We start from the raw sequence: 107,036 nt of genomic DNA, 5'->3' as shown, positions 1-107,036 counted from the left end.
GCGTTATAGAGGTGATTATATAAAGGCGGGCGCAGCAGTGGGCACTGGATATATTACGCCAGTTTATTTATGACAAAAAAAAGGCCCGTCGAGATGACAGGCAAAGACTACACACAGCAATTCTTTGGTAATGCAAGCTTGGGGGAAAGCCTACATATAAATCATGGGGTTGTTGATTCAACTGTTAATAATACTAAGATCCAACAGGATGTTAGTCTCTAAGAATTGTCTTAATAGGAGATTTTAACTAATTCTCTTATCAGGCCTTTTTAATAGCAAAAAAATTTAGTTAGAAATAGCCTGCAAAGGGGGATGAAAAAATAAAAAAAAAGCCCCGAAGTCATTAATACTCCGGGGCAGTATTAATAAACAGATTATTCCCCTAGCAACTTGTTAACCTCTTCGAGGTCTTGCTGAGGCTCAGGGGCTTCATTGACCCATAAAGAAATCAATCGGTAAGAAACGGCTAACACCACAGGGCCGATAAATAAACCAATAAGTCCAAAGGCAACCAAGCCGCCGATAACGCCTGAAAGAATAAGGAGCATTGGTAAATCGGCACCCATGTGGATTAAGTACGGGCGCAGTACGCTATCAAGCGAGCCAACCACACAGCTCCAGACCAGCAATACGGTTCCCCAGGTGTTATCGCCGGTCCAATACAGCCAGATGATGGCAGGAATCAGCACCAGCAGCGGTCCAATTTGCGCCACGCAGCAAACAAACATCACCACGGTCAGCAACGTGGCATAGGGGATGCCAACGATGGCCAGACCGATGCCGCCGAGTACCGACTGAACGATGGCCGTGACAACCACGCCCAACGCCACGGCACGAATAGCTTGACCCGCCAGTATGACCGCGGCGTCACCGCGGCCACCCGCCAGACGAATGGCGAAATGGCGGATGCCTATCCCAACGTGCTCACCGCGATAGTAAAGCAGTGCGCTAAACAGCAGCATTAATGAACAGTGTAAAATGAAGCGACCAATGTTGGCCGCCTGCGAGACGAACCAACCGGCGGTTTGCCCAATGTAGGGCTGTACTTTCGCCAGTAATGCACTGCCACCGCTGTTGATCAGGGTATGCCAGCCAAGATAGGTCTTCTTGCCGATAAGCGGAATCGACTCCAGCCAGGTAAAGTCAGGCAGGTGCAGCTGTGAAGGGTTGCTCGCCAGTTTTGCCAGCGGCGCGCTGTTTTCAACCGCACTGCTGATAAGAAGGGCAATCGGCAAAACAAACAGCAGGATAAGCAGCACCGTCATGACGATAACCGCGAGTATTCTACGCCCCCAGAGGAGAGCCTGAATTCTTATCATCACAGGCCAGGTGGCGATGACTATCATTCCTGCCCATGAAAAGCCCAGTATAAATGGTTTCACTACCCAAATACTGGCAATGGTCATCAAGGCAATAAACAGCACGCCAAACATGATTTGTGGCAAATCATAATTTTTGTTCGGGAGATTCATCAGTCATTCTCGTTTCAAAAGCAAAGCATCATAGCCATAAAAACTGGCATCAATCTATCCTCATAAGCATGGAGTATTATCAGGGGTTTTAGAAGCACTAGAAAACGAAGTATGGTAGTTTTTAAGTTGCTTTAGACAGGGTGGGTCCGTTTTACGGATCCAGCGGCCGCCTACAGGCCTGCAAACAACAACAAAGACAGAGTCGTAATCAATGATCCCACAAATTTCTCAGGCACCTGGCGTTATTCAGCGGGTGCTCGACTTTTTGGAAGCGTTAAAGAAAGACGGTTTTACGGGTGACATGGCAACCAGCTACGCCGATCGTCTGACTATGGCGACCGACAACAGCGTCTATCAGCTTTTACCGGATGCGGTTTTGTTCCCGCGCGCTACTTCCGATGTCGCCTTACTCGCCCGCCTTGCTGGTCAGGACCGCTTCAAAACGCTGGTATTTACTCCACGTGGTGGCGGGACCGGCACCAATGGACAGTCTCTTAACCGCGGTATCGTGGTTGATATGTCCAGACATATGAATCGCATCCTCGATATTGATACCGAAGCCGGTTGGGTAAAAGTTGAAGCGGGTGTCATTAAAGACCAGCTAAATGAATTCCTGCGTCCGTTGGGCTATTTCTTCTCCCCTGAACTCTCGACCAGTAACCGCGCCACGCTCGGCGGGATGATCAACACTGATGCCTCAGGGCAAGGGTCGCTGGTTTACGGTAAAACCTCGGACCACGTGCTCGGCCTGCGCGCGGTGGTTTTGGGCGGCGAACTGCTTGATACCAAAGCTATGCCGACGCTGCTTGCCGAACAGTTGGGCGAGGAGAAATCGACCACCGGCAACATTTATCGCACGGTGCTCGAAAGCTGTCGCGAAAATCGCCAACGGATCATCGACAAATTTCCGAAACTTAACCGCTTCCTCACCGGTTATGACCTGCGCCACGTCCTGAGTGACGATCTGCAAACCTTCGACCTGACCCGTATTCTCACCGGTTCTGAGGGCACGCTGGCCTTTATTACCGAAGCGCGTCTGAACATAACGCCGATTCCAAAAGTCAGACGTCTGGTCAACATTAAGTATGACTCGTTCAACTCTGCGCTACGCAACGCCCCCTTAATGGTCGAAGCTAACGCACTTTCGGTAGAAACGGTTGACTCCAAAGTGCTGAATTTGGCGCGTGAGGACATCGTTTGGCATTCAGTGAGTGAATACATCACCGATGTCCCAGGCAAAGACATGCAGGGCCTGAATATCGTCGAGTTTGCCGGTGATGCTCAGGAACTCATCGAGAAGCAGGTCGAGTCCCTTTGTGAACGTCTTGACGGCCTGATTGCCGAAGAGCAGGGCGGGGTGATCGGTTACCAAATCTGTGCCGATCTGGCGGGCATTGAGCGCATCTATAACATGCGTAAAAAATCAGTCGGCCTGCTGGGTAACGCCAAGGGCGCCGCCAAGCCGCTGCCTTTTGCCGAAGATACCTGCGTGCCGCCAGAGCATCTCGCTGACTATATCGTCGAGTTTCGTGCACTGCTGGACAGCCATAACCTTAGCTACGGCATGTTCGGTCACGTTGATGCGGGCGTACTGCACGTGCGTCCTGCGTTGGACATGTGTGACCCGCAGCAGGAAATGCTGCTGAAGAAAATTTCCGATGAGGTGGTCGCGTTGACTGCTAAATACGGTGGGCTGTTGTGGGGCGAACACGGCAAAGGATTCCGCGCCGAATATAGTCCGGCGTTCTTCGGTGACGAGCTGTTCCACGAACTGCGCCGTATCAAGACCGCGTTTGACCCGGCCAACCGCCTCAACCCCGGCAAGATTTGTCCACCGCTTGACTGCGACGAGCCGATGATGAAGGTTGATGCGCCTAAGCGCGGCACCCTTGACCGTCGTATTCCGGTCGAGGTACGCACCGCGTTTCGCGGGGCGATGGAGTGTAACGGTAACGGGTTATGCTTTAACTTCGACGTCAAAAGCCCAATGTGCCCTTCGTTCAAGATTACTGGTAGCCGCATTCATTCACCGAAAGGCCGCGCTGGTATGGTTCGTGAATGGCTGAGACTGCTTTCAGAACAGGGCGTCGAGCCACTGGCGCTGGAGCAGGCACTCCCCCAGGAGTCGATGAGTTTTAGAACGCTTATCGAGAAAACGCGCAACAGTTGGTACGCCAGCAAGGGAGAGTATGATTTCTCCCATGAGGTCAAAGATGCCATGTCTGGCTGTCTGGCCTGTAAAGCCTGTTCAACGCAATGTCCGATCAAAATAGACGTCCCGGGATTCCGTTCACGGTTCCTACAGCTTTACCACACACGCTATCTGCGCCCGGTGAGCGATTACGTGGTCGCGGGCGTTGAGAGCTATGCGCCGCTGATGTCGCGTGCACCTAAAGTGTTCAACTTCTTCTTCAGGCAGCCGTGGGTGCGTGAGCTGAGCCGTAAAAGCGTCGGCATGGTCGATTTGCCCTTACTCTCCTCTCCAACGTTGCGGGAGCAACTTTCCGGACACAGCGCCGCGACCATGACGCTGGAGCAGCTCGAAAGCATTCCGGTGACGGAGCGCGCGCAGTACGTGCTCATCGTGCAGGACCCGTTTACCAGTTATTACGACGCGAAGGTTGTCGCCGATTTTGTGCGACTGGTGGAGAAACTTAATCTCAAACCGGTGCTGCTGCCATTTTCTCCGAACGGCAAGGCTCAGCACGTGAAAGGATTCCTCCAGCGCTTTGCTAAAACGGCCAGAAAGACCTCGCTGTTTCTCAACCGCGTATCTCAGCTGGGTATGCCGATGGTAGGGGTAGATCCGGCGCTGGTGCTGTGCTATCGCGATGAATATAAAGAGATCCTCGGTGAGTCTCGCGGCTCCTTCCAGGTCCAGCTGGTGCACGAATGGCTGATAACCGTGCTGGCTGAAAAGCCGGAGATGCAGCAGAGCGGCGAGTCGTGGTATCTGTTTGGACACTGTACGGAAAGCACTGCGCTGCCGACCAGCGGCAAGCAGTGGGGCGATATTTTTGCCCGCTTCGGTGCAAAACTGGAAAGCGTCAGTGTGGGCTGCTGTGGCATGGCGGGAACCTATGGCCACGAGGCGAAGAACATTCAGAACTCGCTCGGCATTTATGAATTGTCATGGCATCAGTCGCTGCAACGCCTGCCGCGTCAGCGTTGTCTGGCGACCGGCTATTCCTGCCGCAGTCAGGTAAAACGCATCGAAGGCAACGGGCTGCGTCACCCGCTTCAGGCATTATTAGAAATCATTTAATCCTCAAGGAGAGAACATCATCGTGGCACTTTGGAAACGCGAAACTACGCTCGAAGAGCTTAATAAAACCAGTCAGGGATGCATGGTCGGACACGTCGGCATCGAGTTTACCCTGCTGGCAGATGACCGTCTGGAGGCCACGATGCCGGTAGATTCGCGCACTACCCAGCCTTTTAAGCTGCTTCACGGCGGCGCATCTGTGGTGCTGGCGGAGTCATTGGGATCAATGGCGGGTTATCTATGTACCCGTGGCGATCAGCAAATTGTGGGGATTGAAGTGAACGCCAACCATCTGCGGGCGGCGCACAGCGGCTACGTGAAGGGAGTTTGTCGTCCTCTGCACGTCGGCCGCCGCAATCAGGTGTGGGAAATCAAGATATTCGATGAAAGTGAAAACTTGTGCTGTATTTCCCGCCTGACCACCGCCGTAATCGAACTTTGATCGGCTTTTAATGCTAGAATAATAAAGCAGGGTGAAGGAAGTGACGCCTTCACCCTTATTCTTTATAGGGTTAATAGTTGGAATTTAATATTTCACAATAGGTTGAAATATACGGTCAGATATTAACCCTATAAAGAGTGTGATTATTTTCGGGAATTAAATTCGCCGCGATTAAAGCTGGAACGGAACGCGCTTAACAAAGTCGGTTTGGAAAGCTGTGGCTTTTTCCCAGATGCCCATCATGGCATAATACTGGCAAATCATTTTGAGAGTGTGTCTGGCGAAGTGGTAGCACTGTACCTGAAACAGGTTGCTGCGCTGAGGATTATTAATTTCCGTTATCAACCGGTTATGCAATTTGCATAGGGCGTGAAGGTAGCTTTGGTCATCGCCATTTTGCAGGCAGAGATTCGCCATATCCAGGCAAAGGCTGTTGTAGCCCTTGAGCTGGTTTATATCTGCTTCCGGCCTGGAAAGCGCCGCATCAGCCAAATAAAAGTCGACCGTTGCGTCTCGGACGTTAAATTTATATTCGTCGATTTTAGCCTGAAGCCACGCATTTACCGATTGAGCCATGAGCGCATTCCGATTTGAATGATAACTATTATCATATTAAAAAATATCATATTTGCAAAAAAGCTGCGGATCAATGTTTTCTACGCCCTTTTTTGTCCTTGATCAATGTAGGGGCATGAGACAAAAAGAGCCTTATTCGGCGATAGGGTAGAAGAAATTCATAAATAGGTATTTCCGATGAATGTTTTATCGTAGTAAAACATCTACAGCAAAGAGAGGGCATAAAAGCCAAAATTGTCAATTTTTAACAAAAAATTGACAATTTATTCAATTAGTTGATGAGGTGCGTAGTTTCTATCCAGAAAAGGCGGCATCTCATTCACGGACGCGAGCAGGGCTGTTTGCGGTCCGTAATGGCTATACCCTCTTAAAACAAGAGGTTGAAGTGACAAGTGTAATCACTAAAATAGACACTAGAAGGTTGTCTATTAATAACCTGATATTCATGAGGTAGACAGATGCAAACCGAAAATGTCGGCACGTTCTCATTGGATGACAACGTATGGCAAGGCGTGACGCTGACTGATTCCGCAGCCAAGCAGGTCAAAAATCTAATGACTCAGGATCCTGAAGTCAAAGGGCTACAGCTGTCTGTGAAGCAGTCGGGCTGCGCAGGTTTTGCCTATGTGCTAGACCTGACTAAACAACCGGCGAGCGATGACCTGGTTTTCGAGCGCGAAGGTGCTCACCTGTATATTCCGTTGAAAGCAATGCCTTTCATCGATGGAACTGAGGTGGATTTTGTCCGTGAAGGGCTGAACCAGATCTTTAAGTTCAATAATCCAAAAGCTCAACACGCCTGCGGGTGTGGGGAAAGCTTTGGCCTGTAATTCTAATGTAATCGAAGCGATGTAACTAACATGTCACGAAGCAACGTAGAAATTCCAGACAACGTGCAGTCTTGGGTCGGCGATGGGAATAAATACAAGGAAGGATTTTTCACCGCGCTGGCAACCGATGAACTCGCATCCGGCATCAACGAAGATGTCGTTCGTGCCATTTCCGCCAAGCGTAATGAGCCGGAGTGGATGCTGGAGTTCCGTCTGCAGGCTTACCGTGCTTGGATCAAAATGGAAGAGCCGCACTGGCTTAAGGGCGAATACAAGCCTTTAGACTATCAGGACTACAGCTATTACTCCGCGCCATCGTGCGGCAGCTGTGACGATTCCTGTGGTTCTCAGCCTGGTGCCACGCAGCAGTCAACCGCAGACTCGCTGGCTGTGCCTGCGCTCGAAAAAAACTATCTGACCACCGAAGTTGAAAAAGCCTTCAATCAGTTGGGTGTTCCTGTGCGTGAAGGTAAAGAAGTGGCCGTTGACGCCATCTTCGACTCCGTTTCCGTTTCGACCACCTACCGTGAGAAGCTGGCTGAATCCGGCGTTATCTTCTGCTCCTTCGGTGAAGCTATTCACGATTATCCAGAGCTGGTTAAACAGTATCTGGGCACCGTTGTGCCTGCTGAAGACAACTTCTTCGCTGCGCTGAACGCCGCTGTCGCTTCTGACGGTACTTTCGTGTACATCCCGAAAGGCGTGCGTTGCCCGATGGAGCTGTCGACCTATTTCCGCATCAACGCAGCGAAGACAGGTCAGTTCGAGCGTACCATTCTGATTGCCGACGAAGGCAGCTATGTCAGCTACATCGAAGGCTGCTCGGCGCCGGTTCGTGATACCTATCAGCTGCACGCGGCCGTGGTTGAAGTCATCATCCACAAAGACGCTGAAGTAAAATACTCCACCGTGCAAAACTGGTTCTCCGGCAGCGAAGAGAGCAGCGGTGGTATTTTGAACTTTGTCACCAAACGCGCTATCTGCGAAGGTGCAAACTCCAAAATGTCCTGGACTCAGTCCGAGACCGGTTCTGCCATCACCTGGAAATACCCGAGCGTTATCCTGAAAGGCGATAACTCAATCGGTGAATTCTTCTCGGTTGCACTGACCAGCGGCAAGCAGCAGGCCGATACCGGCACCAAGATGATTCACATTGGTAAAAACACCAAGTCGACCATCATTGCCAAAGGTATCTCTGCCGGAAAGAGTGAAAACAGCTATCGCGGTCTGGTTAAAATCCTGCCTTCCGCCGAGAACGCGCGTAACTTTACCCAGTGTGACTCGATGCTGATTGGCCCAGACTGTGGCGCACATACGTTCCCGTATATCGAAGTGCGTAACAGCACTGCTCAGCTGGAGCACGAAGCCACGACCTCGAAGATTGGTGAAGATCAGCTGTTCTACTGCCTACAGCGCGGGATCAGTGAAGACGATGCTATCTCAATGATCGTTAACGGTTTCTGTAAAGATGTCTTTTCAGAGTTGCCGCTCGAATTTGCCGTGGAAGCGCAAAAACTTCTCGCAATCAGCCTTGAGCACAGCGTCGGGTAAGTCTTACCCGACAGACTTGAAGAACAACAGAATAAGTAGAAACACGAGCGCACAGACGCAAATCAAGGATACACATGTTAAGCATTAAGAATTTAAAGGTCCGAGTAGAAGAAAAGGAAATTCTTAAAGGGCTCGATCTCGAGATCAAGCCTGGGGAAGTGCACGCCATTATGGGCCCGAACGGCTCAGGTAAAAGTACGCTTTCCGCTACACTTGCGGGCCGTGAAGATTACGAAGTGACTGAAGGCTCTGTCGAATTCAATGGTAAAGACCTGCTGGAGCTTGATCCAGAAGACCGCGCCGGCGAAGGCGTATTCATGGCGTTTCAATACCCGGTTGAAATCCCAGGCGTCAGCAACAACTTTTTCCTGCAAACTGCGGTAAACGCGGTTCGTAAATACCGTGAACAGCCTCCGATGGACCGCTTTGATTTCGCCGATTTTATGGACGAAAAAATTGCGATGCTGAAGATGCCTGAAGACCTGTTGAGTCGTTCGGTTAACGTTGGCTTCTCCGGTGGTGAGAAGAAGCGTAACGATATTCTGCAGATGGCGGCCCTTGAGCCAAGCCTGTGCATTCTTGATGAAACCGACTCCGGTCTGGACATCGATGCGTTGAAAATCGTTTCCAGCGGCGTTAACGCCCTGCGTGACGGTAAGCGCTCCTTTATTATTGTGACCCACTACCAGCGTATCCTCGACTATATCAAGCCTGACTACGTGCACGTTCTGTGGCAGGGCCGCATTGTAAAATCCGGTGATTTCAGCTTGGTTAAACAGTTAGAGGAGCAAGGTTATGGCTGGCTTACCGACGAAGAGTAATGCCCCTGCAGCCGGCAGCTCACATGCTATGCAGCAGTTTTACCGCCTGTTCGAAAGCGTAGGTGGCGAGCAGTCTTCCCATGCCTACAACCATTGGCAGCAGGTTCTGCGCCTTGGTTTCCCGCATGCGAAGATGGAAGACTGGAAATACACGCCTGTCGCGCCGCTGCTGGGTAACCAGTTCTTTGCCCCTGAAAAACAGCAGGTGTCTGCCGACGTGCTGAAATCCGTGGCGCTGCCGCTCGATACTTACCGTCTGGTGTTCATCGATGGCCGTTTCAGCGCTGAGCTTAGCGATACCGACACCGGCGATTTCGAGATTGAGAAACTGACCCCGGCCTGCCAGCAAACGCTGCCAGAGGCGATTCAGTCAGAAGTGTTCCTGCACCTGACCGAGAGTCTGGCGCAGGATGGCCTCAACATTCGCCTCGCCGCCGGCAAGCAGGCTGAAAAGCCGCTTTACCTGCTGCACATCAGCAGCGGTCGTGCCAATTCTCGCGAAGTGAACACGGCGCATCATCGCTACCACGTTGCGGTTGAGCGCGGTGCTAATGCCGAAGTGATTGAACACTATGTGAGCCTGGGCGAAGCAGGGCATTTCACCGGTGCACGCCTGACGGCGAACATTGGCGATAACGCTGATTTCACGCACTACAAGCTCTCCTTCGAAAGCCAGGCAAGCTACCACTTTGCCCATAACGATCTGGTCGTTGGCCGTGACGCGCGCGTATCCAGCCACAGCTTCCTGCTGGGGGCCGGGTTAACCCGTAACAACACCAGCGCACAGCTTAACGGCGAAGGCAGCAATCTGAACATCAATAGCCTGCTGTTGCCGATTGATGCCGAGATTGCGGATACCCGCACTTATCTCGAGCACAACAAAGGCTATTGCAACAGCAATCAGCTGCACAAGGTGATTGTTAACGATCGTGCTAAAGCGGTATTTAACGGCATGATCGAAGTGGCTAAAAACGCCATTAAAACCGACGGCAAGATGACCAACAACAACCTGTTGCTGAGTCCGAAAGCCGAGGTCGATACCAAGCCGCAGCTGGTTATTTTTGCCGATGACGTCAAGTGTGGACACGGCGCGACCGTTGGCCGCATGGACGACGAGCAGCTGTTCTACCTTCGTGCTCGCGGTATCAGCGGGCTTGATGCACGTAACATGATTATCTTCGCCTTCGCAGCCGAGCTGACTGAAGCAATTGAAAATGAGACGCTGCGTGAGGTTGTTATTGCACGGATTGCAGGCCGACTGAATCGAGGTGAGTAATGAGTTTTCCACTGGAAAGAGTGCGTAGTGATTTTCCTCTGCTGAGCCGTGAAGTTAACGGCCAGCCACTGGCCTACCTGGACAGCGCGGCGAGCGCGCAGAAACCGCGTCAGGTCATTGACAGTGAAAGTCAGTTCTATAAGCACGACTACGCCGCTGTGCACCGTGGGATCCACACTCTCAGCGTTGAAGCCACCGAGCAGATGGAAAACGTTCGTAAGCAGGCCGCCGCATTTATTAATGCGGCTTCTGCCGAAGAGATTGTTTTCGTCAAAGGTTCGACCGAGGCTATCAACCTGGTTGCCAACACCTTTGGCCGTACCCAGCTTTCCGCCGGTGATCGCATTATCATCACCGAGATGGAGCACCATGCCAATATCGTTCCGTGGCAGATGCTTGCCGAAGAACGTGGCCTGCACATCGATGTCTGGCACCTGACGCCGGAAGGCGAACTGGACATGAGTCAGTTTGCGTCGCTGCTGACGCCGCAGACCAAACTGCTGGCGCTGGCGCACGTCTCAAACGTGTTGGGCACGCGCAATCCCATTGAAACCATTATTCCACAGGCTAAGGCCGCCGGCCTGTATGTGCTGGTGGACGGCGCGCAGGCTGTCATGCACCACAAGGTGGATGTGCAGGCGTTGGATTGTGATTTCTACGTGTTCTCTGGCCATAAACTCTATGGACCGACCGGTATTGGTATTCTTTACGGTAAAGCGGCACTGCTAGATAAAATGCCACCCTGGGAAGGCGGCGGCTCGATGATCAAGCACGTGAGCCTGACCGAAGGAACCACCTACGTCAAAGCGCCGTGGCGTTTTGAGGCGGGCTCGCCAAACACCGGCGGCATGATTGGCCTGGGCGCTGCATTCGACTACGTTAATGAACTTGGTCTGGACGCTATCAACGAGTACGAGCAGTCGCTGATGAGCTACGCGCTCGAGGCGATGGCCGATATCCCGGATATCCATATCTATGGACCTGCAGAACGTTCTGGTGTCATTGCCTTTAACCTCGGCAAGCATCATGCTTATGACGTGGGCAGCTTCCTTGACCAATACGGTATCGCTATTCGCACCGGTCACCACTGCGCCATGCCGCTGATGTCATTCTTCGGCGTTCCGGCCATGTGCCGTGCTTCTCTTGCAATGTATAATACCCGCGAAGAAGTTGACCGTTTGGTCGCAGGACTAAAACGTATTAGCCTGCTGCTGGGTTAACAAAAAGCAAAATAGCAGGATGGTTTTTTATGGCAAATTTGCCAGATAAGCAAAAGTTGGTTAAAAACTTCTCCCGGTGCCCGAACTGGGAAGAGAAATACCTGTATGTGATCGAGCTTGGTGCGCTGCTTGCGCCATTAAGCGACGAAAATCGTCAGGCGCAGAATCTGATTTCTGGCTGTCAAAGCCAGGTGTGGATTGTGATGCACGCAGGCGAAAATGGTCAGATTGATTTCGCTGGCGACAGCGATGCGGCCATCGTGAAAGGGTTGCTGGCGATTGTTTTCAGCCTGTATCACGGCCTGACCGCAGAAGAAGTGGTGGCGCTTGACGTTCGTCCTTTCTTTGGCGAGCTGGAGCTGAGTCAGCATCTTACGCCTTCCCGTTCCCAGGGGCTTGAGGCAATGATCCGCGCTATTCGTGCCAAAGCGGCGGTAATGGCGTAACCACGCCGCTTTTACCCCGTGCAATGGCCCGCCCCATTAGGATTGTTCTGCTAATGGGTCGGGCCATTTTCGTTTCCCCTCCGATTTTTCCCTGATTTATTTCTGATTTTTCAGCAGCTTAATTCCTTAATTTCCTTGCGGCGATCTGATGCGTAACGCGTTGATTTTAGAAGCCTAAATTGTCATTAAGACCAGCAATGCTAATATTAACTCTAATAACGAATGATCCTCGAGTACCTTGATACTTAGGTCAATAACCTAGATGAGCAGGAATTAGCATGAAACTGACTTTGCCTCTTATGGGAATGCTTTTCGCCAGCGTTTTTAGCGCCGGAATGACCGCCTCGAAGGCGGCGGAATATCCACTTCCCGCCGATAACAGTCGCCTAATCGGCGAGAACACCACTTACGTTGTGCCCAATGATGGCAAACCACTCGAGGCCGTGGCCGCTAAATATCAAATTGGCCTGATTGCGATGCTGGAAGCGAATCCAGGCGTCGATCCTTTACTGCCTAAGCCTGGTACTGTGCTCACCATACCCAGTCAGATGTTGCTGCCTGACACCAAACGAGAGGGCATTGTTATCAATCTCGCCGAGCTGCGTCTCTACTATTATCCGAAAGGGGAAAACAAAGTCGTGGTCTACCCGATAGGCATCGGCCAGCTGGGGCGCAATACGCCTGAAATGGTGACCTCTATCAGCCAGAAGATCCCGAATCCAACCTGGACCCCGACGCCTAATATTCGCAAAATCTATCTGAAGGAGCAGGGGATTACGCTGCCTGGCGTCGTGCCTGCTGGGCCTGATAATCCGATGGGTCTGTTTGCCATGCGTCTGGCGGCCGGACAAGGGCACTATCTTATCCACGGCACCAATGCCAACTTTGGCATTGGTATGCGCGTGAGCTCGGGCTGTATTCGTCTACGTCCCGACGATATCGAGGCATTGTTCAATAGCGTACCTAAAGGAACGCGCGTTCAGGTCATCAATCAGCCGGTGAAATTTGACATCGAGCCGGACGGCAAGCGCTATGTTGAAGTTCACCAGCCGCTCTCACGGACGGAAACGGATGATCCGCAGACGATGCCGATACTCCTCAGCGCTGCGCTGAAGAAATTCCGTGCTAGCGACGAGACTAACAAGCAGGTTTTGAAAGACGCAATTGAACGCCGTTCCGGTATGCCCGTACTGGTAAATACGGGCAATGAGGATATCAATACCCCTCCCGCAGCGGGTGCGATGTAAGTCTTGACGGGTTTGATGCCATTTAAACGCCACCAAAACGCTTTAGTGGCGTTTTTGTTTGAAAGTATTGAAAGAGTGAGGGGGAGGATGAGGATGGCTCTAAACGTGATTGAAGAGGTTTGGCAGAGGAGGATAGGATGAGAACGAAAACGAGGCAAAAAAAATGGCGCACAATGTGCGCCATTTCATTATGAGAAGTAAATATTACTTCTTGTAAGCGTGAGCTTGGTTGTCCAGACGCTGGTTAGCACGTGCTGCGTCGTCTTTAGCTGCTTGAACGTCAGACTTAACAGCTGCAACGTCGTTGCTCAGCTGATCAACTTTAGAGTTCAGAGTTGAAACGTCAGAAGACAGTTGGTCGATTTTAGCATTGCTTGAACAACCAGCCAGCAGAGTAGAACCCAGGATTACTGCGCCCAGTACCAGTTTAGTGCGATTCATTATAAAACCCTCTAGATTAAGTTAATCTCCATGTAGCGTTACAAGTATTACACAAACCTTTTTCTAATGAGAATAAATTTTTATCGCCAAATGCTTTATTTTGTTCGTTCGCTCAAAGAAGCATCTTTTTTTACATAAAAGTTGAAAAACGTTATCTAAAACAGGCTTATTCCATGAGACTTGTCCCATTTTCAGAACATCCTATTTGACAGCTTTTTCTAAAAAACAGAGAAATTGGTCAAAAAAAACGCCGCATTTCGCGGCGTTGTTATTAATGTTTAACCTGCACGTCGTTAAAGCGTGTGCACGGAAGAGGTGTTGGTGGTGCCACTTGGAACTAAAGCACCGGAAACCATGACCACTTTGTCGCCTTTTTGAGCTAAACCACTTTCGAGTGCAGCTTCTTTACCAATGCGATAGAAATCGTCGGTTGAAGCAATTTCTTTCACCAGCTGGGTGATTACGCCTTTGGTCAGGATAAGCTGACGAGCGGTCACTTCGTTGGTGGTCAGCGCCAGAATCAGGGCGTTAGGGAAGTATTTACGCACTGAAATCGCAGATTTACCGCCGTGGGTGGCGACAACAATCAGAGGCGCGTCCAGTTTCTCGGCCATTTCTACGGCACCGCGGCATACTGCTTCGGTGATACGCAGTTTGCGGCTGTCGTTCTGGCCGTCGATGCGGCTAGGCATCACGCGGTCGGTACGCTCACAGATAGTGGCCATAATGGTCACTGCTTCAAGCGGATATTTACCCTTGGCGCTTTCGCCTGACAGCATTACGGCATCGGTGCCGTCGATGATGGCGTTTGCCACATCGCCTGCTTCTGCACGGGTAGGGCGTGGGTTTTTAATCATCGAGTCAAGCATCTGGGTCGCAGTAATAACGACTTTACGTGCGCGGTTACACTTCTCGATCATCATTTTCTGGGCGAAGATAACTTCTTCAACCGGGATCTCGACGCCCAGGTCACCACGAGCAACCATGATGCCGTCTGAGGCTTCGAGGATTTCGTCGAAGTTGTTCAGGCCTTCTTGGTTTTCGATTTTAGAGATGATCTGGATATGTTCGCCGCCGTGCGCTTTCAGGTGTTCACGGATTTCAACCACGTCAGAACGTTTGCGAATGAAAGAAGCCGCAACGAAGTCTACGCCTTGCTCACAACCGAAAATCAGGTCGCGTTTGTCTTTTTCAGCCAGTGCTGGCAGCGCGATGGAAACGCCCGGCAGGTTAACGCCTTTGTTTTCGCCCAGATCACCGTTGTTCAACACTTTACAGGTGACTTCGGTGTCGCTGACGTGAGTCACTTCCATACCAATCAGGCCATCATCGACCAGAACCGTGTTGCCCACTTTCAGGTCAGCTGCGAAGCCTGCGTAGGTGACTGCAACGCGCTCGGTGTTACCGACAACGCTCTGGTCAGTGGTGAAGGTAAAGGTCTGGCCTGCAATCAGAGAGGCGTCTTTGCCGCCTTCCAGTTTGATGGTACGGATTTCAGGGCCTTTGGTGTCCAGCAGGATACCGGCTTTCTTGCCCGTTTTTTCCATGACGCTGCGGATGTTCTTGATGCGCTGGCCGTGCTCTTCATAATCACCGTGAGAAAAGTTCAAACGCATGACGTTCATTCCTGCATCAAGCAGTTTAGTCAGCATCTCTTCGGATTCAGTCTTAGGTCCGATAGTACAAACAATTTTAGTCTTTTTCATGACGATTTTTTCTACAAGTTGTGATGGATAGGATAAGAGTGCGCAGTGCGGTAGAACGGTCGCCGAACGCGCTGAATGAGTTAATGACCTGGTTTGAGAAACACTTCAGTATGAGCAAAACATTACTAAGAATAGGCGAGTGCGGGAGAAATGCAGTGTAAAGTTCGACGGGCACGCAACTGTCTGGACGACATTTGCTCGTTTCGAGGGTGAAAACGCTTGTTATATGACGATATCGATAGATCAAGGGGCTGAATCCATTCAATCTAAGAAACTGTGCCAGTTTTTGTTGCCGATAGTATAGAGGGTAAGAGGGAGGGAAACCAAACAAAAAATAGCAGGGTGCGCAATACCTAGGTGTTATCTGCGGCTTTGTTGCGCAATAACAACAAACGTTTGCTTAACGTTGAGGATTACGCATGACGTTTTCAGTAGGTAAAGCAGATTGGGTGAAATGTCAGGATTTAATCAGGGAAATAAGGGTAAGCGTTGGATTTTATTGAAAGAGGCAGGGAGGTGTTCAGGAATTTGCATTGGTGCGTCCGAGTGGACTCGAACCACCGACCCCCACCATGTCAAGGTGGTGCTCTAACCAACTGAGCTACGGACGCACATCTTAATGCAATTTTTACGGCTAAACCGGTTAAGGTTTTGAGATTTGGTGCGTCCGAGTGGACTCGAACCACCGACCCCCACCATGTCAAGGTGGTGCTCTAACCAACTGAGCTACGGACGCACATCTTAATGCAATTTTTACGGCTAAACCGGTTAAGGTTTTGAGATTTGGTGCGTCCGAGTGGACTCGAACCACCGACCCCCACCATGTCAAGGTGGTGCTCTAACCAACTGAGCTACGGACGCATCGTTTATCTCTGTCTGCCAGTGCGGCAGCGGGGACGAATATTAACGACCTACCGGATGGCTGGCAAGGGAAAAAATGCATTTTAATGACATATTGCGTGCGATTGGTGCGCTAACGCTCATTACGTTGATTTTTTAAACATTAATTACGGTGCGCTGGCGATAAACAGCGCACCGTAAGAGGGTAAAAACTATCGCCCTGCGCGTTGCAGAATAGAAAATGAAGACTGTTTTTGGATCCAGCGCATGCGCAGCGACATCATGGTGGCGGCAAAAGTGAGTCCGATGATGAATCCGCACCAAAATCCGCTCGGACCCATGGCCGGAACCAGATAATTGGTCAGCGCCAGCAGGTAACCTATAGGCAGACCCAGGATCCAGTAGGCAGTAAAGGTGATGAAGAAAATTGAGCGCGTATCTTTATAGCCACGCAATACGCCGCTGCTAATCACCTGAACGGCATCTGAAATCTGGAAGATGGCCGCAAACAACATCAGATGCGACGCCAGGCTGACGACTGCCGGATTGTCGTTGTACAGGTGTGCAATGTGGGAGCGGAAGATAACCACCATCGTTGCAATAATGCAGGCCATAACAATGCCCGTCGCGATGCTGGTCAGTGCCGAGACCTTGGCCGCCGATGGATTTGATTCACCGAGACGTGACCCAACGCGAATGGTCGCTGCCACGCCGAGCGACAACGGAACCACGAACATCAGAGACCCGACATTTAACGCAATTTGATGACTTGCGACGGCAACTATTCCGAGAGGGGAGACCAGAAGCGCCACCACTGCAAACAGCGTAACCTCGAAGAACAGCGCCAGCGCAATCGGCAGTCCGAGCAGCGACAGACGCTTCAGTACGGCCCAGTCAGGTTTGGCGAACGGGCGCGTTGCAACGATATCTTTCAGGAAGTAGGAGCGCTTAGTGTAGATGCGCATCATGATGAACATGACCCAGTACACCGTGCCGGTTGCCACGCCGCAGCCCACGCCGCCCAGCGCCGGGGCGCCAAACTTGCCATAGATGAAGATATAGTTGACCGGAATATTTACCAGTAGGCCGATAAACCCGAACACCATGCCCGGTTTGGTCTTTGACAGCCCTTCACACTGGTCGCGCAACACCTGGAAAAACAGGTAACCGGGCGCGCCCCACATAATGGCACGCAGATACCCGATGGCCTTTTCTTTCAGCAGGGGATCGATGTTTTGCATCATGCCAATCATCAGGTCGCAGTTATAAATCACCACCATCACCAGGATCGACACACCCGCGGCCAGCCAGAAGCCTTGCTGCACCTGATCGCCGATTTTTTCACGACGACCAGCCCCGTTCAGATGCGCGACGGTGGGTGTTAAAGATAATAAAAGGCCGTGGCCAAACAGTATGGCGGGGAGCCATATTGATGTGCCGACGGCAACCGCAGCCATATCGGTTGCGCTGACCGAACCTGCCATGATGGTGTCAACGACACCCATTGCGGTTTGTGCAACTTGAGCGAGGATAACGGGGATCGCGAGAGCCAATAAACTACGCGCTTCTGTGAGGTACTTCTGCACGCATACACCTTTTTTATAATGATGAGTAAAACCAAAAAGTCACCCGAGGGTGACGATAATATAGTGAGGAATTGCCGAAAGATTGTACCTTGTCAGGTTTTTTAATCAAATCGCATGCTTAAGTTTCAACAGATGCCACTCTGCTGAGATTTTATCCCTCGAGTATGGGTGAGATGTGCTTTTATTCCCGATTTTAATTGGGCTTTCGTGACGCGCCATGGCAAAAAAAGTAATATAAGTGGTAATAAACGTTGAATTAACGAGGCGCGCCTAATGTTTACCGGAATTGTGCAAGGCAAAGGCACTGTAGTGTCTATCGATGAAAAACCTAACTTCAGAACCCACGTGGTCAGACTGCCCGAGGCGATGCTGCCAAATCTGGCGCTTGGCGCATCGGTGGCTCACAACGGATGCTGTCTGACGGTGACCAAGGTTGAAGGGGATTTAGTGAGCTTTGACCTGATCAAGGAAACGCTGCGTCTGACCAACCTCGGCGAGCTTAAAGAAGGCGATGAGGTCAATCTGGAGCGTGCGGCCAGCTTTAATGACGAAATTGGCGGCCACTTGATGTCTGGCCATATTGTCTGCACTGCCGAAGTCCAGAAAATCCTCACCTCTGAAAACAATCGCCAGATCTGGTTCCGTATGCCGCATGCAGAATATATGAAATACATTCTGCACAAAGGCTACATTGGTATTGACGGCATCAGTCTGACCGTCGGTGAAGTCACGCCAACCCGTTTTTGCGTACATCTGATCCCCGAAACGCTCGAGCGCACCACGCTGGGTGCCAAACGCCTGGGTGACAAAATTAATATCGAAATCGACCCGCAGACTCAGGCCATCGTCGACACCGTCGAACGTGTGCTGGCAAGTCGCGAAGCTGCACAGGCCGCTGCGGCCGCCCTGGCTGAAATCGAACACCAGGAACACGACAAAGAATAATTGCCCTCTTTAAGATGCAAAAAGTAAAAAAGCCGGAAGCAATCACTTGCCGCCGGCTTTTTTATTATGTGAAGCATATCAACGTGGAACGCGAATGCCGCCTTCAACGCCGTTAGGGCTGAGAACAACCTGCCACAGCTGAATGTCGCGAGCGCGGAATGCCCCAGCGCAAGCGTTCAGATAATAGCTGAACATACGATAGAAACGCGTTGAATAGTTCTCTGCAAAACTTGGCCATTCGTGAACGAAACGCTCAAACCAGGCCATCAACGTTCTATCATAATCTGCGCCAATGTTGTGCCAGTCTTCCATCACAAACAGGCCTTCAGTGGTCTGTGCAATGTGTTTAACGGAAGGCAGGCAGCCGTTCGGGAAGATATATTTATCGATCCAGGGATCGACATTCAGATCGGTTTTATTCGATCCGATGGTGTGCAGCAAGAAAAGACCGTCAGGTTTGATGTTGCGTTTTACCACGTCGAAATAGGTCTGGTAATTTTTAGGCCCGACGTGTTCAAACATGCCGACGGAAACAATGCGATCGAACTGATCGTTGAGATCGCGGTAATCCTGCAGCAGGATGGTGACATCAAGACCTTCGCAGCGTTGCTGGGCCATTTTTTGCTGTTCAGAAGAAATAGTCACGCCGAAAACACTGACGCCGTAATTTCGGGCTGCATATTCCGCCAAACCTCCCCAACCACAGCCAATATCAAGCAGTCGTTGCCCCGGCTGAAGCTGCAGTTTCTCACAGATCATTTTCAGTTTGGCTTCTTGTGCCTGTTCAAGCGTGGTCGCATCTTTCCAGTAGGCACAGGAGTATTGCATATAAGGGTCAAGCATTTTACTGAACAGATCGTTACCCAGGTCGTAATGCTCTTTACCTACGATCCAGGCGCGTTTTCTGGACTGCAGGTTGGTCAGCCTTGCTGCTGCGATACGCAGTGTATCTTTAAGATGATGCGGGAGTTTGTTCTCGAGCCCTGCGGCAACGACGCGATGGAAGAACATGTCTAATCTTTCACATTCCCACCAGCCGTCCATATAACTTTCGCCGAGACCCAGTGAACCTTCCTGAAGTACGCGCTTAAAAAAATCGGGATTTTTTACCGTAATGTCAAAAGGGCGTGTTCCATTAACCTCAATGCCAGCCATTGATAACATTTCGCTCGCGATTCGGTACCACTGATTATCTTGAATACTCAGGTCTTCTACACACGATGAACTCATAGCTTCTCCATCACTTTCTCTTCTGACTTATTAACCTGCTTAAAAAGCAACGGCTATTGGCAGGTCTTATGAGAACAGACGGATATTCCGCCTTGTCTGATATATGACTATGAACAGAGGGAAAATACGAAGGACACCAGGCGTAATACGCCGCGGTGAATCATCCTTGCACTAATAAATGTGACGCGATTCGCGCGCACAAAAGTTACTTGTGATAAAAGTTTTGTAAAAGTGTTATTTTCTTATGTTGAATTGAGTATAAGCTCGCCTGCGCGCATTCTCAACTGTAAATCGCAACAGGCGAACATATTCTTCAAGTTATTGTAACATAACGGTATTATATTAACTAATTAGCATGCTTTGCTTCTGGATGTCCAGACTTCTGCTTATTCGCTGAACACGTCAAAATAAAGTATCCCATTCCCACCAGCACCACCGTCGTAAGCATAACGGTCACCGTCGAGAATAATGGCTGGGATATAAATGCCGACACCATCATGCTACTTAAAAAGCAAAGTCCTAACTGTAATGTATTCTGCAACGCGGCAGCCTTTCCTGTATTAGCAGGAAATGGCATTAATGCATTTGCTACGACAATGGGATAACAGGCACCGTTTACCAGCGCCATTAAACAGAACGGCACTAACAAACTTACCAGCGTAGCCTGAGTTAACGTCGCAACCAGATAAAGCGATATAACGCTAATAGCATAGCCTAATAAAAGCCAGGGCAGCAGACGAACCCCATCAATTTTATTGATAATCATCCTACAGCCGTAACCCCCTAATAAAAATGCAATAGTTTGAGGGACATAGCTCAAACCAATCGCAGAAGGTCCGTAGCCCATTTCACTTAGAATAAAGGGGGAACCGGTCAGCCAGGCAAAAAAGCCGGCCGAACTGGCGCTGTAAATCAGTACGTTACCGCTATAAACCGGAGAGCTGAGCATCTCGGTGACACCGCTTTTTGCCTGCGCTTTTTCGGCAACAGACTTTTTCGTTTCTTTCAGCGTCAGCGTGAAGAACAGCAGCAGGGCGCTTATCACCAGCAGCAGGGCAAAGATGACTCGCCAGTTGAAATGATTCAGTACCCATGCGCCGACTAATGGGGCGAGGGCAGGAGAAAGTGCTACCAACGGCATGATGCTGGCAAAGGTGCGTTTCGCTACGTCAGACGCATAGCGGTCAACCACCAGCGCCTGCCAGCTTACCGCCGCGGCACAAACCCCAATAGCCTGAACAAAGCGCAGCGCCAGGAGCAGCTCGGTGTTTTGCACCCAGATCATGCCCAGACAGCCTACGGCGAACAGCGACAGTCCGGTTAATAAAATAGGTTTACGGCCAAAGCGGTCGGAAAGGGGACCCCAGAACAGCTGCGCCACGGCGAAGCCAGCCAGGAAGATACTCAGGCTAGCGCTTATTCCGCTGGCCGAGGTATCCAGACTCTCCTGCATGCTGCCAAAGGCCGGGAGATACATGTCGGTCGCCAGAAATCCGAGCATGCTCAGCCCGGCCAGATAGAGTAAAAAGCCAAATGAGGGTTTCATGATGTTCTCTTATAATTCAAAAAAGCAGTTAAATATTTCGTAGGGTGAAGCCAGTGGCGCAGTGTATCCGCTTGGCTTGCGGATTGTGAAACGTTAATATTTGCACCATGTGATTAAAATATTTGAAAGCAGAGAGTTGCAATGATCATCCCGACAAAAGGCGGTGCCTATGTGGTCTGAATATTCACTCGAAGTCGTCGACGCTGTCGCGCGAAACGGCAGCTTCACTGCCGCAGCGCTTGAGCTTAATCGCGTTCCGTCAGCGATTAGCTATCAGATTCGACAGCTCGAAGAATGGCTGGCGGTCCCCCTGTTTGAACGCCGACATCGCGACGTAGAATTGACGCCCGCAGGTCGCCTTTTCGTTGATGAAGCCCGAGTGCTTATCAAAAAAATGCTATCCACGCGTCGCCAGTGTCAGCAGGTCGCCAACGGCTGGAGCGGGCAGCTACGTGTGGCGGTCGACCGAATAGTAAAACCCGATCGCATACGGCAGCTGGTGGTCGATTTTTATCGCGCTTTCCCCGACACCGAGTTATTGATTCAAGGAGAGGTGTTCAACGGCGTTTGGGACGCGCTGGCCGATGACCGTGCAGACGTCGCCATCGGTGCCACCAGCGCGGTGCCGGTCGGCGGGCGTTTCAGCTTTAGGGACATGGGGACTTTACCCTGGCACTGTGTGGTCAGCGCCACGCATCCGCTGGCAGCACAAAATAGGGCGTTGGACGATGATGCGCTGAGGCCTTATCCGGCGCTGTGTATAGAGGATACCTCCAGAAATTTGCCCAAACGCGACACCTGGACGCTGGACAACCAGCGTCGTCTGGTCGTGCCGGACTGGACCTGCGCCATTGATTGCCTTTGTGAAGGGCTCTGCGTTGGCATGCTGCCGGTACATAGGGTAGCGCCGTGGATTGCGCAACAAAGGTTGGCAGTGCTTAATCTTGCCAACGTGTTTCCGGAAAGCCCGTGTTGTCTGACGTGGGACCAGCGAAATCATTCCCCGGCGCTAGACTGGTTGTTGGAGTATCTCGGGGACAGTGAAACGCTGAATCAAGAATGGCTGAGATAGCCTCACGCCCGCGAAGGCAGGCGTGAGAGGAGCGCAGAAAAGCGAGAATTAACGACGATAGTCGCGGAAAGGACCGTCGGCCACGGAGCGGCGTTCAACCAGCTTGGGTTTCACCTCGATGGTCTGCTGCACTTCGCGCTTGCTAATAATGCGGTCGAGCAACATGGTAAAGGCCATCTCGCCCAGGCGCTCTTTCGGCTGGTGTACCGTGGTGAGTGCTGGAGAGAAGTAGCGCGCGTTGCGCACGTTGTCATAACCAATGACCGAAATATCCTGAGGAACGCGCAGGCCCATTTCGTCGGCTGCGCAAATCGCGCCCATCGCCATCACGTCACCGCCGCAGAACACTGCCGTCGGTCGCTGCTTCTGGTTGAGGATCTTTTGCATTGCCTGATAGCCTGATTCAGGTTCGAAATCGCCCTGAACCACCCATTCATCACGCACGGCAATATTGGCTTCATTCATCGCTTTCAGGAAACCGCGATAGCGACCGCCGCCGGTGTTGCGGTTCAGCTGACCGGGAATGGCGCCAATGTCGCGATGCCCGCGTTCAACCAGGTAACGACCCGCCAGATATCCGCCCTCGAAGGCGTTATCAATAATCGAGTCGGTAAAGTCGTTCTGCGCTTCGCCCCAGTCCATCACCACCATCGGGATTGAACGGTACTCCTCGAGCATGGCAAGCAGCTCGGCCGGATACTCGGCGCACATCACCAGCAGGCCGTCGACGCGCTTTTGCGCAAGCATTGCCAGATAGGCTTTCTGCTTTTCCAGATTATTGTGCGAGTTACACAGGATAAGCGTGTAGCCCTTCGCGAAGCAGCTGTTCTCAACGGCTTCAATGACTTCGGCGAAGTAGGGCGCCTCACTCGAGGTGGCCAGCAGGCCGATGGACTTGGTGTTATTCACCTTCAGGCTACGTGCGACGGCGCTCGGGGAATAGTGCAAATCTTTAATGGCTGCGCGAACCGCAGCTTTAGTTTCTTCGGCGACGAAACGGGTTTTATTGATGACGTGCGACACCGTTGTAGTCGAAACACCAGCGCGCTTAGCGACATCTTTAATCGTGGCCATGTAAAAATCACTCCTGAACTAACCCTTTTCAGCACGTTAGTTTTTTGTTAATCGTTTGCCTGCGTGCATTCAACTGCATAAATCATTTTAAGCAGTTAATTCGTTGGGTGGTTTCAGGAATCCTGAAAGATGCGTCGGACAACGCCGACCGGGCACACAGCGTGGTAACCGCTAATTTTCTCTTATATCTCAAGAAAGGGAAAGCCAAATTTGCGCTTTCGCGATAAGTTGCGCAAATCGGTGCACGATCGGTAGACGTTTTTACGCAAAGCGCGCAAAATATTTAGGCTTATAAAATATAGGGTTTTTAATCTTCTATCCGGCAAGGAGTCTATGTGGATACCAATCTGAAATACTCATTGATAACCGTGGTGTGCGCACTGGTGACGATCGTGGCATTCAGCTTTACCGCCGTCATGCACTGATCTTTTGCCGTCAGGCAGAAACGAAAAAGGGCGATTTCTTATCAAAGAAATCGCCCTTTTCTATTTTACCGCCCGCTGGAGAGGGGGTAGGCTTAAACCATTCGTTAAATGCTATTCACAGGTGTTAAGCGAGAAATCATTATTTAACGAATCGTTTTCGGCGTCATGACCCGGCGAGCACCAACGTAGTGGTCTTGCCAGTAGTTATCTGCCAGATAACTAATTTTGATGTCTTCTCCAGAGCGCGGTGACTGAATAAACTTACCGTTGCCGAGATAAACACCTACGTGGTCCGCCGCGCCGCGTTTAGTAATTCTAAAGAACACTAAATCACCAGACTCAAGCTCACCGCGTGGAACCGGGGCCGCATCGCGCAAATGGTACATCTCATTGGCGGTGCGAGGCATTTTAATACGCATTAAATCTTTGTACGCGTAATAAACCAGGCCACTACAGTCGAAACCAGTATTCGGGGAGGTTCCACCCCAGCGATAAGGTTTGCCGACCTGGTGCATCAGCTTGTTCATCGCGGTTTCTTTAGCATGCAAATACTTTTTCTTGTGCGCTGCACTCAGCGTTAACGGGGTGCAGGTATCTTCTTTTGTTTTATGCTTTCGGTGTCGTCCGTAGGCTTTTTTGCCTTCTTTCGCACAGACCACGTTAGTGGTAGCAGCCAGAGAACGGCTAATCGAGTTTATCTCTTTCTTCGAGTTCTCTGCCTTGTGTCTTGCGAGCCTGGAAGCGGTTGGCTTCTCGGCCTTGTGCCTGACGAGTTTAGTGCTGGTAGGATGCTTGTGCTCGACTTTCGCCTTCCCGTGCACTTTCTCTTTCGTCCTGCTGTGTTCTTTGGCTTTCGATTGTTCTTTCACCGGAACAGTCTTGGTCTTTCTATTGCTTCTCGCGACGACCTTTCGCTTTCGTCGCTCATCAGGCTTTGCCTGGCTTACGTGCGTTTCGGCCTGTTTGGCGGAGACGCGATGACTTGGCGAAGCATTCGCCAAATTCAAAAAGAGCTGGGTAAACAGCAGCACAAAAAGCGTAAACATTAAACGCATGGCGTCGCTACCAATATTAGGCCGAAGTTAAACATCAAAAGATGTCCCAGTATTCCCGAAAAGCGGGAGACAAAACAGCACGAATTGCTTCGATTCTAATTCATATTGTGAGTAAAAGTTAATAACTTTTTTTCTGGGCAAAATATGAGCTACAGCGCCGAAAAAATAACCAGGATTCAGAGGGTTAAACTCACGTTACCTAAAAGATCCCTTTGGGATCGTTTGGGTTAAAGTCACAGAATAAAAATGTTATTCTATATGAATCTTTATTTTTGCACTGTTTTGACAATCAGGGATACTATCACCGACATTACAGGGATGCATCAATTAAAGGCCTTTTTGTGCGCTAAAGACCTCACAAAAAATGGCGTTTTTATCCGAGGGCTGCTCTCGTTACAATGGCAGACAGTTGATCAGGTTTTTTCCGATTTAAGTAATGACCGTGACAGCCAATTAATGGCTTGAGGAAGCAAGAAAATGACCACTACTATTGAAAAAATTCAACAGCAGATTTCCGAGAACCCGATTCTTCTTTATATGAAAGGCTCTCCAAAGCTGCCAAGCTGCGGTTTCTCTGCTCAGGCCGTTCAGGCGCTGTCTGCCTGCGGCGAGCGTTTCGCTTACGTCGATATCCTGCAAAACCCGGATATCCGTGCAGAAATGCCAAAATTCGCCAACTGGCCGACCTTCCCACAGCTGTGGGTTGACGGTGAGCTGGTCGGCGGCTGCGATATCGTTATCGAAATGTATCAGCGTGGCGAACTGCAGCAGCTGATCAAAGAAACGGCTGAGAAATATAAATCTCAGGAAGAGCAGCCAGAATAATCGGCTTCGACTCTTGAAATAAAAAGAGCGGCTATCGTAGCCGCTCTTTTTTTATGTCTTACTATTTATCTTAACGAGAAGAATTTATTTCTCTTCAACGCTCTCTTCTTCAGCAATAGGCAACGGCCAGCCACCGAGGCGTTTCCAGCGGTTTACCAGCTCGCAAAACAACGCAGCGGTTTGCTCGGTGTCATAAAGCGCCGAGTGCGCCTGAGAACTGTCGAAAACGATACCCGCGCTGATGCAGGCTTTGGCCAGCACAGTTTGTCCAAGCACCAGGCCGCTCAACGCTGCCGTGTCGAAGGTGGCAAAAGGGTGGAACGGATTACGTTTCAGGCCCGCGCGCTCGGCGGCGGCCATCAAGAAGCTGTGGTCGAAATTGGCATTGTGCGCAACGATAATCGCGCGATTGCAGTCCTGCTCCTTCATCCCCTTACGGATTGCCTTGAAAATGGCGTGTAGCGCGTCGTATTCGCTAACTGCGCCACGCAGAGGGTTAGTCGGGTCGATACCGTTAAATGCCAGTGCCTCAGGATGCAAAATCGATCCTTCGAAAGGCTCAACGTGAAAATGCAGCGTTTCATCGTTTTGCAGCCAGCCGTCTTCGTCCATTTTCAGCGTCACGGCGGCGATTTCAAGCAGGGCGTCGGTCTGGGCATTAAACCCGGCGGTTTCTACATCAATTACCACAGGATAAAACCCGCGGAAACGACCTTTCAGGGCGTTAATGTCACTTTTGTCAGCCATTGGTATCTTATCTTTAAACGAATTCAGCGCGCATTATGGCAAATTTTCAGGCCAGATGCAGGAGGAGAGAATAAAAAGCAAGAAAGGGCGCCTCGATTGCGCCCTTTAAGTTACCGGTGAGACGGGATTAGTTACCCAGTCCCTGACCTGCATGTTTAGATTCAATGAGCTCGATTTTGTAGCCGTCTGGATCTTCAACGAAGGCGATGACCGTGGTACCACCTTTAACCGGGCCTGCTTCACGCACCACTTTGCCGCCTGCTTTGCGAATGTCTTCACAGGTTTGCGCAACGTCGTCAACGCCCAGCGCCAGATGGCCGAATGCGGTGCCGTGGTCGTAGCTCTCTACGCCATAGTTATAGGTCAGTTCGATGACCGCCCCTTCGCTTTCGTCTTCATAACCGACAAACGCCAAATCGTATTTGTATTCTTTATTCTGACTGGTACGCAGCACTTTCATGCCCAGTACTTCAGTATAAAACTTGATTGAGCGCTGCATGTCGCCAACGCGGATCATGGTGTGAAGTAAACGCATAATTTCCTCTGATTGCCAGTTAAAACATATTGAATACTAGACTAACTCAATGCTATCGCTTTGTCTTTAAGAGACATCCCGACTGAGCAGTCTCTAAGCACTGGCGGGCTTAGAGACTGTTTTGAGGCAACTTACAGCGTAGGATAGTCGGTGTAGCCTTGTGCGCCGCCGCCGTAGAAGGTTTCTGGCTTCGGCTCGTTGAGCGGAGCATGGTTTTTCAGACGCTCAACCAGATCCGGGTTGGCGATATAGCTGCGGCCAAACGCTACGGCGTCGATGTAGCCCTTCGCAATAAGCTCTTCGGCTTTCTCGGCGGTATATGCACCGGCACCCACGATGACACCTTTATAGTGCTCGCGAATCGCTTTGCGGAACGACTCGGTATAAGGCTTGCCGCCGGCCCAGTCGGGTTCCGAGATATGCAGATACGCAAGACCACGCTTGTTCAGCTCATCGAGCAGGTAGAGCGCTGCTGACTCCTGATCTTCGCCGTTGTCCAGACCGTTGAATGGGCCCAGCGGCGAGATGCGAATGCCTACACGGTCGGCGCCGATTTCAGCAACGGCGGCATCGACCACTTCCAGCGTTAGGCGAGCGCGATTTTCAATGCTGCCGCCGTACTGGTCTTCGCGTTTGTTAGAAGCCGGAGAGATGAACTGGTGCAGCAAATAGCCGTGCGCCGCGTGCAGCTCGATGTAGTCGAAACCGGCCTCACGCGAATTGGCTGCTGCCTGGCGGAAGTCGTTAACGATCCCCGGAATTTCAGCGGTTTCCAGCGCACGCGGCGTCGAGCACTCTTCGCGGACGGCATTGCCGTTTTCGTCGCGCAGGCTAGTACGGGTCCCGGCCGCAATGGCGGAAGGCGCAACCGGCGGCTGCTGATTTGGCTGTAGGCTGGTGTGCGAAATACGGCCTACGTGCCACAGCTGGACGGCAATGTGCCCGTCTTTCGCGTGCACACCGGCAACAATTTTTTTCCAGGCGGCGGTTTGTTCCGGCGTGTGCAGACCCGGTGCACCGGCATAGCCTTTCGCCTGGAAGGAGACCTGCGTCGCTTCGGTGATAATCAGGCCGGAGCTATGGCGCTGGGCGTAGTATTCGCCCATCAGCGGGGTAGGGATATCCCCCGGCTCGATGCTGCGCAGACGGGTTAACGGTGCCATAAATACGCGATTTGGCAGGGTTTTATGCCCGACTACCAGGGGCGTGAAGAGCTTGGTCATGTAACTATCTCCTGAAACAATAATGAGATGGGATGATGAATCATTCTTGGCTCACGTTAATAGACCAGTCAGTCTAGGTCAACCTGAGGCTTTGCTCCACAGCTCATTTTGCTACGTCGAGATGTCACCTTTGCAGATTTTTGGTATAAAATATCAGCATCTTTACCTGTTTTCTCTCCATCCACCGGTTAGCGCGGAGTAATTTTGGCTCAGCAGCTCGAGTTTTTCGACATTCCCAGTCCCTGCCGCGGCGTGTGCGAGTCCGGGCCCAACGGCTATTGTCGCGGCTGTTTTCGCAGTCGTGAGGAGCGTTTTGGCTGGATGAGCATGAACGATACCGAAAAGCGCCACGTATTGCGCCTGTGCCACCAGCGCTTCCTGCGGCTAAAACGCGCTGCCAGGGCCGCTGACGATCCGGCTCCCGAACAGCCCTCACTGTTTTAATTCCCCTTTCAAATCAATGAAAAATTCATAAAACAGGCTATGCTTGGCCGACCATAATGAGAAAAGGAATACACAATGGAACAACGCACGCGTATTGCGCCGCAGGGGCCGGAATTTTCCTCAATGATTTGCGGCTATTGGCGTTTGATGGAGTGGGGCATGACGCCGCAACAGCTGCTGGCGTTTATCGATCAACACGTTGAACTTGGCATAACCACCGTCGATCACGCGGATATCTACGGCAATTACCAATGCGAGGCCGCCTTTGGTGAGGCGCTGAAGCTCAACCCCTCGCTGCGTGACAAGCTGCAGCTGGTGAGCAAATGCGGGATCTCAACCACCGCCGCTCCAGGTAATCCGATCGGCCATTACATTACCGATAAAGCCTACGTTATTGCGCAGGCCGAACGTTCGCTGAAAAATTTACATACTGACAGCCTCGATCTGCTGCTGATTCATCGTCCGGACCCGTTGATGAACGCAGACGAAACCGCCGAGGCGTTCACTGCCCTGCATCAGAGCGGCAAGGTGAAGTATTTTGGTGTCTCCAACTTTACCCCGGCGCAGTTTACCCTGCTGCAATCGCGCCTGCCGTTTTCGCTGGTGACCAATCAGGTCGAGATTTCGCCGATTCATCAGCCGGCCATCCTCGACGGCACGCTGGATCAATGCCAGCAATTGCGGATCAAGCCGATGGCCTGGTCTTGTCTGGGAGGCGGGGGTCTTTTCAATGATCCACAATATCAACCGCTGCGGGATGAACTGCAGAAAGTAGCAGAAGAGACGGGCGCAGAGACCATTGATCAAGTGGTCTATGCCTGGATCATGCGTCTGCCGTCACGTCCGTTACCGATCCTTGGCAGCGGCAAGATTGAGCGTATCGCCTCGGCGTGGAAGGCATTGTCGCTGGACATTAACCGCCAGCAGTGGTTCCGCATACGCAAGGCTGCACTGGGATACGATGTTCCCTGAGGCAAAATAACCGGCCTCAGGCCGGTTTACCGGCAGGCTCAGACGCGCCTGCCGCCACGTCTTCTATATTGATAGCCGACTGCAGCTGCGACAGCGAACAGTAAAGTCGCCAGATGACACCCGCCAGTTCGCGCGCCGAGGCATCGGGGTGCTTCGACAACGCTTCGCTGATGCGCTGCAACTCGTTTAGGCTGGCATCAAGCTTCGGATGACTCACGCCCCGCTCGGTCATAATCCCCTTCAGACAGTGAATGCACACGTCACGCACCTTTGACAGCGGATTTGACCGCGTTTCCCACTCTCGCAGTTGCCAAACAATGTGGCTACAGTTGAGCAGCACCACGCCCCAGCGCAGCAACCAGGTGCGCGAGACCTGATCCTTGCTCTGATTAAGCTGGTTAACGCGATAGTAAATCAGCGACTCGAACTGCAAGTGTGACATCTGCGGTCTGCGGCTAAGCTGGTCGATAAAATCGCGGCGCAGGGCGCGAATCTGGCGGCGACTCTTGCGGCTGTCCGAGCTTGGGCGCAACACCTGGAAGAAAAGTCCGGCCAGCATCACGCCGGCAATCTCGGCTAAGCCATCATTAATGAACGACTGATAGTCAAAGCTCGGTGGGTTCGCCACGGCGAGCAGCGATCCACTGAAGACAATCAGTTGTCCCCACAGACCGGCATACGCTTTGTACTGCAATTTGCACAGCTGCATCGTCGCCAATACCGGCAGGATGAACGCGCAAAAAAGCCAGAAATCGGTGATTTGCACCATCACGCCGAACTTGATAATGAAGCAGCCGATAAACAGCAGCATCAACGACTTAGTCAGCAGATTGATGCTGTTGATGGGGGAAGCCGTCGAGGAGTAGAGCACACAGCCAATAGCGGCCAACGTGACGCCCGACGCCCCGGAGTCCCATTGGGTGTTAATCCAATACGCGCAGGCCACCACGATGCACAAAAAAGTGCGAAATCCGCTGTAAGCCGCCTCATAGACGTCGGCGTGGCGAGTCAGTTTACTCACCTTGGGGGCCTGAATCTGATCCACCGAGACCACATTGGCGTTTTCAACCTGTTGAAGCAGACGTTCGTTGCGCAAATAGAGCCAGCAAAAATCGCGCAGTCGTTGCCAGAAAGCGTGATGACGATAGTCGGCGGGATCGACAGGCCGGATGTTTTTGAGCGTCTTGGCCAGCTGATATTTGCTGGCATTGGGTTTCCTCAGCTCGTCCAGCAGGGCGGCAAGCACCTCGTTGAGGTTCTCGGGAGGATTCGGCCAGTTGAGCATCATCCTGCGCAGGCTGGAGATGTAGCTGGTTAGCCGCAGCTGCTGATGCAGCAGGTAGTTGAGCAGATTGTTCTGCTGACGCAGGCGGTAATGGCTCCAGAAGGCCTGGATACGCAGCAGGTTGAGGGTCAGTATCTGATTGATTACCCCCTCGTGGGAGACGCGAATCTGGTTGGTGACTTCGCTGCGCCACAGCAACTGCGCGTGTTCCAGCAGCTGAACGTGCATCTTGCGCAACGAAGTCAGCAGCGCATCGCCGTCGGAGGTGCTGGGCATCACCATCATCATGAAGCCCCCGCAAAGGATCCCGGTAATGACTTCACAAACCCTGGCCTGCGCGATGTCAAAGATAGTGCCGGTATCGGTCACGTTGACGGTTGAAAAGGCGATAATCGCGGCGGTATAACCGGCCAACGCAAAGGCATAGGAGACATTGTTCTGATACAGATTGGAGGCATAGGTGCAGACGCCCAGCCAGGCGGCGATAAACAGCGTGAACAGCCAGGGGTCGTTCAGGCAGTGTCCGGCAATGAGCACCGCCGCCGATGCGCCGAGCAGACTACCGAAGACGCGGCCGATACTTTTGCTTATGACACCGCCGACGGTCGGGAAGCTGACCACCGCCGCCGAGGTAAAGGCCCAGTAAGGCTCATCGAGCTGTAGCACAAAGGCAATCCACAGCGCCAGACACATGGCGATAGAGTTTCGCAACGCATAGCGCCACTGTCCTCGCGTGGATCGACCCCAGAGCGTGTTTTTCCATTCCAGCCACGAGAAATTCAAGCTTTTCCCTTAATAATGAATCGATATCGTGCAGGTAGTCCCGGCAACCAGCACCAGATTACTCGGGATATTATCGATTTTGATCCTCACTGGAACGCGTTGAGCCAGACGCACCCACGGTACGTTCGGCTTAACGTCGAGCAACAGGCCGGTGTCGCTTTCGACGCTCTGGTCGTAAATGGCGCGCCCGATACCCTCGACCTCACCCTTGAGCGGGATATTACCGTTATACAGCACAATATCGGCCGGACTGCCGACCTTGATGTGCTTGAGCTTTGTTTCTTCGAAATAGCCTAAAACGTAGAAGGAGTGCGCATCGACCAGCGCCACCAGAGGCGTACCGGTAGTGGCATAGTTGCCTTTACGCGCCACCAGGTTAGTGATGTAGCCGTCGGTCGGAGCAAAAATTTTTGTTTTGCTCAGATTCCAGCGTGCCTGCTCCAGCATGGCTTTCGTCGCTTCAAGTGTCGCTTTCATTGATTTGGCTTCGAGATTTGCCTGGTCTAACGACTCGCTCGAGATGACATCGCGGCCCAGTTTCTGCCGGCGTTCGGCTTCGTGATTGGCTTTATCGAGGTCTGCCTGTGCCTTGTCAACCGAGGCCTGGGCATTATCCACCGCAATCTGGAAAGGCACCGGGTCAAGGTTAAACAGAAGTTCTCCTGCATGGACATATTGATTGTCATGCACGGTAATATCGGTAACCCTGCCTGACACTTCTGGCGTGATATCGACGAGCTCGGCGCGAACTTTTCCATCGCGAGTCCACGGCGACTGCATGTAATAGTTCCACATCCACCAACCCGCGCATAATGCGACGGCGAGCACTGCAAGCGTTGAAAAATATTTTAGTGTCTTAAATTTCATCTTTTTTACTCATTAACGATCAGTAATAGCGCCGCGCATATCGATATGACAAATATAGATAAATCCATCAAAGTGGGATGCCAGATTTCACCGGAATAGATCCAGTTGCGCAACAATCGGTGAATAATCAACCAAATTAACAATCCAAGTAAAAAAGCTTTAAAAATAGGAGGAAAATATAGAGAGGCACCCAGCACAAGATCTGGGAGAAAAGGGCCAGAATGGAACATTTGCGCAATCACAATATTAATCTCTGCATCGGGTTGTGTTATAAATAACCTGGCTTCTGGGTGCGTTTTGCATTCGGGGCACGAGTCTCAGATTAATTGTATAAGGTGTTACCGTTTTAGATTTGTAATTTTACGATTAAATTCACGAGAACTAAGCTAAACTCTGGGGAGTTATCTTAGCATGCTAATTATAAGGAGGGTGCATTGGAATCAAACCTTGGGTCAGATCTCGCACGATTAGTTCGTGTCTGGCGTGCGTTAATCGACGATCGGCTGAAGCCATTGGAGCTGACGCAAACGCATTGGGTTACCTTGCATAACATCAATATCTTACCGCCTGAGCAGTCTCAGATTCAATTGGCAAAAGCTATCGGTATTGAACAGCCGTCGCTGGTGCGAACCTTGGATCAGTTGGAAGAGAAAAGGCTGATAACGCGTCAAACCTGCGCCAGCGATCGCCGTGCGAAGCGCATTAAACTCACGGAAGAAGCGGCACCAATCATTAATCAGATGGAAACGGTGATTGATGATACCCGCAAAGAGATCCTCTCAGGGATGTCTTCTACCGATATTAATTTGCTGTTAGAAATGTTGGCAAGATTAGAAAAAAACATTGCTTCCCTACAAAACAAACCATAACGACAGCAAGCATTAGAACCACATCGATGGCCATGCGTTTACCGTGATTTAATCTTCGATTTGTTTTTAAGCAAGACCGTAGCCAGGAAAAAAATCGGAACCCCTGCAGGCAGGGATTCCGATTTTTTTTATGCCCGTAACAAGGTCACGAGCGAGGGGAGATTAAACGCCCGGAGAAACGGTGATGGTGCTGCCGCTGGTCGCCATGCTGACGCGCTGGCCAACATAGTATTTGGTGCTGCTGTCAACTTTCTGCACGACCTGGATGGTGTTGCCATCATCTTTACGGATCTGCAGTTCAACACCGTTTGCACGGTTCAGGCCATTAGTGACTGCGTTACCCGCAACCGCACCGGCCACTGCACCACCGGCTGTCGCCAGGCTGCGCCCTGCACCGCGACCAATGGTGTTACCCAGGAAACCACCCAATACGGCTCCACCGATAGCGCCTATCACGTTGTTTTGGTCATCACCCTGAATCTGCACTGGGCGAACAGACACCAAGGTACCGTAAGAAATGTTTTGAACCTGCTTCGCCTGTGAGGATGAGTAGACATTGCCTGACAGTGAGTCGCTTACGCAACCGGCGAGAGTGGAACCCATCAGAGCGACGATGAGAATACGCTTAATCATAAAAAGCTCCTGTTTATAGTCACGTCCCCGCAGTTCAGCGAGTCGACGTTTGAAATCGGGACACAGTTCAACATCATTGTAGATAGTGTCAGCTACTATCATAACTCAAACTGGTGATTATCTTATAGACGCGCTTATCAACTAATAATAAACGTTGGTTTATTTTTGCGAGATTAGCAAAAAAATACGCGACCAAAACCCTTTCTTTGTGACAGCCTGTTTAATTAACCTTTATCCTTCGGGATTTTTGCGGGAGTTCATAAGATGCTAACCAAGAAGTCAGGCCGTTACATCGGCGTTATGTCAGGCACCAGTCTGGATGGAGTTGACGTCGTGTTGGCGGCGATCGATGAACGCATGGTGGCCCAGCAGGCCAGCTACTCGCATCCTATCCCGCCGGACATTAAAGAGGCGGTACTCGGCATGTGCCAGGGACAGGCGGTGACGCTTTCACAGGTCGGCGAATTGGATGCCCGTCTGGGACGTCTTTTCGCCGAGGCGGTGCTGGGATTGCTCGACAAGGCAGGGATCGACGCCGAAGAGGTGACCGCCATCGGCTGCCACGGGCAAACCGTGTGGCATCAGCCGAAAGGCGACACGCCGTTCTCCATGCAGCTGGGTGACAATAATCGCATTGCCGCGATGACCGGCATTACCACCATCGGCGATTTTCGTCGTCGTGATATGGCATGGGGCGGGCAGGGCGCGCCGCTGGTGCCCGCCTTCCATCAGGCACTGCTCGCGCATCCCACCGAACGCCGGATGATCCTTAATATCGGCGGTATTGCCAACCTTTCGCTGTTGCTGCCCGGCCAGCCTATTCGCGGCTATGATACCGGTCCGGGCAATATGCTGATGGACGCCTGGATCTGGCAGCAGCGCGCGCTGCCCTACGACAAAGACGCCGCGTTCGCGAGTGAAGGGCGAGTGGATTTGATGTTGTTACAGCACATGCTCTCCGACGCCTATTTTGCCGAACCTGCGCCAAAGAGCACCGGCCGCGAATATTTTAATCTGGCGTGGCTCGAGCGACAGCTGGCGAGTGCGCATCCGCTGGCGGCGGAGGACGTGCAGGCGACGCTGGCCGAACTGACGGCCACCAGTATTTCCGAACAGGTTCAGCTGGCGGGCGGCTGCGACCGGCTGCTGGTGTGTGGCGGCGGGGCGAGAAATCCGTTGGTGATGGCGCGTCTGTCGGCGATGCTGCCCGGCACCGAGGTTAGCCCTACTGACGCATTTGGCGTGAGCGGTGATGACATGGAGGCGTTAGCCTTTGCGTGGCTGGCGTTTCGCACGCTTTCGGGACAGCCGGGCAATCTGCCTTCTGTGACTGGTGCGAGCCGCGAAACGGTGCTCGGTGCGATTTATCCGGTTTTTTCCAACGTTGTACGTGAATAGACTAGAGTGGTTAGCACGGGCAAAAATCAGGAAAATCAAAATGAAAAAAGCCATTCTCGTCGGACTAACCAGCGTTGTACTGGCCGGTTGCAGTCAGTTTAGCCATCAACCGGCCTCCGACGCCGCTCCCGACAGCGTTCAACTGCATTATGAATGCGGCACGACGCCGCTTAGCGTAACGCTTAACAAACCGGCACGGCAGGTCAGTTTAATTCTCGACGGGATTCAGCTGCATCTGCCGCAGGTAGAAGCGGCGTCCGGTACGCGCTACAGCGACGGTCACTACACGTTCTGGTCCAAAGGTAACGCAGCATTAGTCCAGCGCGGCGATGACGTGATCATCGACGATTGTGTCATCGTTCCTGCGAACTAGGCGCGACAGCGTGCCTGTTCACCCCGGCCACTTACCTGAGTCAGCGTCCGGAAATGCTTTCACTTGCCGCGTTGCTGTAATCCCGATTACTTGGGGATAGAGCATTGTTATCTTTTAAAGTGTGGCGCAAAATAAACCCATCCCACTACTGACTAAATGTTGAACCTATATGGCTGAAAATAATGAGTTTGACGTTGCCGATCTGCGACGTGAATATACCCGAGGTGGTTTGCGCCGCAAAGATTTGACGGCAGAGCCGATGGCGCTGTTCGAGCACTGGTTAAGACAGGCCTGCGAGGCAAAACTTCCGGATCCGACCGCAATGTGCGTCGCTACCGTGGACGAAAATGGTCAGCCTTTCCAACGTATCGTCTTGCTCAAACACTACGATGAGCATGGCATGGTGTTCTTCACTAACCTGGGCAGCCGCAAGGCACAGCAGCTGGCGCTGAATCCGCGTATCAGCCTGCTTTTTCCGTGGCACATGCTTGACCGTCAGGTCATCGTGCTGGGGCAGGCCGAACGTTTACCGACGCTGGAGGTGATGAAATACTTCACCAGCCGTCCGAAAGACAGCCAGATCGGGGCCTGGGTCTCCCAGCAATCGACGCGTATCTCTGCCCGCGGCGTGCTGGAAAGCAAGTTCCTCGAGCTGAAGCAGAAATTCAGCAATGGCGAAGTCCCGTTGCCAAGCTTCTGGGGCGGATTCCGCGTGAAATTCGATTCGATGGAGTTCTGGCAGGGCGGCGAACATCGCCTGCATGACCGCTTCATTTATCAGCGCGAGACGGCATCTGAAGGCAATGCGCCGGGAACTGGTTGGAAAATAGACCGACTCGCGCCTTAAGCCGCTAAAAGTTGTCTGAAAACCTAGCGCTCGTCCCTCGGGCGCTTTATTCTATACCCCTTACAAACTCCCTGTGCCTTAACGGTCAGTCTTTGTAATCCCAGATTTCGCAAACGCGTGGACGAGGGTGTCGGCGCGTTTTTTTGCATGAATAATCCCGATAAACAATTTTCCAGAATTGATGGAGTTTTTGATGGCAAGCAGCAACTTGATTCAACAATTGCAGGAGCGGGGGCTTATCGCCCAGGTTACGGACGAAAATGCGTTAGCAGAGCGACTGGCGCAAGGGCCAATTGCACTGTATTGCGGTTTCGATCCTACCGCCGATAGCCTGCACTTGGGCCATCTGGTGCCTTTGCTGTGCCTGAAACGCTTCCAGTTGGACGGCCACAAGCCTGTTGCTCTGGTCGGTGGCGCAACCGGTCTCATCGGTGACCCGAGCTTCAAGGCGACCGAACGTAAGCTGAATACCAACGAAACCGTAAACGAATGGGTTGAAAAAATCCGTCATCAGGTTTCCCCGTTCCTTGACTTCAACTGCGGTGAGAACAGTGCGGTCACTGCCAATAACTACGATTGGTTCGGCGGCATGAACGTGCTGACCTTCCTGCGTGACATCGGCAAGCACTTCTCAGTTAACCAGATGATTAACAAGGAAGCGGTTAAGCAGCGTCTGAATCGTGACGACAGCGGTATCTCCTTTACCGAATTCTCTTACAACCTGCTACAGGGTTACGATTTCTCTTCTCTGTACGACCTGCACAAGGTTGAGCTACAGATTGGGGGTTCTGACCAGTGGGGTAACATCACCTCGGGTATCGACCTGACGCGTCGTCTGCACCAGAAGCAGGTGTTTGGTCTGACCGTTCCATTGATCACCAAATCAGACGGGACCAAGTTCGGTAAAACCGAAGGCGGCGCCGTGTGGCTGGATCCGAAGAAAACCAGCCCTTACAAATTCTACCAGTTCTGGATCAATACCGCGGATGCCGACGTTTATCGTTTCCTGAAATTCTTCACCTTCATGAGCATTGAAGAAATTAATGCGCTGGAAGAAGAAGACAAAAACAGCGGTACCGCACCGCGTGCACAGTACGTGCTTGCCGAGCAGGTTACCGGCATGGTTCACGGCGAAGAAGGCCTGGCCGCAGCGCGTCGCATCACTGCCAGCCTGTTCTCCGGCGCATTAAGCGACATGAGCGAAGCCGACTTCGCCCAGCTGGCGCAAGACGGTATGCCAAGCATCGAGCTGGAAGGTGATGTTGATTTGCAGCAGGCGCTGGTTAACGCCGAGCTGGAACCTTCACGCGGCCGCGCACGTACCGCTATTTCGTCTAATGCGGTGATGGTCAACGGCGAGAAGCAGGCCGATCCTGAATACAAATTCAGCGACAGCGACCGCCTCTTTGGCCGTTATACGCTGCTGCGTCGCGGCAAGAAGAACTACTGCCTGGCAGTCTGGAAATAAACCGAACCGCCGACGGGACGCTCCAGGCCTGCCGTCGGCAATCTCATTGACCCGTTGCGCCATCTCGCTGATGACGTTGGCATCGGACTCTCATGAAAAATATTCTCTCGATTCAATCCCATACCGTTTTCGGTCACGCAGGCAACAGCGCGGCAGAATTTCCTATGCGTCGTATGGGCGCAAACGTTTGGCCGCTGAATACCGTCCAGTTTTCAAATCATACCCAATATGGCCACTGGACCGGCTGCGTGATGCCCGCCAGCCATCTTACCGATATCGCACGCGGTATTGCCGAGATTGACCGTCTTAAGGACTGTGACGCCGTGCTGAGTGGCTACATTGGTTCGGCGGAGCAGGGCGAGCATATCCTGCAAATCGTTAAGCAGGTCAAAGCGGCGAATCCAGAAGCCTGGTACTTCTGCGATCCGGTGATGGGGCATCCTGAGAAGGGGTGCATCGTTGCACCGGGCGTGGCTGAGTTCCACTGCAAACAGGCGCTGGTTAACTGCGATATTATCGCACCAAACCTGCTGGAGCTGGAAATGCTGAGCGGGAGCACGGTCAATAACGTCGAAGACGCGGTGAGAGCGGCGCGTGAGCTTATTGCCAAAGGACCCAAAGTGGTGCTTATCAAACACCTTAGCCGTGCCGGTTATCAGAGCGATCGTTTCGAAATGCTGCTGGTGACCGCAGAGGCGGCGTGGCATATCCACCGTCCGCTGGTGGATTTCGGCGCGCGTCAACCGGTGGGCGTAGGCGATTTGACCAGCGGATTACTGCTGGTGGACTTGCTTAAAGGCCAACAGCTTGACCAGGCGCTAGAGCACGTGACGGCGGCCGTTTACGAGGTTATGCTGGCCACTCATTCAATGGGTGAATACGAGCTACAGGTCGTGGCAGCGCAGGACAAGATTGTGCATCCGACCCACCATTTCCCTGCCGTTAAGCTTTGATATTATTAGGTTCCCCCGGCTCAGGGGGAACCGATTTCTATTATTTCAGTCCCTCGGCCACCAGCGCCGCATCCACCGCCGACCTGGCCGCGACTCGCTCAATGTAGCTGTTCAAATCGGGCAGTGAAGAGAGGTCAAACTTCAGCGCCTTGGCCCATCTCATCATGGTAAACAGATACGCATCCGCCACGCTAAAACGGTTGCCTAGCAGGAACTGTTTGTCCTTCAATGAAGTATTCAGGTAGGCCAGCTTTTTATGCAGCGCCTCGCGGGTCATGAATTTGTATTCGTCGGGGGTTTTGGGATTAAACAGCGGGCTAATACTGCGGTGAATTTCGGTCGCAATATAGTTCAACCATTCCAGCGCATGATAGCGGGCCAGAGAGCCAAATTCCGGCAAAAGCTGTCGGTCGGGCTTCTGGTCAGCAATGTATTGCACCACCACGGCACCTTCGGTGAGCACCGTTCCGTCATCCAGGACCAGCGTTGGCACCTGGCCTTTGGGATTGATGTGATAGAAATCTTCGCCCTGCTCGGTCTTTTTTGTCACTAAATCGACTTTAACGATAGTGAAATCAAGACCGGCTTCACGCAGGACAATGTGTGGAGAAAGTGAACAGGCACCCGCTTTATAATAAAGTTTCATACAAACCCCGAGTTATCAGATGGTATGCCAGGAACTATATCGTCGTCTGGTTGCAGCTGTTCACATTATAATCTATCTGCTGAATGTATTGAGATAATTGACGATAGCTTCTTCAACTTCTGCGGGGGCAGGCAACATTGGCGCACGCAGTTCGTTTTGCATCAGGCCACCCAGTGAGAGCGCAAACTTGATAGATGCCGGGTTTGGCGCGGCAAACATCAGGCGAATAAGTGGCATCAGCTGGAAGAAGTTCTCGCGTGCGGCGGCAAGGTCACAGGCCTGAACCTGTTTGACAAGCGCCACGAATTTCTCTGGGAACAGGTGAGACGAAGCGGCGATAGCGCCGTTTCCGCCCATGCACAGGGTGGCCAGAATCTGCCCGTCTTCGCCACACAGCACGTCCAACTCGCCGTCGGCAATCAGGGAATAGGTCAAATCGGTGCTGCCGCCGCAGTCTTTCACTGCCACGATGCGTGGATGCTTGGCCAGACGACGCAGGGTTTCCAGCTCGAGATGAATACCGCTGCGATAAGGTACGTTGTACACCACGATTGGCACGCTTGAGCTGTCGGCAAGCTGAGTGAAGAACGCCTCCAGAGCAGCCTGAGAAGGGCGGATATAGTAAGGTGCAGGCAGCAAAATACCGGCAATTGGACGCTCGGTAATGGCTTTCTGCATTGCCACAATGCTGGGCATGTGGGTGCCAGAAAGGCCCATCATCACTTTATTACCCGGCACGACGGTCAGCACGGCGTCGAGGACTTGCAGCTGTTCTTCTTTGCTGAGCATCGGCGCTTCGCCGGTGGTGCCACACACCACAACGCCGTCAACGCCTCTGTCCATAACGTGCTGGCACAGTGCGGTCAGCGCGGGAAAATCAATTTCACCCTGATTGAAAGGCGTAACCAGTGGAACCCAAATACCTGAAAATATTGACATAATTTATACGCCTGACGCAGAGGTCATCCAAAAAATTGTAGGAAAGGCTTTCACAAACCAAATAAAAACGTGCTGCTTTTCAGCTTACAAACAGTCTGCGGTAAAAAGGCGGCGTCGGCTAATGGAATGATTTAATAAGGCCGCCAGCATTATTTATCTGGCTAATGGCATATGCCGAAGCACAGATCAGGGTTTGGGAGAGGTATTGGAGTATTTTTCACGGAATTCACGGCGATAGGCCCGGGATTTCCGTCGTCCTTTTAACCACAGGAAGGTACAGACCAGACATACTCCGCCCGAGAACACCAGATTTCGCATATCGCGGTCGTAGAAGTAAACCAGCACGCAGTCGAGCGCGGCGACGATGGCGAACCATTTATGCACGTGTGAGAGCTTGCGGGTCTCGGCGTTGAGCCGCTTCAGTTGGCGTCCTTCATCCAGGACTTTACGTTTTTCCATGGAGGCATTCCTGGTGAACTCAAGATTGAATCAAATATAACAAAACGAATAAGCAAATACTGGGCCGCATTTAAAAATATCAGCATTTTTTGTTAAAAATGTGCGGTCTCTTACATTAAGAACCGCCGGGGGAAAGGCAGCGATAAAAAAAGGGGGGGAACGTCGCCGTTCCCCCCCTTTTCTATCTCTGAGTTATCAGACTAATTCGATAACGTCGAAGTTCGCTTCAGCGCTGACGTCGGCATCGTAATCAACGCCTTTTAGACCGAAACCGAACAGACGCAGGAATTCGTCTTTGTAACCTTGATAGTCGGTCAGCTCATAGATGTTGTCATCAGTCAGCTGAGACCAGATAACGCCGCAGGTCTTCTGCACTTCGTCGCGCAGTTCCCAGTCGTCCAGACGCAGACGATTTTTGTCGTCGGTGTCAGGCACGGAGTTATTGTACAGTTTGGTCGCGAACAGACGTTGGATCTGCTCGATAGTGCCTTCGTGGATGCCTTGCTCTTTCATGATTTTGAAAGAGATAGCAATATACAGAGGCATTACTGGAATAGCGGCAGAAGCCTGGGTCACCACGGATTTCAGCACCGCAACGTTCGCAGAACCCCCCTTGGCTTTCAGTCGGGTGTCGATAGCCTGAGCTGCGCGATCGAGGTCTTCTTTCGCTTTGCCCAGCGTACCGTGCCAGTAAATTGGCCAGGTCAGCTCGGTGCCGATGTAAGAGTAGGCCACAGACTTGGCACCGTCGGCCAATACGCCTGCGTCTTCCAGCGCGTTCATCCACAGTTCCCAGTCCTGACCGCCCATCACCTTGATGGTATCGGCAATTTCCTGCTCGTTTGCAGGTTCAACAACGGCGGTCACCAGCCTGTCTTTGTTGGTGTCCAGCGCGGTTGATTCGTACGGCTCGCCGATAGGTTTCAGCGCAGAACGCACCAGTTCGCCTGAATCAGGTAATTTACGCACTGGAGAGGCCAGTGAGTAAACCACCAGGTCGATTTGACCCAGGTCTTCTTTGATAAGTTTAATGACGGTATCGCGGCATTCGTTGGAGAATGCATCACCGTTGATGCTTTTAGAATACAAGCCTTCTTCTTTAGCGGCTTTATCGAAAGCGGCAGAGTTGTACCAGCCGGCTGAACCCGTTTTGCTTTCGCTGCCCGGTTTTTCGAAGAACACCCCAATGGTGGCAGCATCTGCACCAAACGCGGCGTTAATTCTTGAGGCAAGCCCATAACCAGTGGAGGCACCAATGACCAGGACGCGTTTTGGTCCGTCTTTCAGTTTGCCCTGCGCTTTCACGTATGCAATTTGCTCACGCACGTTGGCCTCACAGCCGATTGGGTGAGTGGTCGTACAGATAAATCCACGAATTTTAGGTTTGATAATCATGACAAGGCTTATCTTGTTAGTTATTGATGGACGGTAATATTACCTTATTTTCTCGACAAGCTTAACACTCTGCTTTTGTCTCAGAGTAAATTGTCGGAATTTAATTATAGCTAAGGCTGTGAAATGAGAAACAAAAGGACAAGGATTAATCGCTTTTGCCACCGGTGCGGCGGGGGATGCCGCACCGGCGTTCTCCCCCTGATGACGCATAAATCGTCTAAGGGGAGAGTTGAAAAGCAGATTACGTCGAGAAATTATGCGCGAGAGGTGGAAACTCCCGCCTGTGGCTGATGTTTCTCATCGGAGTCGCGATCCAGTGTCATGCGGTGCAGTTTTGATGCAGTCACCAGCATCAGCAGTGCAATCACGCCGGTCACCAGGCCGATTTGCATAAACACGTGGCTATAGATAGCCAGAGACGCATGTGCATCGGTGATGTTGCCTGGAACGGCGGTCAGCGCCGCCACTTTACCGGCAATGATTGCCGCCGCCGCGGTGGTCAGATACCAGGAGCCCATGATGAAGCCCATCAGACGCTGAGGGACCAACTGTGCGACCATAGCCAGACCTAGACCAGAAATCATCAGCTCGCCGATACTCTGCAGCGCGTAGCTCAGCACCAGCCAGTTAACGGAAACGATACCCGCATCGCTGGCGAAGGTTGCGCCCCAAGGCAGCACCAGGAACGCCAGTGAACACAGCACCATCCCAATAGCAAATTTGTGCGGCATAGGCATACGGTCACCCAGCTTGGCATAAAGAGTCGCCAGAATCGGGCTCGCTACCATGATCCAGAATGGGTTCAGCGCCTGATACTGCTCTGGCTGGAAGTCGATACCCAGCAGATGGTTGTTCACGTTATGGATGGCGAAGAAGTTCAGCGAGGTTGGCATCTGCGCATACAGCACGAAGAACACGATAGCCTGCAGCATCAGAATGAAGGCGACCATCATCTTGCGACGGGCGATGCCCTTCAGTGCGAAGGTCTCTTTACCGAAGATGCAGACGATGCCAATAGCCACTACTAGCAGTGCCCAACGCGCGATGCTCTGATTATGCAGCAGGAAGCTTGAAACGGCGATCAGCGCAACCACGCCTACCACAACCATCAGCAGTTTACCCAGGTGCATCGGCTGGAAGTCAGGCTTGGAGCCGTGGTTTTTCACCCAATGACGGCAGAACATGAAGTTCACCAGGGTGATAAGCATCCCGACCACGCTCAGAGAGAACGCGACGCTCCAGCCGTACTTCGCGGCTAACCATGGCGTTGCCAGCATGGAGAAGAATGAACCGATATTGACTGACATGTAGTACATGGTGAACGCGCCATCGAGACGCGGGTCATCCTTGGCATAGCAAGTAGACAGCAAAGAGGATGGATTTGCCTTAAACAAGCCACTGCCGACGGCGATAGTCGCCATACCCATGTAAACCCAGAAAATATCGTGACCGGAGTAGGCAACCTGAGCATAGCCCAGTGCCAGCACCAAGGCGCCGAGAACGATGACGCGTTTGGACCCGAGCACTTTGTCGCCCAGCCAGCCGCCGATGGCAACGAAGCCATAGACCAGTGCACTGAAAGACGAGAACAGGGTGATAGAAGCTGATTCACTCAGGCCAAGCATCTTGACCAGGTAAACCGCCATAATTCCCTGCAGGCCGTAGTAACCAAATCTTTCCCATAATTCGATGGAGAAAATAAGGTAGAACGAGCGAGGCTGTTTGAAGGCGTTCATGCTGACGCTTTCTTGGGTTGGTGTTGAGTTTGTTTTAGACACTAATACCTCTTTTTATCTCTTCCTGTTTCTAGGACAGGCATTACAAATGTCGTGCGGGCAAGCACGCTTTGCATAGTTATAGGATGTGTGACGGCGGGTAATGTTCACTATCTTTCGTATTCAGGCAAGCTTTTTGTCATATCCTGTTACAGTTATACTTCGCCCCCTGATTAAACTCTGTTCGAATTGTTACGCAGGATTAAAGTTTATGTTTAATAAAATTGTTGAATTTATATCCTGACTAATAATCAATCATTTATAACGAGGGTTTAAAAGCTGGATCACAGTGTAATATCAGATTTATGAAGGCACTTTATCGGATTAAACTGAGAGTAAACTCTGTTTTTAGAATATTTTGCAGGATTTTATAAATAAGTAAACTCTGTGATTTTGCAAGCGTTTTTTGGGTGACGATTGTAATGTGATATTCGTCACTTTTTAACACTAAATTTTAGATAGGAATTAAGCCAAGTATCAGTTGAGGAGGTAGGGAGCGAGAGGGATGACTAGAAAACGGTCATTGCAGAGAGAGATCCCCTGCAATAACCACGATAACAGTTGGCTTAGGCTGGACGAGATTCGCCCAGCGTCTGGATGAGTCTATTCAACCAGTTAAACAGCGCGCTGCTCAATAAAACGTCTAAAATTTGCGGGTAGCTATACCCCGCATTGACCAGTGGCTGGATGGCTGAGGCATCAAATTTTTCCGGTGCCTGGGTTAAGGTTTTAACGGATTTAACCAGCGGGTCAATCGACGACTGAGCCACATTTTTCACCTCATTGTCCTGGAACAGGCTGTCGATATGCGCGGTCTCTCCGCCGCAGTCGAGATAATAGCGGCCGTGGATACCGGCACAGAACAGGCAGCCGTTAATGCGCGAAGTGGCAGCGGCAGCCCACTCTTTAAGCGCCGATTTTTCATCGCCATGCTGCTGCATAATGTGCGTTGTCACCGCAGACAGCGCGTCAAGGGTGGCGGAATCCTGCAACAGCAGGCGATAAAACGAGGATTCACGTGCGTCGGGGGCGCAGAAGTCGAGCACATCCAGCTGTTCTTTGCTGGCTTTATGCAGATCGACCTCCGGCAAAAATGCGTGCCAGCTGCGCAGCTGCAGGGAGAACCCGCGCTGGTCGTTATCTTCTGGCCGTGGGAAACCAGGCAATACCGTTGCCGGACGGCCTGCCAGCGCATTAACCACCGCCAGCAGTCGAGCCTGAAAACTCACGAAGCCAATCAGCTGTGAGAACAGCACAATATCCTGCGGACTCAGACCCACGTCGGCGAGCTGCTTAAGCATCGCAGAATTAATCAGCGTCGGTTGAGTGGCGAGCAGTCTGGCGTATTGGGCGAGATGAGTCTGACGAATGTTGCTTTCACGAGAGGCGTCGGGACAGTTGAGCGGGGCAAGGCGTGCGGCATAATGGCTACAGAGCGGCTGAATGCCGGTAACCTGCGCCACGGTCAATGCGCTGCTGAGTCTGTCGTACAGTGAGAGCGTCTGAAAGCGTGAGAGTGAGACACTTTTAGGAAACAGCTTGTTGTAACAGGTTTGAGCCGCAAACAATAAACCGTTGCGCTGAGTCAGCAAGCGGCGCAGTGAGGGCTCTATCTTTTGTTCAAGACCTAAGAGAATGCTGTCAGGTTCAGTTTGACAGGGATCCAATGGTGTATGCCGCTGCTGGCTGGATTGGGTTTCGTGATACCAACCATCGATAGCGGCCCGGCGCTGTTGTTCCATGATCGAGTCCTTTGCGAGGGCAATTTCAGACTCTATCCTTGCCGATCGTTCACGCCATATAAAATACTGTTAAGTGATAAATCATAGCTAAAAGGAATAGTAAAATAAAAAAAGGCAGATAAAACCGACTATGCCTCGTCGGTTCTAGCTCGCCTTTGTTTCAACTACGCTTTACCGTCCCGACGCGATGCATCCGCGTTGAGCGACTCACCAAAGTGGCTGGCCACCAGTCTGCGGGTGAGGTCATGCTGCGGCGAGGCCAATACTTCCTCAGTAATCCCCCGTTCCACCACTTCGCCATTGTGCATCACCAGCACCTGATCGCTAATATGTTTCATCATGCCAAGATGTTGTGTGACATAAATGTATGAAATTTCGTGCTTTTCCTGCAATTCCAGCATCATGTTGATGATTTGCGAACGCATCGACATGTCCAGCGACGCCAGCGCTTCGTCGGCAACGATGACCTTGGGTTGCAGAATCAGTGCACGCGCCAACGCCACGCGCTGCACCTGCCCGGAGGCCAGCATATGCGGATAATAATTGGCGTGGTCCGGCAGCAAACCGACCTGACGCAGCGTTTGGTTAATGCGCACTTCACGATCGTGCGCTTCCATACTGCTCGTCAGGCGCAGCGGCGCTTCAAGAATTTGTCCGATCCGCTGACGTGGGTTCAACGACGTCGTCGGATCCTGAAAAATCATGCGGATAGTCTGACTGCGCTGGCGATAATCACCAAACTTCAGGCTCTTGTCTTCAACCAGGATCTCACCGTCGGTCGGCTCAATCATTCCCGCCAGCATTTTTGCCAGCGTGGATTTACCGGAGCCGTTTTCACCGATGATCGCCAGCGTTTGTTTTGCACGCAGCGTGAAGTTTACCGGCTTGACCGCCTGCAAATTCATCTTGCGAAACAGTCCCGTACGATAGCGGAAAGTTTTGCACAGGTTTCTGACCTCGAGCAGTGTCTCAGCCATTATTGCTCCTCCATATTGAGCGGGAAGTGGCAGGCATAGGCGTGAGTCTTGGCCAGGCGCAGGCGCGGCGTCTCAATGCATTTCTTCTGTGCGTAAGGGCAGCGTGGCCCTAGGCGGCAACCGATGGGAAGATGCTCAAGCGAGGGAATAGCGCCGGGCAGCGTGTTAAGGCGGCTCTTGTGCGGCAGAGAGTGGCCAAAGTCCGGCATCGCGCGGATAAGCGCCTGGGTATAAGGGTGATGCGGCGCCGCGAGCAAGTCCTCGCACATCGCGCTTTCCACCGTTTGCCCGCAGTAAAGCACGTTAACCCGGTTGGCCCACTTGCTCATCATCTGCAAGTCATGGCTGATCAGCAGAATGGTGGTGTTGTTGTTCTGGTTGAGTCGCGCCAGTAGACGGAAAATCTGTGCCTGCGTGGTCGGCTCCATCGCGTTGGTTGGCTCATCGGCAATCAGCAGTCGCGGCTGGTTGGCAAGCGCGATAGCAATCATCACCTTCTGGCATTCACCCTCGGTGAGCTCGTAGGGGAAGCTGGCCATGATGTCTTTATGGTCCTTGATCCCCACGCGGTGCAGCAGTTCGATAGCGCGACGTTTACGCCACATAAAACGCTGATACCAAAGACCTTTATAGGTCCAGCCCGGAATAGCCTGAATCAACTGACGACCGATACTCTCGGAAGGGTCAAGGCACGACTGTGGCTCCTGGAAAATCATCGAGATGTTATGACCAATCAGCTTGCGGCGTTCACGCGGGCTGAGCTGGAGCAGGTCGATGTCGTCGAAGCGCATACGGTCGGCGGTAACGCGCCAGTTGTCTTTGGTTACGCCACAAATTGCCTTGGCAATCAGGCTCTTGCCTGAGCCAGATTCCCCAACCAGTCCGCGAACCTCTCCCGCGGTCAGCGTGATGCTGACGCGATCGACGGCCTTCACCGGGCCGTCCGAGGTCATGAATTCGATAGTCAGATTGCGAATATCCAGTAACGGCATTATTTCACCCCTGCAATAATCGCGCGACGCACGCCATCGCCCAACAGATTGATTAATAACACGCTAATCAGGATTGCCGCACCGGGCAGCATCACGGTCCAGGGCGCGACGTAAACCAGCTCCAGCGAGTCCCCCAGCATGGCACCCCATTCCGGAGACGGAAGCTGTGCGCCGAGGTCGAGGAAGCCGAGCGCGGCAATGTCCATAATCGCCATCGACACGGAACGGGTGAACTCGGTCACCAGCACGGCTACGATGTTTGGCAGTACCGCATAGCGCAGAATTTGCAGCGTGGTTGCGCCGTCGAGACGCACCGCGACCACATACTCTTTCTCCATCTCGTCATGCACGGCAACGTAAAGCGTGCGCGCCATGCGCGGCAGCAGCGCGAGCCAGACGGCAAGATAGGCGTGTTCGAGCTTAGGCCCGATAAACGCAACCACCACAATGGCCAGCAGCAGAGAAGGGATAGACAGCAGCGTATCGAGAATGTGGTTCAGCACCGCCGAGCGGATACCGCGGGTAATCCCCGCCAATACGCCAATGATGATGGCACACACGGACGCGGCCAGCGTGACCAGGAAGGCACCGCCAATCGTTGGCGCTGCACCGCTCAGAATGCGGCTCAGCAGGTCTCGCCCTAAATCGTCGGTCCCGAGAAAGAACGAAACATCACCATAGCGTGACCACGAAGGCGGCAGCAGTTGATACCCCAGAAACTGCTGATCGAGCTGGTAAGGTGCGAGCAGGCTGCCAAAAATACACAGGAATAGCAGCCCAATCACGCCGTAAAAGCCAATCATCGACAGGCTGTCACGATAAAAAATACGCCAGGTGTAGCGCAGGGTGCTGGGCGCCTGTTTTTCACGGTATACGTTATCTAAAGGCATACCATTCCTTATGTTTCAATGGGTTCAGCATCGCGCCTAGAATGTCGGAAAGTACGTTGACCAGAATGACCAAGGTTCCCGCCACCATGACACCGGCTGAAATCGCCGCGTAGTCCTGCTGGCGAATCGCGTTAACCAGCCAGCGGCCCAGTCCCGGCCAGTTAAAGACCACCTCGGTTATCATCGCCAGCGTCAGCATGGTCGAGAATTGCAGGCCGAGCTGCGGGATAATTGGCGGCAGTGCGTTGTGCAGCACGTGGCGGCGAATAATGGTAAAGCGAGACAGGCCACGCGTTGCCGCCGCCTTAATGTAGTTTTTCGACAGCACGTCGTCGGTGCTGATGCGCATCAGGCGAATAACCTCCGTGGTCGGCGCGACCGCCAGTGCAGCAATGGGCAGGATCATGTGCTTAATCGCACTGACAATCATCTCATGGCGGTAGGGCGAGTGAGACAGCCAGGCGTCAATCAGCGCAAAGCCGGTGACCGTTTTGAGCTGATACAGCAGGTCGATACGGCCTGAAACCGGCAGCCAGCCGAGCTGGAGCGAAAAGAACAGCATCAACAGCAGCGCGAGCCAGAAGATAGGAATCGAGAAGCCGAGCAGGGCGAGAGTGCTGATAGCCACGTCCGGCCATTTTCCTCGCATGACACCCGCAGTAATGCCGAGAGGAATGCCTACCAGCAGGGCGAGGAAAAACGCCAGGACGCACAGTTCCATGGTGGCCGGGAACACGCTAAGTAACTGCTCGCCAATCGGCTCACCGTTGATGCTCGACACGCCAAAATCAAATTGGCAAATGCCAATAAAGAAGAAACGGTAGGCATCCCACAGTGAAGCGCCCTGTAAAGGGGCATGGGGCGTGAAATAGCTCAGGCTAAACGCCACCAGGCTGAGCAGAAACAGCGTAATCACCAGCAGCAGCATGCGGCGTAAAATAAAGATAATCACGGTTTCTTCTCCACCACTACAGGACCTTCGTCGCTGGCATCATTGTTGATACCGTTCGAATCTCGATAAACGCCAGCGAAGGAGGAGTTGCCAAACGGACTGAGCACCAACCCTTTAATATCATAACGATAGGCCTGCAAACGCAGTGAGGAAGCCAGCGGCAACACCGGCAGCTGTTTCTCAAGAATGGCCTGCGCCTGCTGATAATAGTCGATGCGCTGGGACAGCTGCTGCGAGAGCAATGCCTGATGAAGCAGCGCGTCAAATTCGGGGCTGCACCAGTGAGCATAGTTGGTCTGCGAGCGAATTGCCGCGCAGCTCAGCACAGGACGGAAGAAGCTGTCGGGGTCATTACTGTCGGTGGACCAGCCGGACAGCGTCAGGTCATGATTCATCTCCATCAGCCGCGCTTCCTGAAAACGCCCCTCGACCGGCACGATAATCACTTTAATGCCCACCTGCGCCAGGTCGGCCTGGATAAGCTCGGCGGTTTTGAGCGGGCTAGGATTATAGGACTGCGAAATAATCGGCACCCACAGATGCAACACGAGATCTTTTTTGCCGAGGCTGTCGAGGATTTGTCGCGCCTTGGCCGGATTATATTCAGTGACTTTGGCGTTGCTGTCGTAGGCCCAGGAGGCGCGCGGTAACACCGACGCTGCGGTCTCTGCGGTGCCGTAATAAATCGACTGCATCAGGCGCTGATTGTTGATAGCCAGCGCGATAGCTTCGCGTACGCGCGCATCGTCCAGCGGCGGCTTACCGGTGTTAAACGCCAGATAAGCCACATTCATGCCGGGGCGCAGCGTCAGGCGCAGGCGCGGGTCATCGCGCAGAATAGACAGCTGACTGGCGGCCGGATAGGCCAACACGTCGCATTCGCCGGTGAGCAGCTTGGACAAACGTCCCGTGCCGCCGACGCCCATATCGATAACCACCTGCTGCATACGCGGCACGCCCTTCCAGTATTTGCCGTTACGGGCGAGGCGCACGTACTGGCCCGCGCGGAAGCCGGAAAGCTGGAAGGGGCCGGTACCGACCGGCTGGCGATCGATTTGCTCTTCATTGCCACTTTTTTGCAGTTTGTCGGCGTATTCAGCCGACAGCACTGGCGCATAGTGCGTGGCGAGATGCCACAGGAAGGAGGCATCCGGGTTATTCAATTTAAATTCAACGGTATAGTCGTCGATTTTACGCACGCTCTTGACCGTCTTGGCAAACTGCAAACTGTCAAAATAGGGGTAATCGCTGCCGTTAACGTTGTGGTAGTGATTATTGTCGTCAATCACCCGCTCAATGCTGAACACCACGTCATCGGCGTTCATCATGCGCGTCGGGGTAAACCAGGGCGTGGTTTGGAAAGGCACGTCTTTACGCAAATGGAAACGGTAGGTCGCGCCGTTATCAAGCACTTCCCAGCTTTGCGCAAGCTGTGGGATCAGGCGATAGGTGTACGGGTCGACGTCCAGCAGACGGTCATAGAGCTGCGCGGCCAGGGTGTCGATAATGACCCCGCTGCTGGCTTTCTGCGGATTAAAGGTGTTCACCATGCCGTTGACACAGTAGACGAATCCGCTTTGACGGACATCGTGGGTCGCCATCGACGACGGGGCTGGATGCGTTTTTACGCTATCATGATTGGCAGCAGGCGTTGCTGCCGCCAGCGTAACGGCAGCAAAACATGCCGAAGACAAACCGGCAAGGGACTGCATCCAAAGGGTTAAACGACGCATAAGGGCTTCAAATGTAAGTAAGCAATCTGCTAAGTGTACCGCACTCTGCCAGACACCCCAATCATTGCGCAAACATTCGCACCAAGAGTAGCCGCAGATTCTGTATGGTAATGAGAAAAATTCTCAACAAACCCCTTTACAGAGTGTACTGATAACTATTATCATCTTCTCATCGACTGGGACACGACCCGCCCGGGACGTTATTCAGTTGATACGACATTGCTCACATTGCTTCCAGTATGACTTAGCCAGCTCGGGTGCTGGCTTTTTTTTGCCTGCAATTTAATGCTTTACCTCAGTTTTCTTCCTGTGCATTGACCTGCATCCCGTGTTTTTTCAACATTCCTCTGAGCTGGTGATAGGTCAGGCCTAGCAAATCCGCTGCACGCCGCTGGTTGAATTTTGCCTGTCGAAGCGCCTGCTCAATCAAGTTCGCCTCCACCGTATTTAGCCAGCTTTTACTGTCTACCGGCAGCGTAGGCAGGGCGAAAGGGGCGTCCTCGTCCTGCGCACGTGGAGCCTGCTTTTCTTTTTGTTGGCTAAAAGGATTGATAACGATGTTGTCCAGCGGCGTATCACTGTTGCCATGGCGATACATCGAGCGTTCAACCACGTTTTTAAGCTCCCGCACGTTGCCCGGCCAGCGGTAATCGAGCAGCGTATCTTTGGCTTCTTCGGTAAACCCAGGGAACAGCGGCAGCGAAAGTTCGCGGCACATCTGAATGGCGAAATGTTCTGCCAGCAGCATGATGTCTTGCTGACGCTCGCGCAGCGGCGGCAGTTGAATAACGTCGAAGGCCAGCCTGTCGAGCAGGTCGGCGCGAAACTTTCCGGCGGCGGCAAGGGCGGGGAGGTCATCGTTGGTTGCGCACACCAGACGCACATCGACCTGGAGCGGCTGGCTTCCTCCTACGCGTTCAAGGTGGCCGTATTCGATCACCCGCAGCAGTTTTTCCTGCACCAGCATCGGCGCGGTCGCTAATTCGTCGAGGAACAGCGTGCCGCCGTCGGCGCGTTCGAAGCGCCCAAGATGACGCTTCTGTGCGCCGGTAAACGCGCCCGCTTCGTGTCCGAACAGCTCAGAGTCGAGCAGGTTCTCATTCAGCGCGGCGCAGTTTAGTGAAATAAAAGGCCCCTGCCAGCGGCCGGACAAATAGTGTAAACGGTGAGCTATCAGTTCCTTACCCGTTCCGCGTTCACCGGTCACCAACACGGGCTTGTTTAAGGCTGCAAGCTGTGAGACCTGTTCCAGAACTTCAATAAAGGAGTTGGCTTCGCCGAGCAGATTATCAATAGTCGCTGTCATGGTGAAATTTACCAACCTTTAGTTAATTTAATCATCATTGACGTAAGCCTAGCAGAAGCTGAAATAAAAAAACTGTTTTTATTCAGTCGGATAATAAATTTAAAAAGTTGGCACGCGTCTTGTAATACCTGATGCAGGATTAACAGCAATGGCCGCCGACTCGGCGATTGTCTCGATACTGTCGGCCAGCTGGCCGTTAAATGAAAAGTCAAAGAGGAACGTTGATTATGGGTATTTTTTCTCGCTTTGCTGACATCGTAAACGCCAACATTAATAACCTGCTTGATAAAGCAGAAGATCCCCAGAAGTTGGTGCGCCTGATGATTCAGGAAATGGAAGATACGCTGGTGGAGGTGCGCTCAACGTCTGCTCGTGCGCTGGCCGAGAAGAAACAGCTGAACCGCCGCATCGAACAGGGCGAAGCGCAACAGAAAGAGTGGCAAGACAAAGCCGAACTGGCGCTGCGTAAAGAGAAAGACGATTTGGCGCGTGCGGCTCTGATTGAGAAACAAAAACTCGTCGAGCTGGTGGCTACGCTTAAACATGAAGTCATCACGGTTGAAGAAACGCTGGACCGCATGAAGTCTGAAATTGGCGAGTTGGAAAGCAAGCTGACTGAAACGCGTGCGCGCCAGCAGGCACTGACTTTGCGTCATCAGGCGGCCTCTTCCTCGCGCGACGTTCGTCGCCAGTTGGACAGCGGCAAGATTGATGAAGCGATGGCGCGTTTTGAACACTTCGAGCGCCGTATCGACAGCATGGAAGCCGAAGCGGAGTCGATGAGTATTGGCAAAAAGAAAAGTCTCGACCAGCAGTTTGCCGAGCTGAAGGCCGATGACGAAATCAGCGCTCAGATTGAGGCGCTGAAGGCTAAAATGCAGGCCAACAAAGACGCCTAACGTTCGCGGTTCATTGCGCGTTGGCGAATGCGCTTTCTTAAAAACGAGCTGCATTCAAAACAAAAAGTCCTAGAGGACCTAAAGGAGTAGACATGAGCGTCCTATTTTTAGCCATTCCACTGACAATATTTGTGTTATTTGTCGCGCCGATTTGGCTGTGGCTACACTACAGCAACCGGTCACAGAACGGCGGTCAGTTAAGCCAGAACGAGTACCAAAATTTACAGCAACTTGCCGGCGAAGCACGCCGCATGCGCGAAAGGATCCAGGCGCTGGAAGAAATCCTTGATGCCGAGCATCCGGGTTGGAGGCAATCTTAATGTCAACCACGCTGTCACAAAGGAAGCTATACCGTGTGCCGGAAGAGGGCGTCTTTAAAGGCGTCTGCGCCGGGCTCTCGCACTATCTCGGCGTACCGGTCAAACTGCTGCGTCTGATTGTGGTGCTGTCGCTGTTCTTAGGCCTGTTTATGTTCACCGTCGTGGCCTATTTCCTGTTGGCTTGGCTCCTGGAGCCGGTTCCGTCGGAAATTTTCGGCGACGAGCAGCCGGTGACGGCTCATGACCTGCTGGTCGAAGCCGACCGCGAACTTAACGCCAGTGAGCAACGATTGAGGCAGGTAGAGCGGTATGTCACCTCTGAAACCTTTGGGGTACGCAGCCGCTTCAAGGATCTCTAAGCCAATCACTTTTTCACTTTCGATTTGACGCTTTTTCAGGAGGACAGTTTATGCGTTATGCATCCGCCGCCGCGGTATCAGCAAACAGTGGCCTGTTGAAGAAGGCCTTTAAATTTATCATTATGGTCGTCTTGACCTTCGCACCGGCGGGCGTTGCTGCCCGCGTGCTCGGCCTGCTGGGTAAAGGTCCGCTGCGCTATGTGCTGGCTCTGTTTCTTGAGCCTTTAGTCAGAAGGTTGTTAACCGCCGTATTCGGGCGTTATGCCAGGGAGAGCAATGAAAAGACTTCAAAATGAATTCACTTCTATGGTCAACCGTGGGGTAGACCGCCACCTACGGCTTGCCGTTACCGGCCTTAGCCGCAGCGGTAAGACGGCCTTCATTACCTCATTGGTCAATCAGTTATTACACGTTCACAGCGGCTCAAGATTGCCGCTGTTTTCTGCTGTGCGCGAAGAGCGGTTGCTGGGAGTCAAACGCGTACCCCAGCGTGACCTTGGCGTGTCACGTTTTACCTACGACGAAGGCATTGCCCAGCTTTATGGCACGCCGCCCGCATGGCCAACCCCAACGCGAGGCGTGAGTGAAATCCGTCTTGCGCTGCGTTTTCGCTCTAATGACTCTCTCCTGCGCCACTTTAAAGATACCTCGACGCTGTATCTCGAGATAGTCGATTATCCCGGCGAGTGGCTGCTGGATTTACCGATGCTCGAGCAGGACTATTTGAGCTGGTCACGGCAGATGGCTGGCCTGTTACAGGGGCAGCGCGCCGATTGGGCGGCACCCTGGCTTGCACTGTGCCGCCAGTGCGACCCACTGGCGCCGGCCGATGAAAATCAGCTGGCGGCCATCGCACAGGCCTACACGGCTTATCTGCTGCGCTGCAAAGACGAAGGTCTGCATTTTATTCAGCCTGGGCGTTTTGTGTTACCGGGCGATCTGGCCGGTGCACCGGCACTACAGTTTTTCCCATGGCCTGAACTGCATCAGTTTAGCGACAGCCAGTTGGCGCAGGCCGATAAACACAGCAATCTGGGCATGCTGCGCCAGCGCTTCGACTACTACTGTTCGAACATTGTTAAAGGCTTCTATAAGGAACACTTTATCCGCTTTGACCGGCAGATAGTGCTGGTTGACTGCCTGCAACCCCTAAATAGCGGTCCCCAGGCGTTTAACGACATGCGCCTCGCGCTGACACAGCTAATGCAAAGTTTTCACTATGGAAAACGCACGCTATTTCGCCGCCTGTTTGCCCCCTGCATCGATAAACTGATGTTTGCCGCCACCAAGGCCGATCATATCACCGGCGATCAGCACGCCAATCTGGTTTCTCTGTTGCAGCAGTTGGTGCAAGAAGCATGGCAAAACGCCGCCTTCGAAGGTATCAGCATGGACTGCGCCGGGCTTGCTTCTGTGCAGGCTACCGAGAGCGGACTGGTAGAGTATCAGGGCCAGTCTATCCCGGCGGTCAAAGGGCACCGTCTTGAAGACGGTCAGGCGTTGACGGTTTATCCCGGTGAGGTGCCTTCACGTTTGCCGGGCAACGCTTTCTGGGAGCAGCAGGGTTTTCACTTTGACGACTTCCGCCCACGCCAGATGAACATTGATGTGCCGTTGCCGCATATCAGAATGGATTCTGTGATGGAGTTTTTACTGGGAGATAAAATGCGATGAACGAGCCACTGAAACCGCGTATTCATTTCGAACAGAACATTCAGCCTCCTGAAGAACATAAGCTCCGGGCGGCACAAAGTTTCGACGGTGCGCAGGCCGAGAATTTCCTGGCCGTGCCTGATACTGACCCGTTGCTTGCGCAGGAAGGACAGGCCGAGGCGGTGGTCAGCCGAGCGTTGAAACCGCGCCGCAGTTTGTGGAGTAAAATGGTTCGGCTCGGCGTGGTGGTATTTGCTGCAAGCTTAGTGGGACAGGGCGTTCAGTGGGTGCATCAGGCGTGGAATCAACAGGACTGGATTGCGCTCGGTGCCTGTACTGCTGGGGGATTGATTGTTGTGGCCGGTGTCGGGTCGGTACTGACCGAGTGGCGACGCCTTTATCGTCTGCGCCAGCGAGCCGATGAGCGCGACGTCGCGACCGACCTGTTGCACAGCCACGCGCTAGGTCAGGGACGCGCATTTTGTGAAAAACTTGCCCGTCAGGCAGGGTTGGACCAAAGTCATCCGGCGCTTCAGCGCTGGCAGGCTTCGCTGCACGAAACACACAGTGACCGTGAAGTCGTTGAGCTTTATGCGCGTCTGGTTCAGCCGGTGCTTGACGGACAGGCGCGTCGCGAGATAAGTCAGTCAGCCGCAGAATCAGCGCTAATGATTGCCGTTAGCCCGTTAGCGTTGGTCGATATGGGGTTTATCGCCTGGCGAAATCTGCGTTTGGTTAATCGTATTGCCAGTTTGTACGGCATAGAGCTGGGCTATTACAGCCGGATCCGGCTGTTCCGTTTGGTATTGCTCAATATTGCGTTCGCGGGAGCCACCGAGCTGGTAAGGGAGATTGGTATGGACTGGATCTCGCAAGACTTAGCGGCCCGTCTTTCGGCGCGTGCGGCACAGGGTATTGGCGCTGGCTTGCTGACCGCGCGTCTGGGCGTCAAAACGATGGAGCTTTGCCGTCCGCTGCCGTGGCTCGAAGGGGATAAACCGCGCCTTGGCGATTTTCGCAGTGAACTCGTCGGCAAGTTAAAGGCGACAATGAACAAAAGCGATAAAGCAAAATAGTGGCATGGCGGAGGTTCTGTGAAACAGGATCGCCGCTAGAATAGCTAACAGGCTTAAGGTATTGCAGAACAGGGAAGTCGTAATGTGCTGTCGAGTGTTTTAGACAAACTTTGAAGGAATTTTACAACCTGTAGAGGGCAACGCGATGGTGGTGGGGGAAGGATTCGAACCTTCGAAGTCGATGACGGCAGATTTACAGTCTGCTCCCTTTGGCCGCTCGGGAACCCCACCACGAAATTCGTGGATTTCTTGTTTTACTCTTTACTTCAGTACCTGCCGCGTGGCTTGTCGCGGTAAGCGGGGCGCATCATATCAAATGAAACGCAGCTGTAAAGCCTTGAAACGCAGAAAATAGTTAAAACAGGTTCGAATGCCGATTTTTTGCACGTGCGGGCGTTTTACTAACCAAAAACGCCCGCGGCAGGCTTAAAGAATGACCGTACGGTTGCCGTAAACAAATACGCGCTGCTGAAGAACTTTATAAATTGCGCGACTCAGCACGTTCTTTTCAACGTCGCGGCCGGCACGCATCATATCGTCAGCGGTGTAAGTGTGATCGACATTAATAACGTCCTGCATGATGATTGGGCCTTCATCCAGATTGTCATTAACGTAGTGCGCCGTTGCACCGATGATCTTCACGCCACGCTCATAGGCCTGATGGTAAGGGCGCGCGCCGATAAACGCCGGCAGGAAAGAGTGGTGAATATTGATAACCTGGTTCGGATAGTGCTGTACAAAGCCCGGCGTTAACACGCGCATATATTTCGCCAGTACCACATAGTCAGGCTGGTATTGGTCAATCTGCGCCATCATCGCGCTGTCGTGCTGCTCGCGGGTCAGACCTTCGTGGCTAACCAGATGGAAAGGAATATCGAAGCGCTCAACCAGCGTTTGCAGGGTGTCGTGGTTACCGATAACGGCCGCAATCTCGACGTCCAGGCCGCCGTAGACGGATTTCATCAGCAGATCGCCCAGGCAATGCGCCTCTTTGGTCACCAAAATGACGATACGACGACGGTCGGTGCTTTGTAGCTCACGGATGGAACCTTTCGGCAGCGCGCTGTCGAGATCGGCTAACAAGGTGTTGTCGTTAAAGATGCCTTCCAGCTCGGTGCGCATGAAGAAGCGGCCGGTGCGGTGATCGACATATTCATTGTTCTGCACGATATTCAGCTCGTGCTTGTAACAAATATTGGTGATCTTGGCGATCAGCCCTTTAGCATCAGGACAAATAGTGCGTAAAACTTTGGTTTGAACGTTGTGATGTGACATCAGAGTCTAAATCCTGTCCCCCTCATTATTATTGAGGGAATATGTTAATTATGCGTCTATCGCGTTGGGGCATTATGCCGCGTTATTTTGCGCAGCACTTCTTATATTTTTTGCCAGAACCGCAGGTGCAAGGATCGTTTCTCCCTACCTGCGGCTTAATTCCATCGACATAATACCAGTGTTTATTTACTCGAAGAAAGCGTGAACGTTCGTGGATTAGCACGGTATCTGGATTGCCCTCTTCCTGATAGCGTGCAGCGAACTCAACGAAACCTTCATCGGCGCTTTTACCCTTTGCGGTGGCAACGACGTTCAGCCCCAACCAGTGGGTAGAGCCAAACCCTTCGAGCAGGGCAGCCCGCAGTTCGGGAACGCGGCAGTCAGGGTGCCAGCTTGCAATCAGGTAGTCTGCATTTTCGGTCACGTAAGCGCTGTAACGTGAACGCATCAGTGCTTCGGGGGTCGCCGCAGGGCGCACGCCGGTGATTGCCGGTTGGCAACATTGTTCAAACTCGGACTCGCTGCCGCAAGGGCATAAACTGTTCACATTAACTCCGGTAACTGGCAGCGCGCAGTGCGTGCTATTGAATGCTAAAGGGCGTTATGTTACCTAACATTGTCACCGAGTGACAACGCACAAGCGGCGGCAAATACTCCGTCATCAGGCAGAGATAGGAAAAATAATGGCACGACAGCTGAAAATTGGTCTGGCTCTGGGCTCAGGGGCAGCAAAAGGTTGGGCTCATATTGGTGTGATCAATGCGCTGCATGAGATGGGAATTGAAGTCGATATCGTGGCGGGATGCTCGGTGGGATCATTGGTCGGTGCGGCCTACGTCAGTGGGCGTCTCCCGGCGATGGAAGGCTGGGTAAGGTCGTTTAGCTATTGGGACGTATTAAGGCTGATGGACTTCTCATGGCGACGCGGCGGTCTGCTGCGCGGCGAGAGGATTTTTAACGCCGTCTCTCAGCTGCTGCGCATCGAAGACTTTGAGCAATGTAATCGAAAATTTGGTGCGGTGGCCACCAACCTCAGTACGGGGAGAGAGCTTTGGCTCACTAAAGGCGATCTGCATCAGGCAGTGCGTGCGTCCTGCAGTATGCCGGGCCTGCTGGCACCGGTGTGGTTTAACGGCTACTGGCTGGTTGATGGTGCGGTGGTCAATCCGGTGCCGGTTTCGCTGACCCGCGCGATGGGGGCGGATATCGTTATCGCCGTTGATCTACAGCATGAGGCACATTTAATGCAGCAAGATCTGCTGTCGGTACAGGCAAATCCCGACAACATTGACGACGTCAAAGAGCTCAACTGGCGCGACAAAATTCGTCAGAAGCTTGCCCGGCCAGTGGTCAGACAGAACAGCCAAACCCCAACCGCGATGGAAATCATGTCGACGTCTATTCAGGTGCTCGAAAATCGTCTTAAGCGCTATCGTATGGCGGGTGATCCGCCGGACGTGGTCCTTCAGCCGTTTTGCCCACAAATTTCTACCCTTGATTTCCACCGTGCTGAAGAGGCTATTGAGGCGGGGCGACTGGCGGTTGAGAAGCAGATGGACCAGCTGCTGCCATTGGTTAAAAACAATCATTTCTGAACGGTTTAGCAACATTCCAGCGTTATCTGATAATTCTGACGGGCAAAATTACGCTTTATAGGCCACTATTAGGGGGAAGAATTTCTGGGAGACCCTGATGGACAAGCCACTTACAAGCAAGCACATCCTGATCGTCGAAGACGAAGCCGTTTTCAGATCGGTACTGGCAGGCTATGTGAGTTCGTTGGGGGCAACCTTTACCGAAGCGGCAAACGGGCTTGAAGCCTTGTCTCTGGTTGAGGAGTTTCCCCCTGATTTAATCCTCTGTGATTTGGCAATGCCTGAAATGGGCGGCATCGAGTTTGTTGAAAGCCTCCGCCTGCAGGGGAGCAAGATCCCCGTTCTGGTTATCTCCGCCACGGATAAAATGACCGACGTCGCGACTATGCTCCGTTTGGGCGTAGAAGACGTGCTGCTCAAACCTGTTAACGACCTCAATCGCCTTCGTGAGGCGCTATTAACCAGCCTTTATCCCAAACTGTTTTCCTCTCAGGCGCTAGAAAAAAGCGATTTGATGCAAGACTGGGAAGCGCTGTGCCGCAACCCGCATGAGGCTGCGAGACTGTTGCAAGAGTTGCAACCACCTGTTCAGCAAACCCTCGCTCACTGCCGCATTAACTACCGCCAACTGACTATGGCGCAAAACGCCGGTCTGGTGCTGGACATTGCGGCTCTTTCTGCGAAAGATCTGGGCTTTTATTGCCTCGATGTGACCCGTGCCAGTGAAAACGGCGTATTGGCCGCTTTATTATTGCGCGCGATCTTCAATGGACTGCTGCGCGAGCACCTCAGTAATCAAAATCAGCGACTGCCACAAATGTCTGCGCTGCTGAAACAGGTTAATCATTTGTTTAAGCAGGCCCATTTAGAGGGGCAATTCCCGATGTTGATGGGTTATTACAACGCAGAACAAAAAAATCTAATTCTGGTTTCTGCAGGATTACATGCCAACATAAATACCGGCACAAATCAGATTCAGCTGAGTAACGGAGTGCCCCTCGGCACCCTCGGTTCGTCTTACTCCAATCAGGTAAGTCAGCGTTGTGAAGCATGGCAATGTCAGGTTTGGGGGGCCGGTGGTCGCCTCAGATTAATGCTTTCTGCTGAATAAACCCTCATCGAAGCGCCGATTTTTAACGGGTAGAACTCCGCTTAACCCGCTTTATCCCTCAGATTTTATGGATTATTTTCCAAGAGTAATCTTGGGTCTTGTTCCTTGTCCAACGCACGTTGGACGTCGCGAAGCCCTTTGAAACTGTTATACTGCCGCCCAATATTCGTCGCAGCGATTCCAAAGGATCCGGAAAAAGCCCGCGCTTGCGTATTACTTAATCGTCTTGCGAGTTTTCAATATTGGGGAGTTGCTCATGAAAGTCACCGTATTTGGAATAGGTTATGTTGGCTTGGTTCAGGCGGCGGTGTTGGCAGAAGTTGGGCACGAAGTGCTGTGCATTGACGTGGATGCCAAAAAGGTTGAGAACTTGAAGAACGGACAAATACCGATTTTCGAACCGGGTTTGACTCCATTGGTTAAGCAAAACTACGAATCAGGCCGCCTCAAATTCAGCATTGATGCTGAAGAAGGGGTTGCGCATGCTCAGGTGCAGTTTATTGCCGTCGGCACCCCGCCTGAAGAAGATGGATCGGCTGACCTGAAATACGTAACCGCCGTGGCGCGCACCATTGCCCAGTATATGACCTCGCCAAAGATTGTTATCGACAAGTCTACCGTGCCGGTTGGAACGGCGGACAAAGTGCGTCAGGTTATGGGACAGACTCTTCAACAGCGCGGTATTAAGCTCTCATTTGACGTTATTTCGAATCCTGAGTTTCTGAAAGAGGGGGCTGCGGTGGCTGACTGCATGCGACCTGAGCGCATCGTAATTGGTACTGATAATCCAGACGCTATCGAGCCGATTCGCGAGCTGTATGAGCCTTTTAACCGCAATCACGACAGAATGATCGTGATGGACATTCGCAGCGCAGAGTTGACGAAATATGCGGCTAACTGCATGTTGGCCACCAAAATCAGCTTCATGAATGAAATGTCGAATCTTGCCGAGTTATTGGGGGCAGATATCGAGAAAGTCCGACAGGGGATTGGTTCCGATTCACGTATCGGCTATCACTTTATTTATCCAGGCTGTGGATATGGCGGCTCCTGTTTCCCGAAAGATGTGCAGGCATTGATCCGCACCTCAGAACAAATTGGCTATCAGCCAAAACTGCTTCAGGCAGTGGAACAGGTTAATGCTCAGCAGAAATATAAACTGCCGACGTTTGTTGAACGTCATTTCGGTAAAAATCTAGCAGGAAAAACCTTTGCACTTTGGGGGCTGTCATTTAAGCCGAACACCGACGATATGCGTGAAGCATCGAGCCGAGTGCTAATGGAACAACTTTGGGCGGCGGGCGCAAAAATTAAAGCCTACGATCCTGAGGCAATGAATGAAACTCAACGTATTTATGGTCACCGCAGCGATTTAGAACTGATGGGAACCAAAGAAGCGGCATTACAAGGTGCCGATGCGTTGGTTATTTGTACAGAGTGGCAGAATTTCCGCGCCCCCGATTTTGATTTGATGAAAAGCTCTTTAAAGAGCCCGGTTATTTTTGATGGCCGTAATTTGTTTGATCCGGATCGACTCGAAAAACGTGGTTTTACCTATTATGGGATTGGCCGCGGTGCATCAGTGAATCCGGTATTGTAAGGAGAAGGCATGAATTATTTAGTAACAGGTGCAGCAGGTTTCATCGGTTATTTTGTTACCCTGCGGTTGTTGGAAGAAGGGCATCAGGTAACCGGTCTTGATAATCTAAATGATTACTATGACGTCAGTTTGAAATTGGCGCGTCTGGCCCAGCTTGAAGCCAAACCCGCTTTCAAGTTCGCCAAGTTGGATCTTGCCGATCGTGCAGGGATGGCCGAGCTTTTTGCCGTGAATAAGTTTGACCGCGTAATTCATTTAGCAGCGCAGGCGGGGGTTCGCTATTCGATCGAAAATCCACTGGCGTACGTTGATGCTAATGTCGTGGGTTTTGCCAACGTACTTGAAGGCTGCCGCCATAATAAAGTTAAACATCTGCTTTATGCGTCTTCAAGCTCTGTTTATGGAATGAACCGCAAGCAGCCGTTTGATACAGAAGATAACGTAGACCATCCTATCTCGCTTTATGCGGCCACGAAAAAGGCCAATGAGTTGATGGCGCATACTTATTCGCACCTGTATGGTTTGCCGACAACCGGAATGCGCTTCTTCACGGTGTACGGTCCTTGGGGGCGTCCAGATATGGCGTTGTTCAAGTTTACCAAAGCTATTATTGCGGACCAGAGCATCGATGTTTATAACCACGGCGAAATGCGCCGCGACTTTACCTATATCGATGATGTAACAGAATCCATCATGCGCCTGCAGGATATTATTCCTCAGCCACAGCCTGACTGGACGGTCGAGACGGGTGACGGCTCCAAGAGCTCTGCACCTTACATCCTCTATAATATTGGCAATAGCAACCCGATTAAGCTGATGACCTATATAGAGGCACTCGAGAGCGCGCTGGGCGTTGAAGCGAAGAAGAACATGATGCCAATGCAGCCGGGTGACGTGCATGAAACCAGCTCTGACAGTACGCCGTTATATAACGCTACAGGTTTCAAACCGCAAACTTCGGTATACGAAGGGGTGAAGAACTTTGTCAGCTGGTATAAAGATTATTATCACTGCTAATCACAAAGCAGAAGCTGCGCGAATAACAACAGGCTGCCATGGCAGCCTTTTTTATGTCCACTTCAGAGAGCCTGAAGGCGCTCTGATGGATTATTGCCCAGCGTCTGACTTAAAAAATAAAAAACCACCGCGTTAACGGTGGTTTTGTGAAAACATTATCTTGAGACTGGGGTACAGCCAAAAAAACTTACAGCAGGAAATCGTCCAGCTGTTTGCCTTCTTCTTCGATAGCTTTCTTGATTACCGCTGGAGTACGACCCTGGCCAGTCCAGGTTTTGCTTTCGCCGTTCTCGTCAACGTATTTGTATTTAGCAGGACGGGCAGCACGCTTAGTTTTGCCGGTTGCTTTAGTTGCCGCCATAGTAGACAGCAATTCATTTGGATCGATGCCGTCAGCGATCAGCATTTCGCGATATTGCTGCAGTTTACGAGTACGCTCTTCAATTTCCGCAGCGGCTGCAGAATCTTCTTCACGGCGCTCATTAACAACAACTTCTAATTTCTCTAGCATTTCTTCGAGAGTTTCCAGGGTACATTCGCGAGCCTGTGCACGCAGAGTACGGATGTTGTTCAGAATTTTTAATGCTTCGCTCATTATACAAGTCTCAATTTAATTAGTGGGGGGCGTTTCGGTAATAATAGAATGCTCTTCTGTATTCTGCAATAGCCAATTTGTTATGTTGACGGGAATTTACCATTTATAAGCAATATTGTTTTTCACTGTGAGAAATATAAACCCGATTAACTCTGTATTAAAGTTAGCACTATAAGGCAAATTGATTGTCCTTTTGTGCGGTAAGCCACAGCTTTTAATCGTCTCTTTTATAACCTTGGCGGACAGGTTACAAATATCAATAGACCTTACGTATAACTGACAACATTAGCCTTGAGAAATCCCTCAAGCATTTTAGCTATATGTGCCCTCCAGCGATCGATTAACCCGCTAAGGAAGGGTCCGAATTTATAACCTTACTGGAATAGAGTATTGCTTAATAATTGATTTATACGGGCACTTTCCAGAGATCTTATCGGGAATCTCCCTGTTAGGTTAACTAATTAGGAAGAAGAGTAATCACAATATCTGATTGTAAAACTCTGTAATCAACCTGCTGCTTTATTGTCTATGGGACCGGTTACAGGCAGGCATAGTCAATGCCTATAGCTTCTGGCGGTGTGTTACAATTGAAAGCAAGAGGCGTTTCGGAATTCATTATACTGTTGGAGTTAAGGGCTCATGGCTCAACTTTATTTTTATTATTCTGCGATGAATGCAGGAAAATCTACATCTTTGTTACAATCTTCCTATAACTATCAGGAACGCGGCATGCGCACGTTAGTGCTGACTGCGGCAATAGATAACCGTTTCGGGGAAGGGAAGGTCAGCTCGCGTATAGGATTATCTTCACCCGCTGAACTTTATAATCAAGATACCGATTTGCTGGCGCTTATTGGCGAAGCTCATGAGGCGCAAACCTTGCACTGCGTGTTAATAGACGAAAGCCAGTTCCTGACGCGCGGGCAGGTGGAACAATTAACCGAGGTTGTCGACAGGCTCGATATCCCCGTGCTGTGCTATGGCCTGCGTACAGACTTTCGCGGCGAGTTATTTAGCGGCAGTCAGTATTTGCTGGCATGGGCCGATAAACTGGTCGAGCTTAAAACCATATGCCACTGCGGTCGTAAGGCGAATCAAACCCTCAGGCTCGACGAGAATGGAAAAGCCCTTCACGATGGCGCTCAGGTCGTTATTGGGGGGAATGAGCAGTATGTCTCCGTTTGCCGCAAGCATTATAAAGAAGCCATGGCTGAATGAAAAAGCCTGAAAGGGTCGCAATGATAACCTTTCGTTTACATTAGTCTTACGATTCTATTATTTGTATTGGTGATAATAAGCAAAAACCATTAATACACTTAATGTTTCAGCACATTCTTAAGGCATAAAAAGAAACCCGCCATATGGCGGGTTTCTTTTTTAACGCGTGTGACTGACGATTACTTTTTGGCTTTTTTAATTCCTGGAGCCTTCGCTGCGTCTGCCACGATAGTCACGGGTTCCTGTTTGGTTACCACACTCAGCGGCAATTCTTCACTGAATTTATTGCCGTAGTAGGTATCAATCAGAATTTGTTTAAGTTCTGAAATCAGCGGATAACGCGGATTAGCGCCGGTACACTGGTCGTCGAACGCGTCTTCTGACAGTTTATCGACTTTAGACAGGAAGTCGGCTTCCTGTACGCCTGCTTCACGAATGGAGGTAGGTATCCCCAATTCAGCCTTGATTTCGTCTAACCAGGCCAGCAGTTTCTCAATCTTCTGCGCGGTACGGTCACCCGCAGCGCTGAGGCCTAAATGGTCGGCAATCTCGGCGTAGCGACGGCGCGCCTGTGGACGATCGTACTGGCTAAAGGCGGTTTGCTTGGTCGGGTTGTCATTCGCGTTGTAGCGAATCACGTTCGAAATAAGCATCGCGTTGGCAAGGCCGTGTGGAATGTGGAACTCGGAGCCGAGTTTATGCGCCATTGAGTGACAAACCCCGAGGAAGGCGTTGGCAAACGCGATACCGGCGATGGTTGCGGCGTTGTGCACGCGTTCACGGGCAACCGGATTCTTCGCGCCTTCTTTATAGCTAGCTGGCAGGAACTCTTTCAGCAGTTTGAGCGCTTGCAAAGCCTGTCCATCGGAAAACTCGTTGGCAAGAACGGAAACGTAGGCTTCGAGAGCGTGCGTTACCGCATCAAGACCGCCGAAGGCACAGAGCGATTTCGGCATGTTCATCACCAGATTGGCGTCGACAATCGCCATGTCCGGAGTCAGTGCATAGTCAGCCAGCGGATATTTCTGCCCGGTCGCATCGTCGGTAACGACCGCGAAAGGCGTCACTTCAGAGCCTGTCCCTGAGGTGGTAGTGATAGCAATCATCTTCGCTTTCACCCCCATTTTGGGGAACTTGTAGATACGTTTACGGATATCCATAAAGCGCAGCGCCAAGTCTTCGAAATGCGTTTCGGGATGTTCGTACAGCACCCACATGATTTTCGCGGCGTCCATCGGTGAGCCCCCGCCGAGCGCGATAATGACGTCCGGTTTAAAGGAATTCATCTGCTCAGCGCCTTTACGCACGATACTCAGCGTTGGGTCGGCCTCTACTTCAAAGAACACTTCGGTTTCAATACCGTGGCTTTTCAGAACACGGGTCACCTGGTCTGCATAACCGTTGTTGAACAGGTAACGGTCGGTGACGATGAACGCACGTTTTGCACCGTCTGTTGCCACTTCTTCAAGTGCGATAGGCAGTGAGCCGCGGCGGAAGTAAATGGATTTCGGAAGTTTGTGCCACAGCATATTTTCTGCTCGCTTCGCAACAGTCTTCTTGTTGATAAGATGTTTTGGTCCGACGTTTTCAGAAATGGAGTTACCGCCCCATGAACCACAACCCAGCGTTAGTGAAGGCGCAAGTTTGAAGTTGTAGAGGTCACCGATACCCCCCTGAGAAGCGGGCGTATTGATGAGAATTCGTGCGGTTTTCATCTTGTCGCCGAAGTAGCGAACGCGCTCTGGCTGGTTGTCCTGGTCGGTATAGAGACAAGAGGTGTGGCCGATGCCGCCCATGGTCACCAGTTTCTCGGCTTTATCGACCGCATCTTCGAAGTTTTTAGCGCGATACATCGCAAGCGTCGGTGAAAGTTTTTCGTGTGCGAAAGGTTCCGACTCGTCAACCTTGGAAACTTCACCGATTAGCACTTTGGTATTGGCAGGTACGGTGATACCGGCCATGGCAGCAATCTTGGTTGCAGGCTGGCCGACGATGTCGGCATTGAGGCCGCCATTTTTAAGAATAACGTCCTGAACCGCCTTCAGCTCTTTCCCGGCCAGCATATAGCCGCCGTGTGATTTGAAGCGTTCTCTGACTGCCTCATAGGCGGAATCCACGACGATAACGGACTGTTCTGAGGCGCAAATTACGCCATTGTCGAAGGTTTTGGACATCAGAATGGATGCGACAACGCGTTTGATATCAGCAGTTTCATCCACCACGACCGGGGTATTACCGGCACCGACGCCGATGGCCGGTTTACCTGAGCTGTAGGCGGCTTTAACCATGCCAGGACCGCCGGTGGCGAGAATCAGGTTAAGGTCAGGGTGATGCATGAGTTCGTTGGACAACGGCACACTTGGTGCGTCAATCCAGCCGATAATGTCTTTGGGTGCACCGGCCTTAATCGCTGCCTGCAGCACGATATTCGCGGCTTTGATGGTTGCTTTAGCCGCGCGTGGGTGTGGCGAGAAGATAATTGCGTTGCGGGTTTTGAGGCTAATAAGGGCTTTGAAAATTGCGGTAGAAGTTGGGTTGGTGGTGGGGACTATCCCGCAGATAATGCCGATAGGTTCAGCAATGGTAATGGTGCCGTAGGTTTCGTCTTCTGCGACGACGCCACAGGTCTTTTCATCTTTATAAGCGTTGTAGATATATTCTGAAGCGAAGTGGTTTTTAATCACTTTGTCTTCGATAATACCCATACCAGATTCTTCAACGGCTAATTTGGCAAGAGGAATACGTGCGTCAGCGGCGGCAAGTGCGGCGGCCCGGAAGATTTTATCAACCTGTTCTTGTGTGAACTCTGCATACTCACGTTGTGCTTTTTTTACACGAGCAACAAGCTCGTTCAGTTCAGCGACGTTTGTGACTGCCATGGTGTTCTCCTGAGAATGTTAAACTTTTTTAGAAAATAGCCGGGCCAGGCTCCAAGTATAGTCGTGCCCAACAATGCTGCCGGAACATTTAAAACTCACTATTTATCAAAGGAATGCGTGGTCTGTTTTTCTATTTTCTAAAAAGGTTTCTAATCAATTCTGATGGCGCAGGACATAAATTGTTAAAATTATCGCGACTCCATCATTTGTTCTGTTGGTAAAACGAGCCGCTTTTGTTGCCGTGGAATAAGCTTACCGACTAATGAGTAGGCTGAATATGATCCAGATCAAGTTAAAATCTAAAGCTGACTCCTTTCAGCTCTCTGTTTGTTAATTGAATCGATTAATTGAAGCAAAATTGTTAGTCGTTGACCGCTGCCGTTAATGAGCGTTTTTTCAGCAATTTAATGCTGGTGTTATTCACTGCTTTGTTCTGAAAATCTAGAGGTATATGCTGAATAACTTCGTGGCGTATGGGCGGCGATTCCAGTACATTAGCGCCCATTAATCACCCCCCTTTTTTACCTCTTATGCGGAGTACTGCGTGAGTCAGACAATTTTGGATTTCTCGGGTTATATCAAGTTTTTTGTCGGCCTGTTTGCGCTGGTCAACCCGGTGGGGATCCTGCCGGTATTTATCAGTATGACCAGCTATCAGGCAGCAGCAGGACGCAATAAAACCAATATGACGGCCAATCTTTCGGTCGCGATTATTTTATGCACCTCGCTGTTCCTCGGTGACGCCATCCTGCATCTGTTTGGCATCTCGATAGATTCCTTCCGTATTGCCGGTGGTATTCTGGTGGTTACCATTGCGATGTCGATGATTAGCGGTAAGCTGGGTGAGGACAAACAGAACAAACAGGAGAAGTCGGAGACCGCAATCCGTGAAAACGTAGGCGTTGTGCCGCTTGCGCTGCCTTTAATGGCCGGTCCGGGGGCAATCAGTTCCACCATCGTCTGGAGTTCGCGCTATCACAGCTGGGAAAACCTGCTTGGATTTACGCTCGCGATCGTTATCTTCTCCTTCTGCTGCTGGTTGCTGTTCCGCGCCGCACCGTTGGTGATGAAACTTTTAGGGCAAACCGGTATTAACGTTATTACACGTATTATGGGATTGTTATTGATGGCCTTAGGTATCGAGTTTATTGTTACCGGTCTTAAAGCCACGTTTCCCGGCCTGCTGTAAAGAAAATCCGGCATGAAAAATAATTAAGCAAGGGCGCTGACGCCCTTGCTTAATAAAGATCGATGAAACTTTTCTCTTATCTCCTATGGTTACGTTGCAGAAGATGAGGCAGGTGAAGAATGGATATCAAACACCACCTTGTCACTCTCTTCATCGAAACCTATCTCGACCGAATCCCCTGATTTAAGTTTGTCGCCCAGTATTTCCTTCGCGAGTTTAGTTTCTACCTCCTGACGTATTTTGCGTTTAAGCTCGCGTGCTCCAAAATCAGGTTGATAGCCCACTTCGGTTAAATGGTTAACCAGGCTTTCGGCAACAGTGAGGGTGATATCCTGCGCCGCCGCAGTGCGGGTTAGCCGGTCCAGCTGAATTTGAACAATCAGGCGGATATTTTCTGACGACAGCGAGTTAAATACGATTATCTCGTCAATACGGTTGAGGAATTCGGGCCTGAAGTGGCCTTTGAGGACTTGCATCAGTTCATCGCGAATTTCTTTATCCGGCCTGCGTTCATTTTCCGGTAGCGATGAATTGGCCATAATAATCGCCGACCCCAAATTGCTGGTGGCGATAATCGTAGTATTACTGAAATCAACCACGCGACCTTTGCCATCGGTCAGGCGGCCGTCATCAAACACCTGGAGCAACACGTTATAAACGTCTGGATGCGCTTTTTCTATTTCATCGAGCAGGATAACGCTGTAGGGACGGCGTCTGACCCGTTCCGTTAACTGACCACCTTCGTCATAGCCGACATATCCCGGAGGCGCGCCAATCAGGCGTGCGACCGTATGTCTTTCCATATATTCCGACATATCGATGCGAATAATGGACTGCTCATCGCCAAACACCGCTTCTGCGATGGCCTTCGCCAACTCGGTTTTACCTACACCGGTTGGGCCGAGGAACAGGAAAGTGGCAATCGGGCGGTGCGCCTGACCCAAACCGGCACGAGACAACCGCACTGCATCGCTTACGGCGGTCACAGCGTCTTCCTGGCCCACTACGCGTTCACGCAGTTTCTCTTCCATGTTAAGCAGTTTTTTACGCTCTTCCTGCGTCAAATCAGAGACCGGGATCCCCGTCAGGCGGGAAACTACTTCGGCGACCGACGCGACGGTAACCTCAAGGGTTTCTGACCCGGTTTTGTTATTCCACGCCTCGGTCAGTTCATCGAGGCGTTTCTGTTTATCCTCAATATCTTTCTCAAATTTCTTCACGTCATCAAACTGTTTGCGGCTGGAGGAATAGTCCCGTTCGCGTTTGACGTGAGAAATCTGTGCCTCGAGCTCCTGCACCTCCGCCGGGCGAGAGGTCGAGCCAATCCTGACGCGTGCCGCCGCCTGGTCAATCAGGTCGATAGCTTTGTCCGGCAGGAAGCGCGAGGTAATGTAGCGGTCCGAGAGCTCGGCGGCAGCGACAAAGGCTTCGTCGGAAAAGGTGACCTGATGGTGCGCTTCAAGCGTGTCGCGCAGCCCGCGAAGGATCATGATGGTCTGGTCGACGGTCGGTTCTGGCACCAGCACCGGCTGGAAACGCCTTTCCAGAGCCGCGTCTTTCTCAATGTGCTTCTGATATTCGTTAAGCGTAGTGGCACCAATCAGGCTGAGTTCACCGCGGGCGAGGGCAGGCTTGAGCACGTTGGCAATATCTAATCCGCCTTCGCCACCGCCTTGACCCGCGCCAACAATGGTGTGAAGTTCATCGATAAACAGGATCAGCTCGCCTTTTTTGGCCGTGACTTCATCGATAAGCTGTTTGGCGCGCTCTTCAAACTCACCGCGATATTTCGCGCCAGCGACCATTGAGTTGATGTTGACCTCAACCAATCGCTTACCGCGCAGCACCTCAGGCACGTCGCCCTTAACGATGCGCTGTGCTAACCCTTCAATAATGGCGGTTTTACCGACGCCGGGTTCACCTATCAGCACCGGATTGTTTTTCTTGCGGCGTGCCAAAACCTCTATCGTGTTCTCAATTTCCTGGGCTCGGCCGAGAACCGGATCGAGCTTGCCCGCTCGCGCCATCTCGGTGAGGTCACGACCAAACTTATCCAGATTCGGGGTGCCGGTAGGCGTATCGACGCGGCCGTCTTCAGCGCCTTTGCCAACGATTTTTACCACTTTCTGGCGAATCGCTTCAGGTGAGATGCCGTATTTTTTAAGCAAAGAACCGGCGACGCTGTCGGTGACTTCACTGAGACCAATCAGCAGATGCTCGGGGCCGACGTAGGAGTGCCCCAACTCGCGAGAAGCCTGGAATGCAAACATAAAAGCCTTTTTCAGGCGGGGCGAAACGCTCATATCATCCATCGATGCCCCGGTCTCTGTGGCGCCGGAATAGGCATTCTGATCGATATAATTTTTTATATCCTCAGGGGAGATTTTGAATTCTTTGAACAGGGTGGTGCAGACGTCGGTATCGGCAAGAACGTAAAGAAGGTGTTCGGTATCAAGCTCGCTCCGATTTAGCGCGTGGGCCTTTTCGGCTGCTTTCTGCAAAAGCTCGAGCGACTGTTTGCTAAACGCTTCTGTGGTGTCAACGGACTCGCGGGGCACCTCCCCAAACGTGCTCTCGTCGTTTGATCTGCCCTGAGTGAAATTATTGAAGAAACCGGATAACCCATCGCGTCCCCCCATTCCACCTAACAGGGAGTCGAAAGGGTTAAGCACATTTTGGTGCCGCATCAGCTGGCGGTAATCATAATCACAGATTGCTATCGTCTTGCGCTGACCGTTTTGCACGATGGTGACTCTGCCTGAAGCAGGCCTGGCGTTACAGATATCGCATAAAGTTGGCATTGAACATCTCCTGTTGTTTTCAGGTTATAGGTTCAGTACGTCATGCATCCCCTGAACGAGTCGATAATTCACCTTAAGCATAGCCGAGGGGGCTAAGAGTGGAGGGTGGTACTTTATGCGCATTTCTGTTTTATAGCGGTACCCATCAAGTAAAATACCGCGCTAAACATTAAATAAGATATAACGGAGGGGAATTATTGCCGCGGGATTATAAAGATAGGTGCAGGGTGTTTAAATTCGAAATCAGATTATTAAAACCGATGGCGATCACACAATTGAACAATTATTACCAAATCTAATAATGTGGCGCATTATAATAGTGCATCTAATGACTCTAAAATGTGCTGCTGCACCCAAATGTGGCATAAAATTGCCTCTTGCCCTCTATCGTCCTTAAGACTCCTATTTATTACCCTTTTCTTTGCCATTTCAGGCACTTTTTTCGACTTTTATTGCCCGTTTTGACGTTAAATTAATCACATCATTCTGTAGCACTTGTACATGCCGTGACGAGATGTTATTAGTGTTTACCTCGCACTTAACAGGGGTTTATTCTTAAAAGTAAGCTTATGTTAACGTAATGTGTCAGTGCAATTTTTAATCATAAAGCTGACTTAATTTTAGTGCTAAAATTTTAAAAAATATTTTAATAACAAGATATTAAGTTGATTTTTGTTGCCTGGAACTCACTGGTCAGTCTACCTGCAGGGTCGGATAAAATAGAATTGGTTAACATTTCCGTAAAATTTATTGGCGCGAAAATTTTTCATCTGATAATTTTCGGCCACATTCCCAAATGGAAAATGTTTCGGCATATCGCCGAAGTGAGAACGGATCTTGCTAGAGCTTTACCAGCCAAGAGCTTAAAGACTTCTTTTTCACTTTTTCAGGAGAGAGCGCGGTTGAACAAAAAATGTACCCATCAAGCTGCAGCGCCCGTTATACAAGGCGATTCCTCAAATTCAAAGCAGCTGGATACGACAACGCGCCTTTACTCTGACATTGAAAATCAATTCTCTCTGCTTTTCGAAAATATAAATAACTTCACCCACGACTTTAATTAATCGAAGGGGACGCTTTGCACATTTCCTGCAATGGATTGTGAATAAAAGCCTTAGTCAACAAGCGCTTCACGAGGTAAAGGTAACTTTATTCCTGTGAGGTAATAACGCAGTGAAGGTAATGCAATAGGGGTGTTAATCCAGCGCGATTAACTGACTACTTACCGTTTCTACGTGAGTAATTCGTTCCTGCTCATCGCGAAACTAAACCCGGAAGGGGTTGGCCTGTTTACAGGCAAATAATAACAATTGGAGTTGATATTAATGACCAACATCACAAAAAAACACCTTCTCGCCGCCGGTATCCTGGCTGCATTTGGTGCAGTAACCTCCACCAGCAGCTTCGCCGCCGTCGTTCCGGCTGGCGTTCAATTGGCCGCCAAGCAAGAGCTGGTTCGTAACAACGGCGATGAAGTTCAGTCGCTTGACCCGCACAAGGTTGAGGGCGTGCCTGAGTCCAACGTTATTCGTGACCTGCTCGAAGGTCTGGTAGACACCAACGTCAAAGACGGTAGCGTGGTACCGGGCGTAGCTGAAAGCTGGGAAAACAAAGACTTTAAAGTCTGGACCTTCCATCTGCGCAAAGACGCCAAATGGTCAAATGGCCAGCCGGTAACCGCCGCTGATTTCGTTTACAGCTGGGAACGCCTGGCTGACCCGAAAACCGCCTCTCCGTATGAAAGCTACCTACAATACGGCCACATTGTGAATATCGACGATATCATCGCCGGTAAGAAAAGCCCGGACACGCTCGGTGTCAAAGCCATCGATGACCACACTCTGGAAGTCACCTTGAGCGAGCCGGTGCCTTATTTTGTGAAAATGCTTTCCCACACCGCCATGAAGCCGGTGTACAAGCCTGCGGTCGAGAAGTTTGGCGACAAATGGACTCTGCCTGAAAACTATGTTGGCAATGGCGCGTTCAAACTGAAAACCTGGACCGTTAACGAACGTATCGTGCTGGTACGTAACCCGGACTACTGGGACAACGCGAAAACCGTGCTGAATCAGGTGACCTTCCTGCCAATCTCTTCCGAGGTTTCTGACGTTAACCGCTACCGCAGCGGTGAAATCGACATGACCTACAACAACTTGCCGATCGAGTTGTTCCAGATGCTGAAGAAAGACAGCCCGAAAGAGCTGCACGCTGACCCGTATCTGTGTACCTACTATTACGAGATTAACAACCAGAAAGCGCCGTTCAACGATAACCGTGTTCGTACCGCCCTCAAGCTGGGGTTGGATCGCGACATTATCGTCAACAAGGTTAAAGCCCAGGGCGACCTGCCGGCTTACGGTTTCACTCCGCCATACACCGACGGAACCTATGGCAAGCTGACGCCGCCAGCATGGTTTAAAGAAACTCAAGAACAGCGTAACGCGGAAGGTCGAAAACTGTTGGCCGAAGCCGGTTATACCGCCGATAAGCCTCTGACTTTCAACCTGCTTTACAACTCTTCCGACCTGCACAAGAAACTGGCTATCGCCGCCGCTGCTATCTGGAAGAAAAACCTCGGCGTAGACGTAAAACTCGAAAACCAGGAATGGAAAACCTTCCTCGAAACTCGTCATCAGGGCAACTTTGACGTCGCCCGTGCCGGTTGGTGCTCCGACTATAACGAGCCGACCTCTTTCCTGAACATCATGCTTTCCGACAGCAGCAACAACACCGCGCACTATAAGAGCCCGGCGTTCGACACAATTATTGCTGATGCACTGAAGGCGAAAACAGACGAAGAGCGCGCCGATTTCTATCAGAAAGCGGAACAGCAGCTGGATAAAGACTCGCCGATCGTGCCGGTTTATTACTATGTGAACGCCCGTATGGTTAAGCAATACGTGGGGGGTTACAGTGGTAAAGATCCGCAGGATAACGTTTACGACAAAGATCTCTACATCATCAAGCACTAAATAATGAGGAAGCAGGGCGGTTACCCGAGCCGCTCTGCTTTTGTGTTTGATTGAGACTTCAGCAACTGGCTGAGCAAAGCAGGTACGAGCAATGTTAAAGTTTATTTTACGCCGCTGTCTGGAAGCTATTCCGACGCTTTTCATTCTGATCACGATTTCGTTTTTTATGATGCGCCTTGCCCCCGGTAGTCCGTTTACCGGCGAGCGTAATCTGCCGCCAGAAGTGATGGCCAACATTGAGGCGAAATATCACCTCAATGATCCGATGTACAAACAGTATTTCCATTATTTAGAACAATTGGCCCACGGTGATTTTGGTCCTTCGTTCAAATATAAAGACTATAGCGTCAACGATTTGGTCGCCACGTCGTTCCCGGTTTCGGCGAAATTAGGTCTTGCTGCCTTTATTCTGGCCATCGTTCTCGGCGTTACTGCCGGCGTCATCGCCGCGCTGAATCAAAATACCAAGTGGGACTACACGGTGATGGGCTTTGCCATGACCGGGGTGGTAATACCCAGTTTTGTGGTCGCGCCCTTATTGGTTTTGATCTTCTCCATCATGCTCAAGTGGCTCCCTGGCGGCGGCTGGCATAACGGTGGCTTCAAATATATGGTGCTGCCGATGGTGGCGCTTTCTCTGGCCTATATCGCCAGCATCGCGCGTATTACCCGTGGTTCGATGATTGAAGTGTTGCACTCCAACTTTATCCGCACCGCGCGCGCCAAAGGCCTGCCGATGCGTCGCATCATCTTCCGTCACGCGCTGAAACCTGCCTTGTTGCCGGTTATCTCCTACATGGGGCCTGCCTTCGTCGGTATTATCACCGGTTCAATGGTTATCGAAAGTATTTACGGACTTCCGGGTATCGGTCAGCTGTTCGTTAACGGTGCATTAAACCGTGACTACTCGCTGGTATTGAGCCTGACCATTTTGGTCGGTGCCCTGACTATCCTGTTTAACGCGATCGTTGACGTGCTGTACGCCGTGATCGATCCGAAAATCCGTTATTAATACTGGAGCACGCCAATGATGTTAACCAAGAAGAAAAACAGCGAGGCTCTGGAGCAATTTACAGAGAAGCTGGAGATAGAAGGGCGCAGTCTGTGGCAGGACGCCCGTCGCCGCTTTATTCATAACCGAGCAGCGGTGACTAGCCTGGTCGTACTGGCGGTTATCGCCTTGTTCGTGACCTTTGCCCCGATGCTGGCGCATTTCCGCTACGACGATACCGACTGGAACATGATGTCGGCCGCGCCTGATATTGCCTCCGGTCACTATTTTGGCACCGACTCGTCGGGCCGCGACCTGCTGGTGCGCGTTGCTATCGGCGGCCGCATTTCGCTGCTGGTTGGCGTATCTGCCGCGCTGGTAGCCGTGGTGCTCGGCACGCTTTACGGTTCAGTTTCGGGCTATCTGGGCGGTAAAATCGACTCCGCAATGATGCGTTTGCTGGAAATCCTCAACTCCTTCCCGTTCATGTTCTTCGTCATCCTGCTGGTGACGTTCTTCGGACAGAACATCTTCCTGATTTTCGTTGCCATCGGCATGGTGTCATGGCTGGACATGGCGCGTATCGTCCGTGGGCAAACGCTGAGCCTGAAACGTAAAGAGTTTATTGAGGCCGCGCTGGTCAGCGGCGTCTCGACGTGGAATATCGTACTGCGCCATATCGTCCCCAACGTACTGGGTGTGGTGGTGGTTTACGCCTCTTTGCTGGTGCCGAGCATGATCCTGTTTGAGTCCTTCCTGAGCTTCCTCGGGTTGGGAACACAAGAGCCATTAAGCAGCTGGGGCGCGCTGCTGAGCGACGGCGCTAACTCGATGGAAGTGTCACCCTGGCTGCTGTTCTTCCCGGCTGGCTTCTTGGTCGTGACGCTGTTTTGTTTCAACTTTATCGGCGACGGGCTGCGTGATGCGCTCGATCCGAAAGATCGTTAAGGAGTGCGATGATGAGCACCATTGAACATACCCCCCGCACTCCACAGGCCATCGAGGTCGATGCGCCACCGGTTCTGCTGGACGTGAAAGACCTGCGTGTGACTTTTGGCACGCCCGACGGTGACGTGACCGCGGTTAACGATCTTAATTTCGACCTGCGCGCCGGAGAGACACTGGGCATCGTCGGTGAGTCTGGCTCCGGTAAATCGCAGACCGCGTTTGCGCTTATGGGGCTGCTGGCAAGCAACGGGCGCATCGGCGGATCGGCAAAATTCAACGGCCGTGAGATTCTTAATCTTCCGCAAAAGCAGTTGAATAAACTGCGTGCCGAGCAGATTTCGATGATTTTCCAGGACCCAATGACTTCACTAAATCCTTACATGAAGGTGGGTGAGCAGCTGATGGAAGTGCTGATGCTGCATAAGCACATGAGCCGTTCCGAGGCGTTTGAAGGATCGATTCGCATGCTCGACGCGGTCAAGATGCCCGAAGCCCGCAAGCGTATGAAGATGTATCCACACGAATTTTCAGGCGGGATGCGTCAACGCGTGATGATAGCGATGGCGCTGCTGTGCAGTCCAAAACTGCTGATTGCCGATGAGCCAACAACCGCGCTGGACGTGACCGTGCAGGCGCAAATTATGACCCTGCTGAACGAACTGAAGCACGAGTTTAATACCGCGATCATCATGATTACCCACGATCTCGGCGTCGTTGCGGGCATTTGTGACAAGGTGCTGGTGATGTATGCAGGGCGGACTATGGAATACGGTCAGGCGCGCGACGTGTTTTACACCCCGAGCCATCCTTATTCTGTGGGTCTGCTGAATGCAGTGCCGCGCCTCGACGCTGAGGGTGAGTCTTTGCTGACCATCCCGGGCAATCCGCCTAACCTGCTGCGCCTGCCGAAGGGGTGTCCATTCCAACCTCGCTGTCCGTACGCCACCGAAATCTGTGCGACGGCCCCTGCGTTAGAGCGCTTTGGCGATGGTCGCCTGCGTGCCTGCTTCAAGCCCGTGGAGGAACTAGTATGAGCGAAGTGATTAGTATAACTCCGGCGCCGGATACCTCTCCCGTGGACCAGAGAAAAGTGCTGCTTGAGGTCGCCGACCTGAAGGTGCATTTCGACATCAAAGACGGCAAGCAGTGGTTCTGGCAACCCTCAAAAACTCTGAAGGCGGTCGATGGCGTTAGTCTGCGCCTGTATGAAGGCGAAACGCTCGGCGTGGTAGGTGAGTCGGGCTGTGGTAAATCGACCTTTGCTCGTGCGCTGATTGGGCTGGTTAAGGCCACCGACGGCCGCGTAGCCTGGTTGGGTAAAGACCTGCTGAATATGTCTGCTGCCGAATGGCGCAATACGCGCAGCGATATCCAGATGATCTTCCAGGATCCGCTGGCCTCGCTCAACCCGCGTATGACGATAGGTGAGATAATCGCCGAGCCGCTGCGCACCTATAATCCAAAAATGCCGAAACAGCAGGTTAAGGAGAAGGTTAAGGCGATGATGCTGAAGGTTGGCCTGCTGCCCAACCTGATCAACCGCTATCCGCACGAGTTTTCCGGCGGTCAGTGTCAGCGTATCGGTATCGCACGTGCGCTTATCCTTGAACCCAAGCTGGTGATTTGTGACGAGCCGGTCTCGGCACTGGACGTCTCGATTCAGGCCCAGGTCGTCAACCTGCTGCAACAGTTGCAGCGTGAGATGGGCCTGTCGCTTATCTTTATCGCCCATGATTTGGCGGTGGTTAAGCACATCTCCGACCGCGTGCTGGTGATGTATCTTGGCCACGCCGTGGAGCTGGGGACCTATGACGAGGTCTATCATAATCCGCTGCACCCATACACGCGTGCGCTGATGTCGGCGGTACCTGTACCGGACCCGGACAAGGAGCGTAACAAGACCATTCAGCTGCTGGAGGGAGAGTTGCCGTCGCCGATTAACCCGCCGTCGGGATGCGTGTTCCGTACCCGCTGTCCGATTGCCGGGCCGGAATGCGCCAATACGCGCCCTCTGCTTGAGGGAAGCTTCCGCCACGCCGTGTCTTGTTTGAAGGTCGATCCGTTATAATCTGCCGGCGCAAAGACAAAAAACCCCGCACAGTGGCGGGGTTTTTCTTTTGTGGTACGCGCGTTAACGCATCACTCTTTCCACAGAATATGGCAAAGCTTATGGTCTTTTTCACGGCATAGCAGCACGCGAGCAAAGACGTCGTTGATGGGCTCACCGTCTGCGTCGGCTAGACCAATAACGACTTCAGCGAAGAAGTCGGGGTTAAGGTCAAAATCAACGTGCTCGGCCCAGTCTTCGGCAGGGTCATACAGTTCTGCGCCACCGCGCTCCTCAAACTGCAGGTTAAAGATCAGGATATCCGCAGGATCCAAGTTATCTCCAGCCAGTTCGAGGAAGATGTCGTAGGCTTGCTCAAGGGTTTCGTCTTCGGTCAGGCGATTATTCAGATCCATATTCTTCTCATTCAATAGTTTGTGGTGTGATAAGCCATCGGCAGGATGCAGCGACTGCGCCTCGTGGCCGACTCCTTATGACATGACCTATTAGAACATTCTCGCCGCTGCTTTTACAGTAACGGACTGAAAAAGTAGAACAGGCGCTCAACGATACGATGCCAGAAAGGTCGCTTGAGCCAGACCTTCGGGTCGAGGAGGCGAGAGCGCGCGAGATAATCTTCCTGCACCACGGCTAGGTCGGCACCAAAACCGGCGTCATCAATGACCAGCGTAATCTCAAAGTTCAACCACAGGCTGCGCATATCCAGATTTACCGTGCCGACCAGACTCAACTGCCCGTCGACCAGAATGCTTTTGGTATGCAACAGGCCGCCCTCAAACTGGTAAATCTTGACGCCAGCCTCAAGCAGCTCGTTATAAAATGCCCGGCTCGCCCAGCCGACCATCACTGAATCGTTTTTCATTGGCATAATAATGCTGACGTCGACTCCACGCTGTGCGGCGGTGCAAATTGCGTGTAATAAGTCGTCACTCGGCACGAAATAAGGCGTGGTCATGACCAGCTGTTCTCGCGCTGAATACGAGGCGGTCAAAAGCGCCTGATGGATCATGTCTTCAGGGAATCCCGGACCCGAGGCGATAACCTGAATAGTATGCCCGCTCTCCTGCTCGAACGGCATTTGATTGACCTCAGGCTCCGGCGGCAGAATACGCTTACCGGTCTCTATCTCCCAATCGCAGGAGTAGACGATACCCATCGTGGTTGCCACTGGGCCTTCCATACGCGCCATCAGATCAACCCACTGGCCCACGCCGGCATCCTGCTTGAACAGGCGCGGATCGACCATATTCATGCTGCCGCTGTAGGCGACGTAGTTATCGATAAGCACCACCTTGCGGTGTTGGCGCAGATCCATACGACGTAGAAACACGCGGAACAGGCTTACCTTGAGCGCTTCAACAACTTCGATACCGGCGTTACGCATCATTGCCGGGTAAGGGCTGCGGAAAAACTGCAGGCTACCGGCGGAGTCAAGCATCAGTCGACAGTGCACCCCACGCCGCGCGGCGGCCATCAGTGACTCGGCGACCTGATCTACCAGGCCGCCGGGTTGCCAGATATAGAACACCATCTCGATGTTGTGCCGCGCCAGTTCGATATCACGCATGATAGATTTTAGCGTGTCGTCGCTGGTGGTGAGCAGTTGCAGCTGATTGCCTTTTACGCCACCAATTCCCTGGCGACGTTCGCAAAGCTGGAACAGCGATTTTGCTACATCGCTGTTTTCGGTAGCAAAAATTCGATGACAACCTTTGAGATCGTTCAGCCAATGCGCGGTTGAGGGCCACATTGCCTTGGCGCGTTCCGCCCGCCGTTTGCCTAAATGCAGCTCACCAAAAGAAAGATAGGCAATGATTCCAACCAACGGAATAATAAAGATAATCAATAACCAGGCCATGGCCGAAGGTACGGCACGGCGCTTCATTAAAATGCGCAGCGTAACGCCGGCAATTAATAACCAATAACCGAAGACCATAAGCCAACTGATTACTGTATAAAATGTTGTCATAAGGGCGAAAAATCCTGTTCGCGAGCAATTTGGTGAGTGTACGCAGAGTGCGCTAAAGGTTAAACCTTTTATAAAATTTTATCTGCTGCTTCAATCGGCTAGCTCTGATTGAGTTGTCGACAAAGGTAATAATCCAACGAAGCATGTAATTAAGCGTAGCTAAAACTCTCAATGATAAGGTCTAGATGATCTATAATGTTCGCGCTATTTAAACAGAGACCCTTATTAAAGGAATATTTGTTGTATGAAACGCAGTAGAAATGAAGTGGCCCGTTGGCGTATGCAGCGTCAGTCTCAGAGAAGAAAAAGCCGCTGGCTTGAAGGACAATCTCGACGCTATCGGCATATTTACCGTATTCGAGCGATCCATTGTCTACAGCAACAGCGTGTCAGCCTGTTTAGAGTCATCCACGTCTGGTGATGAGGCAATAGGGCTTTCTCGTCAGGTGACAATAATAGGTCATCAACGTGTGATGAAAGAATATTGGGCGCGTAGAGCGCCTTTTTTTACGCCTGTCCGTTGTCGCCCACGCGAAAAAGGGCGCCGCATCTCGGGCAAACCAGCGTCGCGTTTTTACGCACTTTGGCACTTAACTGCTCGGTCGCTGCCTTGCATTCTGGGCACACTACCTTGCTCGTTTTACTGGTCAGAAACTTCAATCCGTCGAAGAATGACATAATGGGGTAACCTCACAGGTTGGGGGAATCAGTCTAACACGTAAGCCTGAGGTTAGCTTGGCACTTCAGAATGAAAGAAGCAGGGTACCCCTGCTTCTGTGAAACCCGGCCAAAATGACGGCTTAGATGGTTTTCTTAAAAGGTTTAACGGTCGTCTTGTGGTACACGCCTGCCAGCATATAAGGGTCAACTTCGGCCCAGCTTTTAGCGGCTTCCAGGCTTTCAAACTCAGCAATCACCAGTGAACCCGTCATGCCCGCATCGCCAGGCTCTTCGCTGTCGATAGCCGGAAGTGGTCCGCCCACCAGAACTCGGCCCTGATCTTTCAGCTTTTGCAGACGATCGATATGCGCAGGGCGCGCGATGCGTCTTTTTTCCAGAGAATTGGCAACATCTTCAGAATAGATCATGTAAAGCATGGTTCACCTTGTCATTTGTTGTCAAAATATCGAATACATCCTAATGCGTTCGTTTCATTAGGGTGAGTTACCATAGCGAAACCCTGTCCTCAGGGAAAGAGGGATGGATGAATCAAAAGTGCAGTATTTGAGAATAGTTTTCATCTCCTTATTGAATATGATTGCTATTTGCATTTAAACTTGCGGATTCACGGGGAAATTGAATCATTATGCAGCCAAGAGCGATGTCTTTAACTAATGCCATGCCGTTAAAAAATCAGTCAATCATTCGCAGAGTAACATTGCCGGCCTTGCTCTCTATCGGCATCCATGCCGCGCTTATTGCGGCCTTACTCTACGTGACCCTCACCGATGCCGTTAAGATGCCCAGGCAGGAAGAGCACGTGATGAGCGTCACCATGGTTAATCCAGAGACCTTCGCTCCGCCGCCAACGCCACAGCCTGAGGTACAGCCGCAGCCCGACCCTGAGCCGGAGCCGGAGGTCAAACCCGATCCGGTGGTGACGCAACCCGTTGCTGTGCCGTTGCCAGAACCCAAGCCGAAGCCAAAGCCGAAGCCGCCAAAACCGGTCAAAAAGCCGCTCGAAAAACCGAAGCCAAAGCCGCATCCGCAGCCTCAGCAGAAACCGGTCGAGAAAACGCAGGAAGTCGCCAAAGCCGAGTCTTCGCCTTTTGCTGCCTCAAAAGCGCCTGTGGCACAGGCGCCAAAACCGGCAGCGCAAACCAATGGCGCGAGCAGTGGTCCGCGTCCGCTTGAGCGGGGTAAGCCGCAGTATCCTGCGCGCGCCTTCGCGCTGCGCATCGAAGGGCGGGTCAAGGTGCAATTCGATGTAGACAGCGACGGTCGCGTGGACAACATCAGAATCTTGTCTGCCGAGCCGCGTAATATGTTTGAGCGTGAGGTGAAAATGGCGATGAACAAATGGCGCTATGAGCCTAAACAGGCCAAAAACCTGACCGTCACGCTGGTATTTAAAATGAACGGCGGCGGTGGCCTCGAGGAATAATTTCTTACCATAGTCTGCTGCTAAAGGAAGGGATAAAACGCCGGTTTTATCCCTTTTTTATTATTTCTGCGATCGCCCCTATTTTTAAACGCTGTTTTTTTGAACACACTCCTGTTTTATTGTCTATCCTCTAAAGGGTTAGCGGTAATTTGTTCTTATTATTTAAATTAAATAAGAATATACCCTTATCAAAGCCAGTGCTTTCATATGAATGATAATTGGTTGTCGCATATTTTCGTGACCCAGGTGGGTCATCGAGGGGACTTCTGTTGCCATCTATCACTTCATGTCATTAATTTATAGAGGAAATAATTATGACGCATAATGATCCCACGCTTTATTCATCACATGATGGAATAACTACCGAGGCCTATCGTCTCAATATTCGGCGGATTTCATGGGGGGCGGTATTTGCCGGCGTTATTCTCTCCATCGTGACCTATTTGCTGCTCTCGATGCTAGGCACCGCCATTGGTGCATCGACAATTGATCCACTCAAGGAGTCCAATCCGCTGGATGGACTGGGCACCGGTGCACTCATCTGGACGCTGGTCAACGTGCTACTTTCCTATGCGGTTGGTGGTTATTTCGCGGGGTATTTGGCAAGAAGAGAAGGGGCATTGCACGGTGTGCTGTCGTGGGGCGTCGTGACCCTAATTTCTGCTTATATTATTGCCACGCTGTTCGGTAGCGCACTCGGTGGCGCAATGAACGTCGCCGGCGAAGGCCTGAAAGCGGTTGGCAGCGGCATTGCTAGCGCGGTGCCACAGGCGGGAAGCTTGGTCAAGAATCAGCTCCAGCAGGCTAATATCAATCTCGATGACCTGCAGAATGAACTGACAACGACGCTGCGCCAGACGGGTAAACCAGAGCTTCAGCCTGAAAATCTGAAGGGCCAGGCACAGGGTGCAGCGGATCAGGCTATGCAGCAGGCGGGCAGTTCGCAGGCACCGGACCAGGATATTAAACAATGGCTAAGCGGCGTTATCTCGCGCGGTGACAGCACGCTGCAGGCGGCGGACCGCGACGCACTGAAAAATATCATTAAGGCGAGAACGGGTAAGTCGGATCAGGAAGCTGACCAAATCGTCGATAAAGCGCAGCAGGCGTATACGCAGGCCTATCAGAAATATCAGCAGTTAAAGGCAGACGCCGAGCAGAAAGCTCGTGAAGTGGCTGACAAGGCCGCGGCTCAGCTTTCAAAAGCCAGCTGGTTCGCCTTCGTCTTACTGGTGATCGGTGGGGTTATTGCCGGTTTTGCAGGAGTATGGGGTTTTCGTACCCAGCTGCATCACGTGGCGCATGAAGACAGAGCGCGCGTGAATCATAACGTGAAGCCGTAACGTAGAAATACGTCGCGGCCACACGGCTGGCCGCGACGTTCATTAAAAGAGTTGAGAACAAATGGCGGTTAGTCGTCCAGCGAACCTGCGGTTTCTACGCTGAAGTTGCTGCGACCTTCCGGCAATTGACGGGATTTCCCCTGATCGTCTACGGCAACGTAGGTAAATACCGCTTCGGTCGCGATATAGCGCTGGCCGATAGGCTCAGAAGAGACTTTCTTGACCCATACCTCGACATTGATAGTAATAGAGCTATTGCCGGTTTTAATACAGCGGGCATAACAACAAACCACATCACCTACGGCCACCGGTTTTAGGAAAGTCATGCCGTCAACGCGCACGGTAACCACACGTCCTTTGGCGATTTCCTTAGCCTGTATTGCGCCGCCCATATCCATCTGCGACATTAACCAGCCGCCGAAAATATCGCCGTTTGCATTGGTGTCTGCAGGCATAGCCAATGTGCGTAACACCATTTCGCCATTGGGTAACTTATGTTTATCGTTCATATCGATGGGCTTCACATTGAGAAATCTAAAGTTTAAGTCCCTAACCGAAGAGGAAAGGGACCTACGGCAGGTTTACGTCTATTTTTTTTCTTCTTTTTCTTCTTCAGGCATATGTCTGAAGATATATATGCCGCTTAACAGCGTGAATACCAGGGTCAGAACGGTAAGTCCGAATACTTTGAAGTTAACCCACACGTTTTCTGGCAACCAGAAGGCGACGTAAATATTCGCCAGACCGCAGAGCAGGAAGAAAATAGCCCATGCGACGTTCAGCTTGCCCCAAACCGCATCGGGCAACGTCAGCTCTTTACCCAGCATCCGCTGAATCAGCGGTTTCTTCAAAACCAATTGGCTAACGAGCAATGCGCCTGAGAACAGCACATAAATCACCGTCACTTTCCATTTAATGAACAGGTCATCATGGAATACCAACGTTAACGTACCGAAAACGGCGACCATAACAAAGGTAATAAGTGTCATTTTTTCCACTTTGCGGTATTTGATCCAGGTAATAATCAAAGCCAGCGCAGTGGCGGCAATCAGAGCACCCGATGCCACATAGATGTCGTAAAGCTTATAAAAAACAAAGAATACAATCAGGGGAAGAAAATCAAGGAGCTGCTTCATACTTCATTCCATATTTTAGGTAAGCCCTGACTATACCGGATCCTTTTCTGCCTTCAAAATGCGGCCCGTTTTTCATCCCGTACAGTAGAGCATTGTCGAATTTGGTGACTTTGCCACAGTTGTTATTCAAATGAGGCGTTTGTTTTCAGTTCGTTACATTATCCTGAGCGAAATCGGGTTTTTTATTCGCTGAAGACGAAATAAAGGGGCGTTTTTCGCCCCTTTTGACTCTTTCGACAATCTGTCTCGCCTGGCGTCAGGCGCGCAGTTTGGTGTAAAGGCGGAACAGATAAATCAGCAGATAGGCCGAAATGAGGTTGCTCACCGCGCTGAGCACTACGGTAGCCACTTCAGGACCCAAGAACTTCAAATGGCTGACGGCCAGTAATACCAGCATTTTTGCTGCCAACCACAGCATGATGGCAGGAACAATCAGGCGGCTGTTGGCAAAGGCCAGTTTGGCGCTCAATTTAATCGACTTGAAAACGCCTACCTTCTCCGTCGCCACAATAATCGGCGCGAATGAAACTGCGACCGCAATAATCAGACCGGGGACGATGAAAAGCGTCAAGCCAAGCTGCACAATCAGGGTACACAGGAACATCAGCAGCAGCACGCGCGGCAGCATAGGGGCTGAGGCACCGATAGAGCGCAGCGCGCTGGTGCGCACGCCTGACGAAACCTGCTGGATGAGCGTCATCAGACCGCCAACCAACAGCACGTTACCGACCAATGCCGAGAAGGTGGCTGCAGCAGATACTTTTAGCAGCACCATCTGTTGCTCAGGGGTCATCTGCTGAATGATTTCCTGAATGCTCATCCCTGCCGTGTCCGAGAGCGAGTCGCTACCGCTGGTGAGCAGGCTGAGTTGATCGCTGTCCGGTGTAAAAGCGTGATTCAAAATGACGGTAATAAATGCGGTCAACAGCGCCAGCAGCAAGATGCTGCCGAGTTGATTACGCAAAAAATTGAAACTGTCACGGTACAACGAACTGGCCGTGATAGGCATGAAGGCTCCTAAGGGTATCTATAATTTTTCCGAACCGCGATTGTACCTTGTAATGGTCTTGCTGGCACCCCGGCAATCGCTTGAGTGACGCTTCTTACGAACTCTTACTTTTGCTGGTTTAATGTACGCGCATTTTTTTCAGGAATTTGGGATTAAAAAGCGGATTTATAAGGATTAAATTGGAAGACAATTAATTCGAAAATAAATTCACTTTCAAGATAAATAAATGAAAATTCGCTCTTTTTGCGTAAAGAGTCTTGATTGTTTTTTTTAGCAAAACTAGGATGCAATGAGTTTATCTACCTTAGCAGCGAATATGAAAATTCTTTTGATTAGACGTGACAATATTGGCGATCTTATTTTAACAACGCCGCTGATTGCCACGCTTGCAGGGCAAAAAACGAACAAGCTTGATTTGCTGGTTAATACCTATAATAAAGATGTTCTGGAGGGGAACCCGCACATCGGTAAAGTCCACCTCTACTGCAAATCACATCACCGTAAACTCGGGCAAACCTTGCTTGGAGTCTATCTCGCTCGACTAAAAACCATCTTTTCGGTGCGTTTTGCACGTTATGACGTGGCCATCGTGGGCAGTTCCGACAAGCGGGCGCTAAAATGGGCCAAAATGTCGGGCGCGAAGCGCATTATTGCCATCGGCGATCACTGGCCTGACTGCGTGACGGATAAAATTCCTTCAGTGAAAGGACAGCATATTGTTGAATCACTGAATAAGCTGTCTCAACCTCTAGGTATTGACCAACTACCGGGGCCGCTCGAACTCTACGTCTCCGAGCCTGAAATTGCCAAGATGGCAGAAAAGTATGGCATTAAACGTGATAAGCCGGTCTATGGCGTGCAAATTAGCGCGCGTAAACCTCAGCAACGTTGGCAGGTCGAGAAGTTTATCGAGTTCACCCGCCGACTGTCGGCGCGTGAAGACTGCCAGATAGTGTTGTTCTGGTCTCCGGGCGCAGAGGACAACCCTGAGCATCCTGGCGATGATAGCAAAGCGCAGCGGATTATTGATGCTTGCGCAGACATCAACCTGATTGCACTGCCAACGCGCAGCATTCGTGAGTTAATGGCGGCGATGTCGCTTTGCGACCAAATAATCACCAGCGACGGTGGCGCACTGCATATTGCTGCTGGCGTACAAAAACCTGTGGTAGCGATGTTCGGTAACAGCGACGCTGTCTACTGGGGGCCGTGGAAGGTGCCGTGTGCGGTTATCAATGCGCCGTCTGAGGACGTCGGTCTGTTAGACGTTGACAGCGTTTATAGCCACTTCACCGCGCTGCGCGCGAGGGTGCTAGCGCCTGCTGAAGAGCGTGTACTGCTCACCGCCTGAAGCGATTATCGCATCTCATTAAAACGCCGGAAATTTCCGGCGTTTTTTTTGTCATCTCTTTCTGACCTCTGACTAAACGGCAAGTGTCGCCAGCGAGACGGCCTGCATTAATGGCGGTAAACCATAGCGTGCACGTGCGCGATCGCAGGCTTCGTTGGCAACGTCGTTGAGACCAGACTGGTCAAACTCACGGCAAGGCGTTGGACGGTTCAGATAGATGGAACAGGAAACCGATTTGCCAATTTCACCGTCAAGCGCCACACATCGCGGCGACTTGGGAACATTGGTGCCTTGCATACAGCTCAGGAAAGGGGTGACTTGCTCTGTTAACGCTTGCGGAACGACGCCGCCTGCCTCTTCAGATTCAGCCCAGTAAAAAGATACACGGAAATAGGCGCAACATGCGCCGCAGGACACGCAGGGATTATCAATATCGCTCATCTTGGAAGCTACCGAAAACGGAAACGTAAAACCAAAAACAAACTGTGAGAAAGCAAATTACGCGCTCCCGATTTTTTCCACAACTGATATTTCATTGCCAGTCGTAAAGATTAAAAAAAGCATTTTTTGATCCAGATCAATGCCTTTGTTATTAGTAAGTTAGAATCAATTTAACAATGTGCATTTACATCAGTTTTCATATAAAAACCTGACCTCGATACGGCTAAAACTTTGCGGAGTATGGCTAAATACCCGTAAATAACCACAACGAGGGAATGGATAATGAAAGCAGCACATTGGGCACTGCTCGCCGCAGCCGTTTTGCCAACGGTAGCCAGTGCCAATCAGGCCGGGGATGTAATTGTTCGCGTCGGTACCGCAACGGTAAGACCTTCGGCAAATTCGCCGAGCGTACTGGGTTCGCTGGGATCGTTTAATGCCAGCAACAACACCCAGATGGGCCTGACTTTAGGTTACATGTGGACTGATAACATCGGTACCGAACTGCTGGCCGCAACCCCTTTCAGGCATAAAATCGGCCTCAATGGAATGGGCGATATCGCCACCGTGCGTCAACTGCCGCCAACGCTGATGGCGCAGTATTATTTTGGTGATAAAGAAGACACACTGCGTCCGTATGTCGGCGTCGGCGTTAACTACACCACCTTCTATCATGCGCGCTTTAACGAAACCGGCTCCAATGCCGGACTGTCTGACCTGAGCATGAAACATTCGTGGGGTTGGGCGGGTCAGGCGGGGGTCGACTACAACATCAATCGCAACTGGCTGCTGAATGCCTCGGTCTGGTGGATGGACATCGACACCACCGCACGCTTCAAGGCGGGTGGCGAGCAACAGTCGGTGAGTACGCAGCTCAATCCATGGGTGTTCATGTTCGCCGTGGGTTACAAGTTCTAAGCACGGTTTTTAGCACGGCCTCGGCAAGCTAAAACAGAAAAGGCGTCTAAAGAGACGCCTTTCGTCTTACTGTATTAACGCATTATTTAATTTGGGTATCGTTCTCAACGGAACGCACGCCAGCAACGCCCTCCGTCACGACAACGGCTCTTTGAGCTTCAGACGCAGAGGTGACAAATCCGCTCAGCTGAACGCGACCCTTGAAGGTCTCAACGCTGATTTCACGCGACTTGATGTTTTTATCGGCCAGCAGGGCTGATTTAACCTTGGTGGTTACCACGGTGTCATCGATATATCCGCCGGTGCCTTCCTGTTTTGCCGTAGGTGCACAGGCTGCCAATGCGGTGACCACGACGGCTGCCATGCAAATTGCTGAAAGACTTTTTAATAGCTTCATAATTTTACTCTCCATGCATGTGTTATCAGAAACTAATAAACTCACCGTAATAAATACGCGCGATTTTTCTTATAAACCGACAAGTACCTGATTAAGCATAATAAACAATCAGTCAAATAAGTGTGGTTGAAAAGTGCGGGATAGACAATTTCAGCAGGTAAAAAAGTTAAAAACTTTGAAAAAAATAAAGCCCCGATCACAGCATGAACGGGGCTTTTTAACGCTAATGCTTGTGCTTAGCGGCGGGTGGCGGCCTTCATCTCTGAGACGAAGCGGGACAGCTGAGCGAGCATCTCGGCAGGATTATCCTGATTGTTTTCGATGATGCGCACGGTCGCTGAGCCTGAAATAGCTCCTGCCGCACCGGCAGCCAGCGTCTCTTTCACCTGTGAAGGTTCGGAAATACCGAAACCCTGTAGTGGCGGTGCCGCATTGTATTCACGCAGCTTGTCTACCAGATGATTGAGAGGCGTAATTGCGCGCTTCTCCGTGCCGGTTACGCCAGCGCGGGAAAGCAGATAGGTATATCCACGGCCGTGTGAGGCAATCTCACGCAGCAGGTTATCGCTCGCATTGGGTGGGCAGATGAAGATAGGTGCCACGCCGTGACGCATCGCAGCGGCTCGGAACGGCGCAGACTCTTCAAGCGGCACGTCTGCGACCAGCACAGAGTCCACGCCTGCCTTGGCGCATTTGGCATAAAACTCGTCGATGCCGTTATGGAACACCAGGTTGGCGTACATCAGCAGGCCCATCGGAATATCCGCATGCTTTTCGCGAATTTTAGCCAGCATGTCAAAGCAAATCGTAGGCGTTACGCCCGACGCGAAAGCGCGCAGGTTGGCATTCTGAATGGTCGGGCCGTCGGCCAGCGGGTCAGAGAACGGAATCCCCAGCTCCAGCGCGTCGGCACCGGCTTCAATCAAGGTATCGACAATCGCCAGAGACAGTTCGGGATTCGGGTCACCCAGCGTCACGAAGGGAACAAACGCGCCTTCGTTTTGGCTTTCTAAACGCTTGAAAAGTTGTTGATAGCGTTCCATCAGATTTCTCCCCGGGCAGTCAGGATGTCGTGAACGGTAAAGATGTCTTTATCACCGCGGCCAGAAAGGCTCACCACCAGGATCTGTTCTTTCTGCGGGTCTTGTTTAATCAGTTTCAATGCATAAGCCAGCGCGTGAGAAGACTCAAGCGCAGGAATAATCCCTTCGTGGCGCGACAGCGCCTTGAAGGCCTCCAGCGCTTCGTCGTCGGTAATCGACACATATTCGGCGCGGCCAATGCTGTTGAGATAGGCGTGCTGCGGTCCAACGGACGGGAAGTCCAGACCGGCAGAAATGGAGTAAGATTCCTCAATCTGGCCTTCATCGGTTTGCATCATCGGGGCTTTCATACCGAAGTAGATGCCGACCGGCGCATGCTTGAGTGGTGCACCGTGGTGGCCGGTTTCAATACCCAGCCCCGCAGGCTCGACGCCAATCAGCTTCACGGCGGTGTCGTCAATAAAGTCGGCAAACATACCGATAGCGTTGGAACCTCCGCCCACACAGGCAATAACGGCGTCAGGCAGACAACCTTCGCGCTCCTGCATCTGCGCCTTGGTTTCTTCACTGATCATGCGCTGGAATTCACGCACGATAGTGGGGTAAGGGTGCGGGCCTGCGGCGGTGCCCAGCATGTAGTGTGATTTCTCATAGCTGCCAGACCAGTCGCGCAGTGCCTCGTTGCACGCATCTTTCAGCGTTGCGGAGCCGCTGTGCACAGGGATGACTTCGGCACCCATCAAACGCATACGGAACACGTTCGGAGACTGACGTTCGACGTCTTTAGCGCCCATATAGATGCGGCATTTCAGGCCAAGCAGGGCGCAGGCCAGTGCGGACGCTACGCCGTGTTGACCGGCACCGGTTTCGGCGATAATTTCGGTTTTGCCCATGCGTTTTGCCAGCAGGGCCTGACCCAGCACCTGGTTGGTTTTATGCGCGCCGCCGTGCAGCAGGTCTTCGCGCTTCAGATACAGCTTGGTATTAGTACCTTCGGTCAGGTTTTTGCACAGCGTCAATGCGGTCGGACGGCCAGCATAGTTCTTCAGCAGGTCGATAAATTCTGCCTGAAATTCGGGGTCGCGCTGTGCGTTAACAAAGGCTTCTTCCAGTTGGATAAGCGCTGGCATCAGAATTTGCGGCACATACATGCCGCCAAATTCGCCGAAGTAGGGATTAAGTAAAGTCATGTTGTCTCTTCCTATAACACTCATTTAGTAAGCGCGTAGCGTCTGGAATACGGCAGTAATTTTGTCCGCATCTTTGATGCCAGGTTCGCTTTCAACACCTGAATTGAAATCCAGTCCGGCGCAGCCAAGTTGGGCTGCCTCTACGCAGTTGTCCGCGCCCAGGCCACCGGCCAGCAGCACGTTATCGAGCTTTTCACCCGCCAGCTTGCTCCAGTCAAAACGCTGGCCGGTGCCGCCTTTGCCGTTGTCGAGCACGTAGCGTTCAACGTGTTCGAGGTTGCGGGCCGGAATAGAATCTTTGACGCTCAGCGCTTTCCAGATTTGACAATTGTGCGGCAGAATTTCACGCAGATGATTGATGTAAGTCTGATCTTCATCACCGTGCAGCTGTACGGCAAACAGATTCAGCGTCTTGGCTTTCTCTGCCACCTCGGCTTTCTCCGCATCGCGGAACACACCCACGTATTTCAGCGGCGCTCCGCTCTGAACTTGTCGAGCCTGCGCGCTGTCTACAAAGCGCGGAGAGGCTGCAACGAAAATCAGTCCACCGTAGATGGCACCGGCCTGATAGGCGACGTTGGCGTCCTGGGGGCGAGTCAGTCCACAGACTTTATTTTCGCCGAGCAGCACGCGGCGTACCGCGCTGTTCAGGTTTGCTTCGGACATCAGCGCGCTGCCAATCAGGAAGCCATTGGCGAAACGGCTTAACTCACGAATTTGCGCGTAGTCGTTGATGCCAGACTCACTGATCACCGTCACGCCGTGCGGCACGCGGGGTGCCAGCTCGCGGGTACGGTTCAAATCGATAGACAGGTCGCGCAGGTCGCGGTTGTTGATGCCAACGACCTTGGCCTTCAGCTGCACCGCGCGTTCAAGTTCTTCTTCATTACTTGCTTCGGTCAGAACACCCATGTTCAGGCTGTGGGCCACGGCGGCGAGCTGGACATATTGCTCGTCGTCCAGAACCGACAGCATCAGCAGGATGGCATCTGCCTGATAGAAACGCGCCAGATGGATCTGATAAGGGTCGATGATAAAGTCTTTGCACAGCACCGGCTGAGTCACTTCGGCGCTCACCAGCGGCAGAAAATCAAAGCTGCCCTGAAAGTATTTCTCGTCGGTCAGGACAGAAATGGCGGAGGCGAAATTCTTGTAAACGCCTGCAATTTCAACCGGATCAAAATTATTGCGGAGGGTGCCTTTCGACGGAGAGGCTTTTTTGCATTCAAGAATAAAAGCGGTTCTGGCACCCTGTAGCGCGTGATAGAAGCTGCGCTGGCTTGGTTTGATTTCGTTCTGAAAACTGGCCAGGGGTTGCTGTTCTTTACGTGCCGCGACCCAAACTTCTTTATCGCGGACAATCTTGTGGAGCACGGTTTCCTGCTGCATCACTTATCCTCTTGCTGCCAATGCGGTAACGCGTCGGAAGGGTTCCCCGCTGCGCATTACTGCCAAAGCTTTTTGTGCGTTTTGTTTTAAATCTTCCTGCCCGAAAAGTCGCAATAACATGGCGACATTGGCGGCCACGGCCGCCTCGTGGGCAGGGTCACCTTTACCTTGTAACAAGCGTGCCAGAATGTCACGGTTTTCTTCTGGCTCGCCGCCGAGCAGGGCGGTTATCGGATAATTTTCCAAACCAAAGTCCTGTGGCGTCAGTTCATAGGTCTCGATTTCACCGTTTTTTAGTTCGGCAACCTGAGTCGGTGCGTGGATGGCTACCTCATCCATGCCGCCACCGTGTACCACGGCTGCACGCTCATAGCCCAGCGTGCGCAGTGTTTCGGCGATCGGGCGGACCAGCTCTGGGCTGTAGACGCCAATCAGCGCCAGAGGCGGTCTGGCCGGGTTAATCAATGGGCCCAAAACGTTAAACAGCGTGCGGGTCTTCAGCGCCTTACGGACCGGCATCGCGTGGCGAAAACCGGTGTGATACTGCGGCGCGAACAGGAAGCACACGCCAAGGTCGTCCAGCGCCGCGCGGGACTCGGCGGCGGGCATATCAAGACGAATACCGAACGCCGCCAGCAGATCGGAAGAACCCGAGCGACTTGAGACGCTGCGGTTGCCGTGCTTGGCGACGCGAGCGCCGCAGGCAGCGGCGACGAAGGCGCTGGCGGTCGAGATATTAATGCTGTTGGTGCCGTCACCGCCGGTTCCGACGATATCGGCAAACGCATAGTCTGGACGCGGAAATGGCTCGGCATCGGCCAGTAACGCCTGGGCGGCCCCGGCGATTTCAGCCGGCTGCTCGCCGCGCACTTTCATGCTGATCAGTGCAGCGGCCAGCTGCGCAGGCTCGAGCTCGCCCTTAACAATGGCGCTGAACAACGTTTGGCTCTCTTCCTGAGTCATCGGCTGTGCCTGGTAAAGGTTTTCCAGAATACCTGCAATTTTTTGCGTTTCCATGACGACTCCTTGTTACGCCAAAGCCCAGGCCAATGTCTGTTCCAGCAGACGGGCGCCCTGAGAAGTTAGAATTGATTCCGGGTGGAATTGGAAGCCGCACACGCGGTCTTCTTCATGGCGAACGGCCATCACCATGTCACCGAAGCGGGCGTTGACCGTCAGCCCATCGGGAATTTGGCTCCCGACCAATGAGTGATAGCGCGCTACTGGCAGCGGGTTGTTCATGCCTGCAAACATCCCTTCATTGTCGTGGGTAATCGAAGAGGCTTTACCGTGCAGGATTTCGCCTGCTTGCCCAACGTGACCGCCGTAGGTTTCAACAATCGCCTGATGGCCAAGGCAGATGCCGATAATCGGCAGCTGACCGCGCAGACGGCGCAGCAGTTCAGGCATGCAGCCCGCCTCTGATGGCGAACCAGGACCCGGTGACAGCAGCAGAACAGGCTTTTCCAACTGACTAAGCTTTTCGATGATGATCTCGGCCGGAATATGGTTACGGTAAATCACCACGTTGTGGCCGCTTGAGCGCAGCTGGTCTACCAGGTTGTAGGTAAAGGAGTCTACGTTGTCGAGAAGTAAAATATCGGCCATCTTAAAACACCTCTTTAACATGATGAGCTGTGGCGATGGCACGCAGCACGGCACGGGCTTTATTACGGGTTTCGTCGGCTTCTGCCTGCGGAACGGAGTCGAGCACGACGCCGCCGCCTGCCTGTACGGTGGCAACGCCGTCTTCAACGTAGGCAGAACGAATGACGATACAGGTATCAAGGTCGCCGTGAGCGGTGAAGTAGCCCACCGCGCCGCCGTAGCTGCCGCGGCGAGTGCCTTCAGACTCTGCAATCAGCTGCATGGCGCGTACTTTTGGTGCACCGGTCAACGTGCCCATATTCATTACCGCCTGATAGGCGTGCAGTACGTCGAGATCGGCACGCAGTGTGCCGACAACGCGAGAGACCAGATGCATCACGACGGAGTAACGGTCAACCTTGGTCAGGTCGGCGACGTAGCGGCTGCCTGGTTCACAGATGCGCGCCAGATCGTTGCGTGCCAGGTCAACCAGCATCAGGTGTTCGGCCAACTCTTTGTGGTCGGTACGCATTTCCAGCTCGATACGGCTGTCGAGGTCTGCATCAAGCGAACCATCGGCACGGCGGCCACGAGGACGGGTGCCTGCAATCGGATAAATTTCAATCTGACGGTTGGTCGCGTCATATTTCAGCGCGCTCTCAGGAGACGCACCGAACAGGGTGAAATCGTTGTCCTGCATGAAGAACATATAAGGACTTGGGTTGCTGTTTTTCAGCGTTTCATAGGCTGCCAGCGGTGCAGGGCAAGGCAGTGAGAAGCGGCGTGAAGGCACAACCTGGAAGATTTCACCGGCACGAATCGCCTCTTTCATCTGCTCGACCACGCCACCGAACACTTCATCGCTCTGATTGCAGCTGAGCTGCATGTCGTTCACGGTCTGGTGCGGAATAGTGTGTGGCGGCTGTTGCAGTTGATGTTGCAGCTGCTCAAGACGTTCGGTCAGGCGCTGTTTCTCTTCCTGGTCAGGCGTAAACAGGCTGGCCTGCAAACGGCTAGTGCGCTTCTGATGGTCGAGAACCAGCAGGGTTTCGGCCAAATAGAAGCAGAAGTCCGGACAGCGCTGATCGGCACGAAGCTGCGGAAGATCTTCGAATCCGGCCACCAGATCGTAGGCGAAGAGGCCACCGAGGAACATCGCCTCGCGCTCATCTTCCGGTGACTCCACCAAATTGAGCACGTTGCGCAGCGCGTCGAACACTGACTGAGAACGCAGGCGGGCATCTTCATCCTGAAGAGTGTCGATGACCGGGAAGGTCAGCTCGCGACCGTTTGGACGCGCCACGTTCTGCACATCGGCAGGCAGAGACGCATCGAGCAGCGGCAGCAGGGATGCACCGTTGGTCGTCAGCGCCTGGATATTGACGACGCGACCCAGTGCGGTGATGCGCAGCGCGCTGTCGACGATAAGCAGGCTCTTCAGGCTCTGCTTGGTATTGATTTCAGCACTCTCGAGCAGCAGCGTTGCAGGGCGAGCGCCGCACAGCTGGTGGAAAATTGCCGTAGGATCGCCACGGTGACTTCCTTGTGATGTCAGTAATTCTAATTTATATCGTTGATTACTCATGATTTTTCCTAAAATTTATCCACAAAAAAACCCGCAATGAGCGGGCTTCGGGTATCTGCAGCGTCTGATGACAGCTATGCGCGATTACACCGCCCGCGTTGGGGAGGCGCGCCACCAGCTGTTAGAAGAAGTCATGTTGGTTTTCATCATCAGTCACTCTAGTAAGTTGTGCTTGCCTGAATTCGGTTGTCACAGCGTGCTGTGAACTTGCGTACTAGTTAACTAGTTCATTGATGTAAAGTCAACCTCCTTTTTGACATTCTTTAGGCAAAAAGGGCGTTGTGCGCAAATCTGGGGCGGAGTTGCTCAAAAACCATGCTGTTCAGGCCAATAATCGAGATAGCGGTAACTCCACAAAGGCATCCGCGTTATGATAGGGACAGTTTTTTATAACCGGTCTTTCTGTAATTATTATGACATCCAGTTTATCCGACAATCCCGCATTCACCCTTTATGACCTGCACAGCCACACCACCGCCTCAGACGGCTACCTGACGCCCGAAGAACTGGTCAAGCGTGCGGTCGACATGCGCGTCGGCGTTTTAGCTATTACCGATCACGACAGCACCGAAGGGCTGGCTCGTGCAGCGGCGGCCATCGAGGCGCACAATCTGCCGCTTCAACTGATCAACGGCGTTGAAATTTCCACGCTATGGGAAAATCACGAGATCCATATTGTTGGTTTGCGCATCGACCCTGAGCATCCGGCGATGATTGCGTTGCTTGAGAATCAGGCGCGGTTGCGCGTCGAGCGTGCACAAGAGATAGGTCGCCGGCTGGCCAAGGCACGCATCGAAGGTGCATGGGAAGGCGCACTACGTCATGCACAGGGCGGGGCGGTTACGCGAGCTCACTTTGCGCGTTATCTGGTTGAAGTCGGTGCTGCCGAGAACATCGCTAAGGTGTTTAAAAAATACCTCGCCAAGGGCAATACCGGTTACGTTCCGCCACAGTGGTGTACAATAAAAGAAGCTATTGATGTTATTCATCAATCTGGTGGGCAGGCGGTCGTGGCACATCCAGGACGTTACGACCTGTCAACCAAGTGGTTAAAGCGCCTGCTTGCCTACTTTGCCGAGCAGGGCGGCGACGCGATGGAAGTCGCGCAGTGTCAGCAAGCGCCTCATGAGCGAGCGCAGCACGCCGCTTTTTCCCGAGATTATCATTTATTGGCGTCGCAGGGGTCTGATTTCCATCAGCCCTGCTCGTGGATTGAGCTGGGCCGCAAGCTTTGGTTACCGGCCAACGTCGAGGCCGTCTGGAAAGACTGGCCCGTCCTTCGTCCTTGAGGCTGCAACTGCATTGGCTGTACTCTATAACCGCCTTGTTGCAGCTCAAATGACATGGGATTGATAGCCCGGCGCCTTATTAAGTGAAGAGGATTTGCTATGAGTCAATATTTTTACGTTCACCCTGAGAACCCGCAGCCGCGATTGGTTAACCAGGCCGTCGACATGCTGCGTAAAGGCTGCGTGATTGTTTATCCGACCGACTCAGGCTATGCGCTGGGCTGCCGTCTGGAAGACAAGGCGTCTATGGAACGCATTTGCCGTATTCGTCAACTTGACGGCACGCACAACTTTACGCTGGTCTGCCGCGACTTGTCCGAACTGTCAACCTATGCCTATGTCGACAACACGGCTTTCCGGTTGATCAAAAATAATACCCCCGGCAATTACACGTTCATTCTCAAGGCGACCAAAGAAGTGCCACGCCGTCTGATGAACGACAAGCGCAAGACTATCGGGCTGCGCGTACCTTCCAATCCAATTGCGCTGGCGTTGCTTGACGTGCTTGGAGAACCGTTGATGTCGACCACCCTGATGCTGCCGGGTAATGACTTCGCCGAGTCGGACCCGGAAGAGATCAAGGACAACATCGGCAAGCTGGTGGACCTCATTCTTGACGGCGGTTCGATTGGCCAGCAGCCAACCACCGTTATTGACCTGACAGACTCTGTGCCAGAAGTGGTACGCGAAGGGGCTGGCGATCCTGTACCGTTCCGCTGAGTTATCGAAGCCAACGCAAAGATGCGTGAAAGTTAGCCGATTTGTTAGACAATCATAAGTACACTCGACTAATAAATGTGTATAATAGTCGGCTGACTTTTTACTAATGCTAAGTCACTGTATTCTAGTGGGTGGGTGATGTTATTCATCGCGCCATCCGCTCCCCCCGACGCCTGTGAAGGCGACAAAAGAGGCTGCTCAATGAGCGAGAAGTTTAATTCCAGTAAGCAAAAAAACGAAAAATATTCGTCTGACAAGCCGCGTTCTCAGCGCAGCGAGTCGGATAAGCCGCGCGGCAAAAAGCCGGGTGCGGATAAATCCCGTATTGAAACCGTTCGTGGTGGCAAGCCTGCCGCGGATAAATCCGGTGCCGATAAAGGTCGAACCGATAAGCCACGCGGTGACAAACCACGTAACGGTAAACCACAGGGCGACAAACCGCGCAGCAATAAGCCGCGTAACGAGTCCCTGGTGGTGAAAAAAGTCAGTGATGACGAAGCAGAAGAAGCGCCAAAGTACGAAAAGCCTAAAAACGCACGTGACGATGGCGATGGCCTGCAGAGCGAAAAGCTGCAAAAGGTATTAGCCCGTGCAGGTCACGGCTCTCGTCGTGAAGTTGAAGCGATGATTCAGGCTGGCCGCGTCAGCGTTGACGGTAAGATTTCCACCCTCGGCGATCGCGTTGAACTGACCGCAGGCACCAAAATCCGTCTCGATGGCCACGTGCTGTCGATTCTTGAAGCGGAAGACACTGTCTGCCGCGTGCTGGCGTACTACAAACCAGAAGGCGAACTCTGTACCCGCAGTGATCCTGAAGGTCGTCCGACCGTGTTCGACAGGCTGCCAAAAATGCGCGGTTCGCGCTGGGTTGCCGTGGGTCGTCTTGACGTCAACACTTCAGGTTTACTGCTGTTCACCACCGACGGTGAGCTGGCTAACCGCCTGATGCACCCAAGCCGCGAAGTTGAGCGCGAATACGCTGTGCGCGTGTTTGGCCAGATTGACGATGAGAAAATCAAACAGCTGAGCCGTGGCGTACAGCTGGAAGACGGTCCTGCCGCTTTCCGCACCATCAAATATCAGGGCGGTGAAGGCCTGAATCAGTGGTACAACGTGACTCTGACCGAAGGGCGTAACCGCGAAGTACGTCGTCTGTGGGAAGCCGTTGGCGTACAGGTTAGCCGTCTTATCCGCGTTCGCTACGGCGATCTTAACCTGCCTAAAGGCCTGCCTCGCGGCGGCTATAAAGAGCTGGATCTGCCGGACATCAACTACCTGCGTCAGCTGGTAGACATGACCGAAGAAACCGTGAGCAAGATGCCGGTTGAGCGCGATCGCCGCCGCGTGAAGGCGAATCAGATTCGCCGTGCGGTAAAACGCCATACTCAGGTTGCTCCTGCTCGTCGCAGCAGCGGTCCAGGCAAGCGCTGATCGACGTCAGCCAAAAAAAACCGCAGCCATTGTGCTGCGGTTTTTTTGTTTCGATAATCAGGCCCGGTCTACCAGTCGATACCCTGTTGGGCCATGATGCCTGCGTCGAAGGCGTGTTTGACGGGGCGTAGTTCGCTCACGGTATCGGCCAGTTCAAGCAGGTCGCGATGGCATCCACGGCCGGTGATGATAACCGTCTGGTGGGCAGGGCGTGCATTTAGCGCATCAATGACTTCTTGTAAATCCAGATAGCCAAAACTCAGCATGTAGGTCAGTTCGTCAAGCACGACTAAATCAAGCGAGCTATCGGCCAGCATGCGTTTACCGTGCTGCCAGACGGCCTGACACGCCAGCGTGTCCGTCTCTTTATTCTGAGTTTCCCAGGTAAAACCGGTGGCCATCACCTGAAATTCGACGCCGTGCGGCTCAAGCAGATTTCGCTCGCCGTTCGGCCATTCACCTTTGATAAACTGGATGACACCCGCGCGCAACCCATGGCCTACGGCGCGGGTAACGGTCCCGAAAGCGCCGGTCGTTTTACCTTTGCCGTTCCCCGTCAGCACGATAAGAATGCCGCGCGTTTCTTTTGCCGCCTCAATACGTGCATCGACCTGTTCTTTAAGCTTTTGTTGTCGCTGCTGGTGTCTGTCTGCGCTCATTGTTTTCGCCTGAATTATTCCGCAGGGCCGGCTTTACGGCCGGGCTGTGCGTCGAAACTGGTGCCGGTTTTCCGGCGGCTGTCGTCACCCATCAGATACAAGTAAAGTGGCATGATATCGGCAGGTGTTTTCAGTTTTTGGCTGTTTTCATCCGGGAATGCAGATGCCCGCATACTGGTGCGTGTTCCGCCCGGATTGATGCAGTTAACCCGCAGGTTGGTATGTTTGTACTCGTCTGCTAGCACCTGCATAAGCCCCTCGGTAGCGAACTTGGAGACGGAATAGGCGCCCCAACCGCTGCGGCCTTCGCGGCCCACGCTTGAGCTGGTAAAGACCAGCGATGAGCTGGCAGATTTCAATAATAGAGGCAACAGGCTCTGGGTCAGCATAAAGGCTGCGTTGACGTTTACCTGCATCACGTCGTGCCAGTCTTGCAGTTTGATGTCGCTGACCGGAACAATTTCACTCAACAAACCGGCGTTGTGCAGCACGCCGTCGAGGCGGGGAACCCATTCTGCGATACGGTCGGCCACGCGCTGGCAGTCTTCCTGCGAAGCATGCAGCAGGTCGAGCGTGAGGTACTCGGCAGGGTGCCAACCCTGTTGGGCAATCTCTTGCTGAACGCTAACCAGTTTGCTTTCGGTACGGCCAAGCAAAATAACCTGCGCACCGAAGCGGGCGTAGGTGAGTGCGGCTTCACGGCCGATACCATCGCCTGCACCGGTAACCAGAATAATACGTTGGCGAAGCAGGTCGGATTTAGGATGATAATGCACTGAATTTGTCCTCAAAGTGGCGTCAGGATGCGGTGGCAGAGGCCATCAACGCATCGAACCAACTCGTTTGCCGGGAGCAATAACCTCAACCGTGACCAAACGAATTGACAGAATAGATTTTGAAAATGGGTGAATAATTGCAGTTATATGCCTTAAATGGACATGACTTTCAATGATTAACCCAAGATTGCGCAGATCATTTGTAACAAAAATGAACTCCAGCCGCACCATGTTTAGAAAATTTAACGCATTATTGGGATAAAAGCGGTGTCTCTTTGTTTCGAGCACGGTTTGGCACAAGACTCATCGACGGCGATTGTCTAGAATGGGCGTCGTATCTTATCAGAATGTGAAAAGGCGGTATCTGTGGATTTACTTTCTCTGTATGGGCTGTTTTTAGCCAAGATAGTCACCGTCGTGGTGGCCATTGGCGCACTGATTGTGCTGGTCATTGGGCTGCGTCACCGTAAATCGTCGGGTAAGGGGGAGCTACGCCTGACCGACCTGGGTGAAGAATATCGCGAAATGCAGCGCGAAATGCGCACCGCCCGCCTGAGTCCGGCAGAACAAAAACTTAGCCTTAAAGCGTTTAAAAAGCAGGAAAAAGCCGACGCTAAAGCGAAAAAGCAGCAGGCAAAAACCGGTACTACGTCCAGCAAACCCTGTTTGTATGTCATTGATTTTAAAGGCAGCATGGACGCACATGAAGTCACCTCTCTGCGTGAAGAGATCTCGGCGGTACTGGCGGTGGCAACTCCACAGGATGAAGTCTTATTGCGCCTCGAAAGTCCGGGCGGCGTGGTGCACGGTTATGGTCTGGCGGCATCTCAGCTTGTTCGTCTGCGTCAGGCGGGGATTCGCCTGACCGTTGCGGTCGACAAAGTTGCAGCCAGCGGCGGTTACATGATGGCCTGCGTCGCTGACCGTATCGTGGCAGCACCGTTCGCCATCATCGGCTCGATTGGCGTCGTGGCACAGATCCCTAACTTCAGCCGTTTGCTGAAGAAAAACGATATCGACGTTGAGCTACACACTGCCGGTCAATATAAGCGCACCTTAACGCTGTTTGGTGAAAACACCGATGAAGGGCGTGAAAAGTTCCGCGAAGATTTAAACGAAACGCACGTGTTGTTTAAAGAGTTCGTGCACGAGAATCGTCCCTCTCTGGACATCGATTCTGTGGCAACCGGTGAGCACTGGTTCGGTACGCAGGCTCGTGAAAAAGGCCTGATTGACGCGGTGGGTACCAGCGACGATCTGCTGATTGCCGAAATGCAGAACCACGAGGTTATCTCAGTACGTTACGCACGTCGTAAACGTATGATGGACAGGTTCACCGGCAGTGCAGCAGAGAGCGCCGATCGTCTATTTTTACGCTGGTTGCAGCGAAGCGAAAAGCCGCTGTTGTAAATTTTCTAAAAGGGACTTCGGTCCCTTTTTTAATCTCAAAAAATTCGTTTTTCTATTAACTCACGGTCTAACTCTTTTTAATTAATAACCGCATCTTTTCGCCTAAAAAAGAAACTATTTTACCAGGTGGTATTTATCTGAAAAAAGATGGGCCAAATGTTTAAACATATTAAACACTGCGGGGGTTTTAGCGGTCGGTAATCCTTGTTCGTCGAGGAAGAATTCTCCGCTAAAAACCAACACATCGCCTTTTTGTTCGACTTCTGTTGCTATCATTCCCGGTAGATAATGTTCATGCTGGCGGATTGCTTTATTTGCTTCTATAAGTAGTGCTTCAGAAGTTATTGCCGCTGTGCTCGTGTGCATAAAAAGTGTTCCCCACTATAATCATTGGCGTAATTGTAATCCCGCAGCGGACAAGACCGCAATCGGTGTGTGGACATCTTCACTCAGCGTTGAACATATAATGTTCAGCTTGGCAGAAAGCGCATTTACGTGCTAATTAGGTTGCGTGGCAAATTTTATCAGGTAGAGTGTGGGATTTTCTGGCATCGGGTGGAATGATTTGTTTACGCTCGAAGGTTGTTTTAGACCATGATTGCGGTTTCCTTACCATCGTTCTGGCTCTTAACTCATTAAAATTCATGAGATTGCCCCTCTGGAGGACGATTGGATAGGCTGAGAGAAAAAAATAGTTGATCTCCTGACTCACTGCCGCAATATAAAAAAAGACATTAAATGTGCCGCGGCATAAACAAGACAAAATCTTCTTTCCGAGAAGAATAATTTAGGTAAAAGGTAATTATGGGCAAAGCTCTCGTAATAGTTGAGTCCCCGGCAAAAGCCAAAACGATTAATAAATATTTAGGAAATGACTACGTGGTTAAGTCCAGCGTGGGTCATATCCGCGATTTACCAACCAGTGGCTCTGCGAGTAAAAAAAGCGCTGACTCAACCGAAGAAAAAACAAAGAAAAAAGTAAAAAAGGATGAGAAAACCGCGCTGGTTAATCGTATGGGCGTCGATCCGTATCACGGATGGGCTGCGCAGTATGAAATATTGCCAGGTAAAGAAAAGGTTGTCGCTGAGTTAAAATCTCTCGCAGAAAAAGCCGACCACATCTATCTCGCAACCGACCTTGACCGCGAAGGGGAAGCCATTGCATGGCACCTGCGGGAAGTGATTGGGGGTGACGATAAACGCTTTAGCCGCGTTGTTTTTAATGAAATAACCAAGAATGCCATTCAACAGGCATTCGAACAGCCGGGTGAGCTAAATATTGCCCGCGTTAATGCCCAGCAGGCGCGTCGTTTCATGGACCGCGTTGTGGGTTACATGGTTTCTCCGCTGCTGTGGAAAAAGATTGCCCGTGGGCTCTCGGCTGGGCGCGTTCAGTCCGTTGCCGTACGTCTGGTGGTCGAACGTGAAAAAGAGATCAAAGCCTTTGTTCCTGAAGAGTATTGGGAGCTGCACGCCGATCTGCAGTCGAAAGAGAATATCGCTCTGCAGATGGAGGTGACGCATCACCTCGAGAAAGCGTTTAAGCCGGTTAACCGTGAGCAGACTCACGCCGCCGTCGCACTGCTCGAAAAAGCGCGCTACGACGTCGTTGACCGCGAAGACAAACCGACCAGCAGTAAGCCGGGTGCACCTTTTATTACTTCTACGCTGCAACAGGCGGCGAGCACCCGTCTGAGCTTTGGCGTGAAGAAAACCATGATGATGGCCCAGCGTCTGTATGAAGCCGGTCATATTACCTACATGCGTACCGACTCCACCAACCTGAGTCAGGATGCAGTAGAAATGGTGCGCGGCTACATCAACGATAATTTCGGTGAGAAATACCTGCCGAAAACTGCTAACCAATACAGCAACAAAGAAAATTCTCAGGAAGCACACGAAGCGATTCGTCCTTCCGACGTCAACGTGGTTTCCGAGCAGTTGAAAGACATGGAAGCGGACGCCCAGCGTTTGTATCAGCTGATCTGGCGTCAGTTCGTCGCCTGTCAGATGGTGCCAGCACAGTATGACTCCACCACGCTGACCGTGAAAGCCGGCGACTATTCGCTGCGTGCTAAAGGTCGTACCTTGCGCTTTGACGGCTGGACCCACGTGATGCCTGCGCTACGCAAGGGCGATGAAGACCGCACGCTGCCGCCTATCGAAGTCGGAAGTACGCTTGAGCTGCAACAGCTGCTGCCAACGCAACACTTCACCAAGCCGCCAGCGCGTTTCAGCGAAGCGTCGCTGGTTAAAGAGTTAGAAAAACGCGGTATTGGCCGTCCGTCCACCTATGCGTCGATCATTTCGACCATTCAGGACAGGGGCTATGTGCACGTCGAGAATCGCCGTTTCTATGCCGAGAAAATGGGTGAGATAGTTACCGATCGTCTGGAAGATAACTTCCGCGAACTGATGAACTATGACTTCACCGCGCGCATGGAAGACGGTCTTGATGAGGTCGCCAACAATAAGGCCGAGTGGAAAGGCGTACTGGATGACTTCTTCACCCAGTTCAGCCAGCAGCTTGAAATCGCCGAAAAAGATCCGGAAGAGGGCGGAATGCGCCCGAACCAGATGGTGATGACCAGCATCGACTGCCCGACCTGTGGCCGTCCGATGGGCATCCGTACCGCGACCACTGGCGTGTTCCTCGGCTGTTCCGGCTATGCGTTGCCGCCGAAAGAGCGCTGTAAGACCACCATTAACCTGGTGCCGGAATCTGAAGTTCTCAACGTTCTCGAAGGGGACGACGCTGAAACCAACGCCCTGCGCGCCCGCCGCCGCTGCACCAAGTGTGGTACTGCGATGGACAGCTACCTGATTGATACCAATCGCAAGCTGCACGTCTGCGGTAACAACCCGGCCTGCGATGGTTACGAAATCGAAGAAGGCGAGTTCCGCATCAAGGGTTACGACGGTCCGGTTGTCGAGTGCGACAAGTGTGGTTCCGAAATGCACCTGAAAATGGGCCGTTTCGGTAAATACATGGGCTGTACCAACGAGACCTGTAAGAACACTCGCAAGATCCTGCGTAACGGTGATGTTGCACCGCCGAAGGAAGATCCGGTGCCTCTGCCAGAACTGCCTTGTGAAAAATCCGATGCGTATTTCGTTCTGCGTGACGGTGCTGCCGGCGTGTTCCTGGCGGCCAATACCTTCCCTAAATCGCGCGAAACGCGTGCGCCTTTAGTCGAAGAGTTGCTGCGCTTCAAAGACCGTTTGCCTGAAAAACTGAGCTACCTGGCCGATGCGCCGGTCGCCGACCCAGAAGGTAATAAGTCGATGGTGCGCTTCAGCCGGAAGACTAAGCAGCAATACGTGTCTTCTGAGAAAGACGGTAAAGCGACAGGCTGGACGGCGTTCTTCGTTGACGGCAAGTGGGTGGAAGGCAAAAAGTAAGTCTTAACGGCTTTCTGACCTGCGAATCATAAAAACCAGCCTTAATGGCTGGTTTTTTTATTGTAATAAGGCCAATCACCGTTAGACTTTATTGCCGAAGCGGCATTGCACTCAGCATCATAAAGAAATCTTGAGTTTTTTATAATCAGGTGCGAGACAAAATCAATTGATAAATGATATTGTTGTTATATAAAATACTGTTTTTATGCATTATTAGAATGAGTTGG

Annotated in this window: 98 protein-coding genes, 4 tRNA genes, 1 pseudogene and 1 other annotated feature; of the genes and pseudogenes, 49 read left to right on the top strand and 54 right to left on the bottom strand. The window is 52.0% G+C overall.

The features are described 5' to 3' along the window. Positions 1–374 precede the first annotated feature (374 nt). Positions 375–1,472 (bottom strand): AI-2E family transporter YdiK, encoded by a 1,098-nt coding sequence (ydiK, locus tag BS640_RS12480; protein ID WP_017492476.1) that lies wholly within the window; start codon positions 1,470–1,472, stop codon positions 375–377. Between the two features lie 211 nt (positions 1,473–1,683). On the opposite strand from ydiK, the gene ydiJ reads away from it, so the two are divergent. Next, positions 1,684–4,737 (top strand): D-2-hydroxyglutarate dehydrogenase YdiJ, encoded by a 3,054-nt coding sequence (gene ydiJ, locus BS640_RS12475; RefSeq protein ID WP_017492475.1) that lies wholly within the window; start codon positions 1,684–1,686, stop codon positions 4,735–4,737. A 22-nt stretch (positions 4,738–4,759) separates the two neighbouring features. Beyond that, entirely contained in the window at positions 4,760–5,179 is a 420-nt protein-coding gene (locus BS640_RS12470; RefSeq protein ID WP_017492474.1) for a hotdog fold thioesterase, read from the top strand. 171 nt (positions 5,180–5,350) lie between these two features. Here BS640_RS12470 and BS640_RS12465 read toward each other — a convergent pair whose 3' ends face one another. Then, complete coding sequence (locus BS640_RS12465) at positions 5,351–5,755, bottom strand: hypothetical protein (protein WP_017492473.1); 405 nt, start codon at positions 5,753–5,755, stop codon at positions 5,351–5,353. A gap of 458 nt (positions 5,756–6,213) precedes the next feature. Between BS640_RS12465 and sufA the strand changes: the two genes are divergently transcribed. The 7 genes from sufA to BS640_RS12430 all read left to right on the top strand — a co-directional run bounded on the left by sufA (position 6,214) and on the right by BS640_RS12430 (position 13,146). Beyond that, the gene (sufA, locus tag BS640_RS12460; protein WP_017492472.1) at positions 6,214–6,585 is read left to right on the top strand and encodes a Fe-S cluster assembly scaffold SufA; all 372 of its coding nucleotides are present in this window, start codon (positions 6,214–6,216) and stop codon (positions 6,583–6,585) included. A 30-nt stretch (positions 6,586–6,615) separates the two neighbouring features. Continuing rightward, positions 6,616–8,136 carry a Fe-S cluster assembly protein SufB gene (gene sufB, locus BS640_RS12455; RefSeq protein WP_084912663.1) on the top strand — a complete coding sequence of 507 codons (1,521 nt, stop codon included), beginning with the start codon at positions 6,616–6,618 and terminating at the stop codon, positions 8,134–8,136. 74 nt (positions 8,137–8,210) lie between these two features. After that, positions 8,211–8,957, top strand: a complete 747-nt coding sequence (gene sufC, locus BS640_RS12450; RefSeq protein ID WP_017492470.1) for a Fe-S cluster assembly ATPase SufC — start codon at positions 8,211–8,213, stop codon at positions 8,955–8,957. Beyond that, positions 8,932–10,233 carry a Fe-S cluster assembly protein SufD gene (gene sufD / locus BS640_RS12445; protein ID WP_084912662.1) on the top strand — a complete coding sequence of 434 codons (1,302 nt, stop codon included), beginning with the start codon at positions 8,932–8,934 and terminating at the stop codon, positions 10,231–10,233. Before sufC ends, sufD begins: the two co-directional genes overlap by 26 nt. Continuing rightward, on the top strand, positions 10,233–11,453 hold the full coding sequence (gene sufS / locus BS640_RS12440; protein ID WP_017492468.1) for a cysteine desulfurase SufS: 1,221 nt from the start codon (positions 10,233–10,235) through the stop codon (positions 11,451–11,453). Before sufD ends, sufS begins: the two co-directional genes overlap by 1 nt. A gap of 29 nt (positions 11,454–11,482) precedes the next feature. After that, positions 11,483–11,899, top strand: a complete 417-nt coding sequence (gene sufE / locus BS640_RS12435) for a cysteine desulfuration protein SufE (RefSeq protein WP_017492467.1) — start codon at positions 11,483–11,485, stop codon at positions 11,897–11,899. Positions 11,900–12,177: 278 nt separating this feature from the next. After that, positions 12,178–13,146, top strand: a complete 969-nt coding sequence (locus BS640_RS12430) for a L,D-transpeptidase family protein (protein WP_084912661.1) — start codon at positions 12,178–12,180, stop codon at positions 13,144–13,146. Positions 13,147–13,350: 204 nt separating this feature from the next. On the opposite strand, the gene BS640_RS12425 is transcribed toward BS640_RS12430, so the two are convergent. The 6 genes from BS640_RS12425 to BS640_RS12400 all read right to left on the bottom strand — a co-directional run bounded on the left by BS640_RS12425 (position 13,351) and on the right by BS640_RS12400 (position 17,719). Then, on the bottom strand, positions 13,351–13,587 hold the full coding sequence (locus tag BS640_RS12425) for a major outer membrane lipoprotein (protein WP_017492465.1): 237 nt from the start codon (positions 13,585–13,587) through the stop codon (positions 13,351–13,353). 293 nt (positions 13,588–13,880) lie between these two features. After that, positions 13,881–15,293 carry a pyruvate kinase PykF gene (pykF, locus tag BS640_RS12420; RefSeq protein ID WP_084912660.1) on the bottom strand — a complete coding sequence of 471 codons (1,413 nt, stop codon included), beginning with the start codon at positions 15,291–15,293 and terminating at the stop codon, positions 13,881–13,883. Positions 15,294–15,827: 534 nt separating this feature from the next. Next, positions 15,828–15,904: transfer RNA gene (locus tag BS640_RS12415), tRNA-Val, on the bottom strand. Positions 15,905–15,952: 48 nt separating this feature from the next. Beyond that, positions 15,953–16,029, bottom strand: a tRNA-Val gene (locus tag BS640_RS12410). Positions 16,030–16,077: 48 nt separating this feature from the next. Next, a tRNA-Val gene (locus tag BS640_RS12405) sits at positions 16,078–16,154 on the bottom strand. A 191-nt stretch (positions 16,155–16,345) separates the two neighbouring features. Then, complete coding sequence (locus BS640_RS12400) at positions 16,346–17,719, bottom strand: MATE family efflux transporter (protein ID WP_017493918.1); 1,374 nt, start codon at positions 17,717–17,719, stop codon at positions 16,346–16,348. Positions 17,720–17,992: 273 nt separating this feature from the next. Here BS640_RS12400 and BS640_RS12395 point away from each other — a divergent pair, with 273 nt between their 5' ends. Beyond that, on the top strand, positions 17,993–18,664 hold the full coding sequence (locus BS640_RS12395) for a riboflavin synthase (RefSeq protein WP_017493917.1): 672 nt from the start codon (positions 17,993–17,995) through the stop codon (positions 18,662–18,664). Positions 18,665–18,742: 78 nt separating this feature from the next. Here BS640_RS12395 and cfa read toward each other — a convergent pair whose 3' ends face one another. Both cfa and punC read right to left on the bottom strand, forming a co-directional pair. Further along, on the bottom strand, positions 18,743–19,894 hold the full coding sequence (gene cfa, locus BS640_RS12390) for a cyclopropane fatty acyl phospholipid synthase (protein ID WP_017493916.1): 1,152 nt from the start codon (positions 19,892–19,894) through the stop codon (positions 18,743–18,745). Between the two features lie 346 nt (positions 19,895–20,240). Next, complete coding sequence (gene punC, locus BS640_RS12385) at positions 20,241–21,440, bottom strand: purine nucleoside transporter PunC (RefSeq protein WP_084912659.1); 1,200 nt, start codon at positions 21,438–21,440, stop codon at positions 20,241–20,243. 169 nt (positions 21,441–21,609) lie between these two features. Here punC and punR point away from each other — a divergent pair, with 169 nt between their 5' ends. Then, positions 21,610–22,512, top strand: a complete 903-nt coding sequence (gene punR, locus BS640_RS12380; RefSeq protein WP_017493914.1) for a DNA-binding transcriptional activator PunR — start codon at positions 21,610–21,612, stop codon at positions 22,510–22,512. Positions 22,513–22,560: 48 nt separating this feature from the next. Here the strand turns inward: punR and purR are convergent, their stop codons facing one another. Continuing rightward, positions 22,561–23,586, bottom strand: a complete 1,026-nt coding sequence (gene purR, locus BS640_RS12375; RefSeq protein WP_017493913.1) for an HTH-type transcriptional repressor PurR — start codon at positions 23,584–23,586, stop codon at positions 22,561–22,563. A gap of 335 nt (positions 23,587–23,921) precedes the next feature. On the opposite strand from purR, the gene cydH reads away from it, so the two are divergent. Continuing rightward, positions 23,922–24,011: a cytochrome bd-I oxidase subunit CydH gene (gene cydH, locus BS640_RS21930; RefSeq protein ID WP_017493912.1), complete on the top strand. Its 90-nt coding sequence runs from the start codon at positions 23,922–23,924 to the stop codon at positions 24,009–24,011. Between the two features lie 143 nt (positions 24,012–24,154). Here the strand turns inward: cydH and BS640_RS12370 are convergent, their stop codons facing one another. Next, positions 24,155–25,066, bottom strand: a complete 912-nt coding sequence (locus tag BS640_RS12370) for a C40 family peptidase (protein WP_026110797.1) — start codon at positions 25,064–25,066, stop codon at positions 24,155–24,157. A 477-nt stretch (positions 25,067–25,543) separates the two neighbouring features. Between BS640_RS12370 and BS640_RS12360 the strand changes: the two genes are divergently transcribed. Then, positions 25,544–25,891 carry a Grx4 family monothiol glutaredoxin gene (locus tag BS640_RS12360; RefSeq protein WP_017493909.1) on the top strand — a complete coding sequence of 116 codons (348 nt, stop codon included), beginning with the start codon at positions 25,544–25,546 and terminating at the stop codon, positions 25,889–25,891. 84 nt (positions 25,892–25,975) lie between these two features. On the opposite strand, the gene rnt is transcribed toward BS640_RS12360, so the two are convergent. The 3 genes from rnt to nemA all read right to left on the bottom strand — a co-directional run bounded on the left by rnt (position 25,976) and on the right by nemA (position 28,396). Continuing rightward, complete coding sequence (gene rnt, locus BS640_RS12355) at positions 25,976–26,638, bottom strand: ribonuclease T (RefSeq protein WP_084912658.1); 663 nt, start codon at positions 26,636–26,638, stop codon at positions 25,976–25,978. A 127-nt stretch (positions 26,639–26,765) separates the two neighbouring features. Beyond that, entirely contained in the window at positions 26,766–27,173 is a 408-nt protein-coding gene (gloA, locus tag BS640_RS12350) for a lactoylglutathione lyase (protein ID WP_017492934.1), read from the bottom strand. A gap of 131 nt (positions 27,174–27,304) precedes the next feature. Beyond that, positions 27,305–28,396, bottom strand: coding sequence for an alkene reductase (gene nemA, locus BS640_RS12345; protein WP_017492935.1), 1,092 nt, complete (start codon positions 28,394–28,396; stop codon positions 27,305–27,307). Positions 28,397–28,600: 204 nt separating this feature from the next. Here nemA and BS640_RS12340 point away from each other — a divergent pair, with 204 nt between their 5' ends. Together BS640_RS12340 and BS640_RS12335 are read left to right on the top strand one after the other, a co-directional pair. Then, positions 28,601–28,840, top strand: a complete 240-nt coding sequence (locus BS640_RS12340) for a DUF1289 domain-containing protein (RefSeq protein WP_084912657.1) — start codon at positions 28,601–28,603, stop codon at positions 28,838–28,840. A gap of 75 nt (positions 28,841–28,915) precedes the next feature. Beyond that, entirely contained in the window at positions 28,916–29,812 is an 897-nt protein-coding gene (locus BS640_RS12335; RefSeq protein WP_017492937.1) for an aldo/keto reductase, read from the top strand. 16 nt (positions 29,813–29,828) lie between these two features. Here BS640_RS12335 and BS640_RS12330 read toward each other — a convergent pair whose 3' ends face one another. From BS640_RS12330 to BS640_RS12320, 3 genes are read right to left on the bottom strand one after another with little or no spacing between them, the layout of a single operon-like run. After that, positions 29,829–31,880, bottom strand: a complete 2,052-nt coding sequence (locus tag BS640_RS12330) for an FUSC family protein (protein WP_026110680.1) — start codon at positions 31,878–31,880, stop codon at positions 29,829–29,831. A 9-nt stretch (positions 31,881–31,889) separates the two neighbouring features. After that, positions 31,890–32,747, bottom strand: coding sequence for an efflux RND transporter periplasmic adaptor subunit (locus BS640_RS12325; RefSeq protein ID WP_017492939.1), 858 nt, complete (start codon positions 32,745–32,747; stop codon positions 31,890–31,892). A gap of 5 nt (positions 32,748–32,752) precedes the next feature. Continuing rightward, a complete protein-coding gene (locus BS640_RS12320; RefSeq protein ID WP_165429655.1) occupies positions 32,753–32,989 on the bottom strand; it encodes a DUF1656 domain-containing protein in 237 nt (78 codons plus the stop codon). A 192-nt stretch (positions 32,990–33,181) separates the two neighbouring features. Between BS640_RS12320 and slyA the strand changes: the two genes are divergently transcribed. Next, positions 33,182–33,616, top strand: a complete 435-nt coding sequence (slyA, locus tag BS640_RS12315) for a transcriptional regulator SlyA (RefSeq protein ID WP_017492940.1) — start codon at positions 33,182–33,184, stop codon at positions 33,614–33,616. 162 nt (positions 33,617–33,778) lie between these two features. Here the strand turns inward: slyA and BS640_RS12310 are convergent, their stop codons facing one another. Beyond that, positions 33,779–34,249, bottom strand: coding sequence for an outer membrane lipoprotein (locus BS640_RS12310; RefSeq protein WP_017492941.1), 471 nt, complete (start codon positions 34,247–34,249; stop codon positions 33,779–33,781). 264 nt (positions 34,250–34,513) lie between these two features. On the opposite strand from BS640_RS12310, the gene anmK reads away from it, so the two are divergent. From anmK to pdxY, 5 genes are all read left to right on the top strand, one after another. Next, positions 34,514–35,647, top strand: coding sequence for an anhydro-N-acetylmuramic acid kinase (gene anmK / locus BS640_RS12305; RefSeq protein ID WP_017492942.1), 1,134 nt, complete (start codon positions 34,514–34,516; stop codon positions 35,645–35,647). 40 nt (positions 35,648–35,687) lie between these two features. Next, positions 35,688–36,020, top strand: coding sequence for an MliC family protein (locus tag BS640_RS12300; protein WP_017492943.1), 333 nt, complete (start codon positions 35,688–35,690; stop codon positions 36,018–36,020). A 169-nt stretch (positions 36,021–36,189) separates the two neighbouring features. Beyond that, complete coding sequence (gene pdxH, locus BS640_RS12295) at positions 36,190–36,867, top strand: pyridoxamine 5'-phosphate oxidase (RefSeq protein ID WP_017492944.1); 678 nt, start codon at positions 36,190–36,192, stop codon at positions 36,865–36,867. 193 nt (positions 36,868–37,060) lie between these two features. Further along, the gene (tyrS, locus tag BS640_RS12290) at positions 37,061–38,335 is read left to right on the top strand and encodes a tyrosine--tRNA ligase (protein WP_017492945.1); all 1,275 of its coding nucleotides are present in this window, start codon (positions 37,061–37,063) and stop codon (positions 38,333–38,335) included. A 92-nt stretch (positions 38,336–38,427) separates the two neighbouring features. Further along, positions 38,428–39,288, top strand: a complete 861-nt coding sequence (gene pdxY / locus BS640_RS12285) for a pyridoxal kinase PdxY (protein ID WP_017492946.1) — start codon at positions 38,428–38,430, stop codon at positions 39,286–39,288. A 40-nt stretch (positions 39,289–39,328) separates the two neighbouring features. Here the strand turns inward: pdxY and gstA are convergent, their stop codons facing one another. The 12 genes from gstA to pspF form a co-directional block, all read right to left on the bottom strand. After that, positions 39,329–39,934, bottom strand: coding sequence for a glutathione transferase GstA (gene gstA / locus BS640_RS12280; protein WP_084912656.1), 606 nt, complete (start codon positions 39,932–39,934; stop codon positions 39,329–39,331). A 72-nt stretch (positions 39,935–40,006) separates the two neighbouring features. Continuing rightward, the gene (gene dapA / locus BS640_RS12275; RefSeq protein ID WP_017492948.1) at positions 40,007–40,873 is read right to left on the bottom strand and encodes a 4-hydroxy-tetrahydrodipicolinate synthase; all 867 of its coding nucleotides are present in this window, start codon (positions 40,871–40,873) and stop codon (positions 40,007–40,009) included. A gap of 186 nt (positions 40,874–41,059) precedes the next feature. Continuing rightward, positions 41,060–41,332 carry a hypothetical protein gene (locus BS640_RS12270; RefSeq protein ID WP_017492949.1) on the bottom strand — a complete coding sequence of 91 codons (273 nt, stop codon included), beginning with the start codon at positions 41,330–41,332 and terminating at the stop codon, positions 41,060–41,062. A gap of 195 nt (positions 41,333–41,527) precedes the next feature. Next, positions 41,528–42,727, bottom strand: a complete 1,200-nt coding sequence (fabV, locus tag BS640_RS12265) for an enoyl-ACP reductase FabV (RefSeq protein WP_084912655.1) — start codon at positions 42,725–42,727, stop codon at positions 41,528–41,530. 254 nt (positions 42,728–42,981) lie between these two features. Next, positions 42,982–44,505, bottom strand: coding sequence for a dipeptide/tripeptide permease DtpA (gene dtpA / locus BS640_RS12260; protein WP_026110681.1), 1,524 nt, complete (start codon positions 44,503–44,505; stop codon positions 42,982–42,984). 563 nt (positions 44,506–45,068) lie between these two features. Further along, positions 45,069–46,244 carry a CMD domain-containing protein gene (locus tag BS640_RS12255; RefSeq protein WP_084912654.1) on the bottom strand — a complete coding sequence of 392 codons (1,176 nt, stop codon included), beginning with the start codon at positions 46,242–46,244 and terminating at the stop codon, positions 45,069–45,071. 164 nt (positions 46,245–46,408) lie between these two features. Continuing rightward, positions 46,409–47,221 (bottom strand): putrescine export ABC transporter ATP-binding protein SapF, encoded by an 813-nt coding sequence (gene sapF, locus BS640_RS12250; RefSeq protein ID WP_017492953.1) that lies wholly within the window; start codon positions 47,219–47,221, stop codon positions 46,409–46,411. Further along, positions 47,221–48,213 (bottom strand): putrescine export ABC transporter ATP-binding protein SapD, encoded by a 993-nt coding sequence (gene sapD, locus BS640_RS12245; protein ID WP_017492954.1) that lies wholly within the window; start codon positions 48,211–48,213, stop codon positions 47,221–47,223. The genes sapF and sapD overlap by 1 nt, the downstream gene beginning before the upstream one ends. Next, entirely contained in the window at positions 48,213–49,103 is an 891-nt protein-coding gene (sapC, locus tag BS640_RS12240) for a putrescine export ABC transporter permease SapC (RefSeq protein WP_017492955.1), read from the bottom strand. The genes sapD and sapC overlap by 1 nt, the downstream gene beginning before the upstream one ends. Further along, positions 49,090–50,055, bottom strand: coding sequence for a putrescine export ABC transporter permease SapB (gene sapB / locus BS640_RS12235; protein WP_084912653.1), 966 nt, complete (start codon positions 50,053–50,055; stop codon positions 49,090–49,092). The genes sapC and sapB overlap by 14 nt, the downstream gene beginning before the upstream one ends. Further along, complete coding sequence (sapA, locus tag BS640_RS12230) at positions 50,052–51,788, bottom strand: ABC transporter substrate-binding protein SapA (protein WP_084912652.1); 1,737 nt, start codon at positions 51,786–51,788, stop codon at positions 50,052–50,054. The genes sapB and sapA overlap by 4 nt, the downstream gene beginning before the upstream one ends. A gap of 295 nt (positions 51,789–52,083) precedes the next feature. Next, the gene (pspF, locus tag BS640_RS12225) at positions 52,084–53,094 is read right to left on the bottom strand and encodes a phage shock protein operon transcriptional activator (RefSeq protein ID WP_017493040.1); all 1,011 of its coding nucleotides are present in this window, start codon (positions 53,092–53,094) and stop codon (positions 52,084–52,086) included. A 227-nt stretch (positions 53,095–53,321) separates the two neighbouring features. Between pspF and pspA the strand changes: the two genes are divergently transcribed. From pspA to BS640_RS12195, 6 genes are all read left to right on the top strand, one after another. Further along, complete coding sequence (pspA, locus tag BS640_RS12220; protein ID WP_017493041.1) at positions 53,322–53,993, top strand: phage shock protein PspA; 672 nt, start codon at positions 53,322–53,324, stop codon at positions 53,991–53,993. 92 nt (positions 53,994–54,085) lie between these two features. Continuing rightward, positions 54,086–54,313, top strand: a complete 228-nt coding sequence (gene pspB / locus BS640_RS12215) for an envelope stress response membrane protein PspB (protein ID WP_017493042.1) — start codon at positions 54,086–54,088, stop codon at positions 54,311–54,313. Continuing rightward, the gene (gene pspC, locus BS640_RS12210) at positions 54,313–54,672 is read left to right on the top strand and encodes an envelope stress response membrane protein PspC (protein WP_017493043.1); all 360 of its coding nucleotides are present in this window, start codon (positions 54,313–54,315) and stop codon (positions 54,670–54,672) included. The genes pspB and pspC overlap by 1 nt, the downstream gene beginning before the upstream one ends. A gap of 50 nt (positions 54,673–54,722) precedes the next feature. Then, positions 54,723–54,968: a phage shock protein PspD gene (locus BS640_RS12205; RefSeq protein ID WP_017493044.1), complete on the top strand. Its 246-nt coding sequence runs from the start codon at positions 54,723–54,725 to the stop codon at positions 54,966–54,968. Next, complete coding sequence (locus tag BS640_RS12200) at positions 54,949–56,346, top strand: YcjX family GTP-binding protein (protein ID WP_084912651.1); 1,398 nt, start codon at positions 54,949–54,951, stop codon at positions 56,344–56,346. The genes BS640_RS12205 and BS640_RS12200 overlap by 20 nt, the downstream gene beginning before the upstream one ends. Further along, positions 56,343–57,401, top strand: coding sequence for a YcjF family protein (locus BS640_RS12195; RefSeq protein ID WP_084912650.1), 1,059 nt, complete (start codon positions 56,343–56,345; stop codon positions 57,399–57,401). The genes BS640_RS12200 and BS640_RS12195 overlap by 4 nt, the downstream gene beginning before the upstream one ends. A gap of 146 nt (positions 57,402–57,547) precedes the next feature. Here the strand turns inward: BS640_RS12195 and BS640_RS12190 are convergent. From BS640_RS12190 to BS640_RS12180, 3 genes are all read right to left on the bottom strand, one after another. After that, positions 57,548–57,632 (bottom strand) — tRNA-Tyr (locus tag BS640_RS12190). Between the two features lie 195 nt (positions 57,633–57,827). Further along, on the bottom strand, positions 57,828–58,676 hold the full coding sequence (gene purU / locus BS640_RS12185; protein ID WP_017493047.1) for a formyltetrahydrofolate deformylase: 849 nt from the start codon (positions 58,674–58,676) through the stop codon (positions 57,828–57,830). 82 nt (positions 58,677–58,758) lie between these two features. Further along, positions 58,759–59,223, bottom strand: coding sequence for a YchJ family protein (locus BS640_RS12180; protein WP_017493048.1), 465 nt, complete (start codon positions 59,221–59,223; stop codon positions 58,759–58,761). Between the two features lie 136 nt (positions 59,224–59,359). Between BS640_RS12180 and rssA the strand changes: the two genes are divergently transcribed. The 4 genes from rssA to BS640_RS12160 all read left to right on the top strand — a co-directional run bounded on the left by rssA (position 59,360) and on the right by BS640_RS12160 (position 63,999). Continuing rightward, positions 59,360–60,271 (top strand): patatin-like phospholipase RssA, encoded by a 912-nt coding sequence (rssA, locus tag BS640_RS12175; RefSeq protein ID WP_017493049.1) that lies wholly within the window; start codon positions 59,360–59,362, stop codon positions 60,269–60,271. A gap of 97 nt (positions 60,272–60,368) precedes the next feature. After that, entirely contained in the window at positions 60,369–61,382 is a 1,014-nt protein-coding gene (gene rssB, locus BS640_RS12170) for a two-component system response regulator RssB (protein WP_017493050.1), read from the top strand. A gap of 256 nt (positions 61,383–61,638) precedes the next feature. After that, complete coding sequence (locus tag BS640_RS12165) at positions 61,639–62,982, top strand: UDP-glucose dehydrogenase family protein (RefSeq protein WP_084912649.1); 1,344 nt, start codon at positions 61,639–61,641, stop codon at positions 62,980–62,982. Between the two features lie 9 nt (positions 62,983–62,991). Next, on the top strand, positions 62,992–63,999 hold the full coding sequence (locus tag BS640_RS12160) for an NAD-dependent epimerase (RefSeq protein ID WP_017493052.1): 1,008 nt from the start codon (positions 62,992–62,994) through the stop codon (positions 63,997–63,999). A 187-nt stretch (positions 64,000–64,186) separates the two neighbouring features. On the opposite strand, the gene hns is transcribed toward BS640_RS12160, so the two are convergent. Further along, positions 64,187–64,594 (bottom strand): histone-like nucleoid-structuring protein H-NS, encoded by a 408-nt coding sequence (gene hns / locus BS640_RS12155; RefSeq protein WP_017493053.1) that lies wholly within the window; start codon positions 64,592–64,594, stop codon positions 64,187–64,189. Positions 64,595–65,233: 639 nt separating this feature from the next. On the opposite strand from hns, the gene BS640_RS12150 reads away from it, so the two are divergent. After that, positions 65,234–65,812 carry a thymidine kinase gene (locus BS640_RS12150; protein WP_017493054.1) on the top strand — a complete coding sequence of 193 codons (579 nt, stop codon included), beginning with the start codon at positions 65,234–65,236 and terminating at the stop codon, positions 65,810–65,812. 179 nt (positions 65,813–65,991) lie between these two features. Here BS640_RS12150 and adhE read toward each other — a convergent pair whose 3' ends face one another. Beyond that, positions 65,992–68,691 carry a bifunctional acetaldehyde-CoA/alcohol dehydrogenase gene (gene adhE, locus BS640_RS12145; RefSeq protein ID WP_017493055.1) on the bottom strand — a complete coding sequence of 900 codons (2,700 nt, stop codon included), beginning with the start codon at positions 68,689–68,691 and terminating at the stop codon, positions 65,992–65,994. A gap of 544 nt (positions 68,692–69,235) precedes the next feature. On the opposite strand from adhE, the gene BS640_RS12140 reads away from it, so the two are divergent. Further along, the gene (locus BS640_RS12140) at positions 69,236–69,880 is read left to right on the top strand and encodes a YchE family NAAT transporter (protein WP_017493057.1); all 645 of its coding nucleotides are present in this window, start codon (positions 69,236–69,238) and stop codon (positions 69,878–69,880) included. A gap of 89 nt (positions 69,881–69,969) precedes the next feature. Here BS640_RS12140 and BS640_RS12135 read toward each other — a convergent pair whose 3' ends face one another. Continuing rightward, entirely contained in the window at positions 69,970–72,681 is a 2,712-nt protein-coding gene (locus BS640_RS12135) for an ATP-dependent Clp protease ATP-binding subunit (RefSeq protein ID WP_084912648.1), read from the bottom strand. 665 nt (positions 72,682–73,346) lie between these two features. Here BS640_RS12135 and BS640_RS12130 point away from each other — a divergent pair. The 6 genes from BS640_RS12130 to oppF all read left to right on the top strand — a co-directional run bounded on the left by BS640_RS12130 (position 73,347) and on the right by oppF (position 79,660). Beyond that, positions 73,347–73,745, top strand: coding sequence for a hypothetical protein (locus BS640_RS12130; protein WP_084912647.1), 399 nt, complete (start codon positions 73,347–73,349; stop codon positions 73,743–73,745). A gap of 261 nt (positions 73,746–74,006) precedes the next feature. Further along, on the top strand, positions 74,007–75,653 hold the full coding sequence (gene oppA / locus BS640_RS12125) for an oligopeptide ABC transporter substrate-binding protein OppA (RefSeq protein ID WP_017494432.1): 1,647 nt from the start codon (positions 74,007–74,009) through the stop codon (positions 75,651–75,653). Between the two features lie 91 nt (positions 75,654–75,744). Continuing rightward, entirely contained in the window at positions 75,745–76,665 is a 921-nt protein-coding gene (oppB, locus tag BS640_RS12120) for an oligopeptide ABC transporter permease OppB (RefSeq protein ID WP_084912646.1), read from the top strand. Between the two features lie 18 nt (positions 76,666–76,683). After that, complete coding sequence (gene oppC, locus BS640_RS12115; RefSeq protein WP_026110860.1) at positions 76,684–77,592, top strand: oligopeptide ABC transporter permease OppC; 909 nt, start codon at positions 76,684–76,686, stop codon at positions 77,590–77,592. A gap of 11 nt (positions 77,593–77,603) precedes the next feature. Beyond that, positions 77,604–78,626 (top strand): ABC transporter ATP-binding protein, encoded by a 1,023-nt coding sequence (gene oppD, locus BS640_RS12110; protein WP_017494370.1) that lies wholly within the window; start codon positions 77,604–77,606, stop codon positions 78,624–78,626. Next, entirely contained in the window at positions 78,623–79,660 is a 1,038-nt protein-coding gene (gene oppF / locus BS640_RS12105; protein WP_017494371.1) for a murein tripeptide/oligopeptide ABC transporter ATP binding protein OppF, read from the top strand. The genes oppD and oppF overlap by 4 nt, the downstream gene beginning before the upstream one ends. A gap of 71 nt (positions 79,661–79,731) precedes the next feature. Here the strand turns inward: oppF and BS640_RS12100 are convergent, their stop codons facing one another. Continuing rightward, a complete protein-coding gene (locus BS640_RS12100; protein ID WP_017494372.1) occupies positions 79,732–80,055 on the bottom strand; it encodes an HI1450 family dsDNA-mimic protein in 324 nt (107 codons plus the stop codon). A gap of 113 nt (positions 80,056–80,168) precedes the next feature. Continuing rightward, positions 80,169–81,629 (bottom strand): cardiolipin synthase, encoded by a 1,461-nt coding sequence (gene cls, locus BS640_RS12095; RefSeq protein ID WP_084912645.1) that lies wholly within the window; start codon positions 81,627–81,629, stop codon positions 80,169–80,171. Between the two features lie 244 nt (positions 81,630–81,873). On the opposite strand from cls, the gene BS640_RS21925 reads away from it, so the two are divergent. Next, positions 81,874–82,050, top strand: a complete 177-nt coding sequence (locus BS640_RS21925; RefSeq protein ID WP_086005828.1) for a YciY family protein — start codon at positions 81,874–81,876, stop codon at positions 82,048–82,050. A gap of 86 nt (positions 82,051–82,136) precedes the next feature. On the opposite strand, the gene BS640_RS22125 is transcribed toward BS640_RS21925, so the two are convergent. After that, on the bottom strand, positions 82,137–82,307 hold the full coding sequence (locus tag BS640_RS22125; protein WP_017493463.1) for a YnfU family zinc-binding protein: 171 nt from the start codon (positions 82,305–82,307) through the stop codon (positions 82,137–82,139). 122 nt (positions 82,308–82,429) lie between these two features. Continuing rightward, entirely contained in the window at positions 82,430–82,726 is a 297-nt protein-coding gene (locus BS640_RS12090; protein ID WP_017493462.1) for a YciI family protein, read from the bottom strand. A gap of 242 nt (positions 82,727–82,968) precedes the next feature. On the opposite strand from BS640_RS12090, the gene BS640_RS12085 reads away from it, so the two are divergent. Both BS640_RS12085 and BS640_RS12080 read left to right on the top strand, forming a co-directional pair. Next, entirely contained in the window at positions 82,969–83,733 is a 765-nt protein-coding gene (locus tag BS640_RS12085; protein WP_017493461.1) for an energy transducer TonB, read from the top strand. A gap of 314 nt (positions 83,734–84,047) precedes the next feature. Beyond that, positions 84,048–85,076, top strand: coding sequence for a YrzE family protein (locus tag BS640_RS12080; RefSeq protein WP_017493460.1), 1,029 nt, complete (start codon positions 84,048–84,050; stop codon positions 85,074–85,076). 68 nt (positions 85,077–85,144) lie between these two features. Here BS640_RS12080 and yciA read toward each other — a convergent pair whose 3' ends face one another. The 3 genes from yciA to BS640_RS12065 all read right to left on the bottom strand — a co-directional run bounded on the left by yciA (position 85,145) and on the right by BS640_RS12065 (position 87,221). Beyond that, entirely contained in the window at positions 85,145–85,585 is a 441-nt protein-coding gene (yciA, locus tag BS640_RS12075) for an acyl-CoA thioester hydrolase YciA (RefSeq protein ID WP_017493459.1), read from the bottom strand. Between the two features lie 78 nt (positions 85,586–85,663). Further along, entirely contained in the window at positions 85,664–86,212 is a 549-nt protein-coding gene (locus tag BS640_RS12070; RefSeq protein ID WP_017493458.1) for a septation protein A, read from the bottom strand. Between the two features lie 256 nt (positions 86,213–86,468). Then, a complete protein-coding gene (locus tag BS640_RS12065) occupies positions 86,469–87,221 on the bottom strand; it encodes a YciC family protein (RefSeq protein ID WP_084912644.1) in 753 nt (250 codons plus the stop codon). Positions 87,222–87,537: 316 nt separating this feature from the next. Between BS640_RS12065 and BS640_RS12060 the strand changes: the two genes are divergently transcribed. Next, positions 87,538–88,572, top strand: a complete 1,035-nt coding sequence (locus tag BS640_RS12060) for a glycosyltransferase family 9 protein (protein WP_084912643.1) — start codon at positions 87,538–87,540, stop codon at positions 88,570–88,572. 72 nt (positions 88,573–88,644) lie between these two features. On the opposite strand, the gene BS640_RS12055 is transcribed toward BS640_RS12060, so the two are convergent. Then, complete coding sequence (locus BS640_RS12055; protein WP_017493454.1) at positions 88,645–89,013, bottom strand: YkgJ family cysteine cluster protein; 369 nt, start codon at positions 89,011–89,013, stop codon at positions 88,645–88,647. Positions 89,014–89,295: 282 nt separating this feature from the next. Between BS640_RS12055 and ompW the strand changes: the two genes are divergently transcribed. Beyond that, positions 89,296–89,931 (top strand): outer membrane protein OmpW, encoded by a 636-nt coding sequence (gene ompW / locus BS640_RS12050; RefSeq protein ID WP_017493453.1) that lies wholly within the window; start codon positions 89,296–89,298, stop codon positions 89,929–89,931. Positions 89,932–90,013: 82 nt separating this feature from the next. On the opposite strand, the gene BS640_RS12045 is transcribed toward ompW, so the two are convergent. The 6 genes and pseudogenes from BS640_RS12045 to BS640_RS12015 form a co-directional block, all read right to left on the bottom strand. After that, positions 90,014–90,328: a BON domain-containing protein gene (locus BS640_RS12045; protein WP_017493452.1), complete on the bottom strand. Its 315-nt coding sequence runs from the start codon at positions 90,326–90,328 to the stop codon at positions 90,014–90,016. A 236-nt stretch (positions 90,329–90,564) separates the two neighbouring features. Further along, entirely contained in the window at positions 90,565–91,371 is an 807-nt protein-coding gene (trpA, locus tag BS640_RS12040) for a tryptophan synthase subunit alpha (protein WP_017493451.1), read from the bottom strand. Then, the gene (gene trpB / locus BS640_RS12035) at positions 91,371–92,561 is read right to left on the bottom strand and encodes a tryptophan synthase subunit beta (protein ID WP_017493450.1); all 1,191 of its coding nucleotides are present in this window, start codon (positions 92,559–92,561) and stop codon (positions 91,371–91,373) included. Before trpB ends, trpA begins: the two co-directional genes overlap by 1 nt. A 24-nt stretch (positions 92,562–92,585) precedes the next feature. After that, positions 92,586–93,950 (bottom strand): bifunctional indole-3-glycerol-phosphate synthase TrpC/phosphoribosylanthranilate isomerase TrpF, encoded by a 1,365-nt coding sequence (gene trpCF, locus BS640_RS12030; protein ID WP_084912642.1) that lies wholly within the window; start codon positions 93,948–93,950, stop codon positions 92,586–92,588. Positions 93,951–93,953: 3 nt separating this feature from the next. Further along, positions 93,954–95,558, bottom strand: a pseudogene (trpD, locus tag BS640_RS22255) (bifunctional anthranilate synthase glutamate amidotransferase component TrpG/anthranilate phosphoribosyltransferase TrpD). Position 95,559: 1 nt separating this feature from the next. Further along, positions 95,560–97,122, bottom strand: coding sequence for an anthranilate synthase component 1 (locus BS640_RS12015; RefSeq protein WP_017493446.1), 1,563 nt, complete (start codon positions 97,120–97,122; stop codon positions 95,560–95,562). A 21-nt stretch (positions 97,123–97,143) separates the two neighbouring features. Next, positions 97,144–97,245: a sequence feature (Trp leader region), on the bottom strand. Positions 97,246–97,535: 290 nt separating this feature from the next. Here BS640_RS12015 and rnm point away from each other — a divergent pair. The 3 genes from rnm (at position 97,536) to rluB (ending at position 100,562) form a co-directional block, all read left to right on the top strand. Then, positions 97,536–98,411, top strand: a complete 876-nt coding sequence (rnm, locus tag BS640_RS12010) for an RNase RNM (protein ID WP_084912640.1) — start codon at positions 97,536–97,538, stop codon at positions 98,409–98,411. Positions 98,412–98,510: 99 nt separating this feature from the next. Further along, positions 98,511–99,131 carry an L-threonylcarbamoyladenylate synthase gene (locus tag BS640_RS12005; RefSeq protein WP_017494284.1) on the top strand — a complete coding sequence of 207 codons (621 nt, stop codon included), beginning with the start codon at positions 98,511–98,513 and terminating at the stop codon, positions 99,129–99,131. A gap of 555 nt (positions 99,132–99,686) precedes the next feature. Next, positions 99,687–100,562, top strand: a complete 876-nt coding sequence (gene rluB / locus BS640_RS12000; RefSeq protein ID WP_026110845.1) for a 23S rRNA pseudouridine(2605) synthase RluB — start codon at positions 99,687–99,689, stop codon at positions 100,560–100,562. Between the two features lie 68 nt (positions 100,563–100,630). Here the strand turns inward: rluB and cobO are convergent, their stop codons facing one another. Both cobO and BS640_RS11990 read right to left on the bottom strand, forming a co-directional pair. After that, the gene (cobO, locus tag BS640_RS11995) at positions 100,631–101,221 is read right to left on the bottom strand and encodes a cob(I)yrinic acid a,c-diamide adenosyltransferase (protein ID WP_017494286.1); all 591 of its coding nucleotides are present in this window, start codon (positions 101,219–101,221) and stop codon (positions 100,631–100,633) included. 14 nt (positions 101,222–101,235) lie between these two features. Then, entirely contained in the window at positions 101,236–101,997 is a 762-nt protein-coding gene (locus BS640_RS11990) for a YciK family oxidoreductase (RefSeq protein WP_017494287.1), read from the bottom strand. 366 nt (positions 101,998–102,363) lie between these two features. Between BS640_RS11990 and sohB the strand changes: the two genes are divergently transcribed. Next, a complete protein-coding gene (gene sohB, locus BS640_RS11985; RefSeq protein WP_084912639.1) occupies positions 102,364–103,407 on the top strand; it encodes a protease SohB in 1,044 nt (347 codons plus the stop codon). A gap of 114 nt (positions 103,408–103,521) precedes the next feature. Here the strand turns inward: sohB and BS640_RS11980 are convergent, their stop codons facing one another. Next, a complete protein-coding gene (locus tag BS640_RS11980) occupies positions 103,522–103,773 on the bottom strand; it encodes a YciN family protein (protein WP_084912638.1) in 252 nt (83 codons plus the stop codon). Between the two features lie 438 nt (positions 103,774–104,211). Here BS640_RS11980 and topA point away from each other — a divergent pair, with 438 nt between their 5' ends. Next, complete coding sequence (topA, locus tag BS640_RS11975; RefSeq protein ID WP_017493823.1) at positions 104,212–106,809, top strand: type I DNA topoisomerase; 2,598 nt, start codon at positions 104,212–104,214, stop codon at positions 106,807–106,809. The last annotated feature ends 227 nt before the right edge of the window (positions 106,810–107,036 follow it).

It is taken from the genome of Rouxiella badensis (assembly GCF_002093665.1).
Taxonomy (GTDB): domain Bacteria; phylum Pseudomonadota; class Gammaproteobacteria; order Enterobacterales; family Enterobacteriaceae; genus Rouxiella; species Rouxiella badensis.
This window is presented reverse-complemented; position numbering and strand designations above follow the sequence as displayed.

Coding starts and splice junctions, on each gene's coding strand:
- ydiJ (WP_017492475.1), top strand. CDS start 1,684: ATGATCCCACAAATTTCTCAGGCACCTGGCGTTATTCAGCGGGTGCTC.
- BS640_RS12465 (WP_017492473.1), bottom strand. CDS start 5,755: ATGGCTCAATCGGTAAATGCGTGGCTTCAGGCTAAAATCGACGAATAT.
- ompW (WP_017493453.1), top strand. CDS start 89,296: ATGAAAGCAGCACATTGGGCACTGCTCGCCGCAGCCGTTTTGCCAACG.
- pspB (WP_017493042.1), top strand. CDS start 54,086: ATGAGCGTCCTATTTTTAGCCATTCCACTGACAATATTTGTGTTATTT.
- pspC (WP_017493043.1), top strand. CDS start 54,313: ATGTCAACCACGCTGTCACAAAGGAAGCTATACCGTGTGCCGGAAGAG.
- BS640_RS12055 (WP_017493454.1), bottom strand. CDS start 89,013: ATGAGCGATATTGATAATCCCTGCGTGTCCTGCGGCGCATGTTGCGCC.
- fabV (WP_084912655.1), bottom strand. CDS start 42,727: ATGATTATCAAACCTAAAATTCGTGGATTTATCTGTACGACCACTCAC.
- pspA (WP_017493041.1), top strand. CDS start 53,322: ATGGGTATTTTTTCTCGCTTTGCTGACATCGTAAACGCCAACATTAAT.
- tyrS (WP_017492945.1), top strand. CDS start 37,061: ATGGCAAGCAGCAACTTGATTCAACAATTGCAGGAGCGGGGGCTTATC.
- BS640_RS12200 (WP_084912651.1), top strand. CDS start 54,949: ATGAAAAGACTTCAAAATGAATTCACTTCTATGGTCAACCGTGGGGTA.
- pspF (WP_017493040.1), bottom strand. CDS start 53,094: ATGACAGCGACTATTGATAATCTGCTCGGCGAAGCCAACTCCTTTATT.
- yciA (WP_017493459.1), bottom strand. CDS start 85,585: ATGAACGATAAACATAAGTTACCCAATGGCGAAATGGTGTTACGCACA.
- sapD (WP_017492954.1), bottom strand. CDS start 48,213: ATGCCGTTACTGGATATTCGCAATCTGACTATCGAATTCATGACCTCG.
- BS640_RS12135 (WP_084912648.1), bottom strand. CDS start 72,681: ATGCCAACTTTATGCGATATCTGTAACGCCAGGCCTGCTTCAGGCAGA.
- oppD (WP_017494370.1), top strand. CDS start 77,604: ATGAGCACCATTGAACATACCCCCCGCACTCCACAGGCCATCGAGGTC.
- BS640_RS12015 (WP_017493446.1), bottom strand. CDS start 97,122: ATGAGTAATCAACGATATAAATTAGAATTACTGACATCACAAGGAAGT.
- sapA (WP_084912652.1), bottom strand. CDS start 51,788: ATGCGTCGTTTAACCCTTTGGATGCAGTCCCTTGCCGGTTTGTCTTCG.
- trpCF (WP_084912642.1), bottom strand. CDS start 93,950: ATGCAGCAGGAAACCGTGCTCCACAAGATTGTCCGCGATAAAGAAGTT.
- ydiK (WP_017492476.1), bottom strand. CDS start 1,472: ATGAATCTCCCGAACAAAAATTATGATTTGCCACAAATCATGTTTGGC.
- oppC (WP_026110860.1), top strand. CDS start 76,684: ATGTTAACCAAGAAGAAAAACAGCGAGGCTCTGGAGCAATTTACAGAG.
- sufS (WP_017492468.1), top strand. CDS start 10,233: ATGAGTTTTCCACTGGAAAGAGTGCGTAGTGATTTTCCTCTGCTGAGC.
- BS640_RS12205 (WP_017493044.1), top strand. CDS start 54,723: ATGCGTTATGCATCCGCCGCCGCGGTATCAGCAAACAGTGGCCTGTTG.
- sapF (WP_017492953.1), bottom strand. CDS start 47,221: ATGGCTGAGACACTGCTCGAGGTCAGAAACCTGTGCAAAACTTTCCGC.
- BS640_RS22125 (WP_017493463.1), bottom strand. CDS start 82,307: ATGTCATTCTTCGACGGATTGAAGTTTCTGACCAGTAAAACGAGCAAG.
- BS640_RS12080 (WP_017493460.1), top strand. CDS start 84,048: ATGACGCATAATGATCCCACGCTTTATTCATCACATGATGGAATAACT.
- dapA (WP_017492948.1), bottom strand. CDS start 40,873: ATGTCAATATTTTCAGGTATTTGGGTTCCACTGGTTACGCCTTTCAAT.
- BS640_RS12090 (WP_017493462.1), bottom strand. CDS start 82,726: ATGCTTTACATGATCTATTCTGAAGATGTTGCCAATTCTCTGGAAAAA.
- rnt (WP_084912658.1), bottom strand. CDS start 26,638: ATGGCTGACAAAAGTGACATTAACGCCCTGAAAGGTCGTTTCCGCGGG.
- BS640_RS12160 (WP_017493052.1), top strand. CDS start 62,992: ATGAATTATTTAGTAACAGGTGCAGCAGGTTTCATCGGTTATTTTGTT.
- oppB (WP_084912646.1), top strand. CDS start 75,745: ATGTTAAAGTTTATTTTACGCCGCTGTCTGGAAGCTATTCCGACGCTT.
- anmK (WP_017492942.1), top strand. CDS start 34,514: ATGCTAACCAAGAAGTCAGGCCGTTACATCGGCGTTATGTCAGGCACC.
- BS640_RS12005 (WP_017494284.1), top strand. CDS start 98,511: ATGAGTCAATATTTTTACGTTCACCCTGAGAACCCGCAGCCGCGATTG.
- punC (WP_084912659.1), bottom strand. CDS start 21,440: ATGAAACCCTCATTTGGCTTTTTACTCTATCTGGCCGGGCTGAGCATG.
- gloA (WP_017492934.1), bottom strand. CDS start 27,173: ATGCGTTTACTTCACACCATGATCCGCGTTGGCGACATGCAGCGCTCA.
- purU (WP_017493047.1), bottom strand. CDS start 58,676: ATGTCACATCACAACGTTCAAACCAAAGTTTTACGCACTATTTGTCCT.
- pykF (WP_084912660.1), bottom strand. CDS start 15,293: ATGAAAAAGACTAAAATTGTTTGTACTATCGGACCTAAGACTGAATCC.
- BS640_RS12150 (WP_017493054.1), top strand. CDS start 65,234: ATGGCTCAACTTTATTTTTATTATTCTGCGATGAATGCAGGAAAATCT.
- cobO (WP_017494286.1), bottom strand. CDS start 101,221: ATGAGCGCAGACAGACACCAGCAGCGACAACAAAAGCTTAAAGAACAG.
- BS640_RS12070 (WP_017493458.1), bottom strand. CDS start 86,212: ATGAAGCAGCTCCTTGATTTTCTTCCCCTGATTGTATTCTTTGTTTTT.
- trpB (WP_017493450.1), bottom strand. CDS start 92,561: ATGACTTTACTTAATCCCTACTTCGGCGAATTTGGCGGCATGTATGTG.
- BS640_RS12045 (WP_017493452.1), bottom strand. CDS start 90,328: ATGAAGCTATTAAAAAGTCTTTCAGCAATTTGCATGGCAGCCGTCGTG.
- cls (WP_084912645.1), bottom strand. CDS start 81,629: ATGACAACATTTTATACAGTAATCAGTTGGCTTATGGTCTTCGGTTAT.
- sufC (WP_017492470.1), top strand. CDS start 8,211: ATGTTAAGCATTAAGAATTTAAAGGTCCGAGTAGAAGAAAAGGAAATT.
- BS640_RS12335 (WP_017492937.1), top strand. CDS start 28,916: ATGGAACAACGCACGCGTATTGCGCCGCAGGGGCCGGAATTTTCCTCA.
- BS640_RS21925 (WP_086005828.1), top strand. CDS start 81,874: ATGAAACGCAGTAGAAATGAAGTGGCCCGTTGGCGTATGCAGCGTCAG.
- topA (WP_017493823.1), top strand. CDS start 104,212: ATGGGCAAAGCTCTCGTAATAGTTGAGTCCCCGGCAAAAGCCAAAACG.
- BS640_RS12100 (WP_017494372.1), bottom strand. CDS start 80,055: ATGGATCTGAATAATCGCCTGACCGAAGACGAAACCCTTGAGCAAGCC.
- pdxY (WP_017492946.1), top strand. CDS start 38,428: ATGAAAAATATTCTCTCGATTCAATCCCATACCGTTTTCGGTCACGCA.
- BS640_RS12430 (WP_084912661.1), top strand. CDS start 12,178: ATGAAACTGACTTTGCCTCTTATGGGAATGCTTTTCGCCAGCGTTTTT.
- BS640_RS12300 (WP_017492943.1), top strand. CDS start 35,688: ATGAAAAAAGCCATTCTCGTCGGACTAACCAGCGTTGTACTGGCCGGT.
- nemA (WP_017492935.1), bottom strand. CDS start 28,396: ATGACCAAGCTCTTCACGCCCCTGGTAGTCGGGCATAAAACCCTGCCA.
- rnm (WP_084912640.1), top strand. CDS start 97,536: ATGACATCCAGTTTATCCGACAATCCCGCATTCACCCTTTATGACCTG.
- BS640_RS12060 (WP_084912643.1), top strand. CDS start 87,538: ATGAAAATTCTTTTGATTAGACGTGACAATATTGGCGATCTTATTTTA.
- hns (WP_017493053.1), bottom strand. CDS start 64,594: ATGAGCGAAGCATTAAAAATTCTGAACAACATCCGTACTCTGCGTGCA.
- oppF (WP_017494371.1), top strand. CDS start 78,623: ATGAGCGAAGTGATTAGTATAACTCCGGCGCCGGATACCTCTCCCGTG.
- BS640_RS12165 (WP_084912649.1), top strand. CDS start 61,639: ATGAAAGTCACCGTATTTGGAATAGGTTATGTTGGCTTGGTTCAGGCG.
- BS640_RS12255 (WP_084912654.1), bottom strand. CDS start 46,244: ATGGAACAACAGCGCCGGGCCGCTATCGATGGTTGGTATCACGAAACC.
- oppA (WP_017494432.1), top strand. CDS start 74,007: ATGACCAACATCACAAAAAAACACCTTCTCGCCGCCGGTATCCTGGCT.
- purR (WP_017493913.1), bottom strand. CDS start 23,586: ATGGCCACGATTAAAGATGTCGCTAAGCGCGCTGGTGTTTCGACTACA.
- BS640_RS12370 (WP_026110797.1), bottom strand. CDS start 25,066: ATGCGTTTAATGTTTACGCTTTTTGTGCTGCTGTTTACCCAGCTCTTT.
- sufA (WP_017492472.1), top strand. CDS start 6,214: ATGCAAACCGAAAATGTCGGCACGTTCTCATTGGATGACAACGTATGG.
- BS640_RS12310 (WP_017492941.1), bottom strand. CDS start 34,249: ATGATTAAGCGTATTCTCATCGTCGCTCTGATGGGTTCCACTCTCGCC.
- BS640_RS12270 (WP_017492949.1), bottom strand. CDS start 41,332: ATGGAAAAACGTAAAGTCCTGGATGAAGGACGCCAACTGAAGCGGCTC.
- rssB (WP_017493050.1), top strand. CDS start 60,369: ATGGACAAGCCACTTACAAGCAAGCACATCCTGATCGTCGAAGACGAA.
- gstA (WP_084912656.1), bottom strand. CDS start 39,934: ATGAAACTTTATTATAAAGCGGGTGCCTGTTCACTTTCTCCACACATT.
- sufE (WP_017492467.1), top strand. CDS start 11,483: ATGGCAAATTTGCCAGATAAGCAAAAGTTGGTTAAAAACTTCTCCCGG.
- BS640_RS12425 (WP_017492465.1), bottom strand. CDS start 13,587: ATGAATCGCACTAAACTGGTACTGGGCGCAGTAATCCTGGGTTCTACT.
- rssA (WP_017493049.1), top strand. CDS start 59,360: ATGGCACGACAGCTGAAAATTGGTCTGGCTCTGGGCTCAGGGGCAGCA.
- BS640_RS12065 (WP_084912644.1), bottom strand. CDS start 87,221: ATGCCTATCACGGCCAGTTCGTTGTACCGTGACAGTTTCAATTTTTTG.
- sapC (WP_017492955.1), bottom strand. CDS start 49,103: ATGCCTTTAGATAACGTATACCGTGAAAAACAGGCGCCCAGCACCCTG.
- punR (WP_017493914.1), top strand. CDS start 21,610: ATGTGGTCTGAATATTCACTCGAAGTCGTCGACGCTGTCGCGCGAAAC.
- adhE (WP_017493055.1), bottom strand. CDS start 68,691: ATGGCAGTCACAAACGTCGCTGAACTGAACGAGCTTGTTGCTCGTGTA.
- BS640_RS12195 (WP_084912650.1), top strand. CDS start 56,343: ATGAACGAGCCACTGAAACCGCGTATTCATTTCGAACAGAACATTCAG.
- BS640_RS12360 (WP_017493909.1), top strand. CDS start 25,544: ATGACCACTACTATTGAAAAAATTCAACAGCAGATTTCCGAGAACCCG.
- BS640_RS12395 (WP_017493917.1), top strand. CDS start 17,993: ATGTTTACCGGAATTGTGCAAGGCAAAGGCACTGTAGTGTCTATCGAT.
- sufD (WP_084912662.1), top strand. CDS start 8,932: ATGGCTGGCTTACCGACGAAGAGTAATGCCCCTGCAGCCGGCAGCTCA.
- trpA (WP_017493451.1), bottom strand. CDS start 91,371: ATGGAACGCTATCAACAACTTTTCAAGCGTTTAGAAAGCCAAAACGAA.
- cfa (WP_017493916.1), bottom strand. CDS start 19,894: ATGAGTTCATCGTGTGTAGAAGACCTGAGTATTCAAGATAATCAGTGG.
- BS640_RS11980 (WP_084912638.1), bottom strand. CDS start 103,773: ATGCACACGAGCACAGCGGCAATAACTTCTGAAGCACTACTTATAGAA.
- sufB (WP_084912663.1), top strand. CDS start 6,616: ATGTCACGAAGCAACGTAGAAATTCCAGACAACGTGCAGTCTTGGGTC.
- pdxH (WP_017492944.1), top strand. CDS start 36,190: ATGGCTGAAAATAATGAGTTTGACGTTGCCGATCTGCGACGTGAATAT.
- BS640_RS12325 (WP_017492939.1), bottom strand. CDS start 32,747: ATGAAATTTAAGACACTAAAATATTTTTCAACGCTTGCAGTGCTCGCC.
- BS640_RS12085 (WP_017493461.1), top strand. CDS start 82,969: ATGCCGTTAAAAAATCAGTCAATCATTCGCAGAGTAACATTGCCGGCC.